Raw genomic sequence first — 115343 nt, 5'->3', positions numbered from 1 at the left:
AAAATATTGATGCAAAGACTGCCCTTGATGAAGCAGCAAAAACTGCACAGGCAGCTCTTGATGAAATAAATAAGTAAGAAATAAAAAAATTAAAATCAAGCTTTGGGTTAAGTCCCAGAGCTTTTTTTAAGGAGAAATATGGAAAATATAATAAAAAATTTAAGAGAAGGATACAATGAAATAGAGTTAAAAATAAAATTGGATGAATTAATAAAGGATTCAATCAAGTTTAGTCTAAAAGGAGAAAAATTTTTCATAAGTCTATTTGTCTATAAAGAAAATGAAATTGTGGGTAGCATTACAGCAAATAGAGATGCAGAAAGATTTATGTCAAAGGATATCTTAAAGTCCTCTAATGGCTTTGAAAATTTAGAGAGTGGCGATTATAGAATAACTTATCTTCTTCACAAAGAAGGAGATGTCATTTTAAAAATTGAAGATGAAAAAAGCCCTATTGATTCTAAAAAAGAAGTGGACATAGAAAAAGATGAAGTCAAATGCAGTGAAGAAAAGTGGTATGCTGGTGACTTTCACACTCATACTTTTTACTCTGATGGTAAGTTATCTCCAGAAGAAAATATTGAAGTAGCAAAAAAAGAGGCCTGTCCTTCTTTTCTCCAACAGACCACAACTTTAATCAGACAAGATTTCCTGAAACTGACTTATTAATTATTGAAGGAACAGAAATAACATCGAAGTACGGCCACATCAATGTATTTTTCACTAATGAATCTGTTTTTAAAAAATATTCTGTAGAGGGACTTAACACTGAAGAGTGGTTATTAAAAGTTTTAAGGGAAATAAAGGATGAAATTTATTCAATTAATCATCCCTTTATGGAAACTTTTGAATTTTTAGTTGATGATTATTCTTTAGATGACTTAAAATTTATGGAAATAATAAATGATCCAACTTATATGACTTCTATTGATGCCGTGGAAAAAGCTTTAAAAGCTTGGGACTTACTTCTTCAAAATGGCTATAAAATTTATGGTATAGGTGGAAGCGACTCTCATCTTTACCCAGATGAAAAATATGAAAATGCAGACTATCCATCACTTCTTGGAGATCCAAAGACCTATATTTTTGCGAAGAATCTTTCAAAAAATGAAATCAAAAAGGCAATGTTAGCAGGGAAAATTTCTGTCTCCCGTGAAAAATTAATTGAGTTAAAAAAAGTTAATGAGACCGAATTTACTTTGGAATTAGAAGAAAGCACTTTTCACGACAAAAAACTTCATATAGAATTAATAGTAGATGGTGATATTTATAAAATTTATGAAAATACTTTGTATGAGAAATTAAACTTAGACGAGAATTATCACTATGTCAGAGCAAATGTTAGATGTGAAGATGGAGAACTCTATGGATTCACTAATCCCTACTTTTATAATTTAGACAAAAGTGAGAAAAAAATAAAAACTTGGAAGGAACTTAAAGATTTAGTATGATAAAGGCAATATTATTTGACAAGGATGGGACCCTCCTGGAATATACAGATGGATGGGTAGATTCTATTGTAGAATTTTTGGAAGAAAAAACCATAGGTGAGGATAAGAAGAAAAAACTTTTTAAAGAAATTGGTATAAGAGAAGATGGTGGGGTAGAGGAAAATTCTATTCTCTCATCAGAAACTGTTATGGACCTGGCAATAATTTTTTCTAAGTATCTTGACGAAGACTTAGGGAAAATTTATAAAGAGATTGATGATCACCTCTTAAATTATCTAAAGGAAAACAATAATTTTATAAGAGAAACTTGTGACTTAAAAAGTCTTTTTGAAGTCTTGAAGAGAAGAGAAATCTTAATTGGGATTTTCACATCGGACAACTATAGGCAGGCCAAGTATTCTATGGAGTACTTAAATCTTGATTCTTATATAGATTTTTATGCAGCTGCAGATATTTATGAGAAGAAGCCTAATAGAGAGAGCCTCGAAGTCTTTAAAGAAAAGTATTCCCTTAAGGACCAAGAAATAATAATTGTTGGAGACTCAAGGGTTGATATGGTTTTTGGAGAAGACACAGTGAAAATAGGAGTCCTTTGTGGGACTGGGTCAAGAGAAATGCTAGAAGCCTACACAGATAATATAATTAATGATCCAAGTGAAATTTTGAAATTTTTGTAGGCTTATAAAAAGATTATTAAAATTTTAGAAATATAATTTAAGAAGTTTATAAAAAATAAATAAGCCCTAATTTAGGGCAAAAAAAAGGGGCTCCATGAGCCCTTTTTATAATAGTTAAAATTATTCTTCCTCTTCTTCTTTTTCTTCAGTTTCAGAAACAGTAGGAACTTCTGCAGAAACTTCTTCTGCTTCTTCTTCTGGTTCTTCTTCTTCAGTTGGTTCAACAAGAGTTGCAACAGTTTCATCTGCTTCAAGATCAATTTTGATGTTTTCGTCGCCATAAATGTCAAGGTCAGCAACAGTCTTAGCGTCACCAATTTGCATTTCAGCAACATTTACAATAGCTTCTGATGGAAGATATTTTGGTAGACAGATAACTTCTATTTCGTTTAGTACTTGGATTAATGAAGAAGGTTGAACTCTAATTTCATCTCTACCTTCAAGAACAACTGGTACTTCAACAGTGATTTCAGTGTTCATGTCGATTTCGTATAGGTCAAAGTGAACCATAGCATTTTTAATGTGGTGCATTTGAACTTCCTTGAAAAGTACAGATACAGTTTCGCCATCAAGTTCGATTTCGAAAATGTTTGAGTATCCTTCTTGGCTATAAGCCTTTAGAAGATCTTTTTCAAGACCACTTACCATTCTTGCTTCATTACCCTTTGAGTAAAGAACTCCTGGGATTTCACCATTTGCTCTAAGTTTATCAACTTTGTTTTTACCCTTAGCATCTCTTTTGTTTAAAACTAGTTTCATATATACCTCCAAAAATTATTTTATAATACCTGAACCAAGACAAACATCGCCTTGATAAAAAACACACACTTGACCAGGTGTGACACCCTTAAGTGGTTTTTTCAGTTTAACAACATATTTATCATTTACTTTTTCCAATGTGGCAGCCTGATCATTTGCCCTGTATCTTATTTTAACAGATAAGTCCACTGGAAGAGAAGGATTTTCTGTAATCCAGAAAATATCTTCCACTTCAAACTTGTCCTTATAAAGAACGGGGTTGTTAATCCCTTGAGCCACAATTAAAAGATTGTTTTTTAAATCCTTATCAGCAACGAAGAAGGGTTCTCCACTTCCTACGCCACCAATGCCAATTCCACGCCTTTGACCAATAGTGTAGTGCATAAGGCCGGAGTGTTCTCCCAATACCTTGCCCTTTTCGTCCACAATTTTACCGGGCTTGGTAAATAGAAATTGATCTAAAAACTCATTGAAATCTCTTTCTCCAATAAAACAGATTCCAGTCGAATCCTTCTTAGAAGCAGTAGAGAGTTCATATTTTTCTGCGATGCGCCTTACTTCATCCTTAGTTAAATCGCCAACAGGGAAGAGAGTTTTTTCAAGTGCTTCTGACTTAACCCTTGATAAAAAGTAGGATTGGTCCTTATTATTATCTAAGCCCTTTAAGAGGTAAGTCTTGCCATCAACTTTTTTAGTCCTGGCATAGTGACCCATAGCAATATAATCAGCATCAAAATCCATTGCATAGTCAAGGAAGGCCTTGAATTTTATTTCAGTATTGCACATAACATCTGGATTTGGAGTTCTGCCTTTTTTATATTCACTTAGGAAATAAGAAAAAACCCTATCTCTATACTCTTTTTCAAAGTTGACAGTAAAATATTTAATGCCAAGTTGAGAGCATACAGAGACAACATCTATATAATCTTCTCGGGCAGTGCACATGCCATCATCTTCTGCCCAGTTCCTCATAAAGACTGCTGTAACGTCGTAGCCAGCTTCCTTTAAGAGAATTGCAGAGACAGATGAATCAACACCGCCACTCATTCCAAGAATGACTTTTTTCTTTTCTTGCATCAATACCTCCAATCCACTCAATAACAATACATAATTATACAATAGTTGTTTAGAAAAATCCACCTTTATTTAAGAAAATACAAGTTTGCAAGGCATTTGAAGAAAGAAATAAAAAAATTATGTAAAAAAATTTAACGTGTAAAAAATATTGTTAGTTTATTCTAAAGGTCATAAAAATATTTTTAACTTATTATAAAATTTCTTGTAAAATTTTATTGACAAAGTTTTTTTTATGGAGTAAAATTATAGATTTATTTGACAAGAGGACTTTTTTAATGTATAATTAATCAATATTAATAGGTCTGGAAGGAATGGGTATCGAATGAATCAAATGCAAATAATCAAGAAAGAACTTGAAAACCACATAGGAAAGAAAGTTATCGTAAGGGCCAACAAGGGCAGGAAAAAAATTGTAACTAGAAAGGGAATTCTAAAGGCAACTTACCCAAGTCTTTTTGTACTTGAGGTTTTTAACGGAGAAGAATTAGTGACAGCAAGTTACACTTATTCTGACGTTTTGACATCAACAGTTCAAGTTACAGTTTTAGATGAAGATGTAACATATAAAGACGCAAAGATGATTTCATAAAATCTTTTTATATTAGAAATGTGGCAGGTGTTTATGACACCTGTTTTTTTTATTGCAAAAATTTATTTATCCTTGTGCTAGATTATTTTTATTATTAGAGAATGTTTTTATTATTTTTAAGCGAAAAAGTCCTATGAATTAAAAATTTATTATAGAGTTACAATTTTTTATGAAGTAGTAAAAGATTGTGAAGTCGTAAAAATTTGAGTAATATCTTAGGAAAGTTTATTAGATTTAATTTATATTATAGAAAAAATTCTTGAGTTATAGTAAGAGTTTTACTAAAGAGAAGTAGGATAAGAATAAGTTAATAAGTTTTAGAGAAAGTAAAGGATTAAAAACGTGATAGAGATGAAAAAAGAATTTAAACAAAAATTAAAAATCTGTAAGAAAAAAAGCCACCCTCATGGGTGGCATAAATTTTATATATTATTCGCTTGCAAAGTTATCGAAGTAACCTTGGATATAAACTACTGGAGTACCCTTGTCTCCTGAACCACTTGTAAGGTCACAGAGACTTCCAAGTAAGTCAGTAATTCTTCTTGGAGTAGTTCCAAGAGTTTCGTCTTTACCAACAAGGTCCTTGTTCTTATGAGAGATTTTTTCTTTCATAGCAGCAGTTGCGTGTTCAGTATCCATATCCTTTAGGTCAGTATCTGCAATGTATTTGATTTTAAGTTCGCTTGGTTGGCCAGCAAGTCCATCAGTGTGAGCAGGTGAGACAACTGGATCTGCAAGTTCCCAGATTTTTCCAACTGGATCTTTGAAGGCACCGTCGCCGTAGATCATAACTTCAACTTGCTTGTTGTATTTTTCGATTAATTTCTTTTGAACTTCATTTACAAAAGTTTCTCCATCTCTTGGGAACAATTTTAATCTTGTGTCAGATGCAAAGTTTGAGCCAAGTAGACCAAACTCTTCGTTGTAGCCACTTCCGTTGATGGATTCATTTAATATATCGTCAAGACCAAGAACAACTTTTGCTCCTTCGTCTTTTAAAAGTCTTTTTATTGAAAATCTTGTGTGAGTTGATCCAATAAGAACTTCGTCTGTGTAGTTTAAGATAGTCTTAGGATCATTTGAGAAGTGGATTTCGCAGTTACCACCACAAATTTCCTTGTAAAGTGTCACATAATCAATTCCTGTGAATTCGTGCTTAACTTCTTCGCCAAAGATTCTTCTGTAATCTTTTTCTTCTAGGACATCTGCAAATGGATTTATCTTTGCTTCATAAAGAAGACTTGGATCCATTAGTGAATTTCCAACTTCGTCAGATGGGTAGGAGAAGAGAAAATGTACTTTTTTTCCTGATTTTGCAATTCCTCTAAGGATTGTTGAAAATCTGTTACGGCTAAGGATTGGGAACACAATTCCGATTTCCTTGTCGAATTTTTTATTAATATCTTCTGCAATATCATCAATTGTTGCATAGTTATTTTGAGCTCTAGCAACTAGTGATTCAGTTACTGCAACAATATCCTTATCTCTAACAGAAATATTTTCTGATTCAAGAGCTTTTCCTAGGGAATCAACGACAATATTTACTAGATTGTCTCCACTTTTTACAATAGGTGTACGGATTCCACGTACTACTGTACCAATGTATCTTTGCATAATTCCTCCTACATTTAAATAAATTACTTTTTTACTTCAAAATTATACACGAAGTGTAAGGAAATGTAAAATATTTTTTTATTTATTTTTATAAATTTGCTTTTAAGTCTTAAAAATATTACTATATTGTGAGCTTAATTGGTAAAATTAACAAAAGGACTGTACATTTGTAACCGCTTTGTAATATAATTGATTAAGATTATAGAAAGGTGTTTTTATGATAAAATTTGAAAATGTATATAAGGAATACAACAACGGCGTTGCTGCACTTTCTAATATTAATATTGAAGTGCCCCGCGGCGATTTTGTTTTCTTAGTTGGTCCATCAGGTGCTGGAAAATCTACTATGATAAAGCTCCTCATTAGAGAAGAGAAGGTAAATCGTGGAAAGATTTTTATTGGCGACGATGATATAACTAAAATTTCAAAATATATGATTCCTAAACTTAGGAGGAATATTTCTGTTGTCTTCCAAGACTTCAGACTTTTAGAGAAAAAGACTGTTTTTGAAAATGTGGCCTTTGCTCTAGAAATTCTTGGAGAATCGAAAAAAGAAATTAATAAGAAAGTGGGATATGCACTTGATCTTGTAAACCTAAGTGACAAGGTAAAGGACTATCCATCAGAACTTTCTGGTGGAGAATCACAAAGGGTTGCCATTGCAAGGGCAATAGTAAACGATGCTCCTTACCTAGTTTGTGATGAGCCAACAGGTAACCTTGATGAATCCACTGCTTGGGACATTATGTCTGCCCTAAAAAACATTAATGATGATGGCAAGACTATTATTATGGCGACTCACGCAGTTAATATTGTTGATAAATTTAATAAGAGGGTTGTTACCCTTGATAATGGTTCCATTGTTTCGGATATAAGAGAAGGAGGTTACTATGAAGGCAATAAGACAGTTCTTTAATCTTTTGAGAGAATCCTTCTCCAGCCTTTGGCGAAACAAGACTATGTCCTTTACTTCTGTAATTTCTATTACAGCTATGCTTACACTTTTTGGCGTAGTTATACTTATGATTCTAAATATAAATGGAATGGTCTATCAAACAGGAGAAAAGCTCGATAAAGTTGTATTTTTCTTAAAGGATGATGTAAATCCCAAGGATGTAAATGAATTTATCGATGAACTTGACGGCAATAAAAAGGTAAAAAAAGTTTCCTATGTATCTAAAGAAGAGGCTCTAGAAGAGTTTAAAGAAGGTTTTGGAGAAAACTCCACAATTTTAGAAAATATTCCTGGAGGAAATCCCCTACCAGCTTCCATTACAGTAGAAATGAAGGAACTTTCCTATGGAAAGGAAATTGAAGATAAGTACAAGGACCTCCCAATTGTTGAAGACCACAATTATTATTATGACTTTGTCACTCAAATGATGAAACTTCAAAATGGAGTTAAGTATGTGGGAGCAGCAATTGTCCTAATCCTAGTTTTAATTTCAATTTTAATTATTCACAATACAATTAAGATTGCAATTTCAAACATGGAAAAGGAAATAAACATAATGAAGTATGTTGGAGCAACTAATACTTATATAAGAGGACCCTTCTTAATAAATGGAATTATTTTCGGAATTCTAGGTTCAGCCCTTTCGGGATTTTTGACACTGAGACTTTACGGAATAATATTTGATAGGTTAAATCCTCAACTTAACGATATCACAGGCGTGGATATGATAAGTGCCTTGTCTGTTAGGGCTGACTTGTATATAATGTTTTTATGCATTGGAGTTGGAATTGGATTTTTTGGATCCCTATTCTCAACTAAAAAGTTTTTAGATGTGTAGGTGAAAGAATGTATAGTAAGAGAAAGATTCTTGCAATTTGCCTTGCTGCCATAATGGCGGCTCCAAGTGCAAGTTTTGCCAAGTCTTCTAAGAGTCTGACTATTGAAAAAGATGAAAAAATTGAACAAAGAAAACAGGTTAATTCAAAAATTAAGGAGCAAAAGGCTAATATTTCTAATACAGAATCAGAAAAAAAGTCTGTTACTGATGAAATAGCAGGCCTTGATGCAAAGATTCAAGAGAAGTCTAATAAGATAGCGTCTCTTGAAAAAGAAATAAATAAATTAAATCAAGATATTGCTGCTAACCAAAAGAAATTGGAAGAAGCTCAAGCAAATCTTGAGGCCAATACAAAATCCCTAAGATCAAGACTTAGAGAAATGTATAAGAGGGGCAATGTCAACTATATTGAAGTTTTATTAAACTCCAAGGATATAGAAGAATTACTTAGAAACAACGAAATTATTTCTTCAATCGCAAAGGCTGACAGAGAACTTATTGAGTACATAAAAACTCAAATTGACACAATAAAAAAGACTGAAGAAAGATTAAAAGTTGATAGAGAAAAAGTTACAGTTACTAAGGCAGAAGTTGAGTCTGAAAGACAAGGCTACCAAGATGCAGTTAATGCAAAGAATGAGTACATGAAAGTTCTTGAAAAAAACATTGATGCTTACAAGATTGAATTTGAAAAGGCTCAATCAGACTGGCAAAACCTAGACCTTGAAATTTTAAAACTTCAAAAAGAAATTGAAGTCCAAAAGAAAAGAGAAGAAGAAGCTAAGAAGAGGGCTGAAAGAGCATCTGCCAACAGGACAAATAGAGTTAACAGCAACATAAGCGTTGCATCAAGACCAAGAGATGGACAAGCATATACTTGGCCAGTTCCAGGTCATTACTCAATATCATCACCATTTGGCTATAGAACTCACCCTATCTTAGGTTATTCTAAATTCCACTCAGGTGTAGATATACCAGCACCAAGTGGAACACCTATAGTTGCTGCTAAGTCAGGTACAGTTATTTTATCAAGACTTATGAGTGGATATGGAAATGTTATTATGATAGATCACGGAGACACAGTGACAGTCTATGCTCACTGTTCAGCACTTAATAAGTCAGTAGGTGACTCTGTTTCAGCAGGAGACGTTGTGGCCTTTGTAGGTTCCACAGGTCTATCAACAGGACCTCACCTTCACTTTGAAGTTAGGGTAAATGGATCGCCAGTAAATCCATTGGGATATGTATAATGAAAAAGAATAAATTTTTAAAAGTGGCAGCAGTTGCAATTTTAATATTGGCAACTGCTGTTGTTACGAGAATATACACAGTAAAAAGCATTTTAGGAACAAATGAAAACTTTGGAAAGGTAGTTCTTCTTGAGAAATATTTAAAAGAAAATTATCTTTACAATAAGGATATAAAAGAAGAAAATCTTGAGGCAGGAATCTTAAAGGGATTAGTTGCAGGGTTAGAAGATCCTTATTCACAATATCTTACAAAAGATGAGATGAAAAAATTGTCAGAACAAACTACGGGTAAGTTTCAAGGTGTTGGAGTTATAATTTCTCCTGCAGAGGATGGAAGCGTAACTGTAGTTTCGCCTATAAAGGGATCGCCAGCTGATAGGGCTGGGGTTGAATCTGGAGATAAGATTTTAAAAATCAATGGCAAGGACTTCTCAGCAGAAAAAATTGATCAGGCCTCAAAAGAGATGCGTGGTCAAGCAGGAACAAGCGTCAAGATTTTACTTTTAAAAAAGAAAAACTTAAAGACAGAAGAAGTTGAAATCAAAAGAGAAGAGATAAAAATCGACTCTGTCTTAAAAAATAAAATCGGAGACTATGGCTACATTGGTATAACAATGTTTGACGAAGAGACAGGTAAGGACTTCAAAAAAGTTTTACAAGAACTCACTGACGATGGAGTCAAGGGAATAGTCCTAGACATGAGGGGTAACCCTGGAGGAGTAGTTGACGCTGCCTATGAAATTGGAGACGCAATACTTCCAAAGACAAGCTTTGTTACATTGAAAAACAACAAGGGAGAAGTCATAGAAGACTACAAGACAGATGACAAGTACAATGACATCAAGATGGTAGTCCTCGTCAACGAAGGATCAGCATCAGCCTCAGAAATTTTGGCAGGAGCCATAAGTGACCTAGATAGGGCAAAAATTGTTGGCAAAAAAACCTATGGCAAGGGAGTAGTTCAAAATGTAATTGCTTTGCCAGAAGGAGACGGATTAAAACTGACAACATCAGAATACTTCACACCAAGTGGCGACTCAATAAATAAATTGGGAATAGAGCCAGACGTGGAAGTAGACCTTCCCGAAAATATTAAGGGTATAGGTATAGACTATCAAGAGACAGATACACAACTTCAAAAAGCCCTAGAGATATTAAAAGAAAAATAGAATTTTAGAAAAATAAATTTTAAGAAAAATGAAAGCAGCCGAGAAAAAGGCTGCTTTTTTAGTGAAAAGTTTTAGTAAAAGCTTCGCTTTTATAATTCTTATTTTTTGATAAGCTTTTTATTTTAAATAAGTTTTTGTAAAGCTATGCTTTACTATTCCCTTTCCGGAGGGGGCTAGGACCTTTCGATTGGTCCTTCCCCCTCCGGGGCACCCCCAACACCTTCAACGACCTGGCGGGGGCCTTTGCCAACAACCCCGAGCGGCAGACAGCCTAAAATTCAAAACTCGTTAAGCTTAAATAGTTGCGATTAAAAAACCTATAAATCAATTAGGATTGAATCACAATTACTTGTTTACTTAATCGCTTAACTCAAACAGTTGAATTTTTTAACGGCTGTCTTGCCTTACGGGGTTCTTCAACCTTAGTTCACGGTTTTACCATTACACAAATTCAAACTTATTTTGAGTTACTTGAGCCTACCTTATGATTTGAATAAACTTTTCTATTAAAAGAAGCTTAAATTGTTAATTGTTAAGCTTTTTTTATAATTTCATAATTATTTGTGAAGTTGTTTTTTTTTTTTTTTTTATGACTTAATAAAAAACTCTGACTTCATAATAAACTATGACTTAAGAAAAAATGTGAGCTTGTAATTTTTTGTGACTTCACAACAAATTACAACTTCATACTTAAACAGTGAGCTGATGGAGTGCCCCAGCTCGTCGAAATATTATAAGGTCGTAAAGCTTGCCAATAAACTGCAAGCTTATAAAGCAGTAAGCAAAAAGTTCGGAGACGTTAAAAAAATTTCATTGTTTGAACGAAGTGAGTTTGAAATTTTTAGTCGAAGAGCTTTTTGCGTATTAATGGGTCGGGCCCCTGCCAGGGCGATGGGGTTAGGGGGGAGGTTTAAGGAGGGGGTCAGGGGCCTCGCCCGCCCCTGGCTCCCCCTCCTTATAAAGAAATATAAAAGCGTCAGCTTTTAAAAACTTTTTCATCATCTTTTTGAAGATCTAAAAGAGGATACCAATTCTCTTTTTCTTTTCCCCTCTTTCAATGATATAATTAATCTAGTATTTAATTGAGGTGTTTTATGTTATTTGATATAAATGAAAATTTGGGAGATTTTTTCTATGACGAGCCAATGAAGAACCACACTTCTTTTTGTGTTGGTGGTCCTGCTAAGCTTCTCATTAAACCAAATGATGAAGAGTCTCTTATAGAAATTCTAAAATCTATTAGAAAAAATAATTACAATTATTATATTCTTGGAAACTGTACTAATATTATTGTCAAGGACAAGGGTTTTGACGGGATTATTATAAAGTTAAAAAATAAATTAAATGATGTGAAAAAAGTTTCTGACAAGGAAATTTTTGCAGGAACGGGTGCCAGCATGAAAAAGATTAGTGAGTTTGCCATGAAAAATTCTCTTACTGGTCTTGAGTTTGCTCACGGTATCCCAGGTTCTCTTGGTGGTGCCATTGTCATGAATGCAGGTGCCTATGATGGCGAAATTAAAAATGTTTGTAAGAGCGTAAGGCTTCTTGATGAAAATTTAAAGGTTATTGAAATTCCTGGTGATGAGATGAATTTTGCCTACAGGCATTCTCTAGTTCAAGAGAGGGACTTAATTGTCCTCGGTGCAACTTTTTCTCTTGAAGATGGAAACAAAGATGAAATAAGAGAAAAATATGAAGAATTTGACCAAAGAAGAGCTGACAAGCAACCTCTTGATATGCCTTCTGCTGGATCTACCTTCAAGAGGCCTACAGGTTATTTCGCTGGAAAGCTAATTGATGATTCAGGCCTAAGGGGATTTACTCATAAGGGAGCAGGAATTAGTCAAAAGCACTGCGGCTTCGTTGTAAATAAGAATAAGGCTACTGCCCAAGATATACTTGAAACTATAGAAATTGTACAAAAGGTCGTTCACGATAAGTTTGACGTTACTTTGGAGAGGGAAGTTAAAATTATTGGTGATTAGGAGTCTTTAAGTTGGTGATAAAATGGAAATTATAATTATTACGGGAATGAGTGGATCGGGCAAATCCTATGCCCTAGATGTCTTTGAAGACCTTGGCTATTATGCCATGGATAATCTAGCACCAGCCCTTTTGCCAAAGTTTTGCAACATTGCCCTTGATGCAAAGAGCAAAAACTTTGAAAAGGTGGCTGCTGTTGTAGACATGAGGAGTGGGGAGCTTTTTAATGATTTCTATTCTGCTTATGAAGAGCTAAAAGGAATGAATTTAAAAATCAGGCTCTTGTTCCTCTATGCCGATATGGAAACTATTATTGCAAGGTACAAGGAACTGAGAAGGCCTCACCCAATGAACAGGTCCATTGTTGATGGTTATAATTTTGAGGAAGCAACTCTTTCAAAAATCAAAGACAGCGCTGATTTTGTCATTGACACTACAGGACTTTCTACGAAAAATCTGAGAAAGCAATTAATGGCCTTTGTGTCCTATGATGAAAAGGACAACTTTGCCATTGAGGTTTCAAGTTTTGGCTTTAAGTCTGGCATCTTAAGGGATGCTGACCTTGTTTTTGATGTGAGATTTTTGCCAAATCCTTTTTATATTAAAGAACTTAAGGACTTAAATGGAAAGACTGAAGAAGTGAGGTCCTATGTAATGAAGTGGGATGTGACAAAAGAATTTATTGATAAGACTATTGACCTCTTGAAGTTTTTGATACCAAATTATATGGCAGAGCAAAAGAGAGTTCTTACGATTGGGATTGGTTGCACTGGAGGCTTTCACAGGTCAGTTGCTATAGCTGAGGAGATAGGTAGAATTCTAAAGGAAGAGTACAAGTCTACCTATGTAACTCACAGAGATATGGAGAAAAATTTATGGAAAAAAAGATAGTAGTCCTAGGTGGAGGTACAGGTATCTCCACTATTTTGCGTGGACTAAAAGATTATAGCGAGGATATTTCGGCTGTTGTCTCCATGTCTGATGACGGTGGAGGAAGTGGAATATTAAGGCAGGAACTAAATATTCTTCCACCAGGAGATGTGAGAAGATGTCTCATTGCTCTTTCCAATACCGACAAGACTATGAGGGACTTGTTGAATTATAGGTTCAAATCGGGATCTTTGAAGGATCAAAATGTGGGAAATATTTTAATTGCTGCCCTGACTGATATTTTTGGGTCCTTTGATAAGGCCTTGCTTGAAATGTCCAGTGTTTTTAATGTGACAGGCAAGGTAATTCCCGTTACCCTAGATGAGACTCATCTTGTTGCAGAGTTTGCGTCTAAGGATAAGGTTGTGGGAGAGTCCTACATCCCAAAAATGTGTTATAGGTTGAACACGAAAATTGAAAAAATGTCTATGATTCCCCACTATCCAAAGGCAAATGATGAAGCTGTGAAAGCGATTTTATCATCTGACATTGTCATTATTGGTCCAGGATCTCTTTACACTTCAATTATCCCCAACTTTTTAGTTGGAGGAATCAATGAAGCCCTAAGAGATACAAAGGCCAGAGTGATTTATATTGCCAATGCCATGACTCAAAAGGGAGAGACAAAAGACTATTCTTTGAAGGACCACTTCGAGGCCATATTAAAACATTCAAACTATGAATTTATTGATGAAGTCATAGCCAATGACCTAAGGGCAACAGAAGAAATTTACCAAAATTATTACAATAAGGATGAATCGAGACCCATCTTTGCCACAGAAGAAGACAGAAAATACTTCAAAGAAAAAAATGTAAGGCTAACAGAAGGGGAATTTATAGAAATCAAAGATGGATTTATAAGGCATGATGGAGACAAGATTGGGGCCAGCATTTTTAATAGTCCTTTCTTGTAAAAAAAATTTAAAGATGATATTATTTATTTGTTATAAAGGAGGATGTAATGAGGAAATATAGAAAGACAGAACATATAGAAAATTTCCTTCGCTCAACCTATGTTGGCGACCCGCTTTTTTCTGATATCTTTTTGTATAATGACTCTCTTCCAGAGATAAGTTATGATGAAATTGATACAAGCATTAATTTTTTAGATAAAAAAGTAAAGTTTCCCCTTATGATTAACGCCATGACTGGCGGCTCAAATCTTTCAGAGGAAATAAATAGATCTCTTGCAAATGTTGCGGTGGAGTACGACCTTCCCATGGCAGTTGGCTCACAAACCATTGCCCTAGAAGATGAAGATTCAAGAAAGTCCTTTGAAATTGTAAGAGAAATTATAAAAGATGGAATTGTCATCTCAAACTTATCTGGTTTCTCTAGTACAGAAGATGCAAAACTAGCAGTTGACCTCTTAAAGGCAGATGCAATCCAAATCCACTTAAACCCAGCCCAAGAACTTGTCCAAGTTGAGGGCGAAAGAAACTTTTGTGGAATCTTAAATAATATAGAAAAGATTGTAAAAAAATCTGAAGTCCCTGTAATAGTAAAGGAAGTTGGCTTTGGAATGTCGCAAAAGACAGTGAAAAAGCTTCATGATGTTGGAGTTAAATATGTAGACATATCTGGCTATGGTGGATCCAACTTTTTTGAAATCGAAAATCTAAGAGAACCCAATGCAGATATATCAGATTTATTTTCTTGGGGAATACCAACTGCCCTAAGTTTAATTGAAGCAAAGAAGCTTAATTATGATGACATGTATTTAATAGCATCAGGTGGAATAAAAACTTCCTTGGATATAGTGAAGAGTATCTGCCTTGGAGCAGACATGACAGCAATTAGTGGAGAAATTCTTTCCTATATAGTTCGTGGTGGATACGAATACACCTTAAAATATATTGACGGTCTAATGGAAAAAACTAAGATGCTAATGATGTTAAATGGAGCAAAAAATATTTCTGAACTTCAAAAAGTTGATTACAAGGTGACAGGAAAGCTTAGAGAATTATTGGAGGACTAAATGAAATTTATAAAAAAAGAAGAATTTAAAGATTCAAAATGGTCTGCAGGTGTAACAACAGAAGTTTTTATCTACCCAGAAGATGCAAGCGTTGGTGAAAAAAACTTTGACTTTAGGATTTCAACAGCAACTTGCAATGACAAAGAATCAGTCTACACACCTTACACAGGCTTTTATAGGTACATCACACCAATTGACAATGTGATGAATATTGAAAGTGATGGGAATAAATTTACATTAGATCCCTTTGAAGTATTATTTTTTGATGGAGATGACTCAACAAAATCATCAGGAGACGTCAGAGACTTTAACCTAATCTATAAAAAGGGACAAGATGCCAAGATGTTCTCTTTAAATATTAATAATCTTGAATTTAAGGCAGACAAAAGAGCAGTAATCTTTAACTACGATTCAGACCTAAAAGTTCAAGGTAAGGACTTTGAAAAATTCTCAGCAATCTATCTAGTAGAAGAAAAAGTGAAAATAGAAGGCCAGGGAAAAATAATAATTTGCGAATTTTAAATAAAAAAAGAAACTGTGATAAAAATCACAGTTTTTTTAATGGAAAATTTATTTAATTTCTAACTAAAAGATGGTCGCCTACTAGGGCTGTCTTAAAGGTCTTATAAAAGTCCTCATCGAGATAAATTTCGTAGGCTTCATCACCCAGTTTTTCATAAATATTTTTTATGTTCTCGTACTTGAGTCCAAGGCCAAGGGCAAGCAGGAGGTCATCTTCACTTGTTCTTCTTCCAGCTTTTAATTCTTCTTCTACTTTTTCTAGTTCTCTAAATTTTTTGTTGCCAAGGTCTGTCATCTTGGAGAAAGTGGTTATTAGTGATGCGTAAAAGAAAAGGGAGGCCACAATACTTGCGATTCCAAAAAATCTTTCGTTATAAACTGTCACTATTCCCACAAAAAATAAAATTGAAAAAACTACAAATGAGAGAAAAATCTTTAGGGTATTTTTTTCTCTTGTGAAGAGTTTTTTTGCCACCATCTCATCTTCTAAAAAGTAGATAAAGTCGTTGAACTTCTTGTTGTAATTATCTGCTTCAGTTCTTCTTAGTTTGTCCATTTGCCTTGTTGAAACCGAAGACCCATCTCCAAGGGAAAAGAGTATCTCAAAAAGTTTTCTTTCTCCTTTATCCAGTCCAGAGACATTTAAGTTTTTTAAAATAAATTCTACCTTATCTTGGCCATTTTTTGTCTTGTAGTAATTTTTTTCCATTTTAATATTTCCAGAGGCATGAGCCCTTAGGATCATAGCTATGATGGAGTTATAGATAAAGTTTGGGCCCTTATATAGGTAGGCCTTCTCATAATAATTTAAGTCAAGCTTCTCTTCATAGGTCTTGGCTCCCTTCTTGTTTAAGAGATAATACATAATAAGAGATAGGCCAAAGACCAAAATATTTATTAGCAAAAAGTATGTCGTTGAAAAATTCATTTTTAATTCCATTTAATCACCTATCTTCTATTATATACAAAAAAATATTTTTGGGTATAATAAGAATTGGAGGGATAGAATGTACGATATTATAATAATTGGTGGAGGTCCAGCAGGTTTAACTGCAGGTCTTTATGCAGCAAGAAGTAAAAAGAAAACTTTAATAATAGAAAAGGGAATTGAAGGCGGTCAAATCGCTGAAACTACTCAAGTGGAAAACTATCCAGGCATCGATTCAATAGATGGTGTGGAACTTGGTAAAAAAATGGCAGACCAAGCCAAGAAATTTGGTGCAGAAATTGTAATGGACCAAGTTGAAGACATGGAACTTGATGGAGAAGTCAAAAAGATCGAGTGCTATGTAGATTCTTACGAAGCTAAGTCTGTGATTATTGCAACAGGAGCATCTCCAAGAGAAATTGGTGCACCTGGAGAAAAGGAATACAAGGGCCGTGGTGTAAGCTATTGTTCAACTTGTGACGCAGCTTTTTATGAAGATGAAGTTGTTTATGTAGTTGGTGGCGGTGACTCTGCTGTTCAAGAAGCACTTTTCATCACAAACTTTGCAAAGAAAGTTTACATTATCCACAGAAGAGACGAGCTTAGGGCTTCAAAGGTTCTTCAAGAACAAGCCTTTAACAACGACAAGATTGACTTTATCTGGAATACAACAGTTAAGGAAATCAAGGGCGACAAGATTGTAAATGAAATGATTTTACATGACACAAAGACAGGAGAAGATAGGTCAATTAAGTCTGATGATCCTTTTGGAATTTTTGTCTTTATTGGTTATATCCCAAGCACAGAAATGTTTGAAGGTAAGGTTGAACTTACTGATGACAGGTATATCAAGACTGACGAAGAAATGAGGACTAATGTGCCAGGAGTTTTTGCAGCTGGAGACATTAGAAAGAAGACAGTTCGTCAAGTTGTAAACGCAGCAGGCGATGGTGCAGTTGCAGCTATGAACGCTCAAAAATATGTTGATGAAATGGAAGGAAATCTTTACGAAGGTTTCAAAGAAAACTAATAAATTAAAAATTAGAGAAACAAAAAAGCATTGGTTGAGAAAATTCAATCAATGCTTTTATTTTTATAAAATTTATTTTTCACCAAGCCAGTCAGCCTTAAGGGTGTAAGCAACCATTAAGATGACCCCAATAACCCAGGAGATGGGATAGAGTTTATAAACATTTTCTATTGTGTTATAGTGTGGAATTACAAATTTTGCTGCTAGGATCCTAAAGATACAAAGTGACAAGATGAGAATTATCATAGGTGGAATTGTTTTTCCAGTTCCTCTCACTGTGCCGGCAAGTGAATGCATAATGGCAAGTAAGAAGTAGAAGGGACAGAAGAACCTGCTGGCGAGAACACCGGCCTCGATAACCCTTACATCGTTTGTAAAAAGGCCGATTAATTTTGGTGCAAAATTATAAAGGAGAGTCCCACTTATGATTGTATAAAAAACTGTCATGGCAAGAGTGGTCCACATACCCTTTTTAATTCTTTCAATTTGACCTGCACCGTAGTTTTGCCCAACAAAGGTTGTGATTGCCATGCTAAGACTTAAGACAGGTAAGATGTTAAAACCATCAATCTTTACAAAGGCACCAAAACCTGCCATTGGCAAGGCGCCAAAGACGTTGACAGAGGATTGCATTATGACATTTGAAAGAGAAATAACTGTGTTTTGAATTGCAGTTGGAACCCCAACCTTTAAAATATTTAAGACCATGTCCTTATGTATTCTTATTCTAGAAAGATGAACCTTGTAAATATCTGGAACCCTAATTAAGAACAAGAGGGCAAGAAGGGCTGAAAGGGCCTGGCTAATATTAGTAGCAATAGCAGCTCCCTTAACTCCCATTCCAAATCTTTTAATAAGTAAAAAGTCTAAGATTACATTGGTAAAAGAAGCAATCCCAAGATAGAGAAGAGACCTCTTAGAATTTCCCACGGCATTTAAAATTCCTGCCTCCATGTTGTAAATAATATTAAAAACAAGTCCAAAGGAAAAAAACCTAAGATAAGCAATCGACTCTCCCATAACCTCAGCTGGTGTGTCCATTTTTTCTAGGAGCCAGGGTGCAAAGATGTAGCCCATTATGGAAATTAAAAGTCCAAAGGCAACTGCAAGAGCAAGAGAAGTGTGGACGGCAAGTCTCATATTCTTTTGATTTGATCCACCCATGGATTGCGAAACTAGAACTCCGCAACCAACAGCAATCCCCTGGCTAAAAGAAATTAAGAGATTAATAAGATGGGTACTTGACCCAACAGCTGCCAAGGCGTTACTCCCAACATAATTTCCAACAATCATGGAGTCGATTGTGTTGTAGGTTTGTTGGAGAAGATTTCCAAAAATTAGGGGAAGGGAAAATAAAAGAATAGTCTTCCAAATAGATCCCGAAGTCATTAAATTTTTTTCAACATTTGATATAGATTTAGCTTTCAATTTTAAATCATCCTAAATTTTGATACAAATACTTAATTAACGATAAATAATATTGTACTTTAAATAGAAGAAAATTACAAAAATAGGGATTGATAAACTATTTTTTACTTCAAAAAAAATTTTATATAAATAAAAGTTTGAATGAGAAAAAGCAAATAAAGATCAAAGCAAATAATTGAAATAAGAAATTAATGTGTTAAACTTTTATTATAGACAATAATATTTTTTATTGACAGGAGTAAAATATGATAAATAAATTTTTGTGGGCGAAGAAAGAAGAGAAGAATGGACTTTTTAAATGGCTTCCTTTAAGACAACACTTAGAGGACACAAAAAATATTATGAATGGCCTTTGGGAGCATTTTTTAAGTAGAGGTCAGAAAAGATTTATCGTAGACTCCATGATTTTTGAAAATAATGGAAAGAGTGGAGAGGAAGTAGCAAAGAACCTCTCTATTTTTTTAGCCTTAACTCATGATATAGGTAAGTGTACCCCAGCCTTCCAAACGATGAGGGGTTATAATAATTCTAAAGATCTTGATGATTATTTAATGGAAAGATTGGAGTCAAGTGGATACAAGAATCTGAAAAATTTTGACAGAGTCCTTGCTAACAAGAGCCACCATACTATTGTTGGACAATCCATACTTTCTTTTTTTGGAGTAGGAGAAGATGTAGCATCAATTGTTGGAGGTCATCACGGTAAGCCTATTGACAGTGTAAGACTTATTGAGACTCAAAAGACTTCCTATGGTGTAAATTATTTTCAAGTTGAAGACGAAGAGAGTGAAGTACATAAAAAGTGGAAAAAAGAACAGAAAAAGATTTTTGATTGGGCCTTAGATGAAGCCGGGTTTTCTGGAGTTGAAGATATCCCAAAAATTTCCCAGGCTGGAGCATTTATCCTATCTGGTCTATTAATTATGGCGGATTGGATTGCAAGCAATGAAGAATATTTTCCACTAATAGATATTGAGTCTTTTGAAGTAGATGACATGATAGGTAGATTCCAGAAAGCTTGGTATAAGTGGTACAAAAACGATTGCATAGAAATAAATAATCTGGAAAGTATAGAAGAAATTTTTAAAAATAGGTTTGGGTTCGATGCACCTAATGATATACAAAGAGGCCTTGTAGAAGCTATTGATCAATCTAAAGATCCGGGACTTATAATATTAGAAGCCCCAATGGGAATTGGTAAGACTGAGGCTGCTTTGGTAGGAGCAGAAGAGTTAATGTATAAGACGAGTAGAAGTGGTTTATTCTTTGGTCTACCAACGCAAGCAACTTCTAATGGTATGTTTTCTAGAGTTGAAGACTGGCTGGAAAATTTATCAAGAGAATTAGCCAGCAATACTAGTTTAAGATTGGTACATAGTAAAGCTGCTTTAAATGAAGATTTCACTAGCTTAGCAAAAAATATTGACCAAGATAGTATTGAGGGAAGTGTAATTACAAATGAATGGTTCTCAGGTAGAAAGCAAACTGCCCTAGATGATTTTATTGTTGGGACAGTTGACCAATTTTTACTTACTTCCTTAAAACAAAAGCACCTGGCTTTGAGGCATCTTGGATTTACAAAAAAAGTTGTAATTATAGATGAGGCGCATGCCTATGATAGCTATATGATGCAATATTTAGACCAAGCACTACGTTGGATGGGTGCCTATAAGATACCTGTGATTATTTTATCAGCAACTCTTCCTATTAATAGTAGAATTAAGTTAATCGAAAACTATATGAGAGGAAGAGGACTTAAGTGGAAGGAAGTGAAAAAACCAGAAGAAGTTCAATCTACTGATTATCCACTAATTACTTTTACAGATGGTGATGAGATAAAATTTAAAAATTACTTCAATATATCTGTTGATAAAGAGATAAAAGTGATTAGAGAAGAAAAGGAAAATTTAATTAATATAATTTCTGAACTCTATAAAAATGAAGGAGTAATAGGGGTTATTATGAACACAGTGAAGGACTCTCAAGACCTAGCAAAAGAATGTGAGCTACACTTCGGAGAAGACGCAGTAGAACTTCTGCACTCAAATTTTATCGCAACAGATAGGGTTAAAAAAGAAAATTTACTTCTCAGTTTGGTATCAAAAAATGCAGAAAGACCCAAAAGAAAAATTATAATTGGAACACAAGTTATTGAGCAAAGTTTGGACCTAGATTTTGATGTAATGATCAGTGAACTTTGTCCCATAGATCTTTTAATTCAAAGAGTTGGCAGGCTTCAAAGGCATGAAATAAAAAGAAGTGATGTTTATAAAAGTCCTACTCTTTATGTAATAGGAACTAATGATAAATTTAATTATGAAGAGAAGTCTAAAGCAATCTATGATGAGTACATACTTATGAGAAGTCAGTATTTTTTACCGGATTCTATAATGATCCCAAGTGATATACCTAACTTAGTCAACAAAGTTTATGAAGATGGAGAAGTTAAGTTAGACGATGAGCTACTAATTCTTATGGAAGAAAGTTGTAAAAAGAGAGAGGTAAAAATAAATAATAAGGAGCAAAGAGCTAAGACTTACAGACTAGATAAGCCAGACAGGAATTTTAAGAGGACTTTAGTTGGTTTGCTTGAGACTCCAGTTCCAATAGATAGTGAAGAAGTTGGTTATGCAAGAGTAAGAGATATTGAGGACACTATAGAAGTTATAGCCTTAAAGAAGCTTTCGGAAGGTTATGGGACTTTTTCAGAATGCCTCGATTTATCAAAAGATATAGACAATCCAAGTACAGCAAAAATTATTGCGAGAGAATCTTTAAGACTTCCTTTAGCGTTAAGCAGGTATCCAAAAGTTTTTGAAGAGACTATAAAGGAACTTGAAGAATATAATAGGAAAAATTTATCAGACTGGCAAAGGCAGACCTGGTTAAGGGGGTCATTGGGAGTTATTTTTGATGAAGATAATAGCTTTGTTTTAAATGGTTATAAGCTAACATATGATGAAAAATTTGGCTTATTTTATGAAAGGGTGAGAGATTTTGGGAAAATACAATTTACTAAATGAGTCGTGGATTCCTGTTATTGAAAATGAAAGTTTGAAAAACAAAAAAGTTTCCCTCATTGATATTTTTGAAAATGCAGAAAAATTTAAGGGCTTGGCTGGAGATACGAAGACCCAAGACTTTGCAATGACTAGACTTCTTCTGGCAGTCCTTCAAACAGTCTTTTCAAGGTTTGATTATCATGGGAAGCCTCATCCTGGTATTGTCCTAGATGAAAAGTTTATGCAGGTTGACGATGTAGATGAAGATTACTTAGATGATGAATATACCAACAGCCTAGAGGAGACATGGAAGAAACTCTGGTCGACTAAAAAGTTCCCTGAAATTGTCAGTGACTACTTGAGAATGTGGGAGGACCACTTCTATTTTCTTGATGACAAATATCCCTTCTATCAAGTTAGGAAGGAAGAAATAGATGGATCAAAAATTAATAAGGTAAATCCAAGTTCTGTTAGTGGGAAAAATATTAATCGTATGATTTCAGAAAGTGGGAATAAAGTTGCTCTCTTCTCACCTAAGTATGACAAGGGAAAAAACAAAGAAATATTAAAAGAAGATGAGGCTTTGAGATGGCTTTTGACTTTTCAAGCTTATTCGGGTTTATCAGATAAGGTAATCTTTGGAAAAGAAAAATATAAAATACCAAATTCAAAGGGCTGGCTTTTTGATATAGGAGGGATTTATTTTGAAGCTAATAACTTATTTGATACTTTAATGTTGAACTTAATTTTGCCAAATCCTATACAAGAATATATTGGGATAGTTGAAAAACCTTGTTGGGAATTTGATAGCTCTGAAATCATATCAAATTATTTATCTTATAGAGATCCAGACAATCTTGCAGAACTCTATACGAACTGGTCTAGGGCAATATATATTGATAGTGAAAAAGATTTTAATGATGCTTTTAATTTTGAAATTGTAAAAATACCTGAGATAAATCACTTGGATGCTTTTTTAGAACCCATGACTCTTTGGAGATTAGATACAAATGGACCGGAAAAAGATAAATTTAAGCCAAAAAAACACAATTCGGGTGAAGCACTTTGGAGATCCTTTGGAACAGTAGCAAATATAAGTGAAGATAATAATGAAGTGAAAGCTCCAGGACTTATTGAGTATGTCAATAAAAGAAAAGAAGAAATTGGTGAATATAATCTAATTATTAAATCAATAAGCATGAAAGATGATGGAAATGCCACTTCATGGGTTCCAGTGGATGAAGTTTTTGACTCCTTAGCAATCAAGGAAGAAGTTTTGACAGACATCGATAAAGAAGGATGGGTTCCTCTTATAGACTCTGAAGTTAATTTGGCTAAGAAAGTTGTGGGTGGAATTTATGGATATTTTATTTCTGATTTAATGACTGTTAGAAATGACAAGAGCAAGGATTTTAAAAAGCAAAAAGTTGAAGAACTTTATTATAAATTAAACGAACCCTTTAAAGATTGGCTTGCCAGCATAAATAAAGAAGATGAAAAAAATAAAAAGATAAGAGAGTGGAAGGTAACTTTAAAATCTCTTGTCATAAATGAAGCGAGAGAAATGGTATCGCAAGCCAACACAAGGGACTATAGGGGAATAGAAAAAGATGGAAAAATTATAAATATCGCCACAATTTATAATAAGTTTATAAATATTTTAAACAAAACAATAGGATAGGAGGAGAAAATGACAAGAACTAGTAATAAAACTTTTAGAGTGGAGTCAGTTACAAGAAATATTATCAAAGAAATTAACTCTGACACTAGCTCTGCAAATGCTAGGGCAACAATGGCTAATATTAGAAATTCAGTTAATAGACCACTTACAGAGTCAACTGATTTATTAACCCTTCTATTCAGATACATGCCAGAGGACTTTTTAAGTACTGATGGGAAAATATCTGATGAAGAGAGAGCAGTTATAACAACTATTCAATTATACGCAATACACCAACAGTCTAAAACAGAAAGTGTACTCCTAGAAGAGAATAGTGAAAAGTGGAAAAATTTGGGCTATTCGCTTAGGTCTTTAAGGAAAGATGGAGATTCTGTAGCTGTGGATAGAAGATTTAATAGTATGGTAACATCAACAACCTTTCAAGAACTTTCTCACCATCTAAGACAAATGATAAAGCTATTAAAGTCAAAAACTGATGCAAAGGTGGACTATCCAAGGCTATCTAGAGATTTATATAGGTACTTGAGAGGTTATGGAGAAGAAGTAAAATTTTCATGGGCAAGCAGGTATTATTTTGTTAATAGTGAAAAAGAAGGAGAAAAGAAAAATGAAAAATAACAATATCTATCTAGACGTAAATGCGATTCAAACATTGCCACCATCAAACATTAATAGAGATGATACAGGAAGTCCAAAAACTGCACAATATGGTGGAGTTAGAAGAGCAAGAGTGAGTTCCCAAAGTTGGAAAAGGGCAATTAGGTCATACTTCTTGGAAGATTCAAAAAATAGTAATGTAGGTATAAGAAGTTATAAAATCCCAGAATATATAGGATCAAAGATTGAAAAAATAGATGGAAACATCTCAGAAGAAGATGCTATAAAAATGGCTAATGACCTTCTAAAACTTGGTGGACTAAAAACGAAAGATAATAAAACGACAGCTCTTTTCTTTATGGGAAATACTCAGGCAGAAAAATTAGCAAGGGCAGCAGTAGATGGAGTAAAGGATAAAAATCTTATTAAAGAAATGTTAAAAGATGACCCAGCTGTTGATATTGCACTTTTTGGAAGAATGGTCGCAGACGATCCATCACTAAATGAAGACGCTTCATGTCAAGTTGCACATGCAATTTCTACTCACTCAGTTGAAACTGAATTTGATTTTTTCACTGCTGTAGATGACTTACAAGAAGAGGACAATGCAGGTGCAGGAATGCTTGGAACAATAGAATATAATTCATCAACCCTTTACAGGTATGCAAATGTGGCAGTTCATGAATTCTATAAACAATTATCAGATAAAGAAGAAACAATTAATGCCATAAAACTTTTTGTAGAAGCTTTTGCAAAGTCACTTCCAACAGGCAAGGTAAACACTTTTGCAAACACTACAATTCCATCATTTATTATGGTTAGCTTGAGAAAAGACAGACCAGTTAACCTAGTAAGTGCCTTTGAAAATCCAGTAAAAGCATATAAAAATCAAGGTTTTGTCAAAGAATCTGTTGAAAAGCTTTTAAAAGAATATAAGAAGGCTGAAAAATTTGTTGAAGAACCTATAGCTACTTTCTGTATATCATTAGATGATTTTGAATTGATAGAAGGCGTAAAGAAGGAAGATAATTTTAAGGAACTATTAAAAGAATTAGGAGATAAACTTGGTGAAATAATACCTGACGAATTGGGTGAGTAAATTGAAAAGTATTTTATTAAAATTTCAAGGTCCCTTACAGTCCTGGGGGACAAGCTCGAATTTTGAGACAAGACATACAGATGACTACCCTTCAAAAAGTGGAGTCCTTGGGATGCTAGCAGCTGCCCTTGGTTATAGACGACATGAAGACGAAAAAATAAATAGATTAAGAGAAATAAACTTTGCAACTAGGGTTGATCAAGCAGGGATTCTTTTAAGAGACTATCAGATTGCCAAGAAATATAAAAAGAATGGAAGACTCGAAAGGAATTATGTTACAAATAGATATTACCTATCTGATGCTATATTTTTAGTTGTCTTAAGTCACGAAGATAATGACTTCATCGATAAAGTTTATGAGGCTTTAAAGAGACCATATTTCCAAAATTTTCTTGGAAGAAGATCTTGCCCTGTAAATTATGATTTTATTATAGGTTGTTTTGAAGATGATCCACTTGAACTTTTAAAAAAGACCAAATGGCAGGCCAACAAATTTTATAGACAAAATAAGAATAATAATTTAAAAATTTATGGAGATTCTAAAATTTTAAAAACTGGAAAAGAAAAACTTAAAAAGGATGATGTGGTTTCATTCTCTCAAAAAGAAAGGAAGTTCCAGTATAGGGGCGAGTCAACTATATATGTTGAAGTTGATAGGGATGTTGGAGAAACTGATCATGATGCTTTTGGAGCAGTTGGGGGTTAATATGTATATATCACAAGTTGAAATTGACCTTAATAACAGAAGAAAAACTAGAGACCTAACCCACCTGGGAGCCTACCATAATTGGGTAGAAATGAGTTTTCCAGATGAAATAGAAAAAGAAAATAGAAGTAGAAAACTTTGGAGGATTGATAAAATCAATGGCAAAAGTTTTTTATTGGTCGTATCGGAGAGCAAACCCGATTTAGAAATATTGGAAAAGTATGGAGTAGCTAACTCAGCAAGAACAAAAGATTATGAAACTTTTTTAGAAAGTTTGAAGGAAGGACAGATTTTAAGATTTAGGGCAACACTTAATCCAATAGTCTCAAAAAAAGAAGAAGAAAGAGAAAGAGGAAAAATTTACCCTTGCTATAACACAGAGGATCAAATGAAATTTTTACTTGATAGGTCAGAAAAAAATGGATTTGAACTTGAGGAAAATGGATTTCAAATTGTAGAAAAATCCCATCCAATACTCAGAAGGAAGGGTACAAGACATATAAAATTAAATAAGGTAGTTTATGAAGGTAAACTAAAAATTATTGATAAAGAAAAGTTTTTAAAAATTCTTACCCATGGAATGGGTAGAGAAAAAGCTTACGGATTTGGAATGATTACAGTTATACCGGTGAAGTGATATGACAGACTTAATTGGACCAAAAAAGCCAGAACTCACTGAGCTTCCACGTATTGAAGATAGGGTTAGTTTTATTTATGTAGAGCACGCAAAAATTAATAGGCAAGATGGTGCCCTTACTGTTATGGACTCCAAAGGTATTGTGAGGATACCTGCTGCCATAATTGGAATACTTTTATTAGGACCTGGTACAGACATAAGCCATAGGGCAGTAGAACTATTAGGAGACACAGGAACATCAATTATTTGGGTTGGTGAAAGAGGAGTTAGGTTCTATGCCAATGGTAGGCCCCTTGCCCATTCAACTAAATATCTAGAGAAACAAGCAGTCCTATTTTCTAATAGAAATACAAGACTATTAGTTGCAAGAAAGATGTATCAAATAAGATTTCCTGGTGAAGATGTAATGAAACTAACAATGCAACAATTAAGAGGAAGAGAAGGAGCTAGAATAAGAAATCTTTATAGACAAGAAGCCAAGAGATATGAAATTGATTGGACAAAAAGAGACTATGATCCAAACAATTACGAAGATGGGAGCCCTGTTAATAAAGCACTCTCTGCCGCCAATGTAGCTCTCTACGGCATTTGTCACAGTGTAATTGTTGCCTTGGGAATGTCACCTGGATTAGGATTTGTTCATACAGGACACGACAAATCCTTTGTATATGATATAGCCGACCTCTATAAAGCTGAATACACAATACCCCTTGCATTTAAATTAGCAAGTGAAGTCACAGAAGATGAGGATATAGGAAGACTGGCCAGACTTAGACTTAGAGATAAATGTGTAGATGGAAAATTAATGAAAAAAATCGTGAAAGACCTGCAGTACTTAATGGAAATAAATCCAGAAGATGATATAAAAATAGAGACAATAAATCTCTGGGATGAGAAAGGTAAATTGGTAAAATATGGAGTTAATTATACAGAAGGTGATTTGTAATGCCTTTTACAGTAATAACTCTTTCCAAAGTTCCAAGTTCCCTTAGAGGAGATTTAACAAAATGGCTCCAAGAAGTTGCAAGTGGAGTCTATGTTGGTAACTTAAATACAAAAGTAAGAGAAAAGCTCTGGGATCGAGTAAAAGATAACTTAAAAGACGGAGAAGCAACAATATCTTACTATTATAGAAATGAAATTGGTTATAAATTTGAGACTATTAATGGAGACAGGGAAGTTTTAGATTCTGAAGGCTTGCCTTTAGTATTAATAAAAAAAGAAATTAAAGAAAAAGATAAAAGTCTAAAAGAAGGATTTTCAAAAGCAGATCAATTTAAAAAAAATAAAAAATATAGAGCATAGTAAAGTGAAAAAATCCATTGATAAAAAAGAGATAAAAAAATATGCAGTCTTGGATTTAGAAACCGATGGACTAAATCCTTTCAATGATAATATAATAGAGATTGGAGTAGTAAAAGTTGGAGAAAAACAAGAAAACTTTCAAAGATTTATAAGAATTGAAGGAAAATTACCAGAAGAAATAAAAAGTTTAACAAGAATTGACGATGAAATGCTAGAGGAAAAAGGAATTCCACTAAAAAGAGCATTAGAAGAGTTTATTGATTTTATTGGTGACACAATAATACTAGGGTATAATGTTGCTTTCGATATAAAATTTTTAAACTCCTCATTAGAAAAAGAAGGCTTGGCAAAAATAAATAATAAAGTTTATGATATCATGCAGTTTGTAAAAAAAGATAACTTATTTTTGAATAACTACAAGCTAGAAACTGTTTTAAAATCCTATGGCATTGATGAAAAAGTTCCTCACAGAGCTCTTGAAGATGCAATTCTGGAAGAAAAATTAATTCATAAAGTGAATAAATTATGGGATATTTTATAATGGAAATGAGATAGTTACGGGATCTTTTAAGTGTAGTCCCCGCATATGCAGGGGTGATCCTCAATTCAAATACAGTTGATGCTTTACAGGATAGGTAGTCCCCGCATATGCAGGGGTGATCCCAAATGAATAACGATGGTTGCGGGATAGTGTCTGTAGTCCCCGCATATGCAGGGGTGATCCTCTGATTGATATAACTTCCCATTAAAAGAATAGGTAGTCCCCGCATATGCAGGGGTGATCCTGGGATTAGAAAGTTCTGGGCACACTTGTATAGGTAGTCCCCGCATATGCAGGGGTGATCCTGACAGTGGCAGAACTTGAAAGAAGAGTTGGTGGTAGTCCCCGCATATGCAGGGGTGATCCTGATGGATACGGACATCAAGATATCTTGTTTATGTAGTCCCCGCATATGCAGGGGTGATCCTAATTCTTCCTTTGATTCTTTTTTAGAATATTCGTAGTCCCCGCATATGCAGGGGTGATCCTGAATTTTCTGAAAAGACTGGAGAAGCCTGGGAGTAGTCCCCGCATATGCAGGGGTGATCCTCTTCGAAGGTAAGGGAGATAAAGAAAAAACTAGTAGTCCCCGCATATGCAGGGGTGATCCTGAGTGGCATATCATCTCCAAGTGTGAACGAAAGTAGTCCCCGCATATGCAGGGGTGATCCCGTGTACATTTGATAAGCCAAACTCAACCTTGTGTAGTCCCCGCATATGCAGGGGTGATCCTAGGTTATATTTAGAAGAAAATAATGAATTGTTGTAGTCCCCGCATATGCAGGGGTGATCCCCTGTCAACCTCATCTGCAAGTACAATCCTAATGTAGTCCCCGCATATGCAGGGGTGATCCTGGATGGTACTTTTAAATACAGGAAGATTTTTGGTAGTCCCCGCATATGCAGGGGTGATCCCTGGTGTAAATACTAGGGTTAATGATTTGACAGGTAGTCCCCGCATATGCAGGGGTGATCCTATACCATTAAATAGAGTAGTTAGGCACTATGAGTAGTCCCCGCATATGCAGGGGTGATCCTGGGACTGCTAAAGTAAGATTTGATGGAGAAGAGTAGTCCCCGCATATGCAGGGGTGATCCTGATATCTTATTGTGGGTGCTTCGACATCGTAGGTAGTCCCCGCATATGCAGGGGTGATCCTTTAAAAGACCGAATAGTGATGGGACCAGCATCGTAGTCCCCGCACAGGCGGGGGTGATCCTCCCAAGCTAAGGAAGAGGATAAAAGAAACACAGTAGTCCCCGCACAGGCGGGGGTGATCCCAAAATATAAACTATTTCCCTGCGCCTGATCCTGTAGTCCCCGCACATGCAGGGGTGATCCTATAACTTTGATACTTGACAGCGACCCCAAGTTGTAGTCCCCGCACATGCAGGGGTGATCCTGAAATTGAAGATGAATTGGTGGAGAAAGAATAGTAGTCCCCGCACATGCGGGGGTGATTCTGTTAGAGTAGCCAGTACAAACAGCCAATCCATGTAGTCCCCGCACATGCGGGGGTGATTCACCCCATACTCTAATAGGCGGTAGAAATGATAGTAGTCCCCGCATATGTAGGGTTAATTTTACAAAAATGGAAGTTGTTAAAGTTATCTCCAAAGAAAAAAAAAGAAAGGTGAGAAAAGATTATGAAAAAAATAATTGATATGTTCATAAAGGAAATAGAAGGCGGTCTGGAAAGATTTGATAATGAAGATGCAGTCCGTAGCATTGGCGGGCTTGAAAGCTTCTTTTTAGATAACTTCGATGAAATTAATAAGAAAAACGACGAGGTGGCTCAACTAGGTTTTGATCTGCAAACAGAAATAGTGGAACTAGAATCAGGTGGAGATAATCAAGAAAGATTAGTCAGGATAGAGAGGATACTAGACAAGATAAAAGAAGCTAATAAGGTACACTAACATTTAAGTTGGGGTGTTTTTGTTTTAAAGCTTATATAGTAAATTTTGTTTTCAGGGAGGAGTGCAATAAGCTTATGAGTATAATTGATGATTTTTTTAAAGAAATAGAGAAGGTCTTATTTGCTGAAGCTTCCAACAATGATTGGGATTTATTTAATGATTTAGAAGACTATTTTATAGATAACAACGAGATGATTTTTAAAGAAAGTGAAAGGGTATCTGACTTAGGATATGAGATGCAAGATGTAATCGCAGAGATGAGTTATATGGATAATTTTACAGAATGTAGGATAAAGATAAATAAACTTTATAATGAAATGAAAAAAGAACTCCAGGCTTAGGTCTGGGGTTCTCTTACATTATTTTGTGATTTAATTTTCTTCTTTTAGTTCATCTTTTTCAAAGTCCCAATCGCCACTTGGATCTGCATATCTAATAAAGATAGATGCGATTGCAAAGATTGCAAGTATTCCTTGGTACCACAAGAAGGGAATTATCTCCATAGGTGAAACTGCGCCGGCACCAAGCTCTTTTGTAAGTCCTGCTGCTATTAGGATTTGTGCCCCGTAAGGGATGACTCCTTGCATAACGCAGGAGAAGGTATCCAAGAGAGCAGCTGATCTTCTTGGATCAATTTTAAAATCATTTGATATTTCCTTTGCAACTGGTCCGTCGATTATTATTGCCACTGTGTTATTAGCTGTTGCAGCATCAGTTAGGGCTGTGAGAAGGGCGATGGAAACTTCTGCAGATTTTTGTCCTCTTGCAAAGCTCCTTATCTTTTGGACTAGCCAGTCGATTCCTCCATTTTTGGAAACCATATAGGAAAGCCCACCAGTTAGCATGGATAATAAAAATATTTCAAACATGCCAGAGAAACTTGTGAAGATATTTTGGGCAAAGGTCATTAGGTCAAGGGCACCTGTTGCTATCCCAATTACTCCTGATAAAATTATCCCACTTGTTAAAACTAAAAATACATTCATGCCTGCTATTGCAGAGATGAGTACAAATAAGTAGGGGATAATTAAGACTGGATTATAGGGACGGTCTTCTAATGTAGGAAGGGCTTCTGGTTTTCCAACTACCAATAAAATTATAAAGGTAATAATAGCTGCAGGAAGGGCCATCCTTATGTTTGCCTTAAACTTGTCCTTCATATCTACATTTTGAGTTCTTGTTGCAGCAATTGTTGTGTCAGAAATAACTGATAAGTTGTCTCCAAACATTGCTCCTCCAACAAGAGAACCCAAGACTAGGGCTAGTGGAAGGTTTCCCTTTTGAGCAAGTCCAACTGCTATTGGGCCAACTGTAGAGATTGTTCCCACAGAAGTTCCTGTTGATATAGAAATGAAACAGCCTATTAAGAAGATTCCACCTGTTATAAATTGAAGGGGAATAATTGATAGGGCAAAGTTAACAACTGAGTCGACTCCTCCTGATTCCTTAGAGACTGTTGCAAAAGCGCCAGCCAATATGTAGATGAGGCACATTATAATAATATTTTCGTCGCCGCAACCTCTTACGAAGTCGTTAAACTTGTCGTCAACACTTCCCTCAAACATAATGAAGGCAAGTATAATTGCTGGCAAGATACATACTGGGGCTGGCACTTGGTAAAATGCCATTTCGACACCTAGGTGGTTTAGGACAATTCCCGTAGCCATGTAAACTAGTACAAAGACAAGAAAGGGAAGCAGAGCTGCCAAACTTGGCTTAGGTTTATTATTTTGATTTTCCATTTTTCCTCCTAATATTTTATGTAAAATACATAATAATTATAAATAAAGCAAGGATATTATATTATTAAAAAAATTTTTTGTGAAGTCTTTTGTCCTATTTTTAAGCATTTTTAAGATTTCTGGCCTCTCATTAACTTTTTTAAATTGACTTTATCATATATAATGAAAAATACTGTACAATTTGACAGCATATTTAAATTAAAAAAATTTAATTTAGAGAGGGGACAATATTATTGAAGAAAAATAAAAACTTTAAAGTCATAGGAGCCCTAGTCCTTACCCTAATTGGATTTTTATTTGGACAAGAGCAACTTCAGGACTTTGACGTAAACTACAATGGACCATACTTAAATAAACTAGAAAGATTTTTATCAATATTTGATAACCCCTACGAGGTCAATGAATCAAGCATCTACTATGAGATAGATAAAAATCCGCCTAATTTCTCTGAAGAGGATTTAAAGATGGGTCCAGACTTTGCTCATTATTCAAACCTAGATCACTTAAATAGGGTTGGGCCTGCCAATGCGCTATTAAGTCGTGAGTCAATGCCTAAAGAATCAAGGGGCGATATATCGAAAGTGTATCCCTCAGGATGGCATCAAAAGTTTTATGACTTTGTTGAGGGTGGAGCAGTTTACAACAGGTGCCATCTCATTGCCTATCAAATGACTGGAGAGAATGACAATTGGAAGAACCTCATGACTGGGACAAGATCCTTTAATACCAAGGGGATGCTCCCCTTTGAGAATGCTGTTGCTTCTTACATGAAGGATACTGGCAAGAAGGTAAGGTATAGGGTGACTCCAGTTTTTGAGGGTGACGAACTTGTGGCAAGGGGAGTTATTATGGAAGCCTATAGCATTGAAGATGGTGGCAAGAAAATTAACTTCAGGGTCTTTGCAAAAAATATTGAAGAAGGCGTAGACATAGATTACAAGACAGGAAGGACTAGGATAGCTAAAAAGAAATGATGACTTATAGATTTTAGGAAAGTAATAAATTTTTGTTAGTTAATAAAAAAATATGAAGTTATAGTTTTTTGTTAACTAGATATTAATTATGAAGTCATAAATTTTTGCCAAGTAGATGGAAAATATAAATTCATTATTATATAGAAAGAAATATTCTTATAGGAGAGAGTCGGCCAAAGAGGTTGGCTTTTTTTATTGTTTATATTTGAAAATAATCAAAAGAAAATACAAATCTTGTTGACACTAAGATAGCTTATGTTATAATTCCATAGGACAAAAAGGAGAATGAAAATGAGACTTAGAAAAAAACATTTTGCAATACCTGAAATGGCTGAAAATCCTTATGTATTTTTTAATGGACAAGAGAATAAGGGGAAGTGGAAAGAGGTCTTTGGCAACGACAATCCAATTTATTTAGAGATTGGTGCTGGCAAGGGAACTTTTACTATCGAATCAGCTAAATTAAATAAAAATATAAATTATATAATGGTAGATATTGAAACTAATGCACTTATTTATGCAACAAGAAAAATATTAGACGAAGAGCTTACCAATGTTAGGGCAATGCCCATTAATGCTGAAAACATCTTAGACTACTTTGACGAAAACGAACTAGACAGGATCTATATAAACTTCTGTAACCCTTGGCCAAAGTTAAGACATAAGAAGAGAAGGTTGACTTACCCAAGATTTTTAGAAAAGTATAAGCTAATATTAAAACCAAAATCACAAATTTATTTTAAGACAGATGATTTAGAACTATTTGAAGAAAGCTTAGATTACTTTAAAGATCAAGGCTTCTCTACACTTGTAAAAGAATTTGACATGAAGCTTGAAGAATATCCACAAAACATTGTGACAGAATACGAAAGCAAGTTTAGAGGACTGGGAGAAAAAATAAAGTTTGGAGTCTTTGAACATTACGTTAACTAAAATTTAAAATAAATTGACAATAAAACTCCTGAAATATATAATGAATTTCAGGAGTTGAAGATATGGACATAAATAATTTAAAAGAAAAAATAAAAAATGGTTACGTAATAACAAGAGAAGAAGCAATAGAAGTTTATAATAGCGACTACGATGAACTAACAAAGGCTGCAGATGAACTTAGAGAATATTTCTGTGGCAATGACTTTGATGTTTGTACTATTATAAATGCCAAAAGTGGTAAGTGTTCAGAAAACTGTAAATTTTGTGCCCAATCAGGTCACTATCATACAAATGTAAAAGAATACGATCTTCTAGATGAAGACGTAATAGTAAAGGATGCCCTAGATAAATACAATAGGGGAATTCCAAGATACTCAATGGTAGCAAGTGGAAAGGGACTCACACCAAAAGATATAGACAAGATATGCAGCATTACGAGAAAGATATATGAACAAGCACCGGGAATAAAGGTATGTATTTCAGGAGGAATAATATCAGAAGAATCCTTTGAAAAATTAAAGGCAGCTGGTATAACAAGAATCCACAACAATCTTGAAACATCAAGAAACTTCTTCCCAGAAATTTGCACGACACATACTTACGATCAAAAGATAGAAACAATAAAGGCAGCTCAAGAAGCAGGAATGGAAATATGCTCAGGAGGACTCATAGGATTAGGAGAAGACTTCAAAGATAGAATTGACATGGCACTACAGTTAAGGGACCTAGATGTACACTCAGTACCTATTAATCTATTAAATCCTATTAAGAACACTCCCTTAGAAAATAATGAACCACTGCCAATGGAAGAAGTAAATAGGACTTGTGCGACCTTTAGATTTATTATGCCTAAGGCCCTAATAAGATTAGCTGGTGGAAGATCACTAATGGAAGAATTTGGTAAATCAGCATTTAAGTCTGGTGCCAATGCAGCTATATCGGGAGTACTTCTTACAACAAAGGGCATAAGTATAGAAGATGATATGAAGAGAATTAAGGATTTAGACTATCAAGTAAAGGCAGTGTAAATTAATTTTAAAAAGTTTTTATAAACTGCTTGACAAAGGAAAATATAAATAGTAATATAAAACAGCTGTAAGAAATGCAGCTGTTATTTTTTAGAAAAAAAGATTTAAAAAAATAAAAAAAACAGTTGACAGATGATTTTCTAGGTGCTAATATATAGAAGTTGTCACTTAAGACAGCAAAAAATATTACCGAGTTTCAAGTAAAAACAATTTAAATAAATTGTAAAAAATACTTGACAAAGAAAAAACACGGTAGTATAATAAACAAGCTACTTCAAAAAAGTAGCGCATGAAACATGATAATTAAATAGTGTGAAGATAGATAAACAATTCGTGATTTAATCACAGATTCTTTTAAAGAATCACAAGCAAACCAGATATTCGTTTAGTTTTGAGAAAACTAATGAGTCATACAAATTTTTAATTGAGAGTTTGATCCTGGCTCAGGACGAACGCTGGCGGCGCGCTTAACACATGCAAGTCGAGCGATGAAATCTTGACAGATCCCTTCGGGGTGAAGATAAGATGGATTAGCGGCGGACGGGTGAGTAACACGTGAGTAACCTGCCTTAGACATTGGGATAGCCTCGGGAAACCGGGATTAATACCAAATGAAATCATAGGTGCCCATGCACTAATGATCAAAACTCCGGTGGTCTAAGATGGACTCGCGTCCCATTAGCTAGTTGGTGAGGTAACGGCCCACCAAGGCGACGATGGGTAGCCGGCCTGAGAGGGTGAACGGCCACATTGGAACTGAGAAACGGTCCAAACTCCTACGGGAGGCAGCAGTGGGGAATATTGCACAATGGAGGGAACTCTGATGCAGCGACGCCGCGTGAACGATGAAGGCTTTCGAGTCGTAAAGTTCTTTTATATGGGAAGATAATGACGGTACCATAAGAAAAAGCCCCGGCTAACTACGTGCCAGCAGCCGCGGTAATACGTAGGGGGCTAGCGTTGTCCGGAATCACTGGGCGTAAAGGGTTCGCAGGCGGAAATGCAAGTCAGATGTAAAAGGCAGTAGCTTAACTACTGTAAGCATTTGAAACTGCATATCTTGAGAAGAGTAGAGGTAAGTGGAATTTTTAGTGTAGCGGTGAAATGCGTAGATATTAAAAAGAATACCGGTGGCGAAGGCGACTTACTGGGCTCATTCTGACGCTGAGGAACGAAAGCGTGGGTAGCAAACAGGATTAGATACCCTGGTAGTCCACGCTGTAAACGATGAGTGCTAGGTATCGGAATAATTCGGTGCCGCAGTTAACACATTAAGCACTCCGCCTGGGGAGTACGTGCGCAAGCATGAAACTCAAAGGAATTGACGGGGACCCGCACAAGCAGCGGAGCATGTGGTTTAATTCGAAGCAACGCGAAGAACCTTACCAGGGCTTGACATACTGAGGACCGGTATAGAGATATACCCTCTTCTTCGGAAGCCTCAATACAGGTGGTGCATGGTTGTCGTCAGCTCGTGTCGTGAGATGTTCAGTTAAGTCTGGCAACGAGCGCAACCCCTATCTTTAGTTACCAGCATTTCGGATGGGGACTCTAAAGAGACTGCCGATGATAAATCGGAGGAAGGTGGGGATGACGTCAAATCATCATGCCCTATATGCCCTGGGCTACACACGTGCTACAATGGAAGATACAAAGGGAAGCGAGATAGTGATATTAAGCCAACCTCAAAAAGTCTTTCTCAGTTCGGATTGTACTCTGCAACTCGAGTACATGAAGATGGAGTTGCTAGTAATCGCAGATCAGCATGCTGCGGTGAATGCGTTCCCGGGTCTTGTACACACCGCCCGTCACACCATGGAAGCTTGTAATACCCGAAGCCTGCGAGCGAACCTTAGGGAAGCAGCAGTCGAAGGTAGGATAGGTGACTGGGGTGAAGTCGTAACAAGGTAGCCGTATCGGAAGGTGCGGCTGGATCACCTCCTTTCTAAGGAAAATAAATCTTCACACTATTTTAATTATATATATGGACCTGTAGCTCAGCTGGTTAGAGCGCACGCCTGATAAGCGTGAGGTCGGTGGTTCGAGTCCACCCAGGTCCACCATAACTTAGTTTATGCTAAGTTTTGAACCATAACAACTTAAAAACTAATCAAAATTTCTTAAACAAAACAATTAAACTGGAAATAAACAGAAATGTTTATTAACAAAGGTCAAGTTAAAAAGAGCACTAGGTGAATGCCTAGGCACCAAGAGGCGAAGAAGGACGCGACAAGCTGCGAAAAGCTACGGAGAGGAGCAAATATCTTATGACCCGTAGATATCCGAATGGGGAAACCCACCTCGTAAGAGGTATCCTATAGCCAATTCATAACTATAGGAGGCGAACCAGGTGAACTGAAACATCTAAGTAACCTGAGGAAAAGAAAGAAAACTCGATTCCCTAAGTAGCGGCGAGCGAACGGGGAAGAGCCCGATGTGTATAAAGAGACAATAGCCAGCCAAATAATCTGGGAAGATTAACCAAAGAAGGTAAGAGTCCTGTAGGCGAAAGCGAAGATATCCGACACAAAAGAGTACCACGGAACACGAGAAATTCAGTGGGAATATGGGGGGACCACCCCCTAAGGCTAAATACTACTTGGTGACCGATAGCGAACAAGTACCGTGAGGGAAAGGTGAAAAGAACCCCGTGAGGGGAGTGAAATAGAATCTGAAACCTAGTGTTTACAAGCAGCGAAAGTGGTTTAACACCACGATCGTGTACTTTTTGTAGAACGGGCCAGCGAGTTACGATTACTAGCGAGGTTAAGCATTAAAGATGCGGAGCCGAAGCGAAAGCGAGTCTAAATAGGGCGGAAGTTAGTGGTTGTAGACCCGAAACCGTGTGATCTATCCATGAGCAGAGTGAAGTTGAAGTAAAATTCAATGGAGGCTCGAACCGGGTAACGTTTAAAAGTTATCGGATGACTTGTGGATAGGGGTGAAAAGCCAAACGAACACGGAGATAGCTGGTTCTCCTCGAAATAGCTTTAGGGCTAGCCTCTAGTAAGACATGAAAAGGGGGTAGAGCACTGATTGGTCAAGGGGCATGCATATGTTACCAAGACCTATCAAACTCCGAATACCATATCATGCACTAGGGAGTCAGACTATGTGGGATGAGCTTCATAGTCGAAAGGGAAAGAGCCCAGACCATCAGCTAAGGTCCCAAAATTATAGTTAAGTGGGAAAGGATGTGGAGTTACTGAGACAACTAGGATGTTGGCTTAGAAGCAGCCACTCATTTAAAGAGTGCGTAATAGCTCACTAGTCAAGTGACTCTGCGCCGAAGATAACCGGGGCTAAACTATATACCGAAGCTATGGAACGTATAACGTTGGTAGAGGAGCAATGTATGAAGGACGAAGCAGAAGCCGTAAGGCACTGTGGACATCATACAAGAGAGAATGCTGGCATGAGTAGCGAGAGGTGAGTGAGAATCTCACCCGTCGAAAACCCAAGGATTCCTGAGCAAGGCTCGTCCACTCAGGGTAAGTCGGGACCTAAGGCGAGGCTGAAAAGCGTAGTCGATGGACAACAGGTGGAAATTCCTGTACCGATACAATCATTAAAGGAAGTGGGGACGCAGAAGGATAATAAGAGCGCCCAGTTGGTGAGGCGTGCAAGCGCAAAGGATGGAAAGTAGGCAAATCCGCTTTCCGAGAAGTCTGAAGCGTAATGCGGATCGAAAACAAGTAGAGAAGCTTATGACTCCACACTGCCAAGAAAAGCCACTACTAGAGAAGTATCGCCCGTACCGTAAACCGACACAGGTAGGTGAGGAGAGAATCCTAAGACGAGCGGAAAAACCTTTGTTAAGGAACTCGGCAAAATGACCCCGTAACTTCGGGAGAAGGGGAGCCCCTGTAACAGGGGGCCGCAGTGAAAAGGCCCAAGCGACTGTTTACCAAAAACACAAGTTTCTGCTAAGTCGAAAGACGAAGTATAGGAGCTGACACCTGCCCGGTGCTGGAAGGTTAAGGGAAAAAGTTAGCGTAAGCGAAGCTTAGAACTGAAGCCCCAGTAAACGGCGGCCGTAACTATAACGGTCCTAAGGTAGCGAAATTCCTTGTCGGGTAAGTTCCGACCCGCACGAAAGGTGTAACGATTTGGGCACTGTCTCAACAAAGGATCCGGTGAAATTGTAGTAGCGGTAAAGATGCCGCTTACCCACGACAGGACGGAAAGACCCCGTGGAGCTTTACTGTAGGCTGAGATTGAATTTTGGGATTAAATGTACAGAATAGGTGGGAGACAGAGAATAAGGTACGCCAGTATCTTGGGAGTCACCGTTGGGATACCACTCTTTTAATGCTAGAATTCTAACCTAACCCCATGAATCTGGGGAAGGGACACTCTCAGTTGGACAGTTTGACTGGGGCGGTCGCCTCCGAAAGAGTAACGGAGGCGTTCAAAGGTTCCCTCAGCACGGATGGAAATCGTGCGCAGAGTATAAAGGCAGAAGGGAGCTTAACTGCGAGACCAACAAGTCGAGCAGATGCGAAAGCAGGACTTAGTGATCCGGTGGTACCGAGTGGAAGGGCCATCGCTCAACGGATAAAAGCTACCCCGGGGATAACAGGCTTATCTCCCCCAAGAGTCCACATCGACGGGGAGGTTTGGCACCTCGATGTCGGCTCGTCTCATCCTGGGGCTGAAGTAGGTCCCAAGGGTTGGGCTGTTCGCCCATTAAAGAGGCACGCGAGCTGGGTTCAGAACGTCGCGAGACAGTTCGGTCCCTATCCGTCGTGGGCGTAGGAAATTTGAGAGGAGCTGTCCTTAGTACGAGAGGACCGGGATGGACAAACCTCTGGTGCACCAGTTGTACTGCCAAGTGCATAGCTGGGAAGCTAAGTTTGGAAGGGATAAGAGCTGAAGGCATCTAAGCCCGAAGCCCCCCTCGAGATGAGATTTCCCTCGAAAGATAAGACCCCTTGAAGAAAATGAGGTAGATAGGCTCAAGGTGTAAGTGTAGCAATACATTCAGCTAGCGAGTACTAATAGGTCGAAGACTTGACCAAAGATTTAAGGTAAGATTAGTTTTTAAGTTAATCTGGTGAGAATAGGACAATGGACACACCTGTACCCATACCGAACACAGAAGTTAAGCATTAGTCCGCTGATGGTACTTGGTTGGCAACGACCTGGGAGAGTAAGTTATCGCCAGTAAGGGACAAAAGTCCCCAATAGTCTTAGGTAGCTCAATGGTGGAGCAACCGGCTGTTAACCGGTAGGCTGTGGGTTCGAGTCCCACCCTGAGAGCCATTTAAAAAACAAGCCGGGGTGGCGGAACTGGCAGACGCACAGGACTTAAAATCCTGCGGTGGTTAAACACCGTATCGGTTCGATTCCGATTCTCGGCACCAAAAGAAATAGTAGCCGGGTACAAATGACGCGGGATGGAGCAGCATGGTAGCTCGTCGGGCTCATAACCCGAAGGTCGGAGGTTCAAATCCTTCTCCCGCTACCATAAAAATATGGCGGCGTAGCTCAGTTGGCTAGAGCATACGGTTCATACCCGTAGTGTCAGGAGTTCAAATCTCTTCGCCGCTACCATTTTCAAAATAACGGTTTTTGTTATACATAAACCGCAACCATATTAGGCCCTGTGGTCAAGCGGTTAAGACACCACCCTTTCACGGTGGTATCCCGGGTTCGATTCCCGGCAGGGTCACCAGATGGACGCATAGCTCAGTTGGGAGAGCATCTGCCTTACAAGCAGGGGGTCATAGGTTCGAGCCCTATTGTGTCCACCAAAATTGGGCCTGGTAGTTCAGTTGGTTAGAATGCCAGCCTGTCACGCTGGAGGTCGTCGGTTCGAACCCGATCCAGGTCGCCAATTAAAATTTCAAGTTATTTTTAATAAGTGAGATGCTGGTGTAGCTCAATTGGTAGAGCAACTGACTTGTAATCAGTAGGTTAGGGGTTCAAGTCCTCCCACCAGCTCCAAAAAAGCTTATTATTAGGGACTTACATGGAGGAGTTCCCGAGTTGGCCAAAGGGGACGGACTGTAAATCCGTTAGTTTAACTTTCAGTGGTTCAAATCCACTCTCCTCCACCAAAAATTTTATAAAAAATTATTTATGCGGGTGTAGCTCAGTGGTAGAGCCCCAGCCTTCCAAGCTGGTTGCGAGGGTTCGATTCCCTTCACCCGCTCCATATAAGCACCTATAGCTCAGTAGGATAGAGCAACGGACTTCTAATCCGTGTGCCGGGGGTTCGAATCCTCCTAGGTGCGCCAATCAATTATTGGGGTGTAGCCAAGTCGGTAAGGCACCAGACTTTGACTCTGGCATGCGTAGGTTCGAGTCCTGCCACCCCAGCCAAGTGAGACCCATTAGCTCAGTCGGTAGAGCACTTGACTTTTAATCAAGGTGTCGCGCGTTCGAATCGCGCATGGGTCACCATTTTTAAATTTTATATTTGTGGAGAGGTACCGAAGTGGTCATAACGGGGCGGTCTTGAAAACCGTTAGGGTGCAAGCCCACAAGGGTTCGAATCCCTTCCTCTCCGCCATTTTTTAATCTGTGGTTAACACAGATTTTTTATTGAAACTGAATAAGACCCATTAGCTCAGTCGGTAGAGCACTTGACTTTTAATCAAGGTGTCGCGCGTTCGAATCGCGCATGGGTCACCATACTAGCTGTGAATTAATTTTCACAGCTTTTTTTTTGAAAAATTTCATTAAATAAAGGTTTCTTAACTTTATCTTTACATCTAAAATGCTATACTACTTGTGAGGTGAAAACATGAGGGATTTTGCAGAAAAAAAATTATCCTATCTTATGCTACTTTTGTCTATTGCCTTCATAATTTATGGAGCTTATAGGCATGAAGTGGATACTGTCCTATCCAAAGCCATAAGAATTTGCTTGGAGTGTGTTGGAATTGGTTAGTTTAATAAATCTTCTAAAAAATATTGGTAAAAAACGAAACTTATTTCAAGGGACTTTTGCCCTTCTTACAAATTTACATATTCCAAACTTTTTTAAAGGAACAATATATACAGGTAAGACTAAGAACCTTTGCGTTCCGGGACTAAATTGTTATTCATGCCCTGGAGCTGCCTTTTCTTGTCCAATAGGTTCCTTTCAAGCACTTGTTGGCTCGTCAAAATTTAATTTTGCCTACTATGTGACGGGACTAATGCTTTTATTTGGAACCTTATTTGGAAGACTTATCTGTGGATTTATGTGTCCCTTTGGATTTTTTCAGGATCTCCTTTACAAGATTCCTACAAAAAAAATCTCTACAAGAAAATTTTCTTTTTTAAAATACTTAAAGTATTTTATTTTAATTTTTGTAGTCTGGCTTTTTGGAGTATTTTTAACTGATGAACTTGGTGGAGCTTCTCCATATTTCTGCCAGTACATCTGTCCACAGGGAATATTGGAAGGTGGAATCCCTCTTTCACTTGCTAATAAATCTATAAGGGGAGCCTTGGGAAATTTATTTATTTTAAAATTTGCTATACTTGCTGTTACAGTTTTAATGTCAATATTTTTCTACAGGCCCTTCTGTAAATATATTTGCCCCCTTGGAGCTTTTTACGCTATAACTAATAAATTTTCATTTTATAAATATCATGTGGACGATTCATGCATTTCTTGTGGCAAGTGTAAGAGAGTTTGCAAGATGGATGTTGATATGTCCACAAATCAAAATGCCCTAGAATGTATAAGATGCGGTGACTGCCTAAGGGCTTGTCCAACATCAGCTATATCCACGTCAATTAATAAACCTAAGACCAATGAAGGAGTAAGTTATGAATAAAATTTTTAAAAAGATAAGTAAATTGTTTGTTCTCATGATCCTATTAGTGTCAATGACGGCTTGCTCAAGTAAGTCACAAGAAACTACTGAACTTTCTGGTGGAGATACTTTTCCAAAGTTTGATGCAGTAGATTTTGAAGGAAATCCAGTAAGTAGTGATGTATTTAAAGACCATCCTGTAACTATTTTGAGTATTTGGTTTACAGGTTGTAAGGGTTGTATTGATGAAATGCCAGGCCTACAAAAAATTAGTGAAGACTTAAAGGATAAAAATGTTAAGGTTATGTCAATTTGCCTTGACACTTATGAAAATAAAGAAATTAAGGCTGAAGCAGAAAAAATCTTAGAGGCTAAGGGAGTAAAATACACTAACCTTGCTGTTAAACCTTCTGAAGAAATCGATGCTTACCTCAAGAACTTAACTGCCTTCCCAACAACTCTATTAATTAATAGAGATGGAAAGATAGTAGGAGATGCAAGTGTAGGTTCAGTTGATGATAAGGATAAGCTAAACAAGCTTTATGAAAAAATTGACCAAATTATTGCTAATGACGGAAAATAATCTAATTTATTTAGATTATTAATCACTTTTAGTGATTCCTCATTAATATACACCAATTGAGACTCCCGAGAGGGAGTCTCTTTTATTTTTATATTGTTGCATTTGCAACAGAAAAATTCATCTTTATTTATTAAAATATATTTAGAAGTAATGAATTTATAGGAATAATTTAAAGAGAGAGGATGAAGATCATGGATATGTTTTGTTTTCAATGTCAAGAAACATTTAAAAACACTGGTTGTACTAAAAGAGGAGTATGTGGAAAATCTGCAGTTGTTGCAAATTTACAAGACTTTTTAATTTGGACATCAAAGGGACTTTCTGAAATAGTTGTAAAAAGTGGAAAAGAAAATAAAGAAGCAGTAGATAGAGTTGTTTTAAATTTATTTACAACAATTACAAATGCAAACTTTGATGATATTGCAATAAAAGAGAGAATTGAAGAAACTATTAAGCTTATGAATTCTTTAAGAGAAGATAAAGAATACAGTGAAGCTGCTATGTGGTCAACTGAAGAATTTTCTGAAATCGAAAGAAAAATAAATTCAGGTGAAGTTTCTATTTTAGTAGAAGATAATGAAGATATTAGAAGTTTAAAAGAACTTGTTACTTATGGTTTAAAGGGTATGGCTGCATATGCAAGACATGCAAAAGTTTTAGGATTTGAAAGTGAAGAAGTAAATAACTTTATTTTAAATACAATGGCAGAACTTCTAACAGAAAAAACTGTTGATGAATTAGTTTCATTAACACTTAAAACTGGTGAAATGGGATATAAGGCAATGGCAACTCTTGATTCTGCAAATACAGGAACTTATGGAAACCCAGAAGTTTCAAATGTAAATATTGGTGTTAGAAATAATCCAGGTATACTAGTTTCAGGTCACGACTTAAAAGACTTTGAAATGCTTTTAGAACAAGCAAAAGATTCTGGTGTGGATATTTACACTCACTCAGAAATGTTACCTGCAAACTACTATCCAAAGTTTAAAAAATATGAAAACTTTGTTGGTAATTATGGTAATGCTTGGTGGAAGCAAAGAGATGAGTTTGAGTCCTTTAATGGACCAATCCTTATGACAACAAACTGTATAGTTCCACCTAAGGATTCTTATAAAGATAAATTATTTACAACTGGCGCAGCAGGATATCCAGGATGCACTTATATAGAAGAAGATGAAAATGGACACAAAGATTTCTCAGAAGTAATTGAAATGGCAAAGACTTGCAAGTCTCCAGAAGAAATTGAAAAGGGAGAAATAGTTGGTGGATTTGCGCACTCTCAAGTATTAGAGCTTGCTGATAAAGTTATTGAAGCTGTAAATAATGGTGATATTACAAAATTTGTTGTAATGGCTGGCTGCGATGGAAGAATGAATGAAAGAAATTACTACACAGAATTTGCAGAAGAATTGCCAGAATCTGCTGTAATTTTAACTGCTGGTTGTGCAAAATACAGATACAACAAATTAAATCTTGGAGATATTAATGGAATTCCAGGAGTATTAGACGCAGGACAATGTAATGATTCTTACTCATTAATTCAAATTGCTCTAGCATTAGTTGATGCATTTGGAGTTGAAAGTGTAAATGATCTTCCAATTGCCTATAATATTGCATGGTACGAACAAAAAGCAGTAATTGTTTTACTTGCACTTCTATCATTAGGTGTAAAAAATATTCACCTTGGACCAACTCTTCCTGCATTTTTATCTTCAAATGTTGTAGATGTTCTAGTTGAAAATTTTGGAATTGCTGGAAACTCAACAGTTGAAGAAGATATGAAAAATTTAAAAATAAAATAAAAAACATGCTTGACTTTTAAAATATAAGCTAATATAATCATAAGTAATTCAAAAATAAACTTTTGAGAAGAAGAGTAACTTAAAATTTTGATTAAAGAGAGCTTCGTTTTGGTGAAAGAAGTAGAAAGATTTTTTGTGAACATGGCCTTCTCTAGGAAATACTGATATTAGGTATTTACGGGTCTTCCCGTTACAGAAGTAGAGTATGATAGTACTTGAAGAGGTTGCTTTCGTGAGAAAGTGATAAATTAAGGTGGTAACACGAGCTTTCGTCCTTATGGATGGAAGCTCTTTTTTTATTGTTTTGGAGGAAAAATGATTGAAGTAAAAAACTTAGTTAAAGAATTTAAAACTGGAGATAGAAGTTTTAGAGCCTTAAACGATGTTTCTTTCAAGGTCAATCGGGGAGAGATTTACGGTGTAATTGGTTTATCTGGTGCCGGCAAGTCAACCCTTGTTAGATGTATTAATAGGTTGGAAGAACCAAGCTCAGGAGAAATCCTAGTTGATGGAAAATCTATTATTGGCCTAAATGAAAAGGAACTTAGGGCAGCTAGAAAGGATATTGGAATGATCTTCCAGTATTTCAACTTATTCATGCAAAAGACTGTGGCAGAAAATATTGCCTACCCTCTAGAAATTTCTGGAGTGTCTAGGGAAGACATATCAAAAAGGGTGGACGAGCTCTTAAAATTTATTGATCTTAAAGATAAGAAGGATTCTTATCCAGCAGAATTGTCTGGTGGTCAAAAGCAAAGAGTGGCAATAGCAAGATCCATTGCCACAAACCCATCAATCCTACTTTCAGATGAAGGAACATCAGCCCTTGATCCGGCAAACACAAAGTCAGTCTTAAATCTTCTAAAGAGAATTGTAGAAGAATTTGACATGACAGTTATAATGATCACCCATCAAATGGAGGTAGCCAAGGAAATTTGTGACAGGATAGCAGTAATGGAAGCAGGAAAAATTATTGAAGAGAACACCACAAAGGAACTCTTCACAAATCCAAAAACTGCAGTTACAAGATCCTTTATTAAAAATCTTGAAGATGATGTGGAAGAAGGCTATGTGAGAGCCAGCGACTATAAGGGAGACGTCTTGAGACTTTCCTATGCAGACAACAACTACGACAAGCCAATTCTTTCCCAATGTGTCAAGAAGTTTGATATAGACTTTTCAATTTTATCTGGAAATATAAACAAGCTAAATGCAGCAAATGTTGGTTACCTTACAGTTCAAATCCTAGGTAAGGATGATGAAAGGGCAAGGGCCATTGAATTCTTAAAAGAAAATAATGTAATTGTGGAGGTGCTTTAAATGGATAGGATAATTGATATAGTTTTACCAGCAATTCCACAAACTTTAATAATGGTAATTGCTTCGACAATAATTGCCCTCTTAATTGGTCTTCCACTGGGAATAATTTTAACAACAACAAGACCTGGAGGACTTACAGAATCAGTAAAAGTTTACTCAATCCTAGATGGAATAATAAATATCCTAAGGTCCTTTCCCTTCGTAATCTTGATGATAGTTGTATTCCCACTATCAAGACTAATTGTTGGAAAGTCCTACGGAACTGCAGCAATGATAATTCCCCTTTCAGTTTCAGCAGCACCCTTTGTTGCAAGGCTAATGGAAGGTTACTTTATCCAAGTTGACTCAGGCATCATCGAGGCAGCCAAGTCCATGGGATCATCTAAGAGGGAAATAATCTTTAAGGTCCTTATACCAGAGGCAATGCCAATGATAGTGACAGGAATTACAATGACAATAATTAACGTAATTGGTTACTCTGCTATGGCTGGTGTCATGGGAGGAGGAGGCCTAGGAGATGTGGCAAATAGGTATGGTTACCAAAGAAATGAGCCCCTAATCCTTTGGTCAGCAGTAGTAGTTATTATAATCTTGGTTCAAATAGTTCAATTTGTTGGTAACTTTTTGACTAAGAAGATAGACAAGAGAAAATAAGAGAAGAGAAAGAAAAAAGAAGAAAAAAGACATAATATTTGACAACAAGGAGAAAAAAGATGAAGAAGACAAAAATTTTATTGACACTAATTGGACTTATTGCAGTTTTAACAGCTTGTGGAAAAGACAACAAAGTAGAAGAAAAAAGCTCAGAGGCAGGAGAAAAAACTAAGGTTACAATAGGGGCATCGGAAACTCCCCATGGAGAACTCATAAAGGCCCTTGAGCCAGAATTTGAAAAAGCAGGCATTGACCTTGACCTAGTAGTTTTTTCAGACTATGTGCAACCAAACCTACAACTTGAATCAGGAGACTTAGACCTAAACTTTTACCAACACCAACCCTACCTCGACAGCTTTAATGAGGACAGGAAGACAAATATAGTTTCCCTAGAAGATTCAAAAATATTTATCACACCCCTTCTTGGATTTTCATCAAAGATAAAGGACATAAAAGACCTTGAAGATGGTGGAGAAATTATAATTCCCAATGACCCAACAAATGGAGCAAGAGCCTTATTAATTCTTGATAAAGAAGGACTTATAAAGTTAAAAGACAAGGACAACTTAAACTCAACTGAAGTTGATATAGTTGAAAATCCAAAGAATTTAAAATTTACAGCAGTTGATGCACAAAATATTCCAAGAGTTTACCAAGATGCAGACCTTGCTTTTATAAATCCAAACTTTGCCATAGCAAATGGGCTAGATCCAAAGGATGCGATAATCACAGAAGCAAAGGATTCACCTTATGCAAACATTGTGGCAGCAAGATCTGGCGAAGAAAACAAGGAAATTTATAAGAAAGTTGTAGAAATTTTACAATCAGAAGAAAGTAGAAAATATATTGAAGATACTTTCAAGGGAGCAGTGCTTCCAACATTTTAATATTAATTAAGTAATAATTTTTTTTAGAGGAGGATATATATGAAAAATTTTAAAAAATTATTTTTACTAGGATCAGTGGTCCTATCACTTGCCCTAACAGGATGTGGCGGTGCAAAGAAAGATGACGCAAAGGCAGAAGCTCCAGCAGATGGAGACAACAAGATTGTTATTGGTGTATCACCTACACCTCATGGAGAAATCATTGAAGGTCTAAAGCCAGAATTTGAAAAAGAAGGACTTGATGTAGAAGTCGTAAACTTCGATGACTACATCCAACCAAACCTTCAACTAGAAGCAGGCGACCTTGATGCCAACTACTTCCAACATAAACCTTATCTTGACAGCTTTACAGAAGAAAGAAACATTGACAATCTTGACGTCCTAGGTTACGTTCACATTGAACCAATGGCTTTATATTCAGAAAAGTATAAGTCAGTTGATGAAATCGAAGATGGCGCAGAAATTATCATCCCTAACGACCCAAGTAACGGTGCAAGAGCCTTAATCCTACTTGAAGATGCAGGACTAATTAAGTTAAAGGACAAGACAAATCTTAACTCAACAGAAAAAGATATAGCAGAAAATCCTAAGAACTTAAAGTTCACAGCAATGGATGCACCTTCAATTGCACAAGTTTATAAAGATTCAGGAGCAGCAGTTATTAACTCCAACTTTGCTATTGGACAAGGACTTGACCCAACTAAGGACTCAATCTTCTTAGAATCTAAGGATTCACCATATGCAAACTTAGTTGCAATTAGAAAAGAAGACGCTGACAAGGAAAAATTCCAAAAATTCTTAAAGGTTCTTAACTCTGAAGAAGCTAAGACATTTATAGAAGAAACATTTAAGGGAGCAGTTATACCAGCTTTCGAAAACTAAAAATATTTAAAGAGATCCTTAGGGGTCTCTTTTTTTTGAGTTCTGATTTCTAAAAAATCATTAACTGAGATAAAAAAGATCAAAACAAAAAATGAAAAAGCAAAATCATAAAGCTTTTATTATAAATTCATTTATCTTTCACAAATTCATACTAAGATAAAGTCATAAATTTTCGTATAGGAGGAAAGTATGAAGAAGAATTTAAATAAAAACCCTGGTATGGGTAAGATTGTAATAATAATTGCCCTAGTTTTTTCTCTAATTGGAGGAATTGTTGGTTCAGCAATAACAACTTACAAGCTCTTGCCACAGGGAGAAAGTAAAACCACAAATAGCGATTCAAATATAACTATTTCTGCCAAGGACAATATGACAGTGGCTTCAGCCGTTGCCAAGAAGTCCATGTCCTCTGTAGTTGGTATAACAACTAAGGGAGTTCAACAATCCTTCTTTGGACAAGTTGAAGTCCAAGGTGTGGGTTCTGGTGTAATAGTTGATCCAAAGGGTTATATCCTTACTAATGCCCACGTTGTTAAGTTAAACAACCAGGTAGTAAAGGACGTGACAGTTAGACTAAACAATGAAGAGGATATTCAAGGCAAGACAATTTGGGCAGACGAGATGATTGACCTTGCCATTGTAAAAATTAACACAGACAAGAAGTTAAATGTGGCAAGCCTTGGTGACTCTGATGCCCTTTCAATAGGGGATACTGCCATAGCCATTGGTAACCCAATATCATTGCAGTTTTCTCAAACTGTAACCCAAGGTATCATCTCTGGACTTGACAGGTATGTTGGGGCAGTAAGTGGTGGAGGCTATATGACTGGGCTTATCCAAACTGATGCATCAATAAATGGTGGTAACTCTGGTGGAGCCCTTCTAAATGCCGAAGGAGAAGTAATTGGAATCAACACAGTCAAGGTTCAATCAGCAGAGGGACTTGGATTTTCAATTCCTATTAACTTTATTAAGCCAATTATAAAACAAGTTATTGAAACAGGATCTTACAAGGAAATGTCTATGGGTATGCTTACAATGAATGTGGATGTAGCATCTCAAGTTTTAAATCAAAAGTCACCTGTTGACAAGGGAATCTTTGTCTATAAGGTTTACGATGGATCACCTGCAGCAACTGCTGGACTTGAAGCAGGAGATATTGTGACAAGAATTGGCAAGGACCAAGTGTCTGATAACAACGCATTGAAGTCAATTCTCTACAAATACCAAGTTGGCGACAAGGTAGAGGTTGAGTATATTAGGCAGGGCAAAAAGATGACAGCTGAAGCAACTTTTACTGATTACTCCATAGAAAATGATAAGGAGGCCCAAAAAGATATAAGGGAACAAGTAAGGGAAAGAACTGCCCAAGAAGAAGTGAGAGCAAGAAGACAAGAAGAATTATTTAATAGGTTTAGACAAGAATTTGGAAATAATTTCTAAGGTCTAAAGATAGCTTATAAAATTTTAAATAAAAAATTTTTATAAAGTAAAAGTGACACCATCTGGTGCCACTCTTGCTTTATTTTTTTGCAATTCTTTCTAATTTTTCTGCATGAAAAGAATTAAAATATTCTTCCAAGAGTTCTACAAACCTCTTGGCGTACTTAGTGATATATCGGTTTTTATTTTTTATGGCGTAGATGCCAAGGCTTACAGGCTTGCCCTTGGAGTATAGTGGGAAGATATTGATGTCATCTTCAAACTCGTCCATCCACCTCTTGATATTCATTTGAGAAATGAAGACAGCAGCTATTGCCTTGTTGCAAATTGAAAGGGCAATTCTAGAATAGCCAGTCTCTATATAATCATTTGGCCTTACCCCAGCTTCCTTAAAGCTTTGATTTATAAGGCTCCTAATCCTATTGTCCTGGGTGTAAAGGAGGAAGGGAACCTCGTCAAAGTCCCTTAAATCTAAGTTATCAATTGATTTTTCCTTTAAGTCTTCAAGATTTTTAAAATATTTTTTTAGGAGCCTGTCACTGACACAAAGATAAAGTTTCTCATCTAAGAGAAGACTAGATTTTAAATTTTCATTTTGATTGTTTTCGTCAATGGAAATGGCAAGGTCTAGTTTGTTTTCAAGACACATCTCTTCAAGTTCATGAGATTGCTTTTCGTGGAGGACAAGACCAACTTGGGGGAATTCCTCAGTAAATTTTTCTATAATAGATGGTATGAACATATCAGCACGAGGGGAAGAGGCACCTAGCATGAGTTTACCCATCTCTTCGCTTTCTAGGTCCCTGATCTTGTTTATCATATCAGCCTCACTTGTGAGGAGTTTCTCTGCATAGGCCAGGTACTCTTCTCCAATAGGTGTCAGCATCAGTCTAGGTTTTCTAAAAAAGAATTTTGTCCCATAATATTCTTCCAGTCTTTTTATATGATTTGAAAGAGTTTGTTGTGAAATGTAGAGTTTTTCTCCGGTTTCATTCATGTTTAAGGTCTTTGCAAGTTCTGTGAAGTAGTAAATACTTTCGAAATTCATATTTCCTCCTATCAAATATATTTTGTGATTTATACAAATTTTTATTAATTTATTTTGTGGTACTTTTATTATATACTAAGTATAAGTTAATTGTGAAATAAATATTAAGAATCCCTTATAGTTTACCAGCTTTTTTTCCTTAATATCACAATTACCGGAATCCCCTTGCACCCACCTCCTTGGGTGCATTTTTTATGCCCAAAATTAAAAGTTGTAGAATATTGTGACTTTATAAATATTTAAGGGGTTACACAAAATTTAGACCTGATAAAAAAATAGGATCTTACAAAAAAATTGGACTTAATAAAGTTTTATGATCTTATGAAAAAATGATGCTTAATAAAAATTTATGATCTTATGAAAAAGTGAGACTTCATAATAATTTGGGAAGTCATAGAAATTTAATAAGTCATGGGAAAAAGTGATTTTATAAAAATTTATAAAGTTATAAAAACATATAAACTTGCAATTATTTTGAATTTATAAAAATACCTGAACTTCTAATTATCTAGAAAGCCTTAAAAATATATGAGTTTGTAGTTATTTTAAAAGTTATAAAAATAAAGTTAAAAAAATCATAAGTTACAAGAAATTATAGGGTCACAAAAATTCAAAAGTCATGGAGAATAGAGCAAATAATTTTAAATAAATTATCATAAAATAATTTTGATAAATTTTATCAAAAACCCTTTACAAATTTCAAATCCTATACTATAATAAAGACAGTTAATGATAGTTAATGTCATTTAACAAAAATTACTTTGATTTTGGGAACCCCATAACTCCTAAGATTAATAATAAAATTATACCAATCTTCACTCTGAAAAGAGAAAATTAAGACTGCTTCGGCAGTCTTTTTTTGTTTTAAGGTCTATAATAAAACAAATCACTATGTTTTTTTACTACATATTAATGTAGACTTTACAAGAAATTTAAATACCATCTGAGTTTAGTGTGATAAAATTACTTTTAATACAGTTTTAATATAAAATTTAAAATTTTTTGAAATATTATTTGAAATTTTATGAGTTTTTTAAAGTTAATTTCTTTTGAAATTATTAAAGTTATGTAGAATTACTACAAAAAGGAGATAAATCATGAATTTATTGGAATGGGAAATCACGAGAAATTATAGAAACTTAAGGCCATCAGAGAAAAAAAGTTGCTGACTTTCTTCTTCAATGTGAAGATGAGTTGGAAAAGCTTACTTTGACTGAAGTCGCATCAAAGGCAAGTGTAAGTCAGCCCACAGTTTTAAGATTTGCAAGGGGCATGGGCTATGAAGGTTTTAAAGAATTAAAAAGTGCAATTGTAGAAGATAAAATTAGAAAAAAGATGGAAGATGAGAAGATTAATCCACTTTACGGATTTTCTATTGGAGAGGATGACCTTTTGACAGATGTTCCTTCAAAAGTTATTGGAACTACGGTCCATGTTTTAAAAGAGGTAATAAAAGGTTTGTCCTTAAAGGAGTTTGTCAAAGCTATTGATTTAATTACAGGGGCAAATAATATTGTTGTTTATGGAGTTGAAAATTCACTCTGCACTGTTACAGATCTTTTGACAAAATTTTTATACTTAGGTCTTCCTTGTCGAACTTACGATGATTATTATTTGCAAAATATCAGTTCAGGAAGTCTAAAAAAAGGAGATCTTGCGATTGGAATTTCTTATTCAGGAAGTTCTAGAAACACTGTTGAAGTTATGAAAAAAGCGAAAATATCTGGAGCACAAACAATAGTTATTACTAACTTTGAGGATGCTCCAATTCTTAAGTATGCAGATGTCAAGATTTGTACAAGTACAGACCAATTTTTATATGGAGATGCAATTTTTTCTAGGTCATCGCAACTTGCAATTGTTGATATGCTCTATATGGGAGTTCTTCTAACTGATTATCATGGTTACACAAAAATTTTAGATAAAAATTCAAGAACAGTTAGAAATAAAATTTATGAAATTTAGTAGAATTTTTACAAGAAGACAGGAGAGATCCTGTCTTTTTTTACTGATTTTTTACGGTTTATTTATCGTATTTAGAGCTATACTCGTTAATATTTAGGTGCAAAAAAGAAGTTGAGAAAAAAACAATTATTAAATTTAAATTTGAAAGGAATTAATTAATGCTGCAATTAAAAAATATTAGTAAGTCCTTTGACGGTGTTGAGGTTCTAAAAAATATCAACCTTGAGATTGAAAAGGGAGAAATTGTTTCTATCCTTGGACCTTCAGGTGGTGGAAAAACTACGCTACTAAATATTATTTTAGGTCTAATTGATGTTGAAAGTGGAAATATTATTTACGATGGTGAAGACTTAACTAGAACTCCCATGGAAGACAGAGGATTTAATATAGTTTTTCAAGACTATGCACTATTTCCACACTTAAATGCTTATAAAAACATATGCTACGGACTTAGAAATAATCCTAATATTTCTACTAAAGAAGAAGTTGATGATTTAATAAAACTATTAGGACTTGAAGAACACCTGAATAAAAAAATACACCAATTATCTGGTGGACAAAAGCAAAGAGTTGCCTTGGCAAGGACAATGGTTATGAAACCAAAAATTTTACTACTTGATGAGCCTTTAAGTGCATTAGATGGAGTTATTAAAGAGTCTATAAAAGGTAGGATTAAAACTATTGCCAAGGAATATAACTTAACAACAATTATAGTTACTCATGATCCAGAGGAAGCTCTTACGCTTTCAGACAAAGTTTTAATTATTAATGAAGGTCAAATATCACAATATGCTCGTCCTAAAGAAATAATTAATGAACCAGCAAATGATTTTGTTAAAGAATTTATTTTAAAACAATTGGAGATAAAGAAAGATAATATTTTCAGTCTTTTTCAAAAAGAAAATGAGAGCAATCCCTTTTTAAAGGTGGTATGACATGGCTAAAGAAAAAAACACTGAGAATTGGGTGATTTGGGCAGGAGTTATTCTAGTATTTCTAGTCTTTCTATTTTATCCATTGCTTTTAATCTTAATAAAATCATTTGAGACTAAAGATGTTTTTAGCTTTGCAAATTATGTGGAAGTATTTTCGGGCAAGGGATTTGGAGAAGCTTTAAAAAATAGTTTTTTAATATCTGCTCTCGGTGCTTTAATAACGACTATTCTTGCATTTATCGTGGCTTATACAATTAACTTCACCAATATAAATTTAACGTTTAAGAAATTTATAAGAGTTTTTGCATTACTGCCAATGCTTTTACCTACAATCACTTATGGTTTTGCTATAATTTATTCTTTTGGGAAACAAGGACTGTATACAAGACTTTTTGGAAGACAAGCTTTTGATGTATATGGTATAAAGGGACTTTTAATTGGATACATTATTTACACTCTTCCCACTTCCTTTATGCTTATAAATAACACCATGATTTATATTGACAAAAAGTTTTCTATAGTCTCAAAAGTTATGGGAGATAAACCACTTATAACTTTCGTTGAAACAATATTAAGACCCTTAATAGGTACTCTAGCAGTTTCCTTCATACAATGTTTCTTTTTAAGTTTCACAGATTTTGGAATTCCTGCTTCAGTAGGTGGAAAAGTTGAAGTTATTGCTTCTATTTTGTACACAGAGATGCTAGGCAGTGTGCCTAATTTTAATAATGGTGCAGTAGTTGCAATCATTATGCTCTTGCCATCAGTTATAAGTTTTTTAGTAATAAAATATTTGGATCGTTTTAATGTTAGGTACAACAGAATATTGAATATGGACAACGAAAAGAATACTTTGCGTGATATTATTTGTGGTCTAGTGTCAGCTTTAATAATTTTAATAGTTTTGGCAGTTTTCGCAGTAATTTTTATAGTTCCCCTTGTAAAAGGTTGGCCTTATAATATGACTTTTACATTAGACAATATAAAAAAAGTTTTAGGGAACTCATCCCTTTCAATGGTTTATAAAAATTCACTATTTGTTGCCATATTAACTTCTATCTTGGGAACAATTATGGTTTATGGTTCAGCTCTTGTAACTGATAGATCTACTATTTCGAATAAAGCAAGAAGTGTTATTGAAAGTATTGCATCTGTCACAAACACAGTACCTGGCATGGTTCTTGGTATAGCTTTTATGTTAGCCTTTACAGGCACATCGCTACAGAATACTTTTGCCATTATCATCTTATGTAACCTAGTACACTTTTTTGCAACGCCTTATATGATGATGAAAAACTCTCTCTCAAAGATGAATTTATCATGGGAAAAAACAGCAAAATTAATGGGAGACAATTGGATTAAGACAATGGTTAGAATAATAACTCCCAATGCTCTCCCTTCCCTTGTGGAAGTTTTCAGTTATTATTTTATAAATGCCATGGTCACAGTAAGTGCGGTAATATTTCTTGCAGGAGCAAGGACTATGGTAATAACAACAAAAATAAAAGAATTGCAACACTTTGCAAAGTTTAATGAAATTTTTGTCTTGTCACTATTAATTTTATTTACAAATTTAATTGCTAAGGTAGTTTTTCAAGTATTAGCTAAATTTTTGAGTAGAAAAAATAATTAAGTTTATAAAAAGGAGATTAACAATGAAAAAAATAAAAATATTTCAATTATAGGATTAGTATTAATTTTATTATTACCAGTATTTTTAACGGGATGTGGAAAAAATAAAGCAGCAGATGATAACAAGGTTGTTTTATACACAAATGCAGACGATGAAGCTGTTGTGGCAATGCAAAATGCATTAGACAACAATGGATACAAGGATAAATACATTATTCAAACTTTTGGAACTTCTGAACTTGGAGGGAAAATTTTGGCAGAAGGCTCTAATATAGAAGCAGATTTAATAACAATGAGCTCTTTTTATATTGACAGTGCCCAAGAAGAAAATAAAATGTTTAAAGATTTAGATTTTGAAACTGGTACGCTGGATAAATATCCATCTTATTACACACCAATTACAGCACAAGAAGGTGCAATAATTTACAATACAGAAGCAGTAAAAGAAAATAATTTAACTATACCTACGTCTATAAAAGATTTAGCAAAGACTGAATATAAGGATATGATTTCTGTAACAGATATTAACAGTTCATCAACTGCTTGGCTTTTAATCCAAGCCCTAATAAATGAGTATGGTGAAGATGGAACAAGAGAAACACTAAAAAAAATTTATGAAAATGCAGGAGCACATATTGAGGAGTCAGGCTCAGGACCTATTAAAAAAGTTCGTGCAGGAGAAGTTGCTCTTGGATTTGGTTTAAGACACCAAGCAGTTAGAGATAAAGAAGAAGGACTTCCAATTGATTTTGTAGACCCAAGTGAAGGTAACTTTACTCTTACAGAATCAGTTGCAGTAATTGACAAGGGAGAAAAATCAAATCCTGAAGCTATGAAAATGGCAGAATGTGTTATTAAAAATGGTAGAGAAGAACTTTTAAAAACTTATCCAATTGCTCTTTATGAGGGAGAAAAGGTTGATGAAAAAAATAAATCAGGTAACCCAAAATTATTCTCAGAGGCACTTACTGTTGACTTATTGAAAAAGCATCAAAATATTTCAGAAGAATGTAAATAAAATTATTTAGGAGATGTAGAGATGAAAACATATAAATTATTGACACCAGGTCCCTTGACTACAACAGAGACGGTAAAGAAAGAAATGATGGTGGACCACTGCACTTGGGATGATGACTACAAAAAAATTACTCAAGAAATTAGAAATGAACTTTTAAGACTTGCTCATGCAGATAAAAGTAATTATACAGTAGTTTTAATGCAAGGAAGTGGAACTTTTGGAGTTGAATCAGTTTTATCGAGTGTTGTTGGTGAAGAGGACAAACTCTTAATTGCAGCAAATGGTGCTTATGGAAATAGGATGGAAGAAATTGCAAAATTAAATAAAATTCCTTATGTAATTTATAAGGAAGACTATGACAAAATACCATCTGCTGAAAAAATTGAAAAGATTTTAAAAGATGACTCTAAAATTACTCATGTATCCATGATTCACAGCGAAACAACTTCTGGAATTTTAAATGACATTGAAGCAGTTGCAAAAGTTGTAAAGGAAGCAGGAAAAGTTTTTATAGTAGATGCCATGTCCAGCTTTGCTGGAGTTGACATTGACGTTGAAGATCTTAGGATAGATTTTTTAGTTAGTAGTGCCAACAAATGTATTCAAGGCGTCCCTGGATTTTCCTTCATAATTTGTAAAAGAGATGAACTTGAAAAAAGTAAGGAAAAGGCAAGAACTTTATCACTAAACTTATATGAACAATGGAAAACTATGGAAATTGATGGGAAGTGGAGATTTACTTCACCCACTCATGTCGTCCTTGCATTTTACAAAGCTTTAAAGGAGTTGCAAGAAGAAGGCGGCATTCCAGAAAGAGCAAAGAGATACAGAGAAAACAATAAACTATTAATTGAAAAGATGAGAGAGCTTGGAATAGAAACTTATATTGATTCAAAACATCAAGGACCAATTATTACTACCTTCTTTTATCCGAAAGACAGCAATTTTAATTTCCAAGATATGTATGACTTTATAAAGGAAAGAGGATATGCAATTTATCCTGGAAAGGTAACTGAAGCTGACACTTTTAGAATAGGAAACATTGGCGAAATTTACAGAGAAGATATTTTAAAGGTCGTAAGTATATTTAAAGAGTTTTTAGAATCAAATAGGAGTAAATAATGAAACAAATAGAATTAGTAATTTTTGATTGGGCAGGTACTACAATTGATTACGGATGTTTTGCACCAGTTGAGTCCTTTATAGAAGCTTTCAAACAATATGACATAGAGCCAAGTATTGAAGAAGTTAGAAAACCAATGGGAATGTTAAAAATAGACCATATTAGAACTATGCTTGGTATGGAAAGAATAAATAGTTTATGGCAAGAAAAACATGCTAGGCCATGGACTGAAGATGATGTTGAAAAAATTTATTCAGTCATGGAAAGGAAAACTTTAGAGATTTTACCAAATTTTGTAGAATTAAAGCCAGGTCTTTTAGAGACAGTAGAAAAACTAAGAGAAAAGGGAATAAAAATAGGATCAACAACTGGCTATACAGACGAAATGATGAGTATAGTACTTCCAATTGCAAGCAAAAAAGGATATAAGCCAGATTTTTGGATTAGCCCCAATGGTGTAAATAATTTTGGCAGACCTTATCCCTATATGATTTTCAGAAATTTGGAGAAACTTGAAATATCTTCTGTAAAAAATGTAATAAAAGTAGGAGACACGATTTCAGACATAAAAGAAGGAAAGAACGCAGGACTTATTTCTGTTGGTGTAATTGAAGGAAGCTCTATTATGGGTCTTTCGCAAGAAGAATATGAAGCTTTATCAGAAGATGAAAGGCAAAGAGAAATAAATAGAGTAGAGAATTCTTTCAAAGAAGCAGGGGCAGATTATGTCATAAAGGACATAAGAGGTATTTTAGATTTAATTTAATTGGAAAAATTTTTATAAAACAAAATAGATTATGAAAGAAAACCTACTATTATATAATAATGAAAGTTCAAACTAAAGAGAAAACAATGGGCTAGATAATTTTTTATATTATAAAATTTTTAACATTTTTATTATTAGATAAAGTTGAATCTTATCTCTTACATTTGTATGCATATATATATGAAAAAATTAGCAATGTTACTATATAAATTGGATTCTAATAAGGATTTAACTTTGAATAAATTAAGGGACTTTTAATAAATTAAAGATACAACAAATCTAGAAAATATCACTAGGATTGTCTACAATTTGAAGACTGCTTCGGCAGTCTTTTTTTGTTGTAGAAAACTATTAAATTGATTAAAATAAGAAATTAAATAATAAAAATGTCTTCGGATTGTTTGTGGGCTTGTAATTTAGAAAAATTTATTGAAAGAGGAAGATTAATTTATAGAAAATAAAAATTAATTTGAAAAAATTAAAACGGAGGAATTACTCTTTGATAAATAAAAGTGAAGTCATAGAAATTAATTCACTTTTGACTAGAGAAAAATATAATTTATAAAAAATAAATTCATTTAGATAGGTGAAAAATTTTAAGCTTATAAAGAAACTTTATTAATCTAAGAATATATTTACATAAACTTTACAAAAAGTCCCCAAAAATTGAATAATATTATATAATTGAAAATTAGAAGGTGATTATATGTTTAATAAAAATAAATTTAAAGAGGCTGAGTCCTTTAATATCTATGATCTTTTGATCCAAGGACTCTTTGGACTTTTGATTTGTCTCGCCATGTTTTTCTTGGCACCAGGTGGAGGCTTGCCTGGAAAATTAATTAGGGGTCCCCTTGTTATAATTTTAAATATTCTGCCAATTGTACTTACGGGAATTTTCTTCCAAGGTCTACTTGGAAGGAGAAGGCCAGCCCTGATTTTAAATTCAATTCTCTATATTGTAATCTTCCTTGTCCACAGGACTAAGGTTTTTTATAGGAATTTTCCACTAAAGATTTCGGACTTTAAGTTAGCAGTTGAGGCCCTAAACATGACCTCAAATTCCTATTATCCAGACCTAAAGGGAAGTCTTGCGAGTATTTTTGGTATAGTTTGTTTAATTATCTTGGCTTTTTTATTTAAAAGTAAAAAAATTAAAGTAAGGGACAGGTTGATTTCTGTCCTTGTAGTCCTAATCTCATCAGCTATATTACTTTTATTTGTCTACTCAAAGGATGTTATCTACAACAATATTCCAATGGAGGGAAATATTTATAATTCCATTGACCAATTTAATGCCAAGGGATTTAACTATTCTTTTTTACACAAGATAAAAGATTCTTTTATCAGGCCACCAGAAGGTTATGATGATAAGGAAATAAGAGAAAGAGACGTTTTAGATCATAGCGAAAGTATTGCAGCCATAAAAAATATGGAAAGGCCAAATATTATTTGGATAATGGGAGAGGCCTTTACAGACTTATCTCAAGACCCACAATTTAAATTTGAGAAGGGCGATGACCCCAACGAAAATTTCAAAATCTTGCAAGAAAAGTCTGTTTTGCATGGAAGAATTGTAGTCCCTGCTTATATTGGAGGTACAGGAGACACGGAGTTTGATGTCTTGACAGGGGCAATGACAATTAACTGTGCACCTGATAACAATTATGCCTTCAATGCAATTAAAAGGGATGTTGGGTCCCTTCCAAATCTTTTAAAATCTATAGGCTACAAGACTATGGGATTCCACCCTGGATTTGCCTGGTTCTATGGAAGACAAGACGTCTATCCAAAGCTTGGACTTGATGATAACATGTTTGTAGAAGATATTAAGGACCCTCTTATTAAGGGGGGCTACTTAGATGAAAAGCAGTTTACAGAAATTTATAAGGAAAACTTCTTAAAGGCCATAAAAGAATCTGAAGACCCAGTTTTTTCTTATGCAGTTGACATCCAAAACCACGGACCTTACGATTTAGGTAAATATGGAGAAGTTTTACCCTTCTCTTGCGATTCACAACTTTCTGAAGAAGTGAAAAATAGTATTGGTTCTTATTTCTTGGGGGTAAAGGCCATGGACCTAATGCTAGGTGATATTTACGAGATGATGGAAGGACTTGACGAACCAACTATTATGGTATTTTATGGGGACCACTTACCGGGACTTGGCACAAATCAGTCAGGTTTTGATGAAATTGGTAAGCACCTTACTAATGAAAACTTGGAAAAAGAAATAGAATACTACTCAACTCCTTATATAGTTGTGGCAAATGATAAGGGGAAGGCCCTTATGGATAGGCAGAAGGTTGAAGTAGAAGATGGCCAACCAGTTTCTGCTAACTATCTTTCTTCTATGGTTCTTGATATGTTAGACTACAATAAGGTGGATAACTTCTTTATCTACAATTCAGAACTTAGGAAGAGGCTTCCAATTATTTCAAGAAACTTTATCTATGATGGAAATGAGGCTTATCCAAGACAAGAAGTCAAGGGCAATGCCAAGGCTTATTATGATGATTACAGGAGATATCAATACTATAGGATTAACAAGTAGGTGACTTATGGAAAATATTTTAAAAATTGTTGAAGAAATATCAGGAGAACTTGATACTTTAAGAAAATTTATTTATGACAATCCAGAAATTGGCTTTGAAGAATACAAGTCTTCAAGGGCCCATATTGATTTATTAGAAAAACATGGCTTTGAGGTTGAGTGTCCTTATCTTGGATGTGAAACTTCCTTTAAGGCAGTTTACGATTCCAAAAAAGAAGGCAGGACAATTTCTTATCTAGCAGAATACGATGCCCTACCAGGAATTGGTCATGGATGTGGCCACAACATCCTTGGTGCAAGTGCTACTGGAGCAGGGATAGTCTTATCGAAGTTAATTGATGAAATAGGTGGAAGGGTCATTGTCTTTGGAACTGCTGCAGAAGAAGTTGGTGGGACAAAAATTGAACTTGCAAGATCAGATGAATTAAAGGATGTTGACGTGGCAATAGAAATGCACCCAGGTGATATTAATGCAGTTACTCCAAATTCTCTTGCTCTTGCCACAAGACGCTTTGAATTCTTTGGCAAGACTGCCCATGCTGCAGACACACCTCACGAGGGTGTAAATGCTCTTGATGCCCAAATAGTTTTATTTTCAGCCATCAATGCCCTAAGACAGCAAACTAAAGATGGATCAAGAATTCATGGAATTATAAAAGACGGGGGCAAGGCTGCCAACATTATTCCTGACTACACTGATTCAAGATTTTATGCTAGAAGCCCTGAGAAAAAATATTTATTAGAACTTTTAGAAAAACTAGAAGCTTGTGCCAAGGGTGCTGCCCTTGCAACAGGTTGTGAAGTTAAAATTTCTGAATACGAAAAGGGAAATGACAACACAGTTAGAAATCTTGCCTTTAACGAAGTCCTAAAGGAAAAAATGGAAATTTATTTTGATGAAGAGGTTAAGGACATAGAACTACTTACTGGTTCAACAGATGCTGGAGATATTTCTCACGAAGTCCCAACCCTTCATGGATACTTTAAAATTATTGAAGAAGGATCTCCTTCTCACACAGTTGAATTTAGGGATGCAACTATGACAGACTACGCCTTTGATCAAATGAAAAAAACTATTGCAGCTATTGTCGAAGTTGGAATAGAAATTTTACAAAATGATGAAGTTTATAAAAAAATCACTGATGAATTTAAAGAAAGTGTAAAATCTGGTAAAATTATCCCTCACAAGTAATTAAATAACTATAAGGTATTAAAAAACGCCTCTCTTCTTGGTATAATATTAAGAATAGAGGTGTTTTTTTGTGAAAACAGACATAATAAAATTTAAAGGAAATGGAAAAGATAAGATTTATCTTAAAAAAATAAGCCAAACTTTAAGAGATGGAGGCCTCGTTGTCCTACCCACAGAAACAGTTTATGGACTTGGTGGAAATGGACTTAACAAGAGGGCTTGTAAAAAAATATATGAAGCCAAGGGTAGACCTAGCGACAACCCACTAATACTCCACATAGCAGACAACTCACAACTAGATGATTTAGTTGTAGAAGTTCCTGAAGTGGCAAAAAAATGTATTAAAAAATTTTGGCCAGGACCTCTAACACTAATTTTTAAGAGGTCAGACAGGGTGCCTGATGAAGCAACAGGTGGTCTTGACACAGTTGCTATAAGAGAGCCAAACAATAAGATTGCCCACGACATCTTAAAGGCAGTGGACTTTCCAGTGGCTGCTCCATCAGCAAACTTATCTGGCAGGCCATCACCAACAAAGGTAGAACACGTAATAGAAGATCTTGACGGTCGAGTTGACATAATAGTAGATGGTGGCCACTCTGTTGTTGGAATCGAATCAACAGTTTTAGACGTGACAGTTGATCCACCAATGATTTTAAGACCAGGCAAGATTACGCTTGAGGACCTGCAAGAAGTTGATGAAAGAATAACAATTGATTCAGCAACAATTGATTCAGAGTCTCACGAAGTGCCAAAGTCTCCAGGACAAAAGTACAGGCACTATGCCCCAAAGGCTGATGCAACTTGCTTTGGTGGAAGGCTTGATAAGGTCGTAAATGAAATAAAGAAAAACATAGAAGAAAATAAGAACAAGAAAATTGCAGTCCTTGCAACTGATGAAACCTATGATGAATATGAAAACACAGGTGTAGAATTACTTATAAACCTTGGATCAAGAGACCACTTAGAAGAAGTGGCTACAAATCTTTTTGATGCACTGAGAAGGTGTGACGAAGAAGATGTAGACCTAATCTTTGCAGAAGGCTTTGAACTTAGGGGAATGGGACTTAGCATAATGAATAGACTCTTGAAGGCTTGCGGTGGCAAGGTAGTCATGAGGATTTAGGAGGAAATATGAAAATAGGAATTGGTTCAGACCACGCAGGTTTTTATTTAAAAAAAGACCTAATCAAATATCTTGAAGAAAAACAAATTGAAGTAAAAGACTTAGGACCTTTTGATGACTCTAGAGTTGACTACCCTGACTATGGTCACGCTGTTGGTCATGCTGTCATAGACGAAGGTCTAGACTTTGGAATAGTAATTTGTGGATCTGGAATTGGAATTTCAATCTCAGCAAATAAGGTCAAGGGAATCAGGGCAGCACTTTGCTCTGAACCTTACTCAGCAAGGCTTGCAAGACGCCACAATGATGCTAATGTTTTGGCAATGGGAGCAAGACTTATAGGCCATGATATGGCAATAGAAATAGTAGATGCCTTCTTAGATGAAGAATTTGAAGGTGGCAGACACATAAATAGAGTAAATAAAATCGAGGAGGACTAAAATGGGATACACTTTAATAAAACACCCACTAATTGATCACAAGATGACAATCCTAAGAAAAAAAGAAACTAGCTCCATGGAGTTTAGACAAGTTGCCAATGAAATAGCAACACTTATGGGTTATGAAGTTACTAGGGACTTAGAAACTGAAGAAATTGAAATAGAAACTCCTATTTGCAAGACTACAGGAAAAGTTATTTCTGGTAAGAAGGTTGGGATAGTTCCAATCCTAAGAGCAGGTCTTGGCATGGTAGAAGGACTACTTACAATTATTCCTGCAGCGAGAGTTGGTCACATTGGAATGTATCGTGATCCAGAAACTCACAAGCCAGTTACCTACTATTCAAAACTTCCTAAAGATGTTTCATCAAGACTTATGCTTGTTGTAGACCCAATGCTTGCAACTGGTGGATCCCTAATAGAAGCAATTGATGAACTAAAAAGAAATGGTGCAAAAAACATTAAGGCAATAAATCTCTTGGCAGCACCTGAAGGATTAAAGGCAGTTCAAGAAGCCCATCCTGACGTGGAAATCTATCTTGCAGCTCTTGACGAAAAATTAAACGAAGATAAATATATTGTACCTGGCCTAGGAGATGCAGGAGACAGATTATTTGGAACTAAATAAGAGGTAAATATGTATAAATATATAATTCCTTTTTTAGCAGCTTTTGCACTGACATTTATTCAAATGCCCTTTACTATAAAGCTTGCTAAAAAGAAGGGTTTTTTAGATGTACCAAAGGATGAGAGACGTGTCCACAAAAGACCTATACCAGTAGGTGGAGGCATTGCCATGGTAATATCTGTTACAATTCTCATTCTTTATTACCTGCCAATAAATAAAGGTTTGATAATGACTATTCTAGCTTCTCTTGTCATAGCCTTATCAGGACTTTATGACGACAAAGAGAATCTAAGCCCCAAGTTAAAATTTCTTTTTCAAATTTTAGCTGGAGTCCTATTGGTACTTGGAGGCATGAAGATTGAATTTGTCACAAACCCTTTTGATTCACATGATGCCCTACTTATTTTGAATATCTTGTCCATACCCGTGACAATATTTTGGGTTTGTGGAATAACTAACACAATAAATCTAATTGATGGATTAGATGGACTGGCATCAGGTGTCTCAATGATATGTGCCATATCCATGTTCTTTATAACTTATAGGATGGGAAGGTACGAGGTGAGTATAGTCTGCGCTCTTGTAGCAGGAGCGTGTCTAGGATTTTTGCCCTTTAACTTTAACCCAGCAAAGATTTTTATGGGAGATACTGGGGCTCTATATCTAGGATTTATGCTTTCCTATATAAGCATTTCAGGATTTTTAAAACAGGCGGCAATACTAATGATATTTGTGCCAGTTTTAATCTTAGGAGTTCCAGTGTTTGATACAGCCTTTGCCATGGTAAGGAGGAAACTATCAGGCAAGTCCATGGTGGAAGCCGACAAGGGTCACCTCCACCACAGACTACTAAAGATGGGACTAAATCAAAGACAGACTGTTGTAATTCTTTATTCTATATCTGCAATATTTGGAGTTCTTGCAAATTTAATTTCAAGATTCCATTCATCCATAGCCCTCGTGATTTCATTAGGAGTTCTACTTATAATAATTGCAACGGGAGTGGCAGCAGGTATGTTAAAAAACAAGGAGGAATAAATTGAAGGTATTATTTGTATTTGGTACAAGACCTGAAGGTATAAAGATGGCACCAATAATAAGGGAAATTCAAAAGAGAGATAAGTTTGAGTGCTATACTTGTGTCACAGGTCAGCACAGAGAAATGCTGGACCAAGTGCTAGAAATTTTTGATATAGAACCGGATTATGATTTAAATATTTTTAAAAAGGGACAATCCCTAACAGATGTAACTACAAAAACTCTTGAAGGACTTGAAAACATCTTAGATGAATTAAAACCAGACATCTTGCTTGTCCAAGGAGATACTACTACAGTTTTTGCTGCAGCCCTAGCAGCTTTTTATAAAAAAATAAAAATTGGCCACGTTGAAGCAGGTTTAAGGTCAGGTAACTTATACTCACCTTATCCAGAAGAGGCCAATAGAAAACTAACTGGAGTAATATCCAATTATCATTTTGCACCAACTGAATCCAACAGGCAAAATTTAATAGAAGAAGGTTATGATGAAAAAAATATTTTCATAACTGGAAACACTGTCATTGATGCTCTAAAGTATTCTGTTAGAGAAGATTTTGTATTTGACGATGAAATTTTGAACGATTTGGATTATAATAAAGATGTAGTGTTACTTACTGCACATAGGAGAGAAAATTGGGGTAAGCCAATGGAAGATATTTTCAAGGCAATAAGACGTGTGGTCTTAGAGAGAGAAAATCTTGAAATTGTATTCCCAAGACATTTAAATCCTATAGTAAGAGATGCTGCTGAAAAGTATTTTGCTGACTTAGATAGGGTTCACTTAATAGAACCACTTTCTTACCTTCCTTTTTCAAACCTAATGGCAAGGGTAAAATTTGTCGTTACTGATTCAGGAGGAGTTCAAGAAGAAGCACCTGCTCTAGGGAAACCTGTTCTAGTTCTTAGAAATGAGACAGAAAGAATGGAGGGAGTAGAGGCTAAGACAGCTAAGCTTGTTGGTACAAAGGAACAAGATGTTTACGAGTCTATAGTTTCTTTACTAGACGATAAGGACCTATACGATGAAATGGCAAAGGCCGTAAATCCTTATGGTGACGGACACGCTGCAGAAAAAATTGTTGATGTACTAGAAGAAATGATTTGATTTTAGTATATTAAATCTACTTAGCATAAGATTTAAGTTAGGATAATTTTCAGCAAAAGTTGAAATAAGAGAGAAATAATATTTTCACTCGCACAACTTGTACAAATCAAAGGGAGAAATTATTTATTTCAGTGGCTTATGCCACATGGTAGTAATAAGGAGGAAAACATGGAAGATAGAATTGTTATAGCATCAGCTGCAAGAACAGCTGTAGGTAGTTTTGGAGGTCAATTCAAAAACACTTCTGCAGTAGAACTTGGTTCAATTGCTGCAAAAGAAGCACTTAAGAGAGCGAATGTTAAACCTGATATGGTAGACGAAGCTTACATTGGTAACGTACTTCAAGCAGCACAAGGACAAAACGTTGCAAGACAAGTTGTTCTTGGAGCAGGAATTGATATCAAGACTCCAGCAGTTACACTTAACATCGTTTGTGGATCAGGACTTCGTGCAGTAAGTTTAGCAGCTCAAGTTATTAAAGCTGGAGATGCTGAAATCGTACTAGCAGGTGGTACTGAATCAATGTCAATGGCACCATATGCCCTTATGAATGAAAGATGGGGAGCAAGAATGGGCGACAAAAAAGTTGTTGACACAATGATTAAAGATGGTCTTTGGGACGCATTCAACGACTACCACATGGGTATTACAGCTGAAAACGTAGCTGAAAAATACGGCATTACTAGAGAAATGCAAGATGAACTTGCTGCAAGATCTCAAAACAATGCAGAAAAAGCAAGAAAAGAAGGAAGATTTAAAGACGAAATCGTTCCTGTAGAAGTTAAAGATAGAAAAGGCAATGTAACTGTAGTTGACACTGATGAACACATTAGAGAAGGAGTAACTGCAGAAGGACTTGCAAAACTTAAACCAGCTTTCAAAAAAGATGGTGGTACAGTTACAGCAGGTAACGCATCTGGAATTAACGATGGTGCAGCTATGCTTGTACTAATGAAAGAATCAAAGGCAAAAGAACTTGGAGTAGAACCTCTTGCATACATTGTTTCTTATGCAACAGCAGGTGTCGATCCTAAGATCATGGGTACTGGACCAATCCCTTCATCAACTAAGGCACTTGAAATTGCAGGACTTAAGGCAGAAGATCTTGACCTAATTGAAGCTAACGAAGCTTTCGCAGCTCAAGCATGTGCAGTTAACAAAGAAATGGGCTTTGACGTAGATAAAGTTAACGTAAACGGTGGAGCTATTGCTATAGGTCACCCAATTGGAGCAAGTGGTGCTAGAATCTTAATAACTCTATTATTCGAAATGAAGAAGAGAGATTCTAAGAAAGGACTTGCTACACTTTGTATCGGTGGAGGAATGGGAACAGCTCTTATCGTAGGAAGGGACTAATCCAAATGGACTATAAATATTTAATAGTAGAAGAAAAAGAGAATGGAGTTGTTATTATAACACTTAGTAGAGAAAAGAGCCTAAACGCTCTTAACTCTGCTATGTTAAAAGAACTTCACCACTTCTTCTCAAATGTTGACGAAGATATAAGATGTATAATCATAACAGGAGCAGGTAAATCCTTTGTTGCTGGTGCCGATATTGCAGAAATGGCAAACTTTACTGCAAGTGAAGCTTATGACTTTGCAAAACTTGGTATGGATACATTTATGGAAATAGAAAAATGTAGAGTTCCAGTTATTGCAGCAGTAAATGGCTTTGCCCTTGGTGGTGGATGCGAAATCTCTATCGCTTGTGATATTAGACTTGCATCAACTAAGGCAAAATTTGGTCAACCAGAAGTTGGTCTTGGAATCACACCAGGCTTTGGTGGAACTCAAAGACTTTCAAGGGTAATTGGACCAGGATATGCAAAAGAACTTATCTACACAACAGAAATGATTGGTGCTGACAAGGCTTACCAAATTGGACTTGTAAACCATGTTTACGAACCAGAAGAACTTTTAGATAAGGCTCTTGAAATGGCAAATAAAATTGCATCTCACGCTCCTAAGGCTGTTGAATACGCTAAGCAATCAATTATCAATGGATCACAAACAGACATTGATACAGCTATGCAAATTGAAAAAACTCACTTTGGCCTATGTTTTGCAACTAATGACCAAAAAGAAGGCATGGATGCATTTTTAAACAAGAGAAAATCAGAATTTACAGGGGAATAAAAGAGGGAGATAACAATGAAAATAGCAGTAATTGGATCAGGTACTATGGGAGCAGGTATTGCTCAAGTACTTGCAACTCATCACGAAGTAATAGTTAGAGACATTGCACCAGAAGCACTAGAAAATGCTAAAAATAAAATAACTAAGGGTTATGAAAAAAATGTTTCTAAAGAAAGAATGACTAAAGAAGAAATGGATAAGGCCCTAGCAAATCTTAAATATTCAAGTGATATTGAAGATGTAGTTGACTGTGACCTTATTATTGAAGCAGCTACAGAAAATCCAAAAATCAAAAAAGCTATCTTTACAGAATTATGTGAAAAATGCGATGAAAAAACTGTTCTAGCATCAAACACTTCATCTCTTTCAATAACTGACATTGGTGCAGCTACACAAAGACCTGAAAAAGTAATTGGTATGCACTTCTTCAACCCAGTTCCAGCTATGAAACTTGTTGAAGTAATCTCTGGAAAGAAAACTGATCCTAAAGTTAAGGACATGATTATTGAACTTTCTAAAGAAATTGGCAAGACTCCAGTGGAAGTTGACGAAGCTCCTGGTTTCGTTGTAAATAGAATTTTAATTCCAATGATCAACGAAGCAATTGGTATTTACGCAGAAGGCATTGCATCTGTTGAAGACATTGATACAGCAATGAAACTTGGTGCAAATCACCCAATGGGACCTCTTGCACTAGGAGACCTTGTAGGACTTGACGTTGTTCTTGCAATCATGGAAGTTCTCTACACAGAATTCGGCGATCCAAAGTACAGACCACACACACTTCTTAAGAAAATGGTTAGGGCAGGTCTACTTGGAAGAAAAACTGGCGAAGGATTTTACAAATATTAATAATTTAAATTTTAAAGAAGGCTTAGGCCTTCTTTTTTTATGAAAACTTTTATGTAAGTTCCTTAAATCACTTTCTTAATTTAATAATATATTTTCTTTAAATATAAGTGGGGTTGATTGCATGGAAAAATTATTAGCAAAAAAACTTTATTAGATTTATCGATTATTTTTGAAATTATTTTAATAATATTTTCCTAGCTATTTTGTTAGGGATTTTTTGTAATAAATTTAAAAACAAATTTATCTTCTTAGAAATTTTAATATGGATATTTATTTTAATCTAAAATTCAAGAAGAAAGTAATTTAATATTAATTCCATTAAAAAGAGGCAATGATGCCTTATCTATTTTTAATTAAATATTAGAAAAATTACTTTCTTTAAATTAAAACATAAAAAATCTAAAGAAGATTGAATTAATTCTAATAACTTAATATAAATACCTTTAAATTTATCTCCTTTTGTAGTAAAATATAAATAAATTGAACGTTGTTCAGAAATATTTTACTTAAAAACATCTAGGAGGTTAATTATGAAAGTTAATTATAAAGAAAATACTAATGAAAGCTTATTGACTCCACCTGAAGAAAATAAAAGTGATAAGAAATCTTTTAGAGAAAATTTAAAGGACAAAAGGGATGAAAAAATATTTACATCTGCTCTTAATCTTGCCTACAAGAGGGTAAAGAAGGATCCTCAAAAGGGGATGCTAGAAGTTGTAAATGTCTTTGACCAATTTATGATGCCATCATCAAAAGATGAAAACTCTGCAAAAGCTGGGCTTGAAAGAGTAAGAAATGAATTAAAAGATGAAAATTCAAAGTGGGTTTCCTTTGGTAGTGACATTGTAAATGGAATTGACGAAAACATTGTAAAGACCTCTGTAAAAAACGTAGGTTACAATGCTGCATACAAGGGAAATTCTTTGAGGAACAAACTTCAAAAAGAATATAATTGCAACATACCTTGGACAATTTTATTTGACCCAACTTCTGCTTGCAACTTAAAATGTACTGGCTGCTGGGCTGCTGAATATGGTCACAAAAACAATTTAACTTATGAAGAAATGGCAAGCATTGTAAGACAAGGAAATGAACTGGGAACTTATTTCTTTATCTTAACTGGTGGAGAACCACTCGTGAGAAAAGATGATGTAATTAAGCTTGCAAAAGAATTTAATGATTCTGCCTTCCACGTTTTTACAAATGGAACTTTGATTGATGAAGAATTTTGTAAAGAAGTTAAGGAAGCTGGAAATATTTCCTTTGCCCTAAGTATTGAAGGTACAGAAGAATCAACAGACTTTAGAAGGGGAGACGGAGTCTTCAAAAAAGTTATGAAGGCTATGGACCTAATGAAGGAAAACAAACTTCTTTATGGAGCTTCTATTTGTTACACAAGTAAGAACTATGAGTATGTGACAGACGACGAATTTATAAAAATGCTTGTAGATCATGGATGTAGGCTTGCTTGGTACTTCCATTACATGCCTGTTGGAAAGGGAGCAGACACAAGTCTTCTTCTTGACCCAGACCAAAGAGAATATGTCTACCACAAGGTTAGGGAAATTAGGTCAGCTGAATATCCTCAAAATATTTTTACAATTGATTTTCAAAATGATGGGGAATTCATCAATGGTTGTATAGCTGGTGGTAAAAACTACTTCCACATTAACTCTTTAGGTGACATGGAGCCTTGCGTTTTCATCCACTATTCTGACTCAAACATCAGAGAAAAAACTATTAAAGAATGTCTAATGAGTCCTCTATTTATGGGATTCCACGACAACCAACCTTTTAATAAAAACTTATTAAAGCCATGCCCAATGCTTGAAAACCCTGGAAGACTTACTAAGATAGTTAATGATTCTGGTGCAAAAAACACTGACATGATTGAGCCAGAAAGTGCTGAAGAATTACAAGAAAAGACTACACCATATGCTATGAATTGGAATAAGAAGGCCAACGAGCTTTGGAATGCTTCAAGGGAAAAGGCAGAGTCTTTTAAATAATAAAAGAATAGCTGAAAGGGGCTATATATCCCTAGTCAGCTATTACAATAAAGTTCATATTAAACTGTAGAACCGCCGTATACGGAACCGTACGTACGGTGGTGTGAGAGGAGGTAGATGAATTAATCATCTACCTCCTACTCGATTTGGTATAATAAGATGATAACGATATCACAAAATATTTTATATTCATTGATTTAAAAATAATTTGTTTTATAATATAATTAAAATAATTTTATATTATAGGAGGGTTAATATGAAGAAAGAATTAGATATAAAGAATATACTTTTAATTTCTTTAATTGCTTTACTATTCAGTTATTTGGGAACTAAATTATACTTATATTCTGGAAATAAAGCATTGATGGCTATAATGGATATTGTATATTATGTATTTATAGTTGTTGGTTTTGTAAAAATATTTAAAGCTATGTTTAAAGATAATATAAAGTTTTCAAATAATGAAGTTTTCTTTATGATAGCTGGTGCTGTTTATACTTTTAGTTTAGTATTAATTCAAGAATTCAATGATATACATTTGAGAAGTCTAATTTTTTCTATTATATTGATACTTTCTTCAATTTATCTTATTAAAATCAAATTAAAAGTTTAATATATTTATTAAATTAGGGAATTAAATTGAAAAAAGGTTCTAATGTATTAATGAATCTTAAAACGATTATAAAATATATATTGTATATAGATAAAAAATATATTTTGGTTTGTTTATCAGAAGCTTTATTTAACGGATTAAAAAGGAGGACAATGAAGTCCTCCTTTTTTGTTAGGGTTAATAATATTTTTAATTTGTGTCGAATTTAATCTTACAAAATTTAATGTTAATAAAAAAGAATTTATTTCCTTATCTTTTTTATCTTACAAGATATTTTTAAATTATTTTTTCGGCTAAATAAAATTTCACGATTTAATTTTTAATGAATTATAGGATTTCTAACATTTCTCTTATGGAATTAATCTTGTAATTTGCATCTTTGCCTTCGTCTTCTGGTCCGAAGCCATAGGTACAGAAGATGCTCCTAAGATTATTTTTGTGGGCTGCATCCATGTCGTGGTGCCTGTCGCCAACAAAGATAATCTCTTCTTTGAGATTTTTTCTCTCCTGCCTTATGATTTCGTCCTTAGGTATGAAGTCAAAAGTTTCTGCTGCGTAATACTTTTTGAAATATTTTTTTATTCCATATATATCAAGGGCTTGGTCTAGGTAGGACTCGCGACAATTGGAAAGAATGTAGAGGTCGTAGGTCTTTGAAAGTTTTTCCAAGACTTCCTCTGTCCCATCATAGAGCTTTCCAACCTTATTTCTTATATTTTCGTCCATCTTCTGACCAACATGGGTCATGACTTTTATCTTAAAGTCTTCATCAGCCTCTTTTGCCAAGAGGTCGTAAGCAAAGTTTGGTTTCTCGCCCAAAAATCTTTTTACATTGTCTTCAGAAAGTTCAAAGTCTTTTGCATAACCATGTTCCTTTAATATTTTAACTCCTTCTGAGAAGGCAGGGTAGTAAATTTTTATGGTGTCGTGGAGGGTCCCGTCAAAGTCAAAAATTATGCTTTTGACATTTTTAAGTTCTTCCCTTATAGATTGTTTATCCACGAATCTCACCAAGTAGGTTGGCCATTTCAATAGCAGCTGTTGCAGCATCGAAGCCCTTGTTGCCAGCCTTTGTACCAGCTCTTTCAATGGCTTGTTCAATATTTTCTGTTGTGATAACTCCAAAGATAATTGGCACTCCAGTTTCAAGTGAAGATGAAGCAATTCCCTTGGCAACCTCAGCTGATACAAGTTCGTAGTGGGTAGTTGCTCCTCTTATAACTGCGCCTAGGGCAATGACTGCGTCGTACTTTTTGCTTTGGGCAAGAGCCTTGGCAGCTAGTGGGATTTCAAAGGATCCTGGAACCCAAATTACTTCGATTTCTTCTTCATTTACTCCATGTCTCTTTAGACCATCAAGACAGCCGTCTAATAATTTTGAAACTATAAACTCGTTAAATCTTGCCAAAACTATTGCGTATTTCTTTCCTTGTGATTGTAAATTTGCACTGTAAACTTTCATATTTCCTCCAATTTTTAAAAATTTTATAAAATAAATTAATCTTCTTTCTTAAATTCTGATAAGATGTGGTTCATCTTTTCTGCCTTAGTTCTCAAATAAAACTCGTCATGTTTTGTTGAGTGAATTTCTATTGGCACTCTTTCCTTTATCTTCATGCCAAATTCTTGAAGTGAATAAACCTTGTCTGGATTGTTTGTGAGTAGTCTCAACTCTTTAACTCCAAGGTCTTCAAGGATTTGTGCGCCAGTTGAATAGTCTCTTGCATCTTCTGGGAAACCTAGAGCCAAGTTTGCCTCAACTGTATCCATGCCTTGGTCTTGAAGGGCATAGGCCTTGATCTTATTTACAAGTCCAATTCCACGGCCTTCTTGACGCATGTATAAGAGAATACCTCTTCCTTCCTTGTCGATTTGATTCATGGCAAGGTGGAGTTGGTTGCCGCAGTCACATCTTGATGATCCAAAGCAGTCGCCAGTTAAACATTCAGAGTGAACTCTCGTTAATACATCCATTCCGTCGCCGATTTCTCCTTTGACAAGGGCTATGTGGTGTTCTCCAGTTACTCTGTCGATGTAGGCATGAGCCCTAAAGTCTCCAAACTTTGTTGGAAGTTTTGCTTCGGCAACTTTTTCTACGATTTTTTCATGTCTCTTCCTATAAAGAAGGAGCTCTTCAGTTGTTGTTATCTTCATGTCAAGCTCTTGTGCCAGTTTAAATAGGTCTTCGCCACGCATCATGTGACCATCATCTTGCATAATTTCACAGCAAAGTCCCACTTCCTTGAGTCCAGCAATTTTCAAAAGATCAACAGTTGCTTCAGTGTGACCACGTCTCACGAAGATTCCATCTTTCTTTGCCACAAGTGGGAACATGTGGCCAGGTCTTCTAAAGTCCTCTGGCTTTGCGTCATCTTCTGCAAGCTTGTTGGCAGTTAGGGCTCTTTCCCAAGCGGAAATACCTGTAGTCGTGTCCACGTGGTCAACAGAAACTGTAAAGGCAGTTTCGTGGTTGTCAGTGTTGTCTGCCACCATTTGATTTAATTTTAATTTTTCTGCGTATTCCTTTGACATTGGCATACAGATTAGGCCCTTGGCAAGGGAAGCCATGGTGTTTAGACTTTCTCCAGTGGCAAACTCTGCTGCCTGGATCATGTCGCCTTCGTTTTCTCTATCTGGTTCGTCAGTTACTATGACAATTTCGCCCTTTTTAAGAGCTTCAACAACTTCTTCAATAGAATTAACTTTCATTTTATCTCCTCTCAATTTAAAAACCATTTTCTAGTAAAAATGATTTTGTAATTTTGCTTTCTGTTTTTGTATTTACAAAATTGTAGACATAGCGGCCAATTATATCAGTCTCTATATTAATCATGTCTCCAACTTTTTTATTTATGAGATTGGTGTCCCTAATAGTAGTTGGAATAATTGAAACTTCAAAATATTTTTCTCCAACCTTTGAGACAGTAAGACTTATACCGTCAAGGGCAATGGACCCCTTGGGGGCAATGTATTTAAAATTATCGGAGTCGAACTTTATCCTGTAGACAATTTCATTTCCGTGGTTGAGGATAGAAATTATCTCGCCAAGTCCATCCACGTGACCTTGGACTATGTGGCCGTCAAGTCTCTTGGAAGGACTTAAGGCTCTTTCAAGATTTAGTTTTTCTCCTCTTTTTAAATTCTTAAAAGTTGTAGAATTTATTGTCTCAACCATAACATCTGCCTTGTAAAAGTCTTGGCCCAGTTCTGTGACAGTTAGGCAAACTCCATTTGTTGCAATAGAATCGCCTCTCTTTGTGCCCTCTAAAACTTTGCTGCAAGAAACCTTCAAGCTGTAGAGGTCACTTTCTCTTTTAATGTCACTAAGGCTTCCAATTTCTTCTATAATTCCTGTGAAAATTTTAATCACACCTTCCAGTGACTAGTATGTCATCAAATAATTTTTCGGACTTCATGTCCTTAATCCTTATTGCATCCTTTAGCTCGTCTATTTCAAGATCTCCTATGGCAGGTATGCCCTTGGACCCAAGTAGGATTGGAGCAATAAAAAAGTAAAATTTATCAACTAACTTATTTTTTAGCATCTCTGCATTTAAGGTCCTTCCACCTTCAAGTAGGATGGAGGAGATGTCGTAGTCCTTTAATTTTTCCATGAGGTCTTTAAGGTCAACCTTCTTGTCCTTGTCTTTACAAATTAGGATTTCAACATTCTTCATAGATTTTAATTTCTCTAGCTTTTCTTTGTCGCAAGCTTCTGTTGTTGCTATGATACAGATTGACTCCAAGTCATCTCTTAGTACCTTGGCATCAAGAGGAATCCTCAAACTTGAATCTGTGATGATCCTTATGGGATTATTTTTATATTTGCCATGGCGGGTGTTAAGAGTAGGGTCATCAGCAAGGATAGTTCCAATACCCACCATAATTGCATCAAGCTGGCCCCTGAGTTCGTGACCATGAGCTCTTGAAAATTCTGAAGTTATCCATTGGGACTCTCCAGTCTCTGTTGCAATTTTTCCATCAAGGGACATGCCAGCCTTTAAGACAACAAAGGGTCTCTTATTTTTTAAGTAAGTGAAGAATCTCTCATTTAGGTTTAAACATTCTTCCTCGCAAAGACCTTCTGTGACAGAAATTCCTGCATCTTCTAAAATTTTAATTCCCCTGCCAGAAACTTTTTCAAAGGGGTCGGCTGTTCCAATGACAACCCTCCTTATCCCTTCCTTTACAATCCTCTCAGCACAGGGAGGAGTCTTCCCATAATGGGAGCAGGGTTCAAGGTTTACATATAAAGTTGCACCTCTTATGTCTTCGCCACGAGATTTGGCATCTAAGATTGCATTTACTTCTGCATGGTTGTCACCAAACTTTAGGTGGGCACCTTGTCCAATTATCTTGTCATCTTTTACAATCACGCAGCCAACAAGGGGGTTGGTCTTTGTCTTGCCAGTTCCCTCTCTTGCAATTTCAAGGGCACGTTCCATGTAAAAGATATCGTTAAAATCTTCTAAATACATTAAATCACCTATAAAAAAAGAGCCCATGCAGGGCTCTAAAATTCAAAAAAAATTATCTTCTTTCATCCAGACTATACTGTCGGTATTGGAATTGCACCAATTCAGCTTTCGCTCGCGGACTTTACCGCCGGTGAGGAATTGCGCCTCGCCCTGAAGAATTTTATTAACTTATAAATTTATAATAACACTAGAAATTAAATTGTCAAGGAAAAGAAAATCATTTTCCCTCTTTAATATTTTTGATTAGGCTAATAACATCTTCAAAGACAGAGTCTATGTCCCTGTCAGCATCGATGATGTAGTCTGCATAGGGATCAAGGTCTTCTAAGACATCAAGTCTCTTTTCGATATCATTTGCATGGTCATTTCTCTTTATCATCCTGTCCCTTAAAGTTTCCCTTGAGCACTTGAGATAAATTGACCTTGCATTTTCAAAATCATTTTTTATTGCAAGGACCCCTTCCTTATCAACTACAATTACACAGTCACTGTCCTTGTTGTTATTTTTTTCAAGGTCTTCCTTGAGGGTTGAATAGTAATTTCCCACATAGCAAGTTGTCCCAATAAATAAATTGTCTTGGTCCATCTTCTTAAAAATCTCTTGGTCGATAAAGTTATAATCCATGCCATCCACTTCAGAGACTCTTGGCGATCTCGTCGTGTAAGTAATTATTTTTTTTATTCCGTGTGAAGTCAGGGCATTTCTTATAGTTGATTTGCCTGAACCAGAATGTCCTAGTATTAAATAAATCATAATTGCTCCTTAAATTTTAATTTCGTAAGTATAAGATATTTTTTCTATTATACTTTACAATTATAAAAATTTGAAGTACTATGGATAAGATAAAATATTAGATGGAGGTTAGGATGAAACATTTAATTGAGCCACTAGATTTTACAACTGAAGAATACGAAGAAATTTTTAGACTAGTTGATGACATTATTGCAAAGCCAGATGATTATTCTCATGTTTGCGACAATAAGTTATTAGCTAGTCTTTTTTTTGAGCCTTCTACCAGGACAAGACTTTCCTTTGAGACTGCAATGCTAAGGCTTGGAGGACAAGTTATAGGATTTTCTGATGCAGGAGTAAGCTCATCGACAAAGGGTGAGACTCTACTCGATACAATAAGAGTTATAGAAAACTACGCCGATATTTGTGCCATGCGTCACCCAAAGGAAGGGGCAGCACTTATGGCATCAAAGGTAGTGAAGACTATGCCAATTATAAATGCAGGAGATGGTGGTCACTTCCACCCAACTCAAACTCTTGCAGACCTAATAACAATTAGAAACTACAAAGGATCCTTTGACGACTTAACCGTGGGGCTTTGTGGAGACTTAAAATTTGGAAGGACAATCCACTCTCTTGTGAGAGCCCTTAATAGGTATGAAAATGTGAAATTTATTTTTATTTCACCTGAGGAACTCAAGATGCCAGATCCCTTTAAAAACTTTATAGATAAGGAAAACTACGAGGAGACTAGGGATCTTGCAAGTGTAATTGACGACCTAGATGTCCTTTACATGTCAAGAGTTCAAAAGGAGAGATTTGTTTCTTCAGATGAGTATGAAAGATTAAAGGACTACTATATTTTAAATGAAGAAAAGTTAAAAAATGCAAAAGAGGACATGATTATTCTTCATCCTCTACCAAGGGTAAATGAAATTGCACCTGAGGTGGACAAGGACCCACGTGCAGTTTACTTTGAGCAAACAAAGTTTGGAATGTATGGTAGGATGGCACTGATCATGAGACTTTTGGAGGCTAGAAAATGATAAATGTTTCAAAAATAAAAAAAGGAATTGTACTTGACCATATAGAAGCAGGCAGGGCCCATGTTCTTTACAAGGCCCTTGAACTTGACAAGGTGACAGATCCAGTTGTACTTATGCAAAATATTTTCTCAACTTCCATGGGTAAGAAGGACTTAATAAAAATCGAGACAGATTACGACTTGGACTTCACAGTCTTGGGACTTATTGCCCCTCACACAACTGTTAACTTTATAGAAGATGGCGAAAGGGTCAAAAAAATCCGCATGGAGATGCCAGAACTTGTTGAAGATGTCTTGACTTGCAAGAACCCAAGATGCATAACAAATTCTGAAAGAGAAGTACCCGGTCACAAGTTTTTCTTATATGATAGGGATAAGAAGGAATACAAGTGCGAATATTGTGACACAGTAACCACATATGGAGAATGATATGGCAAAGATAATAGAAAATATTGATGTATGTAAGGACTACTTCATATTGAGAACAGATTTAGACGTAAAAGTTTATCCAGGACAATTTTTTATGCTAAGGGCCTGGGAATCTTATCCAACTCTTTCAAGGCCAATTTCAGTTTATGACGTCACTGATGGAGTTGACTTCTTAATAGAAAAAAGAGGAGAGGGAACAAAGATCCTTGAAAGCTTAAAGGAAGGCGATGAAATTAAATTATTTGGTCCTTTTGGCAATGCCTTCTATGCAAATGTAGATGAAGTTGCCCTAGTAGGTGGTGGAGTTGGAGTTGCTCCCTTCCACTATTTAATTAAAGAGATTCAAAAACTAAAACCTTCTTCAAAAATCACCCTCTATATTGGAGAAAGGGAAGAGCTTGAACTTGAAAATGCCTTTAAGGATATTGATTGTGACATAAAAATTAAAAAGGGCGGCTTTATAACAGATATAATTGATTTTGAAAGCCACGACTTAATTTACACTTGTGGACCAGAAATTATGATGAAAAAAGTTGTTGAACTTGCAAAAGACCATGACGTGATTACTTATGTTTCACTAGAAAAGAGAATGGGATGTGGCCTTGGCGCCTGTCTATCTTGTTCTTGTGAGACAAAGAGAGGCAGAAGAAGATCTTGCAAGGAAGGACCAATATTTAAGGGGAGTGATTTAATTGACTTCTAGGACTAAAATAGATTTAGCAGGGATAAAATTAAAAAATCCAATAATAATGGCAAGTGGTACTTATGGATTTGGGGAAGAGTTTAAGGACTTTTATGACCCAAGGATCCTAGGAGGAATTTCTTCTAAGGGGATCACAAGACATCCAAAAAAAGGAAATGATGGCATAAGAATTTGGGAAACTCCATCAGGAATTTTAAATTCAATTGGACTTGAGAACCCAGGAGTGGAAGAATTTGTTAAGACAAAAATCCATGACATGAATAAGCTTGGGACAGAAGTTTTAGTAAATCTTGGTGGCAATACCATAGAAGAATACATTGAGTCTGCAGAAATTTTAAATGACTACGACTTTGCAGCCATTGAGTTAAATATTTCTTGTCCTAACGTCAAGGAAGGTGGCATGGCCTTTGGCATGGACAAGGACTCAGCAGCAAGTGTTGTAAGAGAAGTCATGAAGGTGACAAACAAAAAAGTTTTTGTAAAACTTTCTCCCAATGCTGGTGACATTGTTGGCATTGCCAAGGCAGTGGAAGCTGAAGGTGCAACAGGACTTTCTCTTATAAATACAATTCTCGGCATGGCAATTGACTTAGATAGAGAAGAGATTCCCTTTGACAATACCTACGCAGGTTTGTCAGGTCCAGCAGTAAAACCAATTGCCCTTAGGATCCTCCACCAAGTTGCAAAAAATGTAAACATTCCAATTATTGGGATGGGAGGAATTTCAAATTATAGGGACGTCTTAGAGTTCTTAATGGCAGGAGCCACCGCAGTTGAAATTGGAACTTACAACTTTATGAATCCCAATGGAGGAGCAGAAATTATATCTGACCTTGAAAAATATTTGGAAGAAAAAAATAAAAATATAAATGATTTTGTAAAAAAATTAGTTTAAGAAAAGGGATCTTCTAACAAGAGGATCCTATTTTTATAAGTATTATTGGAAAAGAATTTATTTGATTTTTATAAAATCCAAATTAATTTTACAAATTCACTTTAGCATATTATAATATCAAAAAAAGGGTATAGTATACTAATTGTTTATTTATAAAGGAGATAAAATGGATTATAGAAACGGATACAAGGAAACGATAAAAGCTAGAGAAAGAATTAGGGACTACATTTATGAAACTCCCTTGGTGAGACTTAATCACATATCTGAAATGCTTGGCACATCTGTCTATGCAAAACTTGAAAATATGCAAAAGACAAATTCCTTTAAGATAAGGGGTGCCTTAAATAAAATTAGAAAACTTTCTGATGAAGAATTGAAAAAGGGAGTTGTAACTGCTTCTTCTGGCAACCATGGCAAGGGGATTGCAACTTGTGCAAAAATCTTGGGAATTCCAGCGAAGATTGTCTTGCCAGATACTTCTACTGAGACAAAGAGGCAAATGATAAGAGACCTTGGGGCAGAAATTGAAATTACGACTGTGGAAAAGAGATTTGAAGTGGCAAAGGAAATTGCTGACAAGGAGGGCATGACTTTCATCCATCCCTTTGACGACCTAGATGTTTCTGAAGGTCAAGGAACTATTGCAGTAGAGATTCTAAACAAGATGGACCACTTGAAGATGATTGTTCCCATTGGTGGTGGCGGACTAATCTCTGGTATTGCCATGTACACCAAGGGAGTTACAAGATGGTCTAAGGTCATTGGGGTTGAGCCAGAAAATGTTGCCAGATACACTCTGTCACTTGAAGAAGGTCAACCTAGTGAAGTTAAGAGGGGAGAAACTCTTGCTGATGGACTTCTTTCTGTTAAGCCAGGAGACCATGTATTTCCTATTGTAAGAGATCTTGTTGACGATGTAGTTACTTGCCAAGATAAATATCTTAAAAAAGCTTTAGATTTATTGTATAATAAAGAGAAATTAATTGTTGAGCCTTCTTCTGCTATTGGACTTGGTGCAATTTTAGAAGGCAAAATAGAATATGATGACAGGGACAAGCTTGTTCTTATTATCACAGGTGGAAATGTAGAAGGAAGCAAAATCGAAGAAATAATCAATTCGTAGGGAGGAAATCATGAGAGATTTTATTTGTAGTAAGTTTAACAAGGTGGGACCATCTGGTATTAGAAAGATAAATGAAAAAACTATTGAGATGGAAAGAGCCGGCAAAAGGATCTACCACTTTGAAGTAGGCAGACCAGACTTTGACACTCCAAAGGTAATTAAAGATGCAACTATTAAGAGCATCGAAGATGGAGATGTTTTTTATACATCAAATTACGGCATTATGCCTCTAAGAGAAGCTGTGGCTGAAAAACTTAGAAATGAAAATAATTTAGACTATACTGCAAAGGAAGTCTTGATAACAGCAGGTGCAACTGAATCAATTTACGATTCTTATTCACTAATCTTAGAAGAAGGAGATGAAATTCTTCTTCCAAACCCATGCTGGCCAAACTATGTTAACACAGCCCACATTATGGGAGCAGTGCCGGTGAGATACAGCCTTGCAGAAGAAAATGACTTCCAAATTGATTTTGATGAGCTTGAAGGTCTTGTAACAGAAAAAACTAAGGCCATAGTAATTATTAACCCATCAAACCCAATTGGATCTATGTTCACATTAGAAACCTTGGAAAAGCTTGCTGACTTTGCAAAGAAAAAAGACATCTTAGTAATTTCTGATGAAATTTATGAAAAAATTGTCTATGGAAATAAGAAACATATCTCCATGGCATCCCTTGATGGAATGAAGGAAAGGACTATTACAATTAATGGTTTTTCAAAAACTTATTCCATGACAGGCTTCCGTCTTGCTTATGTTGCAGCTCCAGAAGAATTTATAAGGGTCCTAAATATTATCCACCAACACAACACTTCTTGTGCAACTTCCTTTGTTCAACATGGGGGAGTCACTGCACTTAAGGCAGGAAATGAAGGCTCACAAGAAATGGTTAAGGAATACAAGAGAAGACGTGACTACATTGTTGAAAAGGTAAATTCTATTGAAGGACTTAGCCTTAATGCTCCAGACGGTGCCTTTTATGCCTTTATTAACATTAAGGACCTAGGAGTTTCTTCAGAAGAATTTTGCAATTATCTTCTTGATGAAGAATGTGTTGCCATAGTTCCAGGAACAGTTTTCGGAAGTGCAGGAGAAGGCTTTGTTAGATTTTCCTATGCATCTTCTTATGATGACATAGTCGAAGGTCTAAATAGGATGGAGAAAGCTTGTAAGCATTTTTTAAATAAGTAAGTAATCACGATTTTATAATCAGGTGAAAGAATGAAAAAAGTTTTAATAATTGTATTAAATGTCCTTGTCTTTGCATTAGCGTCAATATTACTTCCAAGCTCTCAAAAAAGTGGAGATTTGATATTAAAATTATTTTATTCAATAACCCTAGTAAAGGCAGGCTTTAATATAGAAAAGGCATTAAAAATAGAGTAGGTTTCTCATTGAACCTACTCTATTTTATTTGCATAAGTTTTTAAAAATATTCCAACCACCTTGTGGAAGCGAGCTATGTCAGTTATATAGGCGTAGTCATTGCCGTAAATCTTTTTGATGTTCATGCTTTCTGCTTCTTCCCCAGTAAAGACTCCAAAAGTGTTGATCCCCTTGAGCCTTGTCAAGAGAACTTCCTTTGATGTGTCCATGACAGCTTCCTCGTCCTTATAATTTTCTCCAGGTGTCTTTGATGCACCAACTATTCCAATGTCGATTTCGTCAAAGGGAAGGCCGTCAGTCAAGACAATTAAAAATCTTCTTGCATCCCTGTTTTTAGAAACAAGGTGGCGCATAAATTTTATTGCAAGTCCATCTCTATTGGAGCCCGACGGGGAGTACTTGAAGATGTCCTTATTTTTTATTCTCGGGTCATTGTAGTCCCTGTATTTTTTTATTACAAGATAATTGTAAAAATTGTTGTAGGAGAAAACCCTGGTTTTTATATTTAGAGAAGTTAAGGCTTCAGCAATAATATAAGTTTCCGTCGCAAGGATTTCCTTCCTATCATTTTGTGAAGCAGAGGAGTCCAAGAGGATGTCCACAAAAATCTCATTGGAGTCCTTTCTGTTAATTTTTTCAAAAATCCTATCTTCATTTAACTCTCTGGTCTTCCAAATTTCTGATGGAACAATTCTTCCAGAAGTTGATTTTAATATTTCATCTTCAGATTCCTTTAAGAGGGAATTTTTTATTACTCCAGCTAGTTCTCTTATGGCACGAGCATTTTGCAGCTTGTTATTCTCATAGAAGTTTAAGTTGTCAGAGTAATTTCCCTTTTCCTCCTGAGCATAATATGAAGATTTATTTTCAAACTCTCCTACTGGGAAGAAAAATTTAATTTCCTCATGGATGCCTGTTGAAATTTCTTGGGCAATCCTATCTGCAGTGTGTCTTTTTATTTTTTCTATCCCATAGCGTTTGACTAGGGCCTTGTAAATATTTTTGTCTCCAAACTTATTCACGGGAGCATCTTCTATGACGTTAATGTCTCTGAAATCGTCGTTAAAAAATGTAAACTCAGCTGACTCAATGTTGTACCTCTCGAGAAAAGTATTGTCCTTGAAATTTTTTCTCTGATAGGGAGAATTCTTCTTGGAAGTAGAATTGGATTTAGCTTCTTTCTTGAATTCTTCATAGGACTCTTCTGTGTCATGGGGAAGGTCCTTGTTTACGTGAAAATATTTTTTGAAAATATATCTTAGGAAGTCAAGATACTTGAAGGTGTCTCTTTCCTTAAAATTATAAATTTCTCCCAACATCTCTTCCAAGACTTTTTGAACTTTGGGATACTGGCCTCTTTCTTTTCTGATGTAGCCAATTTTAAGTTCTGTTGTCATTATAATTTTTCGTCTATTTAAATTTTTTAAGATTTCTTCATCGTGGTCCTTTTTAAAATCAAGGGTCCCAGGTCTTTCCAAAATCATTTCTTTTGAAAAAATATTTTCCAAAACTAATTTTGAAATTTCCCACAAGTCCTTTTTGTTGTTTAAAGAATTTACATACTTCTTGAAGAAGTCGTCAAGTACATAGAAATCAAAATACCTAGCAGCATAACCAAGTAGGGCAGCCTCATAGGAGTCCTCTGGTTTTAGTGAAAATTTAAAAATATCAAAGTCATAGAAGTCTGAAAGGGTCCAAAAAATATTTTTTAGCCTATTTTCATCCTTCAAAGAGATCAGCTCTTTCAATATTTTTTACAAAAAGAGTGTCAATGACATCATTGACAATTTCTTTTTCGTAAGAGTCAAAGGTCTTGTCAACGATACCCAGGTCAAGAGACTCTCTTATGCCAAGACCACGATTCATAAGTTCAATACTTGATATAAGTCCACGAAGGTCTATGGCCTTGGAAGAAATTTCTGAGTTAAGAGATTTCTCTTGAAGGTCTAAGAATAGTCTTGTGAAAATCTTTATGGCATCCTTGTTTAATTTTGTGTTTTCCTTAAATAACTTTGCCAAGTCACTTTCTGATATTGTTGGAATGTCGATCACCAAAAATCTTGAAACTAAGGCTTCGTTAAGGTCACGAGTACCAATATAGCCGTAGTTCATTGTGGCAATAAATCTTGTTGCGTCGTTAAGATTTAATCTGTCGTAGCCAGAAATGTCTAAAACTCTTCTGTAGTCAAGAGTGGAGTGGACAACAGAAAGGGCTTCGTTCTTTGCCATATTAATTTCATCAAAGACTGCAAAACCACCTTCCTCTGCAGCTTCATAAACTGGTCCCTTCTTAAGAGTAACTTCGTTGTTTTTAAAGGTATCAGATCCAATTAAACTTGATGGGTCTGATGCAATGTTTAAAGAGACTGTCCAAAGTGGTCTCTTAAAGAGATATGCCAAGTTTTCTGCCAAAACATTTTTGCCCGTTGCCTTTGGTCCAGAGAGGAGGATGTTGTCGCCAGATAAGATTGCAGCGATGGCCTTCTCCCAAGTTTTTTTGCCGTAATATTTATATTTTATATTTGGGATTCTATATTCAAAATCCTTATTTAAATCATGTTTTTCTATAAATTCATCTACTCCCTTAAGTAGATCTTCTGAAACGCCTTGTGAAAGTAAAAACTCTCTCATTTCATCACCTCTTGCCTATTATAACAAAAAGAAAAAATTATGTGCGTAAATAAATTTTGTAAAAGATTAATTATATTGTTATAATATAAAAAAGTATAAAGGAGGAATCATTATGGCTTTTACTACTTCTAATTCACTTATTGCTTTAATTCTTGGCTTGGGGATTTACATAGGAATTTTTGTACTTATAATCTTGGCAATCCTTGCCCTTATAAAGTATCTTAAAAAATAAAAAAAGGCTTAGCAGCCTTTAAAAATAGGAATATTATGTTATAATATAGATAAAGAGGACACCATGAAAGATGGTCGCCCTTAGGTTTAATATTAAAGAAATACCACCTAAGTCGATACAGGTGGTATTTTTATTTCCTAATCTTTTTTATAAAGTGTTAGGATGCCAACGATAAGTGTTAGGATTTTTATCACTATGGATATCAATTCATAATCACTCATGTTGCACCTCCCAATAATTAAATTGGGCAACCACCAATGTATGTCCTCATCTATATTATACATATTTTAGAGAATTCCATCAATTCAATAAAATGGAAATGATTAACTAAAAAAAAAAGGCTTGCTAGCCTTTAAAAATAGAAATATTGTGTTATAATAAAGATAAAGAGGACACCGTTTATACCCATTCGGGCACAAGCGACGGTTGCTCTAAGTTGATATTTATTTAATACCACTTGTAGTGCAATACAGGTGGTATTTTATTTGTGCTATTTCTTATTTAGAAACAGGGCTAATACAGCAATAATCAAACCAATAAATTTTAGCATGATGCTTAAAATTTCAAAATCTGACATTGCAATCACCCCCTTTACCATAAAAGTAAAGAGCAACCACCATCTGTATGTCCTCAACCTTATTATACATATTTTATAAAATTCCATCAATTCATATTAATAAAACTACTTTAAAATACAAAAAGCTTGAACTTATTTTTCCTTATGTTATAATAAAAAAAACTAAAAAAGGCGATAATTGAGAATAGTAATTTTAAAAAGTTTTTAAGAGAGCAGGTGGCTGGTGGAAACTTGTAAAGTTTTTAAGATGAATCCACCTCATAGTCTATGTAATTTTAAGTGAACCATTTGGTTAATTAGGGTGGCAACGCGGGTCTCTCGTCCCTTTAGGGATTGAGGGGCTTTTTTTATTTTAAGGGAGGATATATGCTAGACATTAAATTTGTAAGAGAAAACCCAGAAGCAGTCAAAGAGAACATTAAAAAGAAATTCCAAGATGACAAGCTTCCACTAGTTGACGAAGTTAGAAAAATTGACGAAGACCTTAGAGCAGCAAAGACTAAGGGCGACAACCTTCGTGCAGAAAAAAACCAAACTTCAAAAGAGATTGGTGGCTTTATGCAAAAGGGAGAAAAGGACAAGGCAGAAGAAGCAAAGAAAAAAGTTGCTGAAATAAATGAAGAAATAACAAATCTTGAAGCTGCTGAAAGAGATCTTGCTGAAGAACTTAAGAAGAGGATGCAAGTTATCCCACAAATGATGGACGAAACAGTGCCAATAGGAAAAGACGACAGCGAAAATGTTGAGCTTGAAAGATTTGGCGAACCAGTAATTCCTGACTTTGAAGTTCCTTACCACATTGACATCATGGAAAGCTTTAACGGAATTGACCTTGACTCTGCAAGAAACACATCAGGCGCAGGTTTCTACTACCTAAAGGGAGATATTGCAAGACTTCACTCTGCAATCCTAGCTTATGCAAGAGACTTTATGATTGATCGTGGTTTTGAATACCACATTCCACCATTTATGATAAGATCAGACGTAGTTACTGGCGTTATGAGTTTCGCAGAAATGGAAGACATGATGTATAAGATTGAAGGCGAAGACCTTTATTTAATTGGTACTTCTGAACACTCAATGATTGGTAAATATATAAACACAATTAATCCAGAAGAAGATATGCCACTTGCCCTTACTTCATATTCACCTTGCTTTAGAAAAGAAGTTGGAGCTCATGGTATTGAAGAAAGAGGAGTTTACAGGATCCACCAATTTGAAAAACAAGAAATGGTTGTAATTTGTAAGCCAGAAGAATCTAAGGACTGGTATGTAAAATTATGGCAAAACACAGTGGATTTCTTCCGTTCACTAGACATTCCTGTTAGAACTCTTGAATGTTGTTCTGGTGACTTGGCAGACTTAAAGGTTAAGTCTCTTGACGTTGAAGCCTTCTCTCCAAGACAAAATAAATATTTTGAAGTTGGATCATGTTCAAATCTTGGCGATGCCCAAGCAAGAAGACTTAACATCAAACTTCGTGGCAAGGATGGCACATACTTTGCCCACACATTAAACAACACTGTTGTTGCTCCACCAAGAATGTTAATTGCCTTCTTAGAAAATCTACTTCAAGAAGATGGCAGCGTTAGAATTCCAGAACCTCTACAAATTTATATGGGAGGAATGACAAAACTTACTCCAAAGAAATAAAAATAATTTATTAAAGATTTATAGATTGTTTTAGGCAAAATAATTTGATATAATTTACTCACTTAGGGGAGTAACTTTTAAATTTTCAGTCGTCATTACGGCATAGCCCGGCTGGAAAGCTTATTATTAAGTATGTGAGACCGATGTAACAATCGGTCTCTTTTTGTATTTAAAGGAGGAATTATGGAAAAAAATTGGTATAACCAGTCCCCTGACGAAGCCCTAAAAAATCTTTCCACTACGAAAGAAAAGGGACTAAGTCAAGATGAAGCCAAGACTAGGCTTGAAAAATATGGGGACAATGCTCTTGCAGCAGAAAAGAAAAAATCCTTTGGAGAAAAGCTAAAGGAACAAATCCTTGACCCAATGATTATCATTTTAATTGCAGCAGCCCTTGTATCTGCCTTCAATGGTGAGGCCCTCGATGCAGGAATAATTGTGGCCATTGTAATTGTCAACGCTTTTCTATCAATTTATCAAGAAGGTAGAGCAGAGGAAGCAATTGCAGCCCTACAAAAGATGTCTTCACCAAAGGCCAAGGTCATAAGAGATGGAGACCATGTTGAAGTTGATTCAAACACACTTGTGCCAGGAGATATTATCATCCTTGAAACTGGAGATATTGTCCCAGCAGACCTAAGACTTCTTGAGTCATCAAACTTAAAAATTGATGAATCATCCCTTACTGGTGAATCAGTTCCAGTAGAAAAGGATGCAAGTGTTATTTATGATGGCAAAATGGAAATTGGTGACAGGGAAAACTTGGCTTACTCATCAACTATTGTGTCTTACGGTAGGGGTATGGGACTTGTTGTAGAAACTGGTCACGAAACAGAAATTGGAAAGATTGCTACTTCAATTGCCACAGTTGGAGATGAACAAACTCCCCTCCAAAGAAAACTTGCAAAACTTTCAAAGACTCTTGGTATTTTAGTCCTTGTAATTTGTGCAGTAGTTCTTGCAGTTGGTGTACTTTATAAGCACGACCCAAGAGAAATGTTTATGACTGCAATTTCCCTTGCAGTAGCAGCAGTTCCAGAAGGACTACCAGCAATTGTAACAATTGTACTTTCAATTGGTATGGGCAAGATGGCAGAAAAAAATGCCATTGTAAAAAAACTTTTGGCAGTAGAAACTCTTGGAACAACTACAGTAATTTGTTCCGACAAGACTGGTACACTTACACAAAACGAAATGACTGTTGTAAAGGTATTTACTGACGGACACGTTTACGATGTTTCAGGAACTGGTTACTCTCCAGAAGGTGATGTAACAAGAAAGGACTCAAAAGTTACTATCGAAGAAGATGAAAATATTAAAATTCTTTCTTCTATTGCGGCCCTAACTAATGATGCAAAATTACAAGTTAAGGGTGAGGAAGCGTCAATTATTGGAGACCCAACTGAAGGTGCCCTTCTTACTTTTGCAGAAAAAGCAGGAAATGGACTTAAGGAACTTTATAGTAATATTGACAGAATTGAAGAAATTCCTTTTGACTCTGACAGAAAGATGATGACAACTTTCCACGACAAGATTTTTGATGACATCACATCCTTCACAAAGGGAGCACCAGACGTTGTTCTTGATAGATGTAGCAAAATCTTAATTGATGGAAAAGAAGTAGACCTTGATGAAAAATTAAGAGAAGAAGTTTTAGAAAAGAATAGCGAGTTCGCAAGATCAGCCCTAAGATGTCTAGGCTACGCTTATAGAAAACACAGCGACATGCCAAGTGAAGTAACATCAGAAAATATTGAAAAAGACATGGTTTTTGTTGGACTAACAGGTATGATTGACCCATCAAGACCAGAAGCAAAGGCAGCAATAAAAGAATGTAGGACTGCAGGCATAAGACCAATTATGATTACAGGTGACTACCTTGAAACAGGTCTTGCCATTGCAAAGGACCTTGGGATTGCAGAACATGATGATGAAGCAATCATGGGTAGGGAACTCAACGAAATGTCTGAAGCAGAAATGAGAGAAATTGTAAAAGAAAAATCTGTCTTCACAAGAGTTTCTCCAGAAAATAAGGTTCAAATCGTTACAGCCCTAAAACAAAATGGCCACATCACTGCCATGACTGGTGACGGTGTTAACGACGCCCCAGCAATTAAGAAGGCAGACATTGGTATTGCCATGGGTATAACAGGTACTGACGTTGCAAAAAATACTGCAGAGGTAATTTTGACAGACGACAACTTTGCGACAATTGTAAATGCAGTTGAAGAAGGAAGAATTATTTATTCCAACATCAAGAAGTTCGTTGCATATTTACTTTCATGTAACCTTGGAGAAGTTTTAATAGTTTTAATTTCAATCCTATTAAACCTTCCAGTGCCACTAATTCCAATTCAATTATTGTGGCTTAACCTTGTTACAGACTCCTTCCCAGCACTTGCACTTGGAGTTGAAAGAGGAGAGGCAGACATAATGAATGAAAAACCACGTGATCCAGACGAGCCAATCCTTGACACAGAAATAAAAATCACAGTTGCTATCCAATCTATTGCAATCACAGTAGCAACTCTACTTGCTTACTTTGTAGGACTTAAGTGGTATGGAACAGGCGAGGGACTTGGACACGCAAGGACAATGGCCTTCTCAGCCCTAATTATTTGTGAACTTTTAAGAGCTTACACATCAAGATCAATTGACAAGACTGTATTTGAAATTGGAGTATTCACAAACAAAAAATTAGTATTTGCAACATTATTCTCCTTCATACTAATGCTAGTAGTAATTTATGTACCAGTATTAAACGACGCCTTTGGACTAATGGACCTAGGACCAAAAGAAATAGGAGTTGTACTTGGAGCATCAGTTATCCCACTAGTTGCAGGAGAAATCCAAAAGAAAGTAAGATTCAAGAAAAAATAAATAAAAATTAAAAGATAAAAAAGAAGTGTCCTTAAACTGTAAAAAGTCTAAGGACACTTTTTTGTACGCTTTAGCATGAATAAACCACCAGCTATGCTGGTGGTAGGAAAATAAGCTTTAGCTTCAAGCAAAAAACCTCCCGTGATAAACTATTAATGTTACTGGCAGTAGCATAAATAGAAAAGGGAGGTATCCTAAAATGGATAAAAATAGTTTATCACATACATCATGGAATTGTAAGTATCACGTAGTATTTGCTCCAAAATACAGAAGGCAAGTAATATATGGAAGATTAAAACAAGATATAGGAAAAATATTAAGGGATTTATGTGATAGAAAAGGAATAAATATAATAGAAGCAGAATGCTGTCCAGATCATATCCATATGTTGTTAGAAATTCCACCGAAATACAGCATATCTCAAACAATGGGCTATTTAAAAGGGAAAAGTAGTCTAATAATATTTGATAGGCATGCAAACTTAAAATATAAATATGGAAATAGACATTTTTGGTGCAGAGGATACTATGTAGACACAGCAGGAAAGAATGCAAAAAAGATACAAGAATATATAAAAAATCAATTAAAAGAAGATTACATGGCAGATCAAATAAGTATTAAAGAATTTGTTGACCCGTTTACGGGTGAGCAAGTAAACAAAAGCAAAAAATAAGGTGCTTTAGCACCAGCTGTGAAAATTGGTGCACGAGAAAGAAGGTTCGAAGCATGGAATGCTGCCGGTAACAGCCCCTTATAGGGGCAAAACAAACCACCGGCTCAGCCGGTGGTTATGATTATATATAATTTTATAGGAATTATTATTTTTTGAAAAAATAAATACTTAGAGAAATAATAAGACCAATTAAACTACCCGACATTGATTCTTTAGCAAGATCATACAGAGAGATACCAAATATTCTTTCAAAACTTGACAATTTGTAAAAGATAAAGAAAAGGATTCCTAATATAAAAAATAGTACAGTAATCTTGCAGATATACAATAAGTAAAAATAAATATCGTCATTTACATCAATTTTTTTATAGTGTTTTAAAATAAATTTTTCAAGCCATAAATTTATTTTTTTCATAATTTCTCTCCTATGCATTGAAAACTATTGTAAATGTAATTGTGATAGTAGCTACATATTTCACACCGTAAAATTATCATAAACCTTAAAATCAGTCAACTACTAATGTAATATGAGTAAACCTTTTTATTATCTCCATATTTAAAGTTACTAGAAAAAACTTCCTTAGATATTATCTAGATAAGTAATATCACTTTGTTTTTCTATAGCACTCAAAATTAGATAGCTTATTATTTCATTTTACATGATAAAAAAATTTTTAACATGCTATAATGTTTACTAATTAACTTTAAGGGGGAGAAGAGATGATAAAAAATTTAAAAAAAGTTTTTCCATTAACAATTCCAATTTTAATTTCCTTTTTATTTATAGGACTTAGCTTTGGCATATATACATCTTCCTTTGGATATGATTTTTGGATGCCGCCACTTACATCAGTTGTAATCTTCTCTGGCTCAATTCAATTTGTAGTCGTTGAAGCCATGCATTCAGGCATGGATGTCTTGTCCTACATTTTAATAGTTGCCATGATGAACATAAGACACTTCTTCTATGCCCTAACATGTCTTGGCAAATTTAAAGACATGAGTGGGAAGAAAAAAACTTATGCCTACTATGCCCTTTGCGATGAAGCCTACTCCATGATAATGGGGACAGAAGTGCCTAGTGATATGAAGAAGGAAGACTTTTATCTTTCAATTTTAATCTTGCTCCAATCCTATTGGTTTATCGGTACAATTCTTGGAGGCATCCTTGGCAACTTTATAAATTTCGAAATCCAAGGAATAGATTTTATCTTGACAGCCCTCTTCCTTGTAATATTTTTGAGCCAGTGGAAGCAAGTGGAAGATCACTTCCCAGCCCTTCTTGGGCTTGTGGCTTCGATCTTAGCTTTGATAATCTTTGGAGAGAACTTCATCCTTCCTGCCATGATTATTATCTTGCTTGTCCTTTATCTAGCTTACAGGAGGGAAAGAAATGATTGAAATGAAATATATTTTTCTTGCTGGAGGAATAACAATCCTTGCAAGATTCCTCCCAAGAATAATTTTTAGGAACAGAGAACTCCCAGGCTTCATAGCCTATCTTGGGGAAAAGTTGCCCTATTCACTAATGGGACTCTTACTAATTTTTTGCATAAGGGGAGTGGACTTTACAAATTCAAGTGAAGTCTTACCACTGGGACTAGCCTTCGCAGGGATGATTTTGTCCTTTAAGTTTTTGAAAAACTTCTTGGTCTCAATCTTTCTTGGAACAGGAATTTACATGGCTTTGATTTATTTTTTGTAAATAATAATTAAGAAGCGATGAATAAAAATCATAAATTTAGAAGAAAAGACTAATTGAGTTTAGTCTTTTTTTAGTGGAAAATTTTATAAAAATCTTGACAAAAATATTTACTGGGCTTATAGTGTAAATATAAAGTATATACACCTAAACTTAAATTAAGGAGTTGAAGAGATTATGAAAAAAGATTTAAAAATTTTTATTGGCATATCATTTATAATTCCCTACTTAATGGGATTTGCCATTTATTACTGCAAATTACACGAGATAAGCACAAGTATTTATCCCTTATTTCAAATGTTCATTCCATTTTTAGCTGTAGTAGCCTTGTTATACAAAGAAGACAAAAGCATTTTAAAAATTGCTGCCATTAGAATATACCTAGTGATAAGTCTTATCTTATTTGTACTTTCAATAATAAATATTTTCAATCCAGACTTTAGTGGATTGTCTGAATTTGTTATTTTAATTTCTGCTATTGCAATGATCATAGCCATTTCAACTATGGACAAGGACCTTAAAAATAAATTATCTCTAAACAATCCAAATAAAAAGATGACAATTCTCATGTGTTTAATTTTTATTTTTATATATTTTTTAAGATTATTTATTGCTTGCATTTTAGAAGGAGAAACAAGGGAATTTGTAGAAATCTTTAATCTTCATAGTTTAAAAGTTTTTATATCTATTATTCTTTTCTCTTTTTTAAATATTATGCCATTCATTGGAGAAGAATATGGTTGGAGGGCATACCTAGCACCAAGGCTAAAAGAAATTTATGGTGTAAAAAAATCTATTTTAATGACAGGTTTTATTTGGGGAATTTGGCACTTGCCCCTTAATTTATTTTATTATTCAGATGGAGTTTTGACATCGCAAATTTATTCCATACTTGTACAACTTGTATTTTGTACATTTTTAGGGATATTTTTAACTTATGCATATAATAGGACAAAATCAATTTGGGCTCCAGTTATGATTCACTATTTAAACAACAATCTAGCCCTACTATTGGTTACAGATTTTTCTAAGGATATATTTTCTGGACAACACTATGATTTAAAAGGAACTTTATTTTCAATAGTAGGTTCAATAATATTTTTTGGAATTTTTATTTTTTCAAAATACGTTAAAGATGAAAATCTTTGGGAAAAATCTGTATATGAGAAAATAAAAGAATCTTAATTGTTTTGTGCTTTTAAAAGTTATTACAGTATTTAATACAAGTATTGTGTAAAAGCAAAAATATAAAGTATATACACTTAAAGGTGATGTGATATGAAAATTATTATTTCAAATGACTCTGGCCTTCCAATTTATGAGCAGATAAAAAATCAAATCAAGGCTCAGATAGTTGCTGGAGACTTAAAAGCTGACGAAGGGCTTCCTGGTATGAGGACTCTTGCAAGCGACCTAAAGGTCTCTGTCATTACAACAAAGCGTGCCTACAATGACTTGGAGCAAGAGGGATATATTTATTCCATGCCAGGCAAGGGTTCCTTTGTAAAAAAATTAAATGAAGAAGTTGTAAGAGAGAATGCTCTTGCAGAGATAGAAAAATATTTAACTGACGCAATGACTGTTGCCAAGGCTGCAGGAATTGGTATAGACGAATTGCAAGAAATTTTAAAGACATTAGATGAAGTGGGTGACTTATGAAAACAATAGAAATAAATAATTTGAGAAAAGAATTTAAGGACTTTGACCTTGATATAGAAAATTTAGAAATTCCTGAAGGTGCAGTCCTTGGACTAATTGGGGAGAACGGTGCAGGGGACAGTGATATAATGATGACAGATACAATAAATCCATTAAAATCAAAGTTTAAAGGCTTCCACAAAACTTTTAAACAAGATGATTTAGGATTAAGTCTGTCATCTTTTTTATTAAATTAACAAAAAAGAAAAGAAAACATAAGTAATAAGGATTGAAGAGAATATGATAATATTTAGAGTTTTTTTCAAAATCATATTGTTTCCTATTAGTATAGCGTTAAGTATCATCACTCTATTTTTAACGTTTGTATTAGGAATCAGCACAATATTTTTCAAACTGATTTCATTTATCGCTATTATGGGATTTTTAGGATCTGTTTATAATGGAGAAAAAGCAATCGCTATAGAGGCAATTATACTAGCATATCTTTTTAGTCCTTATGGTTTGCCAGTGCTAGGATATTTTATTATAGAAGTGATAGAAGAGGTGAATGAAAGAATAAAAGCAATTTAAATATAAAAATAAATAGATTAAAACGATGAAAAAGAGATAGCAAAATCAAAGCTATCTCTTTTTATATGAAAAGAAAGGGGGTTATGATGAAAGAAATAGTTAAATTTGAATACTATTATGGCAATGAAGCAGAACAATATTCATTTTTTAGGATTCCCAAAACTTTATTTACCGACTTAAATTTTAAAAAACTATCCGTAGAAGCAAAAATTCTTTATGGAATTCTACTCGATAGAATGAGCTTGTCAATTAAGAATAAATGGTTAGATGAAGAAAACAAGGTATACATCATCTATACCATAGAAGAAATTATGGAAGTATTAAATTGGGGGAGAAATAAATCGGTCAAAGTAATGAAAGAAATTGAAGAGATAGGATTATTAGAAAAAAAGAGGTTAGGACTTGGAAAGCCAAATTTACTCTATGTAAAGAACTTTATTTACACAGAAAATAATAAAACTACAGAAGTTTCAAAAGCAAACCTCAAGAAGTTTAAAAAACAAACTTCAGGAAGTTTAGAAAATAAATCTCAAGAAGTTTCAAAAGAGGACTCTAATAATACTAATATTAATAATACTGAAACTAATAATACTGATTTTAATAATACCACCCCCATATCCCCCTTAGAAAAGCTAGGAGAAAAATCAAAAAAAACTTTGGAGGAGGAAGAATTAAAAGAAACTATAAAAAAGAATATATCTTATGAAACCTTTGAAAAAGCAAGAATAGAAGAAAAGAAGCAAGTAGATGTGATGATAAATGTACTTGTAAAAGCCTTAACTAGCTTTACAAACATTAAAATAGGAGGGAGGCATATATCCAATGAAAATTTTAAAGAAAGATTTCTAAGTCTTAACTATAAACACATAGACTATGTTTTGAAATACCTAAGAGAAAATGCTCCAAAGGATATTAGAAACATTAATGCTTATCTACTGACTCTCTTATACAATGCAGATGAAAATATTAGAAACATAGAAGTCATAAAGAGAGAAAATCAGAAAAGAGAAAACTATGACTATAGTAACGATGAGAATATATGGAGAGAAATTTTAAATACTTGATAGGAGAGGAGCATATGGAATTAATAAAAGAAATCCTAGAACAGAAAATAAAAAATGCAGAAACAAATAGTCCATCAAAAGATGAAGAAAATAGGAGTTATATAGATCAAGAAACAGGATTAAAATATTGTGCAAAATGTAAAACACCAATTGAAAAAGAAATAGACTTCTTTGGAGAAATAAAAAAAGTTGGTATTTTATGTCAATGTAAAAAAGAAAGACAAAAATTAGAGGAAGAAAAAAGAAAAGAAAATAAAAGGCTTTTGAAAATTGAACACTTAAAAAAAGAGTGTTTTTCTGATCCCATCCTATTAAATTGGAATTTTAAAAATATGGACAAAGATAGTGAGCATGAAAAAGTAGCAAAAAACTATGTGGAAAAATTTGATGAAATATATGAAAATAATATAGGATTAATTCTCACAGGGAATGTGGGATGTGGAAAAACATATCTTGCAAGTGCTATAGCAAATGCTTTACTAGAAAAAGAAATATCAGTCAAAATGACAAATTTTTCAGTAATTTTAAATGATATGACTAACTTGAGATTGATAAAGTAAGTATATAGATAACCTAAATCAGAAGAAACTATTAATTATTGATGATTTTGGAATGGAAAGAGATACAGATTTTGCAGCTGAGCATATCTTTAACATAATAGATAGTAGATATAGAAGTGGGAAACCATTGATTATAACAACAAACTTAAATATATCAGCTTTAACTAATCCTGAAACTATAAAAGATAAAAGAATTTACTCAAGGATACTTGAAATATGCAGTCCCATTATATTTACAGGAGAAAATAGAAGAATAGAAAAAATGAAGGAGAAATCAAAATTAGCCTATGAAATATTAAAAAAAGAATGAAAGTAGGTGAGTGAATGCAAAATGATGATATAAATAGCAGAACAATAGCCATAGTAAAAAAAGCAAGTATAGTAACAGCCAAGCAAGTTATAAATTTGATGAAGAAAATATTAGAAATAAATAAACATAAAGCGCAGACAGAACAGTCAAGACCCTTAGAAAAATTTAAAAAAGTAAAAGTAAAAGACCTTGTAAAAAAAGGTAAAGTAGAAACCTTAGAATTAAATGACATAGACTTAAAAGCATTGAAAAAAGAATTAAAAAGATATGGGGTGAAGTTTTCCATAAAGAAAGATTTAGAAAATGGAAACAACATTATCTTTTTTCAAGCAAAAGATATAAAAGTAATGGAACAAGCTTTTAAAAAGACAGTCCAGAAATTTACTAAAGATAAGTCAAGAAAGAGAAAATCTGTAATAGAAAGGCTTAATAACTTCAAGGATAAAGTCAAAGATACTATTGACAGAGATAAGGTTAAACATAAACATCAGGAACAAAGTTTATAATAAAAACACTTGGATATATAATATATATGATGAGAAGGCATGAATAGCTTTATTGTTGAATACTATGAAAAAGAAGATTGGAATCATCCAGTAGAAGAATTTCTCTTATCTATAGATAAAAAATGAGAGCAGAAGCATTAGGAAAGAAACTAAAAAATACCTTTGAAAGTAAAATATAAGTATAATGGTGGTTCAAAATGACAAATAAAAAAATATGTCCTATATGTAACTCAAAGATGAGACAACAGTTTATAGGTTTATTACATTGCAAGTGTGGTATAAGTTATCATAAAGATTTAGGATATTTTAAAAGAAATGAAAATATGATGTTTGTCTTGGAAAGAAAAAAGATAGGTAAAAAAATAAAACAAGTTCCAGTAATAAGATATAAAAAAGATAAATAAGATACTAATGGGTAGAGAAATCTACTCTTTTTTATGGAGAGGAAGTGATTAATTCGAAAATACTAAATGAAATAATAAAAGATATAAAAAATGTTTTTAAGATAAGAGATAAGAAGAAATTTGTATTAGAAAATCTTCCTTACCTCTTATTTTTTTATATAGGAAATATCTTTGCAAGCCATGTCAACTCTTATGTAGGAGGAGATATAATAGATAGAATTCTAGTAGCTTTTAGTCAAATAGATACTTTAAAATATATTCCATCATTAAAAATAAAAAACCTGATACCCAGTCTAATTCTATCAGTAGTTATTAAGTTAATCCTTATACAGAAAAAGAAAAATGCAAAAAAGTTTAGAGAGGGCAGAGAATATGGATCGGCAAGATGGGGAAATGAAAAAGACATTGAGCCATACATTGACAAGAAGTTTGAAAACAATGTGCTACTAACTCAAACTGAAAGACTTACCATGAATAATAGACCTAAAAATCCAAAATATGCGAGAAATAAAAATGTAATGGTAATTGGAGGTTCTGGTAGTGGTAAAACAAGGTTTTTTGTAAAGCCAAATCTCATGCAAATGCACTCTTCATATGTAGTAACCGATCCAAAAGGAACATTAGTCCTAGAATGTGGGAAAATGTTGGAAAGAAATGGATATGAGATAAAAATACTAAACACAATAAACTTTAAAAAATCCATGAGATATAATCCCTTTGCATACTTGAAAAGTGAAAAAGATATTTTGAAATTAGTACAAACAATAATTGCAAATACTAAGGGAGAAGGAGAAAAATCAACTGAGGATTTTTGGGTAAAAGCTGAAAAACTCTATTACACAGCACTTATAGGATATATCTGGTATGAAGCTCCTAAAGAAGAACAGAACTTTACAACTCTACTTGCTATGATAGATGCAAGTGAGGTAAGAGAAGAAGATGAAAATTTTAAAAATGCAGTAGACTATATGTTTGAAGCATTAGAAAAAGAAAAGCCAAACCATTTCGCAGTAAAACAATATAAGAAATACAAACTAGCAGCAGGAAAAACTGCCAAATCAATCCTTATATCCTGTGGAGCAAGGCTTGCTCCATTTGATATTCAGGAACTTAGGGACTTAATGAAAGAAGATGAACTGGAGCTTGATACACTTGGAGAAAAGAAAACAGCTTTATTCGTAATAATATCGGATACAGATGATACATTTAACTTTGTAGTATCAATAATGTACTCACAATTATTTAATCTATTATGTGATAAAGCAGATGATGAATATGGCGGAAGACTTCCTGTTCATGTGAGATGCCTACTTGATGAATTCGCAAATATCGGCTTAATTCCTAAATTTGAAAAGCTGATAGCAACTATTAGAAGTAGAGAAATATCAGCTTGTATAATATTACAAGCACAATCACAACTAAAAAGTATCTATAAAGATAATGCAGATACCATAGTTGGCAATTGTGATTCTACATTATTTTTAGGAGGCAAAGAAAGAACAACATTAAAAGAATTATCTGAAAGCCTAGGCAAAGAAACCATAGACCTATATAACACATCAGAAACAAGATCGAATCAAAAGAGTTTTGGACTAAATTATCAAAAAACTGGTAAGGAACTTATGAGTCAAGATGAAATAACTGTAATGGATGGTGGTAAGTGTATATACCAACTAAGAGGAGTAAGACCTTTTCTATCTGATAAGTTTGATATTACTAAACATAAGAATTATAAGTTATTGGAAGATTATGATAAGAGAAATATATTTGACATAGAGAAATACCTGCAGAGAAAAGATGAGGTTAAGTTAAAAGAGAGTATGGTAGTTGAAATATTAGATGAATAAATTTAAAATTAGAAGTAAGATAGATATTTAGGAAAGATTAAAAGAAATTACTTGACAAAAAATATTTTATAGCATATAATAATGTCAACAGTACCCGACACGCCTCTTAACAATGCGGACCAAGTCGGGTCATTTGATTTTAGGAGAAAAAATGAAAAAAATTCATCAAGAACCGATTAGTATAGAAAATCAAGTAAAAAACTTAATAGACTTAGGACTTTTAGTAGAAGATAAAACTTATGCTAAGAAAATTCTTGGAAGAATATCCTATTACAGGCTGATTAAAGCTTATAGTATCACATTAAAAAAAGATGGAAGATATATATCAGGAATAAGTTTTGAAGATATTGTAAGTTTATATAAATTTGATAGAGAACTTAGACAGCTTATATTTGAAACAATAGAGCATATTGAAGTTTCTTTAAGAGCAGTTATCACAAACTATTTTTCTTTAAGATATGGGAACTTTTCATATAAAGATATGAATAATTTTGAGAAACAAAAGGAACAAGAAAGGGTACTAGAAGAATTAGCAAGGGAAGTTAAAAGAAATAGACGCTCACCATTTATAAAAAACTTTAAAGACAATTATGAAGGTGGAGAAATTCCACTCTATGCAGTGATAGAAGTAGCAAGTTTTGGAACTTTATCTAAAATGTATAAGAATATGAAAAATGAAGATAAAAGTAAAATTGCAAAAGTCTTTCATACAGACTACCATTACTTTGAATCTTGGATAGAAAATTTTGCCTATATAAGAAATATATGTGCCCATTATGGCAGGCTATATGGAGCAAAGCTTACAAAATCACCAAAGCTATATAAAGAATATTTAAAAAATAATATTTCAAACAATACAATATTTGCTACATTAGTTAATCTTAAAATAGTTTCTGAAGAAGAAAATTACAAAAATTTTTATCATGATCTAACGGAACTAATAGCAAGATATGAAAATATTGAACTAAGACATGTTGGCTTTATAGAAAACTGGAAAGAATTACTAAAACCATAAAATTAAATAGAGAAATTTACACCGAAAAAAACATTTCGGTGTTTTTTTATGCCCAAAGGAGGAAGAATGAAATATATACGAGATGAGCCGAAAAAATAAGATACAGAGAAAAATGAAATATTAATTAATTAGAAGTAGAAGCGATAGAGAAAACTATCGCTTTTTTTATGGAATAAAGGAGATAGAACAAATGGAAAGAGAAATGCTAAATATTAATGGAAATCTAGTAGGAGAAATAAAAACAACTGCAATAGATACAAAGGAAGGAGAAAAAGAAGTAGCTAACTTCACAATAGTTAGAAAGAACAAAGAAGAAGGAAAGGTTAAAAAAGAATATATCTACTGTAATCTCTACGGAGAAAAGGCAAAAAGTGTGAAGGAATTTAAAAGTGGAGAATACATCCATATTTTTGGATATTTTAAGGAAACAAAAAAAGAAGACAAGACATTTAAAAATTTTATCGTAAAGCACATAAATAAAATTAAAAAAGAAGAAAAAGAGGAGGAAATATAAATGGAATTTTTTACACAAGCAGTAAATGTATTAAAAATATTAGTTACAGCAATTGGTGCAGGGCTTGGAGCATGGGGTGTTATCAACCTGATGGAAGGTTATGGGAATGACAACCGTGCGACACGTTCATAAGTGAAAAGCTTATGCACTAAGTCGAAGGACTGAAAGTTCAAAACTTAGGAGAACTGGCAATCTGATAGGTAGAATGACGGGGTAACGCCCTGAAATGCCTACACTGATACTCCGATTGGCAATGAATATTAGACTATTTCATTGTCAAAAGCTCGGTGAAGTCGGCAGAGAGTAGCCGTAAGACTGATATTAACATCAGACACGAAAGCTGTTCAGAGGTGGACGGTGCTACCTATATGTCGGGTGTCGAATACGCATGGTGAGAATGTGTATACCAAAGCACTGACGTACTTTCGAATGTAAGGGTCTAAACGTTTGAATTTGCCTAACGGCAATTCCCATCAAAGATGGGGTGTTTGTGGATGAGTAAGAATGGTTGTTATGAAAATCCATATATCGTTACAGGCGATATGGTGAAAACTAAACACAGGCTTAGAGGAAGAACCTAAACGTATTCAAAGATAAGATTGTCGGAACGTGGTAAGCCAAGAGCATGGAAGCAGTCTAATGCTAATGAAGTGTTGAATGGGAAAATGACTGTAAAAAACAGCATATAACCATTCTTTATCTCGGTGAAAGTGGTGGCACAGTACCTATGAAGCGAAAATAATAAGTTCGTGGAGGGATAGCCACCAGTCACAGGAAAGTACAAGAACTGAAATTAAGACAAACACAGCTTCGAGTATGACAAAGAAAATCAAATCCGAAAGGAGATGGTGACTGTGTCCACTTCGAAACAAACACTGAAACAAAGCAAAATCCGTTATACGGAATACTATGACTTGCAAAAAGTCCTTGATGATTTATATGAAGATAGCAGTAAGAATAAAGTATTTTCAAATTTAATGGAGTTGATAACTTCAAGAGAAAATATAAAACTTGCCTATCGCAGTATCAAAGGGAACAAAGGAAGTCATACAGCCGGAGTAGATGGCAGAACAATAAAACATCTATCAAGGCTAAATGAAGAAGAATACATTTCTCTCATACAAAAACAGTTTCATTGGTATAAACCACGCCCTGTAAAGAGAGTGGAAATGCGAAAGCCTAATGGGAAAATTAGACCTTTAGGAATACCAACTATTGTAGATAGAATTGTACAACACTGTATCTTGCAAATATTAGAGCCGATATGTGAAGCCAAGTTTCATGACAGCTCCTATGGGTTTCGACCTAACAGGAGTACGGAACACGCTATTGCAGAATGTGCGAGACTAATGCAGATACAGCACTTACACTATGTAGTTGATATTGATATACAAGGATTTTTCGACAATGTATATCATGCAAAGCTCATAAGGCAACTTTGGAATTTGGGTATCCAAGACAAAAAGCTACTTTGTATCATTAAGGAAATGCTGAAAGCAGACATAGTTATGCCCGATAAAAAGGTAATTACACCAACAAAGGGAACACCACAAGGCGGTATATTATCACCGCTACTATCTAATGTAGTCTTGAACGAATTAGATTGGTGGGTTTCTTCTCAATGGCTGACAATGCCCACGCATTATCCATATAAACAGAGAACGAACAGTCAAGGAACAGAGATAAAAAGCCATACCTACAGAGCTTTAAGAACAAGCAACCTAAAAGAAATATACATTGTAAGGTATGCTGATGATTTTAAGATATTTTGCCGTAATTACTACGATGCAAAAAGAACCTATCAGGCAGTTACAAAATGGTTGCAAGACAGATTAAAACTAAATGTAAGTGAAGAAAAATCTAAAATAACAAATCTAAAACAAAAGTATTCGGAGTTCTTAGGTTTCAAGCTGAAGGTTAAACCAAAAGGCAAAAAGTTTGTTGTACAGTCGCATATAAGTGATAAGGCACTGAAAAATGCAAAAGAAGATATTTCTAAATGTGTTGCGGATATAAAAAGACCTGCAAACAAAAAGGAACAGTACAAAGCAATAGCCAAGTATAATGCCACTGTTTCAGGCTTGCATAATTACTACCAAATAGCAACAAATGTAAGTTTGGACTTTGCTAAAATAGCCTTTCACATTAAAAAGCAGATGAACAACAGACTTGATATTAAAACCAGTGGAACGCTAAACAAAGGATTTATCAAAGAAAAATATGGAAAAAGTAAACAGCTTCGCTTCCTTAATGGACATCCGCTAATTCCAGTTGGATATATTAGGACAAAGGACGCAAAACACAAGAAAAAGGTTGTAAATAAATACACTGTAAAGGGCAGAGCTTTTATTCATAAAAATCTGCAAATTGATGTAGATACACTTGTTTGGTTGATGAGACATCCTGTACTTGATAAGAGTATAGAGTTTGCAGACAACAGAATCTCGCTCTTTGCAGCTCAATATGGAAGATGTGGGGTAACAGGTGTAAAACTTACACCAAACGATATACATTGCCATCACAAGATACCGCTTGAACAAGGCGGTACAGACAGTTATAGCAACTTAATTCTTGTTACAGAAGCAGTTCATATACTTATCCATGCAACAAAAGAAGATACAATCCAAAAATATATAAAAGAGCTTGGCTTAACGGTCAAGCAGATCGAGAAATGTAATAAGCTTAGAAAAATGGCAGGATTGCCACTAATTTAGAAAAAAAATAATTTGTTACGAAGTGTGTAAGTCTTAGTTAAAACGTGAAAATCTTTCTTGTGATGGAACGCCGTGTGCGGTGAAAGTCGCATGCACGGTGTGAAGTGGGGGAAAATCCGGAGATAACATCAAAGGATTACCTATCACTATCTGGTGCTAAATCTCAAGGCATTAAGCAGCTTATGGCTGGAGGGGGAATTGTACTCATAGGTTTAAAACTAATACCGCTATTAGCAAACGTGTTAAAATAAAATGTTTAATATAGTAGATAAGATCAAAGAGTTTTTTTCGGAGATACTTATTGATATGATCAAGGAAAATTTAAGCGGAATGCTCCTTGATATAAATGACAAAGTATCAACGATAGCAAATGAGGTAGGAAAGACTCCGAGTGGATGGAACTCGGAGGTTTTTCACTTCATAAAATCCATTTCAGAAAATGTTATACTTCCCATAGCAGGTCTTATCATAACGGCTGTACTATGTATTGAATTAATTCAAATGGTAATGAACAAAAATAATATGCATGATACGGATACCTTTGAATTTTTTAAGTACATCATCAAGATGTGGATTGCTGTATGGCTTGTATCTCATGCTTTTGAGTTTTCAATGGCGGTCTTTGATGTGGCACAGAATTTAATAGGAAAGGCAGCAGGTGTGGCAAATGCTAGTGCAAAAGTTTCTCCAGGTGATATAGCTAATATGGTAGATAGCCTAAAAGGAGAGTCAATAGGAAAATTAATGACTATAGTACTAGAGACAGCAATTGTAAAGATGATAATTCAAGGGATATCAATACTCATTACAGTTATTCTATACGGCAGGATGATAGAAATATATATTTATACTTCAGTTTGCGCCATACCTTTTGCCACAATGGGTAATAAAGAATGGGGAAGTATTGGAACAAACTATATAAGAGGGCTCTTCGCACTTGGCTTGCAAGGTTTATTCTTACTTATATGCGTAGGAATTTATGCCGTACTTGTTAAGACTTTAAATATATCAGACATACACAAAAGTATTTTTGAATTACTAGGATACACCTTAATACTTGGTATAACTATGATGAAATCAGGAAGTATTGCAAAATCAATTTTAAATGCTCATTAATAAAAAAGGAGAAGATGATGAAAATTAGAAGAAAAAAGGACAAAAAAATTAATTTAAAAACACTTGGAACAATAGGACTCCCAATAATTTTAATAGGGGGATATATTACAAGAGAAATACAAAATAGAATGATTATAAGAAAAACATTGGAAGTTTTAGATAATAGAGAAGAAACGAATGAAAAAGTCTTAGAAATAGCAGTGAATATGGGAAAATCATTAGAAGATTTGAACAGAGAAGATATATATGGCTTTTACTTAGAGGGTTTAGAATAATGGCTTATGTAAATGTCCCAAAGGACTTAACAAAAGTAAAAACAAAGGTAGCTCTAAATCTAACAAAAAGACAATTAATTGGCTTTACAATTGCAGGTCTAATAGGCTTTCCAGTATATTTAATGGTAAAAAAAGTGCTGCCTAATGACCTATCTATGTTAATTATGATAGGTGTGTCTTTTCCTATAATATTTGCAACTCTTTATGAAAAGGACGGGATCTATTTTGAAAAATATTTAAAGTATATTATAGATAAGAAAAGACAGACAAGTATAAGGATATACAAGACAGAATGTATTTATGATATAAAGAAACAAAGAAAGGAAAGGAGTAAATGAATCAAATACAGAAAAAACAACAGAAAAAATTAAATCAAGAAAAAAGGAATTTAAAAAAACAAAAAGAAGATTTAAAAAGCATTAGTATAAGTCAAAAAAAGATGAAAAAAGCAAATATTTCTAAAGAAAAAGGAAAGCCCAAAAAGAAGCTTTCCTTTTTTGGTGGGAAGAAGAAAAAGAGCGTTCAGGAAACAATTCCTTATTTAAGAATGTTGAGAAATGGGATTTGCCAAGTTGAGAAGAACAAATTTAATAAAATGATACGTTTTTTAGATATTAACTACCAGCTTTCAACAGAAGAAGATAAGGAAAGTATATTTAATGAATTTTCAAGTTTTTTAAACTATTTTGATCCAAGTGTTGATATAGAACTTTCATATATTAATCGCATAGGAAAAAATGAAGAAGTAGAAAAAAACATCAATGTTCCGGATAGAAACGATTCATATAATGAAATACGAAAAGAGTACAGGGAAATGCTAAAAAATCAGAGTCAAAAAGGAAATAATGGACTTACTAAATATATGTATATCACCTTTAGCTTACAAGCACAAGATTTAAAAGAGGCAACTACAAGACTTGAAAGAATGGAAATGGATATATTAAATAACTTTAAGCAGATGGGAGTAAAAGCTTATGTATTAAGTGGATATGAAAGGTTAAAGGTTATTCACGATATCTTAAATCCGAATAAGAATTTTGTTTTTTCCTTTGAAGACCTAAAATATAGTGGACTATCTACTAAGGATTATATAGTACCAGCATCATTTAACTTTTCATCTCACAATCAATTTAAAATTGGAGAATACTTTGGAGAAGTAAACTTTCTGCAAATTCTAGCACCTGAATTATCAGATAGATTATTATCAGAATTTTTAGGGGTTGAAGAAAATATGATTGTAACATTTCATATAAATTCCATTGATCAAACAGAAGCTATAAAGATGATTAAAAGAAAAATAACGGACTTGGATAAAATGAAAATTGAAGAAAATAAGAAGGCTATAAGATCAGGATATGATATTGATATTCTTCCAAGCGATTTAATTACCTATGGTAATGATGCTAAGAAACTGTTAGTAGAACTTCAAAATCATAATGAGAGAATGTTTGTCATAACTATTTTGTTTACAAATATGGAAAAAAGTAGAAAGAAATTGAGTAATATAATTTTTCAACTAAATTCAATAGCAGGTAGACATAATTGTGTATTGAAAAATCTTAACTATAGACAGGAACAAGGACTAATTTCCTCCCTGCCACTTGGAAAAAATGAAATCGAAATAAAAAGAGGACTTACAACTAGCTCTACAGCAGTCTTTATTCCTTTTACAACAGAAGAGCTGTGCTTAGAAGGAGAGAGCTTATACTACGGATTAAATGCTTTAAGTCGTAACATTATTATGACAGATAGAAAGCTTTTAAAGAATCCAAACGGTTTAATACTTGGAACGCCTGGTAGTGGTAAATCTTTTTCGGCTAAAAGAGAAATTACCAATGCTTTTTTAATCACACAAGATGACATCATTATATGTGATCCGGAAGGGGAGTATGGAAATTTAACTAAGGCACTAGGCGGAGAAGTTATAAAAATATCGCCAACAAGTAAGGATTATATAAACCCGTTGGATATAAATGTAGACTATGCCGATGAAGACAATCCCTTATCTTTAAAGTCTGACTTTATTCTTTCACTGTTTGAACTTGTAGTAGGAAAGGAAGGGTTAAGTGCAGAAGAAACTTCAGTAATTGATAGATGCCTTCCAATATTATATAAGAATTACTTCGACAATCCTATTCCTGAAAATATGCCAATTTTAGAAGATTTATATAATTTACTTTTAAAACAAGAAGAAAAGGTAGGGAAAAAATTAGCAGTAGAAATGGAAATTTATGTCAAAGGTAGTCTTAATGTATTTAACCATAGGACTAATGTAGATACAGGCAATAGAATTCTTTGCTATGACATTAAGGAATTAGGAAAGCAACTTAGAAAAATAGGTATGTTAATTGTTCAAGATCAAGTATGGAACAGAGTAACTATTAATAGGAATAAGAAGGAAACCAGATATTACTGTGACGAATTCCATTTGCTTTTAAGAGAAGAACAAACAGCCTCATATTCCATAGAAATCTGGAAAAGATTTAGAAAATGGGGTGGGATTCCAACAGGATTAACACAAAATGTAAAGGACCTTTTAGCCAGTCCTGAAATAGAAAATATATTTGATAACACAGATTTTATCTTAATGCTTAATCAAGCTAGTGGTGATAGGGAAATTTTAGCGAACAAGTTAAATATATCTCTTTATCAGTTATCCTACGTAACAAATTCCAATGAGGGAGAGGGATTACTATTCTACGGAAACACAATAGTACCTTTTGTAGATAGATTCCCTAAAGATACAAAATTGTATAAGTTAATGACAACTAAACCAGAAGAATTAAAGGAAGGGATAGAAATTGATAGACAGAGAGAAGTTAAAAACTAACTATATTATTAATTTAGATGCAATTTCTGCTCTAAAGGAATTTCCAGATAAAACATTTGATTGCTGTATTACATCTCCTCCATATTATGGACTTAGAGATTATAAAGCAGAAGGACAAATTGGAAGAGAAGAAAGTCCGGAGGAATATTTAAATAAATTAATTAAAGTCTTTAGAGAAGTAAAAAGAGTATTAAAAAAAGAAGGAACACTTTGGGTAGTTATTGGAGATTCTTATGCAGGTACAAGAAGCAAAAAAGAATATAAAGATCCTAAAACATAGAAGGAAGAAGTGGTCAAAAAGAGTCTATTACAGAAAAACTCAGTGGCTACAAGGCAAAAGATTTAATGGGGATACCTTGGCAACTAGCTTTAAAATTAAGAGAGGATGGTTGGTATCTAAGAAGCGATATTATTTGGCATAAGGAAAATGCCATGCCTGAGTCTTGTAGAGATAGACCATCAAGGTCCTATGAACATATCTTCCTACTATCAAAAGCAAGAAAGTATTTCTATAACTTTGACGCTATGAAAGAACCAATAAAAGAAATAAGCAAAAAAAGATATATGAGGGCAAGGGGAAATAATAATAAGTATTTACAAGAAGGCACAGGAGCTAAAAGACAGAGCATAAATGAAGCAAGAGAGTATGGAGAATATATAGGAGATAATGTCCCTAAGTTTAGAAACAATAGAGATATTTGGACTATTAACACCAGTGCGTTTAAAGGAAAACACTATGCGGTATTTCCACCAAAACTGGTAGAACTTTGTATAAAAGCAGGATGTCCTAAAAAAGGCTTAATTCTTGATCCTTTTATGGGTTCAGGAACTGTTGGAATGGTAGCTATTAGGATGGACAGAGAATATATTGGAATTGACATAAACAAAGACTACTGTCAAATAGCTAAAGAAAGGATAGAGAAAAATATGAAATAGGAGGTATATATGAAAAAGAAAGGGAAAGTAAACCGAGAGATGTACCAAAGACCAAACTTATATCAGAAAAGAAAGAAGAAAGCAATGAAAATTCAGTAGTACAGAGAGAACATCAGATTTTTCAAAAAAAGAAATTAATAAAGTAAAAAGCAGGAATAACATAGACAATAATGATGAAAACTCTAAGTATTATTCATCTCATTTGCAAGAAAATAGTCAGGATTTATTCAACGAAAAAGATAAGTCAAATAGAGGAAGAAGACAAAGAAAAAACCATGAGGAAAATTTTCAGAAACTATCTATCATAATGAATATCAGCCAGAATATTCGCAACAGCAGCATAGAAAAATGGAAGAAAATGAGGAAAGTAGATATGGTGAATATTACGGGCAAGAAACAGAATACAGGCTAAGTAACTTTAAAGAAGATTTTAATGATAGACCAAATTCAACTAGCTCTAATTTAAAAAGTAGCACTTCTCCCCAAAAAAATTACAAGGGGAATAGTAATTTAAAATGGAAGAAAAACGTTGAGAGTGAAAGTTTTAATGGTGTGCAAGAGAAAAAAATAAGGAGATTTAGAAAAGAAGAAGATAAGGATTTTAATATAGAGGTAAGTTCAACATATGATCCCTTATCGCAGGACTCAGATAATGATGGTGTCATAGATCGCTATGACATGAACTTTAGTGATAGCAATGTATCATATAGGGACACAAGAGATGACTATAAGTATTTACCATCTTCTGATGTGCAAAGAAACAATTGGGATGATTTTTCTATTCTTGGTAAGAATAGGAAAGAAAGTTTTCAAAAAAACACATTAAAAAAACTTTACCAATCTCAAAGTCAGTTTAAGGACAAAGGAGAAAAAGCAGAATTAAAATCTTTAAATGGGAAGTTTAAAAGAAAAGACCTATCATATAAGGCAAATGAAGAAGATAAAAAAATAATTCAAGACCTGAATACTAATAAAAAACAAAATAGCAAATATTTCAAAGGCAAAGTTAGAAATTTAGAAGAAAAAGATATGCTAATGGGTAAGGTTTCTAGTGGGAAATTTAGACAGGATAGCCTATCTGAAGGATTCAAAAGTGAATCTGAAAAAAATAAAGACAAATATAATATAAATAAAAAGAATCAAGAAAAAATAGGCACGAAAAAAGAAGTCTTCAAACAGGAAAAAAGCGTAATAAAAAATGAGAATCTTGAAGTAGATGAACTTGATTTAAATCATAGTGGAATTTCTAATAAAAACAAGGGAAAGAAAAGACAAATAAAAGACGATTTTGATAATACTATAAAGAAAAGTAATTTTGATCCAAAGGAAGAATACACCAGGACAAAAAAAGAAGTACAGGATTCCAAAAAATTATCTGAAGAAAATAAGGTAGACAAAAAAATAAAACTAAATTTCATTCTAAAAAAGATAACAAGAGTGAAAAAGATAAGTTTTATAAAAAGGAAGATAAAGTATCAAAACTATATGAGAAAAAGAATAAAAAGGAAAAAGAGTTAATTAAGGATAAGAAAAAGTCAAAAAAAGCGGGTTTAGAAAAACCTATTACTTTTGCGAGTGCTATGACGGCAAACTATCTATATAGTGGGAAAGATGATAATGCAGGCGTTAACGCTGCTTATAAGCTTAGTAGAACTACCGAAGTTATAGGTAGAGAAATTAGCCATTTTAGAAGAAAAAAACCTTCAAAAACTCAAAGAAAAATAAAATCTTTAGAAGGAAAAATTTATAAGAAAGAAAGTAAACTTCTCTTTCAAAGAAATTTTGAAGAATTGAAGAAGACTAAAGCTTATCAAAACTCTAATAAATTGAATCGATTTTTTATGAAAAAGAAGTTTCAGAGAGATTTTAGGAAGAAACACGGGGAAGGTTTAGTAAATAGAATAAAGAAATCTTTCGCTAATATTGGAAAGAAAACATTGGAAGTTTTAAAAAACAAAGGATATAAGCAAATTTTAATTGCCCTTTGTATTTTAGGACTTTTTTTTATGCTATTTCAAGGAATTAGCAATGTTGGCAGTCTTACTTCAGGATTAACAAGTAATGTTATAGCTACAAGCTATCTATCAAAAGAAGAAGTTTTAATGGATATTAATAATGAATTTACAAGTTATGAATATGCATTACAAGATGAAATAGATAGTATTAAAGAAAATTATCCAAATTATGATGAATATCATATAAAAGGAGATTCTGTTGGTCATGATCTACACGAGCTTTTTAGCTATTTAACAGCAAGATATGGAGAGATTAAGTCAGCTGAAGAGATACAAAAGGAATTAAAAAAACTATTTAATCAAATGTATGAGAAAAAATATACTTCAAAGTCTATTACAAAATATGACAGTGAAGGAAATCCATATACCTATAGAATTCTAACATTAACTATAAAAAAGAAAAGTATTGATGAAATAGCAAGAGAAGAATTTGCAAACTATGAAACAAATATGGCTCATTATTTAGCATTACTTGATAGTCAGGGAAATATGAGTGGATATTTTGGATCAAGCTATGGGAACTTGGGAGAGATTATAGACAATCCAAACTTTGGAAATCCCGGTCTTGCTTTTGATTCTGAAACTGCCAAAGCCTTATTTAATGAAGCAGAAAAACATATAGGTAAAAGATATGTGTTTGGAGCAAGTGGACCATCTAACTTTGACTGTTCAGGTTTTGTATGTTGGTCATTTACAAAGTCTGGTGTAAAGAGAATGCCAAGAACTACAGCTTGGCTTATTTATAAAAACTATTGTAATCCAATATCTCCAAGCGAGGCAAAACCTGGGGATATTATTTTCTTTAAAGGCACATATGATTCCGGTACGCCAATTTCTCACGTAGGGATATATGCCGGAAATGGAATGATGCTCCATGCAGGAGATCCTATCCAATATGCCAGTATAAACTCAAGGTATTGGAAAAATCACTTTTATTCCTTTGGTAGACCAAAATAAGGGAAGGAGTAAAAATCTATGAATAAAAAATTAATCAGAAACATAGAAAAACAGAAGAATTTAAGAAAGAAAAAAGAAGAAATTGAAATAGAACTTCAGTTATTAGTAGAGGAACAAGAAGAAATAGAAAATTTAGAGGTCATCAAGGAATTTCGAAGTCGAAAAATATCTCTTGATGAATTTTTATTTATTGTTAGAAAAAATAAGGAAGAAGAAAATAGAGAAAGAAAAGAACTTAAAAGAAAAGATACAAATGAAAGTGAGGAAAATTTATGAAAAAAATAACCAGTGGAATTTAGCTGTGATAATGCTACTTGTAATTCTAGTGAATATAGTGGCTGTAAGTCCTGTATATGCAAGTACAGATTATAAGGTAGAGTGGACGGAAGATGATTTTATGTATTCCTCTGAGGGAAATATAATTGCCTTTAGTGATAAAGGCTTAGAAAAGAAAGAGAAGACAAATATTCTAGTATTTCCTGAAGGAACGAAGTCTATAAATGGAAATTATTCTTTAAGTCATTCAAACGATGAACTTAGATATAAAAGAGAATTTGGGCGTGGCAAACATTGGGATAAAGTAATTATTCCTGATTCTGTTAAGCATTTAGGTTATGCTGCCTTTTACGATGCAAGTATAGACGAGGTAAAACTATCAAATAGTCTAACTTATCTTGGTGGTTTAGCATTTTTCAATTGTGGACTTAGCGAAGTGACTTTACCTGATACTTTGGTAAATATTGAACATAATGCTTTTGAAAGAAATAACCTCCAAGAAATAATTATACCTAAGTCTGTGAAGACAATTGAACAATATGCTTTTTCAAAAAATAAATTGCACACTGTAAAAGTTTTAGGCAATCCAACTATTAACAGTAAGGGAGTATTCCATAATCAAGAAGTTGAGTATAGACCAAAACAAAATCCATTTTACGAAAATCATTTTGGTTTTAACGGAAATCAAGGATTCAAATCTATTCCTAATGGATTAAGGTTTGAAAATGGAGAGTTTGTCTTTGATAAGAATGTAGATAGTGTAGAACTTGAATTTGATTATAACAATGATATGTATCAAGGAAAGATGACTATTTACAATCCAAATAATATTCCATTGATACTCAAACAGATTTAACAGGACAAGATATTGATGAAAAGGACAATAAGATTGATGATTAACTAAAAACCATTAAGGATTTAGAAAATCAGATCAAAGACTTAAATGATAAGAAACAAGAAGACCAATCAAAGATAGATGAATTAAAGGAAAAGTTAGAATCTTGCAAAGATAATGGAGAAAAACTAAAACAAGAAAAGTCTAAGCTAGAAGAAGAGATTAGAGATAAAGACAATAAGATAGCTCAATTGAATAAAGAATTGAGAATCTTAAAAACTCCAATAATAATGAACTAATAGCAGAAATTACTCAGCTTAAAGATGAATTAAAAAGATTGCAAGATGAAAATGCAAAACTAAAAGAAGATTATTCATCTACAAAATGGGAGTTAGAATCTGAAAAAGAAAGACCGACAAAAACGAAAATAAAATCAAAGAAATGCAAGAAAAGCTTGAGTCTTTAGAAGGAGAACTTGCAAAGAAGACTAAAGAAATTGAGGATAAAGATAATAAAATTAAGGACTTAGAAAAAGCTCTTGATGAAAAAGATACTAAGATAAAAGACTTAGAGTCTAAAAAGAAAGAAACAGAAAATTCTAAGTCAGAATGCTGCAAGAAAATTGAAGAGCTTCAAAAGGTTATTGATAGTTTAAAAGTATCTTCTGAAAATACAAAAAAAGAATTAGAAGATAAGATTAAAGGACTAGAAGAAAAACAAAAAGCTTCTCAAGAAGAAATTAAAAAGCTAAAAGAAGAGTTAGATAGAAAATTGAAGAAGCAAAGAAGTTAATCGAGGAAGCAAATAAAAAAGCTAAAGAAGAACTTGAGAAACAAGCTAAAGATGAAAAAGACAAAATCTAAATCAAGACTTATCTAAGAAATTAGATGAACTTCTAAAACTCCAAAAAGAAAACAAAGAAAAGAAAGAAGATAAGAAATCT

The 115343-nt window shown here is 34.4% G+C and carries 106 protein-coding genes, 16 tRNA genes, 3 rRNA genes, 3 pseudogenes, 1 CRISPR repeat array, 1 riboswitch and 1 other annotated feature (1 of these 131 running past the window's edge); of the genes and pseudogenes, 112 read left to right on the top strand and 16 right to left on the bottom strand.

Annotated elements, in window-relative coordinates; translation table 11 throughout:
- The 4 genes from DRZ96_RS01995 to DRZ96_RS01980 all read left to right on the top strand — a co-directional run.
- Window positions 1–77, top strand: the end of a protein-coding gene (locus DRZ96_RS01995; protein ID WP_112889235.1) for an ABC transporter substrate-binding protein. Its footprint begins 1228 nt before the window's first position; only the last 77 of its 1305 coding nucleotides appear in the window; its start codon lies beyond the left edge, outside the window; it ends in the stop codon at window positions 75–77.
- Between the two features lie 61 nt (window positions 78–138).
- Window positions 139–669 carry a PHP domain-containing protein gene (locus DRZ96_RS01990; protein ID WP_112889231.1) on the top strand — a complete coding sequence of 177 codons (531 nt, stop codon included), beginning with the start codon at window positions 139–141 and terminating at the stop codon, window positions 667–669.
- Window positions 603–1451, top strand: a complete 849-nt coding sequence (locus DRZ96_RS01985; RefSeq protein ID WP_172605480.1) for a CehA/McbA family metallohydrolase — start codon at window positions 603–605, stop codon at window positions 1449–1451. Before DRZ96_RS01990 ends, DRZ96_RS01985 begins: the two co-directional genes overlap by 67 nt.
- The gene (locus tag DRZ96_RS01980) at window positions 1448–2128 is read left to right on the top strand and encodes an HAD family hydrolase (RefSeq protein ID WP_112889373.1); all 681 of its coding nucleotides are present in this window, start codon (window positions 1448–1450) and stop codon (window positions 2126–2128) included. The genes DRZ96_RS01985 and DRZ96_RS01980 overlap by 4 nt, the downstream gene beginning before the upstream one ends.
- 120 nt (window positions 2129–2248) lie before the next feature.
- Here the strand turns inward: DRZ96_RS01980 and DRZ96_RS01975 are convergent, their stop codons facing one another.
- Complete coding sequence (locus DRZ96_RS01975; RefSeq protein ID WP_112889372.1) at window positions 2249–2887, bottom strand: 50S ribosomal protein L25; 639 nt, start codon at window positions 2885–2887, stop codon at window positions 2249–2251.
- A gap of 15 nt (window positions 2888–2902) precedes the next feature.
- Window positions 2903–3964, bottom strand: a complete 1062-nt coding sequence (mnmA, locus tag DRZ96_RS01970) for a tRNA 2-thiouridine(34) synthase MnmA (protein ID WP_112889371.1) — start codon at window positions 3962–3964, stop codon at window positions 2903–2905.
- Between the two features lie 322 nt (window positions 3965–4286).
- On the opposite strand from mnmA, the gene DRZ96_RS01965 reads away from it, so the two are divergent.
- A complete protein-coding gene (locus DRZ96_RS01965; RefSeq protein WP_070701817.1) occupies window positions 4287–4553 on the top strand; it encodes a Veg family protein in 267 nt (88 codons plus the stop codon).
- A 429-nt stretch (window positions 4554–4982) separates the two neighbouring features.
- On the opposite strand, the gene DRZ96_RS01960 is transcribed toward DRZ96_RS01965, so the two are convergent.
- The gene (locus DRZ96_RS01960) at window positions 4983–6167 is read right to left on the bottom strand and encodes a coenzyme F420-0:L-glutamate ligase (protein ID WP_112889370.1); all 1185 of its coding nucleotides are present in this window, start codon (window positions 6165–6167) and stop codon (window positions 4983–4985) included.
- A 217-nt stretch (window positions 6168–6384) separates the two neighbouring features.
- Here DRZ96_RS01960 and ftsE point away from each other — a divergent pair, with 217 nt between their 5' ends.
- From ftsE to DRZ96_RS01910, 9 genes are all read left to right on the top strand, one after another.
- Window positions 6385–7083: a cell division ATP-binding protein FtsE gene (gene ftsE, locus DRZ96_RS01955; RefSeq protein WP_112889369.1), complete on the top strand. Its 699-nt coding sequence runs from the start codon at window positions 6385–6387 to the stop codon at window positions 7081–7083.
- Window positions 7058–7960, top strand: a complete 903-nt coding sequence (gene ftsX, locus DRZ96_RS01950) for a permease-like cell division protein FtsX (RefSeq protein ID WP_112889368.1) — start codon at window positions 7058–7060, stop codon at window positions 7958–7960. The genes ftsE and ftsX overlap by 26 nt, the downstream gene beginning before the upstream one ends.
- Before the next feature lie 8 nt (window positions 7961–7968).
- Window positions 7969–9210, top strand: a complete 1242-nt coding sequence (locus tag DRZ96_RS01945) for a murein hydrolase activator EnvC family protein (protein ID WP_112889367.1) — start codon at window positions 7969–7971, stop codon at window positions 9208–9210.
- Window positions 9210–10379 carry a S41 family peptidase gene (locus tag DRZ96_RS01940; RefSeq protein ID WP_112889366.1) on the top strand — a complete coding sequence of 390 codons (1170 nt, stop codon included), beginning with the start codon at window positions 9210–9212 and terminating at the stop codon, window positions 10377–10379. The genes DRZ96_RS01945 and DRZ96_RS01940 overlap by 1 nt, the downstream gene beginning before the upstream one ends.
- Before the next feature lie 1094 nt (window positions 10380–11473).
- A complete protein-coding gene (murB, locus tag DRZ96_RS01930; RefSeq protein ID WP_112889272.1) occupies window positions 11474–12367 on the top strand; it encodes a UDP-N-acetylmuramate dehydrogenase in 894 nt (297 codons plus the stop codon).
- A gap of 22 nt (window positions 12368–12389) precedes the next feature.
- Window positions 12390–13256: an RNase adapter RapZ gene (gene rapZ / locus DRZ96_RS01925; RefSeq protein WP_112889271.1), complete on the top strand. Its 867-nt coding sequence runs from the start codon at window positions 12390–12392 to the stop codon at window positions 13254–13256.
- Window positions 13241–14209 carry a gluconeogenesis factor YvcK family protein gene (locus DRZ96_RS01920; protein WP_112889364.1) on the top strand — a complete coding sequence of 323 codons (969 nt, stop codon included), beginning with the start codon at window positions 13241–13243 and terminating at the stop codon, window positions 14207–14209. Before rapZ ends, DRZ96_RS01920 begins: the two co-directional genes overlap by 16 nt.
- Before the next feature lie 47 nt (window positions 14210–14256).
- Entirely contained in the window at window positions 14257–15273 is a 1017-nt protein-coding gene (gene fni / locus DRZ96_RS01915) for a type 2 isopentenyl-diphosphate Delta-isomerase (protein ID WP_112889363.1), read from the top strand.
- The gene (locus DRZ96_RS01910) at window positions 15274–15795 is read left to right on the top strand and encodes a HutD family protein (protein ID WP_112889362.1); all 522 of its coding nucleotides are present in this window, start codon (window positions 15274–15276) and stop codon (window positions 15793–15795) included.
- Between the two features lie 52 nt (window positions 15796–15847).
- On the opposite strand, the gene DRZ96_RS01905 is transcribed toward DRZ96_RS01910, so the two are convergent.
- The gene (locus DRZ96_RS01905) at window positions 15848–16735 is read right to left on the bottom strand and encodes a DUF2207 family protein (RefSeq protein WP_112889361.1); all 888 of its coding nucleotides are present in this window, start codon (window positions 16733–16735) and stop codon (window positions 15848–15850) included.
- Window positions 16736–16802: 67 nt separating this feature from the next.
- On the opposite strand from DRZ96_RS01905, the gene trxB reads away from it, so the two are divergent.
- Window positions 16803–17753, top strand: a complete 951-nt coding sequence (gene trxB, locus DRZ96_RS01900) for a thioredoxin-disulfide reductase (RefSeq protein WP_112889360.1) — start codon at window positions 16803–16805, stop codon at window positions 17751–17753.
- A gap of 72 nt (window positions 17754–17825) precedes the next feature.
- On the opposite strand, the gene DRZ96_RS01895 is transcribed toward trxB, so the two are convergent.
- A complete protein-coding gene (locus DRZ96_RS01895; protein ID WP_112889359.1) occupies window positions 17826–19181 on the bottom strand; it encodes an MATE family efflux transporter in 1356 nt (451 codons plus the stop codon).
- 245 nt (window positions 19182–19426) lie between these two features.
- Here DRZ96_RS01895 and cas3 point away from each other — a divergent pair, with 245 nt between their 5' ends.
- The 11 genes from cas3 (at window position 19427) to DRZ96_RS01845 (ending at window position 31010) form a co-directional block, all read left to right on the top strand.
- Entirely contained in the window at window positions 19427–22204 is a 2778-nt protein-coding gene (gene cas3 / locus DRZ96_RS01890) for a CRISPR-associated helicase Cas3' (RefSeq protein ID WP_112889358.1), read from the top strand.
- On the top strand, window positions 22179–23864 hold the full coding sequence (locus DRZ96_RS01885; RefSeq protein WP_112889357.1) for a type I-E CRISPR-associated protein Cse1/CasA: 1686 nt from the start codon (window positions 22179–22181) through the stop codon (window positions 23862–23864). The genes cas3 and DRZ96_RS01885 overlap by 26 nt, the downstream gene beginning before the upstream one ends.
- A gap of 9 nt (window positions 23865–23873) precedes the next feature.
- On the top strand, window positions 23874–24482 hold the full coding sequence (gene casB / locus DRZ96_RS01880) for a type I-E CRISPR-associated protein Cse2/CasB (RefSeq protein WP_112889356.1): 609 nt from the start codon (window positions 23874–23876) through the stop codon (window positions 24480–24482).
- Window positions 24472–25560, top strand: coding sequence for a type I-E CRISPR-associated protein Cas7/Cse4/CasC (gene cas7e / locus DRZ96_RS01875; RefSeq protein WP_112889355.1), 1089 nt, complete (start codon window positions 24472–24474; stop codon window positions 25558–25560). Before casB ends, cas7e begins: the two co-directional genes overlap by 11 nt.
- Window positions 25553–26266: a type I-E CRISPR-associated protein Cas5/CasD gene (gene cas5e, locus DRZ96_RS01870; RefSeq protein WP_236587210.1), complete on the top strand. Its 714-nt coding sequence runs from the start codon at window positions 25553–25555 to the stop codon at window positions 26264–26266. Before cas7e ends, cas5e begins: the two co-directional genes overlap by 8 nt.
- Window position 26267: 1 nt before the next feature.
- The gene (gene cas6e, locus DRZ96_RS01865; protein ID WP_112889353.1) at window positions 26268–26903 is read left to right on the top strand and encodes a type I-E CRISPR-associated protein Cas6/Cse3/CasE; all 636 of its coding nucleotides are present in this window, start codon (window positions 26268–26270) and stop codon (window positions 26901–26903) included.
- 1 nt (window position 26904) lies between these two features.
- The gene (gene cas1e, locus DRZ96_RS01860; RefSeq protein WP_112889352.1) at window positions 26905–27849 is read left to right on the top strand and encodes a type I-E CRISPR-associated endonuclease Cas1e; all 945 of its coding nucleotides are present in this window, start codon (window positions 26905–26907) and stop codon (window positions 27847–27849) included.
- Window positions 27849–28208 (top strand): type I-E CRISPR-associated endoribonuclease Cas2e, encoded by a 360-nt coding sequence (gene cas2e / locus DRZ96_RS11590; protein ID WP_236587209.1) that lies wholly within the window; start codon window positions 27849–27851, stop codon window positions 28206–28208. The genes cas1e and cas2e overlap by 1 nt, the downstream gene beginning before the upstream one ends.
- A 4-nt stretch (window positions 28209–28212) precedes the next feature.
- Window positions 28213–28749 carry a 3'-5' exonuclease gene (locus DRZ96_RS11585; RefSeq protein WP_236587208.1) on the top strand — a complete coding sequence of 179 codons (537 nt, stop codon included), beginning with the start codon at window positions 28213–28215 and terminating at the stop codon, window positions 28747–28749.
- A 32-nt stretch (window positions 28750–28781) separates the two neighbouring features.
- Window positions 28782–30335: direct repeats of the CRISPR family, unit length 29 nt; unit sequence GTAGTCCCCGCATATGCAGGGGTGATCCT.
- 61 nt (window positions 30336–30396) lie between these two features.
- Complete coding sequence (locus tag DRZ96_RS01850; protein ID WP_112889351.1) at window positions 30397–30669, top strand: hypothetical protein; 273 nt, start codon at window positions 30397–30399, stop codon at window positions 30667–30669.
- A 74-nt stretch (window positions 30670–30743) separates the two neighbouring features.
- Window positions 30744–31010 carry a hypothetical protein gene (locus DRZ96_RS01845; protein ID WP_112889350.1) on the top strand — a complete coding sequence of 89 codons (267 nt, stop codon included), beginning with the start codon at window positions 30744–30746 and terminating at the stop codon, window positions 31008–31010.
- A 30-nt stretch (window positions 31011–31040) separates the two neighbouring features.
- Here the strand turns inward: DRZ96_RS01845 and DRZ96_RS01840 are convergent, their stop codons facing one another.
- Window positions 31041–32411, bottom strand: coding sequence for a Na+/H+ antiporter NhaC family protein (locus DRZ96_RS01840; RefSeq protein WP_112889349.1), 1371 nt, complete (start codon window positions 32409–32411; stop codon window positions 31041–31043).
- A gap of 233 nt (window positions 32412–32644) precedes the next feature.
- Between DRZ96_RS01840 and DRZ96_RS01835 the strand changes: the two genes are divergently transcribed.
- From DRZ96_RS01835 to DRZ96_RS01690, 31 genes are all read left to right on the top strand, one after another.
- Complete coding sequence (locus tag DRZ96_RS01835; RefSeq protein WP_112889348.1) at window positions 32645–33385, top strand: DNA/RNA non-specific endonuclease; 741 nt, start codon at window positions 32645–32647, stop codon at window positions 33383–33385.
- 291 nt (window positions 33386–33676) lie between these two features.
- Entirely contained in the window at window positions 33677–34318 is a 642-nt protein-coding gene (trmB, locus tag DRZ96_RS01830; RefSeq protein WP_112889347.1) for a tRNA (guanosine(46)-N7)-methyltransferase TrmB, read from the top strand.
- 62 nt (window positions 34319–34380) lie between these two features.
- Window positions 34381–35346: a biotin synthase BioB gene (bioB, locus tag DRZ96_RS01825; protein WP_112889346.1), complete on the top strand. Its 966-nt coding sequence runs from the start codon at window positions 34381–34383 to the stop codon at window positions 35344–35346.
- 420 nt (window positions 35347–35766) lie between these two features.
- Window positions 35767–37291 (top strand): 16S ribosomal RNA (locus DRZ96_RS01820).
- A gap of 41 nt (window positions 37292–37332) precedes the next feature.
- Window positions 37333–37409, top strand: a tRNA-Ile gene (locus DRZ96_RS01815).
- Window positions 37410–37515: 106 nt separating this feature from the next.
- Window positions 37516–40367: ribosomal RNA gene (locus DRZ96_RS01810) — 23S ribosomal RNA — on the top strand.
- A 31-nt stretch (window positions 40368–40398) separates the two neighbouring features.
- A 5S ribosomal RNA gene (rrf, locus tag DRZ96_RS01805) occupies window positions 40399–40515 on the top strand.
- The 16S, 23S and 5S rRNA genes sit together here with 16 tRNA genes alongside, the layout of an rRNA operon.
- Before the next feature lie 21 nt (window positions 40516–40536).
- Window positions 40537–40611, top strand: a tRNA-Asn gene (locus tag DRZ96_RS01800).
- Window positions 40612–40623: 12 nt separating this feature from the next.
- Window positions 40624–40712, top strand: a tRNA-Leu gene (locus DRZ96_RS01795).
- A 27-nt stretch (window positions 40713–40739) separates the two neighbouring features.
- Window positions 40740–40816: transfer RNA gene (locus DRZ96_RS01790), tRNA-Met, on the top strand.
- 9 nt (window positions 40817–40825) lie between these two features.
- Window positions 40826–40902: transfer RNA gene (locus tag DRZ96_RS01785), tRNA-Met, on the top strand.
- A 46-nt stretch (window positions 40903–40948) separates the two neighbouring features.
- A tRNA-Glu gene (locus DRZ96_RS01780) sits at window positions 40949–41023 on the top strand.
- 3 nt (window positions 41024–41026) lie between these two features.
- Window positions 41027–41102 (top strand) — tRNA-Val (locus DRZ96_RS01775).
- A 6-nt stretch (window positions 41103–41108) separates the two neighbouring features.
- Window positions 41109–41185 (top strand) — tRNA-Asp (locus DRZ96_RS01770).
- Window positions 41186–41219: 34 nt separating this feature from the next.
- A tRNA-Thr gene (locus DRZ96_RS01765) sits at window positions 41220–41295 on the top strand.
- A gap of 27 nt (window positions 41296–41322) precedes the next feature.
- Window positions 41323–41408 (top strand) — tRNA-Tyr (locus DRZ96_RS01760).
- Between the two features lie 24 nt (window positions 41409–41432).
- Window positions 41433–41506, top strand: a tRNA-Gly gene (locus DRZ96_RS01755).
- A 5-nt stretch (window positions 41507–41511) separates the two neighbouring features.
- Window positions 41512–41588, top strand: a tRNA-Arg gene (locus DRZ96_RS01750).
- A 9-nt stretch (window positions 41589–41597) separates the two neighbouring features.
- A tRNA-Gln gene (locus tag DRZ96_RS01745) sits at window positions 41598–41673 on the top strand.
- A gap of 5 nt (window positions 41674–41678) precedes the next feature.
- A tRNA-Lys gene (locus tag DRZ96_RS01740) sits at window positions 41679–41754 on the top strand.
- A gap of 20 nt (window positions 41755–41774) precedes the next feature.
- Window positions 41775–41863 (top strand) — tRNA-Ser (locus DRZ96_RS01735).
- A 46-nt stretch (window positions 41864–41909) separates the two neighbouring features.
- Window positions 41910–41985 (top strand) — tRNA-Lys (locus DRZ96_RS01730).
- A 112-nt stretch (window positions 41986–42097) separates the two neighbouring features.
- Entirely contained in the window at window positions 42098–42244 is a 147-nt protein-coding gene (locus DRZ96_RS10490; RefSeq protein ID WP_164753355.1) for a CD1871A family CXXC motif-containing protein, read from the top strand.
- A complete protein-coding gene (locus tag DRZ96_RS01725) occupies window positions 42237–43121 on the top strand; it encodes a 4Fe-4S binding protein (protein ID WP_112889345.1) in 885 nt (294 codons plus the stop codon). Before DRZ96_RS10490 ends, DRZ96_RS01725 begins: the two co-directional genes overlap by 8 nt.
- Window positions 43114–43683 (top strand): TlpA family protein disulfide reductase, encoded by a 570-nt coding sequence (locus DRZ96_RS01720; protein WP_112889344.1) that lies wholly within the window; start codon window positions 43114–43116, stop codon window positions 43681–43683. The genes DRZ96_RS01725 and DRZ96_RS01720 overlap by 8 nt, the downstream gene beginning before the upstream one ends.
- Window positions 43684–43880: 197 nt before the next feature.
- On the top strand, window positions 43881–45488 hold the full coding sequence (gene hcp, locus DRZ96_RS01715) for a hydroxylamine reductase (RefSeq protein ID WP_201621267.1): 1608 nt from the start codon (window positions 43881–43883) through the stop codon (window positions 45486–45488).
- Between the two features lie 315 nt (window positions 45489–45803).
- Window positions 45804–46808, top strand: coding sequence for a methionine ABC transporter ATP-binding protein (locus DRZ96_RS01710; RefSeq protein WP_112889343.1), 1005 nt, complete (start codon window positions 45804–45806; stop codon window positions 46806–46808).
- Complete coding sequence (locus tag DRZ96_RS01705; RefSeq protein WP_112889342.1) at window positions 46809–47462, top strand: methionine ABC transporter permease; 654 nt, start codon at window positions 46809–46811, stop codon at window positions 47460–47462. It abuts the gene before it with no gap.
- A 59-nt stretch (window positions 47463–47521) separates the two neighbouring features.
- Window positions 47522–48349, top strand: coding sequence for a MetQ/NlpA family ABC transporter substrate-binding protein (locus DRZ96_RS01700; RefSeq protein ID WP_112889341.1), 828 nt, complete (start codon window positions 47522–47524; stop codon window positions 48347–48349).
- A gap of 39 nt (window positions 48350–48388) precedes the next feature.
- Window positions 48389–49231: a MetQ/NlpA family ABC transporter substrate-binding protein gene (locus DRZ96_RS01695; protein ID WP_112889340.1), complete on the top strand. Its 843-nt coding sequence runs from the start codon at window positions 48389–48391 to the stop codon at window positions 49229–49231.
- Between the two features lie 189 nt (window positions 49232–49420).
- On the top strand, window positions 49421–50674 hold the full coding sequence (locus DRZ96_RS01690) for a S1C family serine protease (protein ID WP_112889339.1): 1254 nt from the start codon (window positions 49421–49423) through the stop codon (window positions 50672–50674).
- A 79-nt stretch (window positions 50675–50753) separates the two neighbouring features.
- On the opposite strand, the gene DRZ96_RS01685 is transcribed toward DRZ96_RS01690, so the two are convergent.
- The gene (locus DRZ96_RS01685; protein WP_112889338.1) at window positions 50754–51722 is read right to left on the bottom strand and encodes a LysR family transcriptional regulator; all 969 of its coding nucleotides are present in this window, start codon (window positions 51720–51722) and stop codon (window positions 50754–50756) included.
- A gap of 1167 nt (window positions 51723–52889) precedes the next feature.
- On the opposite strand from DRZ96_RS01685, the pseudogene DRZ96_RS11580 reads away from it, so the two are divergent.
- The 19 genes and pseudogenes from DRZ96_RS11580 to DRZ96_RS01600 all read left to right on the top strand — a co-directional run.
- A pseudogene (locus DRZ96_RS11580) lies at window positions 52890–53027 on the top strand (hypothetical protein); the annotation flags it as partial.
- Between the two features lie 30 nt (window positions 53028–53057).
- Window positions 53058–53687, top strand: coding sequence for a MurR/RpiR family transcriptional regulator (locus DRZ96_RS01680; RefSeq protein ID WP_256584867.1), 630 nt, complete (start codon window positions 53058–53060; stop codon window positions 53685–53687).
- Window positions 53688–53845: 158 nt separating this feature from the next.
- On the top strand, window positions 53846–54622 hold the full coding sequence (locus DRZ96_RS01675; RefSeq protein WP_112889337.1) for an ABC transporter ATP-binding protein: 777 nt from the start codon (window positions 53846–53848) through the stop codon (window positions 54620–54622).
- 1 nt (window position 54623) lies between these two features.
- Window positions 54624–56255 (top strand): ABC transporter permease subunit, encoded by a 1632-nt coding sequence (locus DRZ96_RS10690; RefSeq protein WP_218563577.1) that lies wholly within the window; start codon window positions 54624–54626, stop codon window positions 56253–56255.
- A gap of 168 nt (window positions 56256–56423) precedes the next feature.
- Complete coding sequence (locus DRZ96_RS10685) at window positions 56424–57272, top strand: ABC transporter substrate-binding protein (protein ID WP_218563576.1); 849 nt, start codon at window positions 56424–56426, stop codon at window positions 57270–57272.
- Between the two features lie 21 nt (window positions 57273–57293).
- A complete protein-coding gene (gene phnW / locus DRZ96_RS01665) occupies window positions 57294–58394 on the top strand; it encodes a 2-aminoethylphosphonate--pyruvate transaminase (protein ID WP_112889336.1) in 1101 nt (366 codons plus the stop codon).
- Window positions 58394–59161, top strand: a complete 768-nt coding sequence (phnX, locus tag DRZ96_RS01660) for a phosphonoacetaldehyde hydrolase (RefSeq protein ID WP_112889335.1) — start codon at window positions 58394–58396, stop codon at window positions 59159–59161. Before phnW ends, phnX begins: the two co-directional genes overlap by 1 nt.
- Before the next feature lie 706 nt (window positions 59162–59867).
- Window positions 59868–61715 (top strand): LTA synthase family protein, encoded by a 1848-nt coding sequence (locus tag DRZ96_RS01655; RefSeq protein ID WP_112889334.1) that lies wholly within the window; start codon window positions 59868–59870, stop codon window positions 61713–61715.
- A gap of 7 nt (window positions 61716–61722) precedes the next feature.
- Window positions 61723–62907, top strand: a complete 1185-nt coding sequence (locus tag DRZ96_RS01650) for a M20 family metallopeptidase (RefSeq protein WP_112889333.1) — start codon at window positions 61723–61725, stop codon at window positions 62905–62907.
- A 70-nt stretch (window positions 62908–62977) separates the two neighbouring features.
- Window positions 62978–64033, top strand: a complete 1056-nt coding sequence (locus DRZ96_RS01645) for an L-threonylcarbamoyladenylate synthase (protein WP_112889332.1) — start codon at window positions 62978–62980, stop codon at window positions 64031–64033.
- Between the two features lie 8 nt (window positions 64034–64041).
- Complete coding sequence (gene rpiB, locus DRZ96_RS01640; RefSeq protein ID WP_112889331.1) at window positions 64042–64473, top strand: ribose 5-phosphate isomerase B; 432 nt, start codon at window positions 64042–64044, stop codon at window positions 64471–64473.
- Window position 64474: 1 nt separating this feature from the next.
- Window positions 64475–65101, top strand: coding sequence for a uracil phosphoribosyltransferase (gene upp, locus DRZ96_RS01635; protein ID WP_112889330.1), 627 nt, complete (start codon window positions 64475–64477; stop codon window positions 65099–65101).
- Between the two features lie 9 nt (window positions 65102–65110).
- Entirely contained in the window at window positions 65111–66139 is a 1029-nt protein-coding gene (locus tag DRZ96_RS01630; protein ID WP_112889329.1) for a glycosyltransferase family 4 protein, read from the top strand.
- A gap of 1 nt (window position 66140) precedes the next feature.
- Window positions 66141–67244, top strand: coding sequence for a non-hydrolyzing UDP-N-acetylglucosamine 2-epimerase (wecB, locus tag DRZ96_RS01625; RefSeq protein WP_112889328.1), 1104 nt, complete (start codon window positions 66141–66143; stop codon window positions 67242–67244).
- Window positions 67245–67412: 168 nt separating this feature from the next.
- Window positions 67413–68600 carry an acetyl-CoA C-acetyltransferase gene (locus DRZ96_RS01620; RefSeq protein WP_112889327.1) on the top strand — a complete coding sequence of 396 codons (1188 nt, stop codon included), beginning with the start codon at window positions 67413–67415 and terminating at the stop codon, window positions 68598–68600.
- 5 nt (window positions 68601–68605) lie between these two features.
- Window positions 68606–69382, top strand: a complete 777-nt coding sequence (locus tag DRZ96_RS01615; RefSeq protein ID WP_112889326.1) for an enoyl-CoA hydratase-related protein — start codon at window positions 68606–68608, stop codon at window positions 69380–69382.
- 15 nt (window positions 69383–69397) lie between these two features.
- The gene (locus tag DRZ96_RS01610; RefSeq protein WP_070702248.1) at window positions 69398–70234 is read left to right on the top strand and encodes a 3-hydroxyacyl-CoA dehydrogenase family protein; all 837 of its coding nucleotides are present in this window, start codon (window positions 69398–69400) and stop codon (window positions 70232–70234) included.
- A 530-nt stretch (window positions 70235–70764) separates the two neighbouring features.
- The gene (locus tag DRZ96_RS01605) at window positions 70765–72243 is read left to right on the top strand and encodes a radical SAM protein (RefSeq protein ID WP_112889325.1); all 1479 of its coding nucleotides are present in this window, start codon (window positions 70765–70767) and stop codon (window positions 72241–72243) included.
- A gap of 256 nt (window positions 72244–72499) precedes the next feature.
- The gene (locus DRZ96_RS01600) at window positions 72500–72856 is read left to right on the top strand and encodes a hypothetical protein (protein ID WP_112889324.1); all 357 of its coding nucleotides are present in this window, start codon (window positions 72500–72502) and stop codon (window positions 72854–72856) included.
- A gap of 327 nt (window positions 72857–73183) precedes the next feature.
- Here the strand turns inward: DRZ96_RS01600 and DRZ96_RS01595 are convergent, their stop codons facing one another.
- The 6 genes from DRZ96_RS01595 to DRZ96_RS01570 form a co-directional block, all read right to left on the bottom strand.
- Window positions 73184–73858, bottom strand: a complete 675-nt coding sequence (locus DRZ96_RS01595; protein ID WP_112889323.1) for an HAD family hydrolase — start codon at window positions 73856–73858, stop codon at window positions 73184–73186.
- Window positions 73851–74318 carry a 6,7-dimethyl-8-ribityllumazine synthase gene (ribH, locus tag DRZ96_RS01590; RefSeq protein WP_112889322.1) on the bottom strand — a complete coding sequence of 156 codons (468 nt, stop codon included), beginning with the start codon at window positions 74316–74318 and terminating at the stop codon, window positions 73851–73853. The genes DRZ96_RS01595 and ribH overlap by 8 nt, the downstream gene beginning before the upstream one ends.
- Before the next feature lie 35 nt (window positions 74319–74353).
- Window positions 74354–75565, bottom strand: coding sequence for a bifunctional 3,4-dihydroxy-2-butanone-4-phosphate synthase/GTP cyclohydrolase II (locus DRZ96_RS01585; protein WP_112889321.1), 1212 nt, complete (start codon window positions 75563–75565; stop codon window positions 74354–74356).
- A 16-nt stretch (window positions 75566–75581) separates the two neighbouring features.
- Window positions 75582–76226 (bottom strand): riboflavin synthase, encoded by a 645-nt coding sequence (gene ribE, locus DRZ96_RS01580; RefSeq protein ID WP_112889320.1) that lies wholly within the window; start codon window positions 76224–76226, stop codon window positions 75582–75584.
- Entirely contained in the window at window positions 76219–77334 is a 1116-nt protein-coding gene (gene ribD, locus DRZ96_RS01575) for a bifunctional diaminohydroxyphosphoribosylaminopyrimidine deaminase/5-amino-6-(5-phosphoribosylamino)uracil reductase RibD (protein WP_112889319.1), read from the bottom strand. The genes ribE and ribD overlap by 8 nt, the downstream gene beginning before the upstream one ends.
- Window positions 77335–77384: 50 nt before the next feature.
- A riboswitch (FMN riboswitch) is annotated at window positions 77385–77496 on the bottom strand.
- 55 nt (window positions 77497–77551) lie between these two features.
- Entirely contained in the window at window positions 77552–78088 is a 537-nt protein-coding gene (locus tag DRZ96_RS01570; RefSeq protein WP_112889318.1) for a guanylate kinase, read from the bottom strand.
- Between the two features lie 113 nt (window positions 78089–78201).
- Here DRZ96_RS01570 and pyrB point away from each other — a divergent pair, with 113 nt between their 5' ends.
- The 7 genes from pyrB to DRZ96_RS10485 all read left to right on the top strand — a co-directional run bounded on the left by pyrB (window position 78202) and on the right by DRZ96_RS10485 (window position 83649).
- Window positions 78202–79113, top strand: coding sequence for an aspartate carbamoyltransferase (pyrB, locus tag DRZ96_RS01565; protein WP_112889317.1), 912 nt, complete (start codon window positions 78202–78204; stop codon window positions 79111–79113).
- Entirely contained in the window at window positions 79110–79541 is a 432-nt protein-coding gene (locus DRZ96_RS01560) for an aspartate carbamoyltransferase regulatory subunit (RefSeq protein ID WP_112889316.1), read from the top strand. Before pyrB ends, DRZ96_RS01560 begins: the two co-directional genes overlap by 4 nt.
- Before the next feature lies 1 nt (window position 79542).
- Window positions 79543–80244 (top strand): dihydroorotate dehydrogenase electron transfer subunit, encoded by a 702-nt coding sequence (locus DRZ96_RS01555; protein WP_112889315.1) that lies wholly within the window; start codon window positions 79543–79545, stop codon window positions 80242–80244.
- Window positions 80234–81139, top strand: a complete 906-nt coding sequence (locus tag DRZ96_RS01550) for a dihydroorotate dehydrogenase (protein ID WP_112889314.1) — start codon at window positions 80234–80236, stop codon at window positions 81137–81139. Before DRZ96_RS01555 ends, DRZ96_RS01550 begins: the two co-directional genes overlap by 11 nt.
- Window positions 81140–81305: 166 nt before the next feature.
- Window positions 81306–82262 carry a threonine ammonia-lyase gene (locus DRZ96_RS01545; RefSeq protein ID WP_112889313.1) on the top strand — a complete coding sequence of 319 codons (957 nt, stop codon included), beginning with the start codon at window positions 81306–81308 and terminating at the stop codon, window positions 82260–82262.
- A gap of 10 nt (window positions 82263–82272) precedes the next feature.
- Window positions 82273–83454, top strand: coding sequence for a pyridoxal phosphate-dependent aminotransferase (locus DRZ96_RS01540; RefSeq protein WP_112889312.1), 1182 nt, complete (start codon window positions 82273–82275; stop codon window positions 83452–83454).
- Between the two features lie 30 nt (window positions 83455–83484).
- Window positions 83485–83649 (top strand): hypothetical protein, encoded by a 165-nt coding sequence (locus DRZ96_RS10485; protein WP_172605449.1) that lies wholly within the window; start codon window positions 83485–83487, stop codon window positions 83647–83649.
- A gap of 14 nt (window positions 83650–83663) precedes the next feature.
- On the opposite strand, the gene DRZ96_RS01535 is transcribed toward DRZ96_RS10485, so the two are convergent.
- Window positions 83664–85379 carry a vWA domain-containing protein gene (locus DRZ96_RS01535; RefSeq protein ID WP_112889311.1) on the bottom strand — a complete coding sequence of 572 codons (1716 nt, stop codon included), beginning with the start codon at window positions 85377–85379 and terminating at the stop codon, window positions 83664–83666.
- The gene (locus DRZ96_RS01530) at window positions 85369–86280 is read right to left on the bottom strand and encodes an AAA family ATPase (RefSeq protein ID WP_112889310.1); all 912 of its coding nucleotides are present in this window, start codon (window positions 86278–86280) and stop codon (window positions 85369–85371) included. The genes DRZ96_RS01535 and DRZ96_RS01530 overlap by 11 nt, the downstream gene beginning before the upstream one ends.
- A gap of 974 nt (window positions 86281–87254) precedes the next feature.
- Window positions 87255–87418 (top strand) — a binding site (T-box leader).
- 37 nt (window positions 87419–87455) lie between these two features.
- Here DRZ96_RS01530 and serS point away from each other — a divergent pair.
- The 3 genes from serS to tnpA all read left to right on the top strand — a co-directional run bounded on the left by serS (window position 87456) and on the right by tnpA (window position 92295).
- Window positions 87456–88742 carry a serine--tRNA ligase gene (serS, locus tag DRZ96_RS01525; protein ID WP_112889309.1) on the top strand — a complete coding sequence of 429 codons (1287 nt, stop codon included), beginning with the start codon at window positions 87456–87458 and terminating at the stop codon, window positions 88740–88742.
- A 183-nt stretch (window positions 88743–88925) separates the two neighbouring features.
- Window positions 88926–91622 (top strand): cation-translocating P-type ATPase, encoded by a 2697-nt coding sequence (locus tag DRZ96_RS01520; RefSeq protein WP_112889308.1) that lies wholly within the window; start codon window positions 88926–88928, stop codon window positions 91620–91622.
- 199 nt (window positions 91623–91821) lie between these two features.
- Complete coding sequence (gene tnpA / locus DRZ96_RS01515; protein ID WP_005955379.1) at window positions 91822–92295, top strand: IS200/IS605 family transposase; 474 nt, start codon at window positions 91822–91824, stop codon at window positions 92293–92295.
- Window positions 92296–92440: 145 nt separating this feature from the next.
- Here tnpA and DRZ96_RS01510 read toward each other — a convergent pair whose 3' ends face one another.
- A complete protein-coding gene (locus DRZ96_RS01510) occupies window positions 92441–92710 on the bottom strand; it encodes a hypothetical protein (protein ID WP_112889307.1) in 270 nt (89 codons plus the stop codon).
- 305 nt (window positions 92711–93015) lie between these two features.
- On the opposite strand from DRZ96_RS01510, the gene DRZ96_RS01505 reads away from it, so the two are divergent.
- From DRZ96_RS01505 to DRZ96_RS01385, 26 genes and pseudogenes are all read left to right on the top strand, one after another.
- Entirely contained in the window at window positions 93016–93696 is a 681-nt protein-coding gene (locus DRZ96_RS01505) for an AzlC family ABC transporter permease (RefSeq protein ID WP_112889306.1), read from the top strand.
- Window positions 93689–94000: a branched-chain amino acid transporter permease gene (locus tag DRZ96_RS01500; RefSeq protein WP_112889305.1), complete on the top strand. Its 312-nt coding sequence runs from the start codon at window positions 93689–93691 to the stop codon at window positions 93998–94000. The genes DRZ96_RS01505 and DRZ96_RS01500 overlap by 8 nt, the downstream gene beginning before the upstream one ends.
- 174 nt (window positions 94001–94174) lie before the next feature.
- Complete coding sequence (locus tag DRZ96_RS01495) at window positions 94175–95182, top strand: CPBP family intramembrane glutamic endopeptidase (RefSeq protein ID WP_112889304.1); 1008 nt, start codon at window positions 94175–94177, stop codon at window positions 95180–95182.
- 93 nt (window positions 95183–95275) lie between these two features.
- Window positions 95276–95656, top strand: a complete 381-nt coding sequence (locus tag DRZ96_RS01490; RefSeq protein ID WP_112889303.1) for a GntR family transcriptional regulator — start codon at window positions 95276–95278, stop codon at window positions 95654–95656.
- On the top strand, window positions 95653–95892 hold the full coding sequence (locus tag DRZ96_RS01485) for a P-loop NTPase family protein (protein WP_112889302.1): 240 nt from the start codon (window positions 95653–95655) through the stop codon (window positions 95890–95892). Before DRZ96_RS01490 ends, DRZ96_RS01485 begins: the two co-directional genes overlap by 4 nt.
- Before the next feature lie 43 nt (window positions 95893–95935).
- A complete protein-coding gene (locus tag DRZ96_RS01480) occupies window positions 95936–96226 on the top strand; it encodes a CD1845 family protein (RefSeq protein ID WP_112889301.1) in 291 nt (96 codons plus the stop codon).
- An 86-nt stretch (window positions 96227–96312) separates the two neighbouring features.
- A complete protein-coding gene (locus tag DRZ96_RS01475) occupies window positions 96313–97290 on the top strand; it encodes a replication initiator protein A (protein ID WP_112889300.1) in 978 nt (325 codons plus the stop codon).
- A gap of 14 nt (window positions 97291–97304) precedes the next feature.
- A pseudogene (locus DRZ96_RS01470) lies at window positions 97305–98160 on the top strand (ATP-binding protein).
- A 14-nt stretch (window positions 98161–98174) separates the two neighbouring features.
- Window positions 98175–98666 carry a PcfB family protein gene (locus DRZ96_RS01465; RefSeq protein ID WP_048949727.1) on the top strand — a complete coding sequence of 164 codons (492 nt, stop codon included), beginning with the start codon at window positions 98175–98177 and terminating at the stop codon, window positions 98664–98666.
- 197 nt (window positions 98667–98863) lie between these two features.
- Window positions 98864–99070, top strand: coding sequence for a hypothetical protein (locus DRZ96_RS01455; protein WP_049555303.1), 207 nt, complete (start codon window positions 98864–98866; stop codon window positions 99068–99070).
- Between the two features lie 44 nt (window positions 99071–99114).
- Entirely contained in the window at window positions 99115–100917 is a 1803-nt protein-coding gene (locus DRZ96_RS01450) for a VirD4-like conjugal transfer protein, CD1115 family (RefSeq protein ID WP_112889299.1), read from the top strand.
- 151 nt (window positions 100918–101068) lie between these two features.
- Window positions 101069–101932, top strand: coding sequence for an Abi family protein (locus tag DRZ96_RS01445; RefSeq protein ID WP_060929313.1), 864 nt, complete (start codon window positions 101069–101071; stop codon window positions 101930–101932).
- 190 nt (window positions 101933–102122) lie between these two features.
- Window positions 102123–102446 (top strand): single-stranded DNA-binding protein, encoded by a 324-nt coding sequence (locus tag DRZ96_RS01440; RefSeq protein WP_002842079.1) that lies wholly within the window; start codon window positions 102123–102125, stop codon window positions 102444–102446.
- Window positions 102447–102578: a Maff2 family mobile element protein gene (locus DRZ96_RS01435; RefSeq protein ID WP_000394212.1), complete on the top strand. Its 132-nt coding sequence runs from the start codon at window positions 102447–102449 to the stop codon at window positions 102576–102578. It abuts the gene before it with no gap.
- A 722-nt stretch (window positions 102579–103300) separates the two neighbouring features.
- On the top strand, window positions 103301–105160 hold the full coding sequence (gene ltrA, locus DRZ96_RS01430) for a group II intron reverse transcriptase/maturase (protein WP_112889298.1): 1860 nt from the start codon (window positions 103301–103303) through the stop codon (window positions 105158–105160).
- Between the two features lie 104 nt (window positions 105161–105264).
- Complete coding sequence (locus DRZ96_RS01425) at window positions 105265–105411, top strand: Maff2 family mobile element protein (protein ID WP_000504426.1); 147 nt, start codon at window positions 105265–105267, stop codon at window positions 105409–105411.
- Window position 105412: 1 nt separating this feature from the next.
- A complete protein-coding gene (locus tag DRZ96_RS01420; protein WP_035110169.1) occupies window positions 105413–106276 on the top strand; it encodes a VirB6/TrbL-like conjugal transfer protein, CD1112 family in 864 nt (287 codons plus the stop codon).
- Window positions 106277–106293: 17 nt separating this feature from the next.
- Window positions 106294–106551, top strand: a complete 258-nt coding sequence (locus DRZ96_RS01415; RefSeq protein WP_048951842.1) for a hypothetical protein — start codon at window positions 106294–106296, stop codon at window positions 106549–106551.
- Entirely contained in the window at window positions 106551–106889 is a 339-nt protein-coding gene (locus DRZ96_RS01410; protein ID WP_002838958.1) for a PrgI family protein, read from the top strand. Before DRZ96_RS01415 ends, DRZ96_RS01410 begins: the two co-directional genes overlap by 1 nt.
- Window positions 106886–109381, top strand: a complete 2496-nt coding sequence (locus DRZ96_RS01405) for a VirB4-like conjugal transfer ATPase, CD1110 family (RefSeq protein WP_002842316.1) — start codon at window positions 106886–106888, stop codon at window positions 109379–109381. Before DRZ96_RS01410 ends, DRZ96_RS01405 begins: the two co-directional genes overlap by 4 nt.
- On the top strand, window positions 109353–109661 hold the full coding sequence (locus DRZ96_RS12525) for a DNA methyltransferase (protein ID WP_457920607.1): 309 nt from the start codon (window positions 109353–109355) through the stop codon (window positions 109659–109661). Before DRZ96_RS01405 ends, DRZ96_RS12525 begins: the two co-directional genes overlap by 29 nt.
- A 65-nt stretch (window positions 109662–109726) precedes the next feature.
- Window positions 109727–110317, top strand: a complete 591-nt coding sequence (locus DRZ96_RS12520) for a DNA-methyltransferase (protein ID WP_457920606.1) — start codon at window positions 109727–109729, stop codon at window positions 110315–110317.
- A gap of 348 nt (window positions 110318–110665) precedes the next feature.
- A complete protein-coding gene (locus DRZ96_RS11575; RefSeq protein WP_256584793.1) occupies window positions 110666–111835 on the top strand; it encodes a hypothetical protein in 1170 nt (389 codons plus the stop codon).
- A gap of 62 nt (window positions 111836–111897) precedes the next feature.
- Complete coding sequence (locus DRZ96_RS11570) at window positions 111898–113289, top strand: C40 family peptidase (RefSeq protein ID WP_256584792.1); 1392 nt, start codon at window positions 111898–111900, stop codon at window positions 113287–113289.
- A gap of 18 nt (window positions 113290–113307) precedes the next feature.
- A complete protein-coding gene (locus DRZ96_RS01390; protein ID WP_072469619.1) occupies window positions 113308–113565 on the top strand; it encodes a hypothetical protein in 258 nt (85 codons plus the stop codon).
- Window positions 113562–115343: pseudogene (locus DRZ96_RS01385) on the top strand (leucine-rich repeat protein); the annotation flags it as partial. The gene DRZ96_RS01390 and the pseudogene DRZ96_RS01385, both read left to right, overlap by 4 nt.

Source organism: Peptoniphilus harei (assembly GCF_900454685.1).
GTDB lineage: Bacteria > Bacillota > Clostridia > Tissierellales > Peptoniphilaceae > Peptoniphilus_A > Peptoniphilus_A harei.
Note: the sequence above shows the minus strand (reverse complement) of the source record. Positions and strands in the feature narration are given on the sequence as shown.

Coding starts and splice junctions, on each gene's coding strand:
- cas3 (WP_112889358.1), top strand. CDS start 19,427: ATGATAAATAAATTTTTGTGGGCGAAGAAAGAAGAGAAGAATGGACTT.
- serS (WP_112889309.1), top strand. CDS start 87,456: ATGCTAGACATTAAATTTGTAAGAGAAAACCCAGAAGCAGTCAAAGAG.
- DRZ96_RS01690 (WP_112889339.1), top strand. CDS start 49,421: ATGAAGAAGAATTTAAATAAAAACCCTGGTATGGGTAAGATTGTAATA.
- DRZ96_RS01920 (WP_112889364.1), top strand. CDS start 13,241: ATGGAAAAAAAGATAGTAGTCCTAGGTGGAGGTACAGGTATCTCCACT.
- pyrB (WP_112889317.1), top strand. CDS start 78,202: ATGAAACATTTAATTGAGCCACTAGATTTTACAACTGAAGAATACGAA.
- DRZ96_RS01480 (WP_112889301.1), top strand. CDS start 95,936: ATGATAATATTTAGAGTTTTTTTCAAAATCATATTGTTTCCTATTAGT.
- DRZ96_RS01570 (WP_112889318.1), bottom strand. CDS start 78,088: ATGATTTATTTAATACTAGGACATTCTGGTTCAGGCAAATCAACTATA.
- DRZ96_RS01440 (WP_002842079.1), top strand. CDS start 102,123: ATGGAAAGAGAAATGCTAAATATTAATGGAAATCTAGTAGGAGAAATA.
- hcp (WP_201621267.1), top strand. CDS start 43,881: ATGTTTTGTTTTCAATGTCAAGAAACATTTAAAAACACTGGTTGTACT.
- DRZ96_RS01840 (WP_112889349.1), bottom strand. CDS start 32,411: ATGGAAAATCAAAATAATAAACCTAAGCCAAGTTTGGCAGCTCTGCTT.
- DRZ96_RS01980 (WP_112889373.1), top strand. CDS start 1,448: ATGATAAAGGCAATATTATTTGACAAGGATGGGACCCTCCTGGAATAT.
- upp (WP_112889330.1), top strand. CDS start 64,475: ATGGGATACACTTTAATAAAACACCCACTAATTGATCACAAGATGACA.
- DRZ96_RS11575 (WP_256584793.1), top strand. CDS start 110,666: ATGGAAGAAAATGAGGAAAGTAGATATGGTGAATATTACGGGCAAGAA.
- DRZ96_RS01975 (WP_112889372.1), bottom strand. CDS start 2,887: ATGAAACTAGTTTTAAACAAAAGAGATGCTAAGGGTAAAAACAAAGTT.
- DRZ96_RS01960 (WP_112889370.1), bottom strand. CDS start 6,167: ATGCAAAGATACATTGGTACAGTAGTACGTGGAATCCGTACACCTATT.
- DRZ96_RS01405 (WP_002842316.1), top strand. CDS start 106,886: ATGAATCAAATACAGAAAAAACAACAGAAAAAATTAAATCAAGAAAAA.
- DRZ96_RS01845 (WP_112889350.1), top strand. CDS start 30,744: ATGAGTATAATTGATGATTTTTTTAAAGAAATAGAGAAGGTCTTATTT.
- murB (WP_112889272.1), top strand. CDS start 11,474: ATGTTATTTGATATAAATGAAAATTTGGGAGATTTTTTCTATGACGAG.
- trmB (WP_112889347.1), top strand. CDS start 33,677: ATGAGACTTAGAAAAAAACATTTTGCAATACCTGAAATGGCTGAAAAT.
- DRZ96_RS01700 (WP_112889341.1), top strand. CDS start 47,522: ATGAAGAAGACAAAAATTTTATTGACACTAATTGGACTTATTGCAGTT.
- DRZ96_RS01910 (WP_112889362.1), top strand. CDS start 15,274: ATGAAATTTATAAAAAAAGAAGAATTTAAAGATTCAAAATGGTCTGCA.
- DRZ96_RS01485 (WP_112889302.1), top strand. CDS start 95,653: ATGAAAACAATAGAAATAAATAATTTGAGAAAAGAATTTAAGGACTTT.
- DRZ96_RS01655 (WP_112889334.1), top strand. CDS start 59,868: ATGTTTAATAAAAATAAATTTAAAGAGGCTGAGTCCTTTAATATCTAT.
- bioB (WP_112889346.1), top strand. CDS start 34,381: ATGGACATAAATAATTTAAAAGAAAAAATAAAAAATGGTTACGTAATA.
- DRZ96_RS01530 (WP_112889310.1), bottom strand. CDS start 86,280: ATGAGAGAGTTTTTACTTTCACAAGGCGTTTCAGAAGATCTACTTAAG.
- DRZ96_RS01390 (WP_072469619.1), top strand. CDS start 113,308: ATGAATAAAAAATTAATCAGAAACATAGAAAAACAGAAGAATTTAAGA.
- DRZ96_RS01600 (WP_112889324.1), top strand. CDS start 72,500: ATGAAGAAAGAATTAGATATAAAGAATATACTTTTAATTTCTTTAATT.
- DRZ96_RS01435 (WP_000394212.1), top strand. CDS start 102,447: ATGGAATTTTTTACACAAGCAGTAAATGTATTAAAAATATTAGTTACA.
- casB (WP_112889356.1), top strand. CDS start 23,874: ATGACAAGAACTAGTAATAAAACTTTTAGAGTGGAGTCAGTTACAAGA.
- DRZ96_RS01610 (WP_070702248.1), top strand. CDS start 69,398: ATGAAAATAGCAGTAATTGGATCAGGTACTATGGGAGCAGGTATTGCT.
- phnX (WP_112889335.1), top strand. CDS start 58,394: ATGAAACAAATAGAATTAGTAATTTTTGATTGGGCAGGTACTACAATT.
- DRZ96_RS12520 (WP_457920606.1), top strand. CDS start 109,727: ATGGGGATACCTTGGCAACTAGCTTTAAAATTAAGAGAGGATGGTTGG.
- fni (WP_112889363.1), top strand. CDS start 14,257: ATGAGGAAATATAGAAAGACAGAACATATAGAAAATTTCCTTCGCTCA.
- DRZ96_RS01650 (WP_112889333.1), top strand. CDS start 61,723: ATGGAAAATATTTTAAAAATTGTTGAAGAAATATCAGGAGAACTTGAT.
- DRZ96_RS01415 (WP_048951842.1), top strand. CDS start 106,294: ATGAAAATTAGAAGAAAAAAGGACAAAAAAATTAATTTAAAAACACTT.
- DRZ96_RS01705 (WP_112889342.1), top strand. CDS start 46,809: ATGGATAGGATAATTGATATAGTTTTACCAGCAATTCCACAAACTTTA.
- DRZ96_RS01990 (WP_112889231.1), top strand. CDS start 139: ATGGAAAATATAATAAAAAATTTAAGAGAAGGATACAATGAAATAGAG.
- DRZ96_RS01850 (WP_112889351.1), top strand. CDS start 30,397: ATGAAAAAAATAATTGATATGTTCATAAAGGAAATAGAAGGCGGTCTG.
- tnpA (WP_005955379.1), top strand. CDS start 91,822: ATGGATAAAAATAGTTTATCACATACATCATGGAATTGTAAGTATCAC.
- DRZ96_RS01695 (WP_112889340.1), top strand. CDS start 48,389: ATGAAAAATTTTAAAAAATTATTTTTACTAGGATCAGTGGTCCTATCA.
- DRZ96_RS01545 (WP_112889313.1), top strand. CDS start 81,306: ATGGATTATAGAAACGGATACAAGGAAACGATAAAAGCTAGAGAAAGA.
- DRZ96_RS10485 (WP_172605449.1), top strand. CDS start 83,485: ATGAAAAAAGTTTTAATAATTGTATTAAATGTCCTTGTCTTTGCATTA.
- cas1e (WP_112889352.1), top strand. CDS start 26,905: ATGACAGACTTAATTGGACCAAAAAAGCCAGAACTCACTGAGCTTCCA.
- ftsE (WP_112889369.1), top strand. CDS start 6,385: ATGATAAAATTTGAAAATGTATATAAGGAATACAACAACGGCGTTGCT.
- DRZ96_RS01510 (WP_112889307.1), bottom strand. CDS start 92,710: ATGAAAAAAATAAATTTATGGCTTGAAAAATTTATTTTAAAACACTAT.
- DRZ96_RS01475 (WP_112889300.1), top strand. CDS start 96,313: ATGAAAGAAATAGTTAAATTTGAATACTATTATGGCAATGAAGCAGAA.
- ribH (WP_112889322.1), bottom strand. CDS start 74,318: ATGAAAGTTTACAGTGCAAATTTACAATCACAAGGAAAGAAATACGCA.
- DRZ96_RS01420 (WP_035110169.1), top strand. CDS start 105,413: ATGTTTAATATAGTAGATAAGATCAAAGAGTTTTTTTCGGAGATACTT.
- mnmA (WP_112889371.1), bottom strand. CDS start 3,964: ATGCAAGAAAAGAAAAAAGTCATTCTTGGAATGAGTGGCGGTGTTGAT.
- DRZ96_RS01940 (WP_112889366.1), top strand. CDS start 9,210: ATGAAAAAGAATAAATTTTTAAAAGTGGCAGCAGTTGCAATTTTAATA.
- cas7e (WP_112889355.1), top strand. CDS start 24,472: ATGAAAAATAACAATATCTATCTAGACGTAAATGCGATTCAAACATTG.
- DRZ96_RS10690 (WP_218563577.1), top strand. CDS start 54,624: ATGGCTAAAGAAAAAAACACTGAGAATTGGGTGATTTGGGCAGGAGTT.
- rpiB (WP_112889331.1), top strand. CDS start 64,042: ATGAAAATAGGAATTGGTTCAGACCACGCAGGTTTTTATTTAAAAAAA.
- DRZ96_RS01720 (WP_112889344.1), top strand. CDS start 43,114: ATGAATAAAATTTTTAAAAAGATAAGTAAATTGTTTGTTCTCATGATC.
- DRZ96_RS01905 (WP_112889361.1), bottom strand. CDS start 16,735: ATGGAATTAAAAATGAATTTTTCAACGACATACTTTTTGCTAATAAAT.
- DRZ96_RS01585 (WP_112889321.1), bottom strand. CDS start 75,565: ATGAAAGTTAATTCTATTGAAGAAGTTGTTGAAGCTCTTAAAAAGGGC.
- DRZ96_RS01965 (WP_070701817.1), top strand. CDS start 4,287: ATGAATCAAATGCAAATAATCAAGAAAGAACTTGAAAACCACATAGGA.
- DRZ96_RS10685 (WP_218563576.1), top strand. CDS start 56,424: ATGCAAAATGCATTAGACAACAATGGATACAAGGATAAATACATTATT.
- DRZ96_RS01495 (WP_112889304.1), top strand. CDS start 94,175: ATGAAAAAAGATTTAAAAATTTTTATTGGCATATCATTTATAATTCCC.
- cas2e (WP_236587209.1), top strand. CDS start 27,849: ATGCCTTTTACAGTAATAACTCTTTCCAAAGTTCCAAGTTCCCTTAGA.
- DRZ96_RS01500 (WP_112889305.1), top strand. CDS start 93,689: ATGATTGAAATGAAATATATTTTTCTTGCTGGAGGAATAACAATCCTT.
- DRZ96_RS11570 (WP_256584792.1), top strand. CDS start 111,898: ATGACGGCAAACTATCTATATAGTGGGAAAGATGATAATGCAGGCGTT.
- DRZ96_RS01465 (WP_048949727.1), top strand. CDS start 98,175: ATGCAAAATGATGATATAAATAGCAGAACAATAGCCATAGTAAAAAAA.
- phnW (WP_112889336.1), top strand. CDS start 57,294: ATGAAAACATATAAATTATTGACACCAGGTCCCTTGACTACAACAGAG.
- DRZ96_RS01605 (WP_112889325.1), top strand. CDS start 70,765: ATGAAAGTTAATTATAAAGAAAATACTAATGAAAGCTTATTGACTCCA.
- trxB (WP_112889360.1), top strand. CDS start 16,803: ATGTACGATATTATAATAATTGGTGGAGGTCCAGCAGGTTTAACTGCA.
- DRZ96_RS01560 (WP_112889316.1), top strand. CDS start 79,110: ATGATAAATGTTTCAAAAATAAAAAAAGGAATTGTACTTGACCATATA.
- ftsX (WP_112889368.1), top strand. CDS start 7,058: ATGAAGGCAATAAGACAGTTCTTTAATCTTTTGAGAGAATCCTTCTCC.
- DRZ96_RS01620 (WP_112889327.1), top strand. CDS start 67,413: ATGGAAGATAGAATTGTTATAGCATCAGCTGCAAGAACAGCTGTAGGT.
- DRZ96_RS01505 (WP_112889306.1), top strand. CDS start 93,016: ATGATAAAAAATTTAAAAAAAGTTTTTCCATTAACAATTCCAATTTTA.
- DRZ96_RS01490 (WP_112889303.1), top strand. CDS start 95,276: ATGAAAATTATTATTTCAAATGACTCTGGCCTTCCAATTTATGAGCAG.
- DRZ96_RS01445 (WP_060929313.1), top strand. CDS start 101,069: ATGAAAAAAATTCATCAAGAACCGATTAGTATAGAAAATCAAGTAAAA.
- DRZ96_RS01615 (WP_112889326.1), top strand. CDS start 68,606: ATGGACTATAAATATTTAATAGTAGAAGAAAAAGAGAATGGAGTTGTT.
- DRZ96_RS01520 (WP_112889308.1), top strand. CDS start 88,926: ATGGAAAAAAATTGGTATAACCAGTCCCCTGACGAAGCCCTAAAAAAT.
- DRZ96_RS01630 (WP_112889329.1), top strand. CDS start 65,111: ATGTATAAATATATAATTCCTTTTTTAGCAGCTTTTGCACTGACATTT.
- DRZ96_RS01540 (WP_112889312.1), top strand. CDS start 82,273: ATGAGAGATTTTATTTGTAGTAAGTTTAACAAGGTGGGACCATCTGGT.
- ribD (WP_112889319.1), bottom strand. CDS start 77,334: ATGTATTTAGAAGATTTTAACGATATCTTTTACATGGAACGTGCCCTT.
- cas6e (WP_112889353.1), top strand. CDS start 26,268: ATGTATATATCACAAGTTGAAATTGACCTTAATAACAGAAGAAAAACT.
- DRZ96_RS01555 (WP_112889315.1), top strand. CDS start 79,543: ATGGCAAAGATAATAGAAAATATTGATGTATGTAAGGACTACTTCATA.
- DRZ96_RS01685 (WP_112889338.1), bottom strand. CDS start 51,722: ATGAATTTCGAAAGTATTTACTACTTCACAGAACTTGCAAAGACCTTA.
- DRZ96_RS10490 (WP_164753355.1), top strand. CDS start 42,098: ATGAGGGATTTTGCAGAAAAAAAATTATCCTATCTTATGCTACTTTTG.
- DRZ96_RS01455 (WP_049555303.1), top strand. CDS start 98,864: ATGACAAATAAAAAAATATGTCCTATATGTAACTCAAAGATGAGACAA.
- rapZ (WP_112889271.1), top strand. CDS start 12,390: ATGGAAATTATAATTATTACGGGAATGAGTGGATCGGGCAAATCCTAT.
- DRZ96_RS01410 (WP_002838958.1), top strand. CDS start 106,551: ATGGCTTATGTAAATGTCCCAAAGGACTTAACAAAAGTAAAAACAAAG.
- DRZ96_RS01675 (WP_112889337.1), top strand. CDS start 53,846: ATGCTGCAATTAAAAAATATTAGTAAGTCCTTTGACGGTGTTGAGGTT.
- DRZ96_RS01945 (WP_112889367.1), top strand. CDS start 7,969: ATGTATAGTAAGAGAAAGATTCTTGCAATTTGCCTTGCTGCCATAATG.
- DRZ96_RS01680 (WP_256584867.1), top strand. CDS start 53,058: ATGGAAGATGAGAAGATTAATCCACTTTACGGATTTTCTATTGGAGAG.
- DRZ96_RS01710 (WP_112889343.1), top strand. CDS start 45,804: ATGATTGAAGTAAAAAACTTAGTTAAAGAATTTAAAACTGGAGATAGA.